This window comes from Anaeromyxobacter dehalogenans 2CP-1 (genome assembly GCF_000022145.1).
Classification (GTDB): Bacteria; Myxococcota; Myxococcia; order Myxococcales; family Anaeromyxobacteraceae; genus Anaeromyxobacter; species Anaeromyxobacter dehalogenans.
On the sequence record NC_011891.1, the window covers coordinates 733585 to 847590 of the forward strand.

Genomic DNA, 114006 nt, shown 5'->3' on the forward strand with positions numbered 1-114006 from the left:
CGCGCACGCTCGGCACGATGCTGTCCTCGGGCGTGCCCATCCTCGACGCGCTCGAGATCGTCGCGAAGTCGGCGGGCAACCGGACCATCGAGCGGGGCATCCTGTACGTCCGCGCCAAGATCTCCGAGGGCAAGAACATCGCCGGTCCACTGGCCGAGACCAAGGTGTTCCCTGCGATGGTCGTGCAGATGATCGGCGTGGGCGAGGCGACCGGCGCCATGGACGCCATGCTCAACAAGATCGCCGACTTCTACGACGACGAGGTGGACGTCGCGGTCGGCGCGCTCACCAGCATGATCGAGCCGCTGATGATGGTGTTCCTGGGCGGCACGGTCGGCTTCTTCATGATCGCGATGTACATGCCGATCTTCAACATCGCCGGGACCATCAAGTAGCCGAGTACGGATGAGCGGATCCGGGGCAGAGCCGGGGCTGCACCGAAAGCTCGTCTGGCTCACGTTCTTCCGCCTGGTGACCGTGACCGTGCTGCTCGGCGGCACGGCCCTGGTCGGCTGGCAGGTCGGCGGAGAGGCGGGCTCGTACCTCGCGCCGCTGTACGGCGTCGTCGCCGCGACGTACGCGGGCTCGCTGGTGTTCGCCGTGGCGCTGCGCCGAAACGCCGGCCTGGTGGCGGTCGCGTACGCGCAGATCGCGCTCGACGTGGCGATCGCGTCCGCGGTGGGGTCGCTCACCGGCGGCGTCGAGAGCGTGTTCGTCTTCATGTTCTCGCTGGCGGTCGTGAACGGCGCGATCCTGCTGTACCGCCGCGGCGCCATCGCCGCCGCGGGCATGGCGCTGCTCGGGTACCTCGTCATGCTCGCCGCCACCTGGCGCCCCGGCTCGGCGCCGGTGGTGACCGTGTTCGCGCACGGCGGCGCGTTCCTGGTGACGGCGGCGCTCGCGTCCTATCTCGCCGAGCTGCTCCGCAGCACCGGCGAGCGCCTGGCGGAGCGCGAGGGCGACCTCGAGGCCATCACGGCGTTGCACGAGTCGATCGTGCAGTCGCTGACCAGCGGGCTGGTGACGGTCGATCGCGCAGAGCGCGTGACGTTCCTGAACGTCGCGGCCGAGCAGGTGACCGGGATCCCGCTGGCGCGCGCGCTCGGGCGGCCCATCCGCGAGGTGCTGCCGCTCCAGGCGGGCACCGGCCGGGACGAGGTCGAGTGGGTGAACGCCCGGGGCGAGCGGCTCACCTTGGGCTACACCGTCTTCCCGCTGATGGGGCGGGCCGGCGCGGAGATCGGGTCGGCGGCCATCTTCCAGGACCTCACGCGGCTGCGGGCCATGGAGCAGGCCTTCCAGCGCAGCGAGCGGCTGGCAGACCTGGGACGCGTCGCGGCCGGTCTCGCCCACGAGCTGCGCAACCCGCTCGCCTCCATGGCGGGATCGGTGGAGCTGCTGCGGGCGCAGGCGCCGCTCGGCGGCGACGAGCGGCGGCTCCTCGACATCGTGCTCCGCGAGGCGTCGCGCCTGGACGAGCTCGTCACCGAGTTCCTCCGCTTCGCGCGTCCGGCCCCGCTGCGGCCCGGCGCGGTGGACCTGGCCAGCCTGCTCGAGGACGCCCTGCGCGTGTTCACGAACGATCCCGCCGCCGCCGGGCTGGTCCTGTCGCGCGAGATCTCCCCGGCGCCGGCGGCCTGCGACCCGGACCAGATCCGGCAGGTGGTCTGGAACCTGCTGCGCAACGCGGCGCAGGCGCTCGGGGGGCGCGGGGGGCGCATCGCGGTCGCGTGCGGCGGCGAGGACGGCGGCGCCTGGTTCGCGGTCGAGGACGACGGGCCGGGCATCCCGCCGGCGGAGCGGGAGCGCATCTTCCTTCCGTTCCACACCACCAAGGAGCGCGGAACCGGCCTCGGACTCGCAGTGGTGCAGCGGATCGTGGACGCGCACGGAGGGCGGGTCGAGGTGCGCTCCGCCCCGGGCCAGGGCGCCCGGTTCACGGTCCACCTGCCCGGGCCCGCGCGCGCGGCGGAGACAGGGTAGGATCGGGGGGCCATGGCGAAGATCCTGGTGGTCGACGACGAGCAGTCGATGCGCGAGTTCCTCGAGATCCTGCTGCGCAAGCAGGGCCACGAGGTGGTCGCGGCCGCGACCCTCGGAGCCGCGCTCGCGTGCGCCGCGGAGGGCGATCTCGACCTCGTCCTCTCCGACCTGCGCCTGGGGGCGGAGAGCGGGATCCAGCTGCTCGAGGCGGTCAAGCGCGAGGCGCCCGGGACGGAGGTGATCATCCTCACCGCGTTCGCCACCACCGAGAACGCCATCCAGGCGATGAAGCTCGGCGCGTACGACTACGTGCTGAAGCCGTTCAAGGTCGAGGAGCTGAAGCTGGTGATCGAGAAGGCGCTCGAGCACCGCGGGCTCGTCGCCGAGAACCGGGTCCTCCGGCACAGGGTGGGCCGGCGCGGCGACGACGGGCAGGACGCCGAGCTCATCGGCCGGTCGCCTGCCATCGAGGAGGTCCGCGCCCTGGTGGAGAAGCTGGCGCGAACCCGCACCACCGTGCTCATCAGCGGCGAGAGCGGGACCGGCAAGGAGGTGGTGGCGCGCACCATCCACGCCCGCGCCGGGCATCGGCAGCCGTTCGTCGCCATCAACTGCGGGGCCATCCCCGAGGGCCTGATCGAGAGCGAGCTGTTCGGCCACGAGAAGGGCAGCTTCACCGGCGCGACCGAGGCGAAGGCCGGGCTGTTCGAGGTGGCCGGGGCGGGGACGCTGTTCCTGGACGAGGTGGGCGAGCTGCCGCCGCCGGTGCAGGTCAAGCTGCTGCGGGCCCTCCAGGAGCGGAAGCTCCGCCGAGTGGGCGGGAGCGCCGACCTGGGCTTCTCCGCGCGCATCGTGGCGGCCACCAACCGCGACCTCGCCGAGGAGGTCCGGACGGGCCGGTTCCGCGAGGACCTCTACTACCGGCTGAACGTCATCCAGCTCCGCATGCCCGCCCTGCGCGAGCGGCGCGAGGATCTGCCGCTGTTCGTCGAGCACTTCCTGGCCCGCTTCGCCGAGGAGCAGGGCCGGGCGCGACCCGCGCTGAGCCCGGAGGCGGAGCGCCTGCTGCTCGCCCACGGCTACCCGGGCAACGTGCGCGAGCTCGCGAACGTGGTGGAGCGCGCGCTCACGCTCTGCGACGGGGGCCGGATCCTCCCGGGCGACCTCCCGCACGCGCTCCGCGGCGCCGCCGCCCCGGCCCCCGCGGCCGGCGCGGCGCCCGCGCTCCCGGACGCGGGGATCGACCTCCAGGCGCACCTGGACGCGATCGAGCGCGCCCTGCTGGAGCAGGCCCTGGAGCGCACCGGCGGCGTGAAGACGGAGGCCGCGCGCGTGCTCTCGCTCAGCTTTCGCTCGCTGCGGTACCGCCTGGCCAAGTTCGGGATCGCCGGCCGCTGAGCCGGCGATCCCGTTCCGTCACTCGCAGCTGGCCGCGTCGGAGGTGGCCGCGTGCCGGCACGCGTGCAGCGGCTCGCTCACCTCCATGAACCCGAAGTCCATGGTCGGGTCGATCGGGTCGGTCATGCCGACGTTCGTCGCGCCGCGCTCCGGGTTCACGGCGGTGAGGCCCACCGCGATCTGGCCGGCCTGGTTGACGAAGACGGTGGGCTGGTCGGCCTGGGTCGGGACCAGCAGGGCGGCCTTCATCGAGCGGACCACGTTGCCGTTCTCGTCCTTGAACCGCGACGGCAGCCCGCCGGTCTCGATGTTGGCGCCGTACTTCGTCGCGATGCGCCGGGCCTCGGTGGTGCCGCACTTCGAGACCGGCTTCTCCGAGCCGTGCACGCACGAGGTGGCGTCGATCGTTCCGGAGGCGCGCTGCACGGTGTTCCAGTAGATGTCGCCGAGGGTGGAGGTGCCCGACGACGTCCGCTCGTCGGCCCAGTACACGTTGTACGTGTAGCCGTCCGCCGCCACCGTCGGCCCCTGGTTGTAGTAGATCGCCCAGCCGGGCGAGCTCGCGTCTGCGAGCGGGCTCGGGTTCGTGGCCCGCGCCGAGATGGTGACGAGCCCGCTGCTCGCCGACCCGGAGAAGCCGTAGGACACATCGACGCCGGTCTGGTTGAGCCACAGGCGCGCGCCGTCGTACGTCGCCGCCGCCGTGGCGCTGTCGAACGGCGCGCGCGGGCCGGTCTCGTCGAACACGAGCAGCGAGTAGAAGAAGTTGCCCCGGCTGATCTGGCCGTCGAGGGCGACCTCGGCGCCGCGGGTCTCGATGCCGGGGCGGCAGTCGTAGCCGTCCGCGTTGAACGTGCAGCTGGCGGTCATCTTCTTCTCGGTGCTCGGCACCGCCGTCGTGCTGCTCGGCTGCGGGCACCAGATCTTGATCTGGGCCCGCGCGCTCACCACCGTCGCGCCCGCGGCCGCACAGCCGGGGCCCGCGGTCTCGCTGCCGCTCGCGGTGAGGACGTTGGTGCTCGTCCCGCAGGTGGAGTGCGAGAGGCCTCGCTTGATCCCGCCGAGGCCGTAGCTCTCGAACAGGTTGCCGCCCATGGGATCGGTCGCCGTCGCATCCAGCGGCATCTCGACCTTGCAGCCGCGCAGGACGCAGGCGCGGATGTTGTCGGGGCCGCAGGTGCCGCCGTCCTTGTCGAGCAGGTTGTAGCGGTCGCCGGTGCCCGCGAAGACGCGGTAGGCGCCGTTCGAGGGCAGGGGGATGTTGGCGGTCATGTAGAAGAACGGCTGGCCGCCGCAGAACCGGCAGTCCTGGTTCTGCGTGCCCATCTGGAAGATCCGTCCGCCGTACCAGTTCTCCACCTTGCCGCTCGTGCCGATCTTGCCGGGGCGGTGGAAGCGCAGCGCCCAGAGCTGGCCGCCGGCGTCGCCGAACGTGGCGGTGTCGAAGAAGTAGTCGTTGGTCTCGCCGGAAGCGCGCCGGGCGCCGCCGCCCCAGCCGACCATGCCCACCACCGCCGGGACCGGGAAGCGGAGGTACTGCTTCACCGCGTGGCTCGCGTCGTAGGAGAAGTCGAAGACCTCCTTGCCGGTCCAGACGTCCACCATGTGGACGCCGCGGCCACGGACGTACTGCGGGTCGAACCCGCCGTTCAGGAAGACGACCCAGCGCTCGTGATAGGCGACCTCGCCCGTCCCCACGCTCATCCGTGGCGTGTCGGTGTTGGCGGCACCCGTGGCGGAATCGGCCTCGAGCCGCACCGGGCCGATGGGTGGAGCACGCGGCAGGAAGTCGTCGTAGCTCTCGGCGAAGTCCAGCGTCTCGGGATCGTTCGGCTGCGGGTAGATCCAGAGGAACTCCGGCACGTCCGTGCTTCCGGTCGCGTCGGTCACGTCCAGCGCGAAGTAGTGCGTGCCGCCGCGCCGCTCGCCGACCACCGCCACCGTGTGGTACTCGCCCGCCTCCTTGATGTCGTTCCGGATCCCGATCCCCACCGAGTTCCCGGTGCCGTCGACCCAGACGTCGCGCACCATGGCGGTGCCGTCGACGAAGAACTGGTGCTTCGGCTCGATGAGCAGGCGCAGCTTCGCGAGCATGTCGGGCGGCAGGAAGGCCCACAGCTCTTCGCCGGTGCCGCGGTCGTAGTAGCCGTTGAACGGCGGCAGCGACTCGTCGAGCGCGGTGGTGGACGGGTCGTCGGCGACGGTGTTGCGCGTCCCCGGGGTCGGGTTCCCGTGCCACTCGCCCGCGTGGAACGCATGGAGGAGGCCGTCGTTCGCGCCCACCAGCACGAGCTTGGTCCGGTCCTTGTAGGTCGTGCTCTTCGCGTACCCGTCGTACGCGTCCTTTCCGTTCTTGGTGGGGGTGTCCCAGAGCGACTGCAGGCACTGGTTCGAGAGGCCGTTCGGGCAGATCACGCCGTCGCGGGGGAGCGGCGGGTCGACCACCACCGGCGACGAGTGGAAGACGTCCCCAAGCACCCAGTCGCGGTCCCACAGGTCGTCCATGGAGGACGGCGGGTATGACGTGCGCTTCATCGAGTTGAAGAGGTCGGCGCCGAGCACGAGACGGATGAAGGCCTTGGTGCAGGCGGTGCGCGCGTCGACGGTGGAGCCCTGCACGCTCGCGGCGAACGTCGACGCGCCCGCGTTCTGGAACTCGGTCGCGAGCGCGTTGCACACGGTCCCGCCGCCGAGCCCGAGGTACGGCATGATCGCCGTGGCGGCGGTGTCGGTCGCCTCGAGCCGGATCACGCGATCGCTCCCGTCGATCTTGCCGTCGCCGGTGTCGTCCACCACCGTGTACACGCGGCGCGACTTCCACTTCTGCGAGGTGCCGGTGCCGGCCAGCAGAGCGCCCGCGTCCCACCACGGGTTGGCCGGCGCGCTGCTCGCCACCGAGCAGCTCTTCCCGGCCACGCTGGCGCACTTCGGGGCCTGCGAGCACACCGGCGTGGTGCCCGGGTCGGACTTCACGAAGTTGCCTGCGCCGTCCTCGGTGATGAAGTCACCGGACTGCCCGGTGGTCCTGGACTTGTCCTGGAGGAACACGCTCGTGCACGAGCCGTCGCAGTCGAGGTCGCCGGTCCCGGTGCCGTCGAGCTTCGCGTCGCAGGCGTTCACGAACTCGCTGTAGAGATCGAAGCGGAGCACGTGGCCGCGCCAGCGGCTGGTGCCGTTCTTCGGCTCGAAGCGGGGCACGATCACCGCGCGGCCGGACGTGGTCTGGAGGGTGGAGACGGTCGCGACCGAGAAGGAGGTGGCGCGCTCGTTGATCTTCTCGAGGATGTAGCTGAGCCCCTCGGCGAGGGTCTGCGGGTTCTCGGCCGGAACGAACTTGCCGCCGCCCGCCTCGGCGGCCGCGTGCAGGATGGTCTTCGCGTCCGGGAGCTGGCTGGTGGCGAAGCCGACCGTGTACGTGTCGAGGACCTGCTTCCCGCCGTTCTTCTTGCAGTCCCAGGTGGTCTCGGCGTTGTCGCGAAGGTCCATGTTGTGCATGTACCAGGCGACCTTGGCGAGGCTGTCCTTCCATGCGGCCGTGCCGCTGAAGTTCGCGCACTGCGGGCAGTCGGTGGAGGTGATGTCCTTGATGCCGGTGGAGGTCGCGCCCGCGTACTTGCCGCTGGTGGTGTCGGCGAGCGTGGTGCCGCCTGAGGGGAGCCGATCGCCGTCGTTGGGGGACGTCGACGAGCTGGCGGGGGACGGCTCGCCGTCGGTGAGGACGACCACCGACGAGGTCTGGCACAGGTAGCAGATGGAGTACTGGTTGTCGTTCGACGAGGACTCGTAGGAGGAGGTGTTCTTCTCCCAGCTCGGCCCGAACCAGGGGAGGCCCGGCGAGTGGTAGTAGCGGCCCACGTCGAACAGCGACATGGCGAGCGGCGTGCCGCTCTGGAAGCTGGTGACGCCGTTCACCGCGGTCACGAACGCGGCCCGGTTGCTGTCGAAGTTGGAGGTGGTGTTGAACTCCATCTGGCAGCTCGGGTTGAAGTCCCTCTGGAGCGTCCAGCCGTTCGGATAATCGAAGGTCGCGAGCGCCATGCGGATCCGGCTGCGCTTCGCGATCACGTCCTTGACGGTCTTGCGCGCCACCAGGAACTTGGGCGGGAAGAAGTTGAGGTAGTTGCCCGTGTACCAGATGGACGGGAACCGATCGCCGTTGGTGTCCTCGAGGATGACCCCGTCGTAGTACCAGCCCTTCTTCTCGAGGCAGGACTGGCAGATCTCGGCGCGGCTGCGCAGGCCCTGGGGCGTGCTCCCCTGCGTCGCGCAGAACTCGGCGATGGTCGCGGGGTCGTTGTTCGACCTGCGGACCGGGAACACCGCGTTGTCGGTCCAGCCGTTGCCGAAGTTGGTCCGGAAGTCCAGGTTCGTCCGCTCGTAGTTCCACTCGCCCGTGACCACCGGGACGTAGTTGGCGTCGTGGAACACCAGGTCGCGGCCGAAGAACGCCGGCTTTCCGTTCGCGGTGGTCTCGGTCCCGCTCGGCGACTGGGAGTAGAAGTCCGGATCGAAGCCGAGCCCGCCGGTCTGCTGGTTGTTGGACGAGGTGTAGTACGGACAGTTGATGTACTCGCGCGCGTAGTCCACGCCGCCCGTGACCACGCTGGCGTGACCGGCGTACGGGCTGCCGACCGACACCGTCGCGGCGGTGCCGCAGGGCGTGTAGAAGCGGCGCGTGCGGATCGACGCCAGCATCGGGTTGTCGCCCACGTTCGGCGTGGCGTTGAAGATCGGGTCGTCGTCGCACCCCACCACGCGCGGCGCGGCGAAGGCGGCGGTCTGCTGGGTGGTGCTGGCCGGGTCGTCGATGAGGGCGCCGGCGGGGAGCGCGGGCTTGCAGTGCCCGCTGGTGCAGGAGTACCGCGCCGGACACTGCGAGTCCGCGGTGCACGCCTGGCTCGAGCCGCCGAGCGACCCGGGGCCGTCGGGCGGGAGGCGCTGCATCGAGCCGGACGTGTCCAGCAGGAACATGATGTTGGGGAAGGTGGTGTCCTCGCGCGTGATGAACTGCTGGTCCTCGCCCGCGGGCGGGTTGAGCCAGGTGTCCATCAGGCTCGAGACCATCAGGTTGCGCGCGGCGTCGTCGCCGCAGGTGGTCTGCGAGCGGGTGTCGCCGGGGGTGAGCAGCAGCGTCAGGGCGGCGAGGCCGGCGGCGCGAAGGGCGATCGCGATGGGCTTGCGGGTGCGCATGGTCCGCCTCCTACAGGATGATGGCCGTCACGAACTCGACCTCGAGCGGGCGGCCGCGCCGGTCCTTGCACTTCGCGACCACCGTGTAGCCGGTCGCGGTGTTCAGGCCCTGCATGAAGTTGAACGAGTTGGTGAGGTCGGTGGCGGTCGGGGTGGACGCCGTCGTCACGGTGTTCTTGAGCACGACCGAGCTGACGGTCACGTCCGCGGCGCTGTCGTAGTGCGAGGGCGCGGTGAGCACGGTGCCGTCGGGCAGGGTCACGGACCCGGCCACGTTGCCGGACTCCAGGTAGCCGCGGCCGTAGCGGGCCAGCTCTGCCCAGATCTGCAGGCGGGCCGCCGCGGCACACGCGTACAGCTGGTCGCGCTGCGTCTTGCCGGACGCGTTGATGCGCTCCTGCGAGCCGAGCGAGACCGCGGCCACGCCGATCACCGCCAGCACCATCAGCAGGATCACGGTGAGGATGAGGGTGGAGCCGCTCGCGCGGCGGGGCAGGGGACGTGAGAGGGACATGCCAGCCTCGCGCTAGAACCCGGTGATGGACCGGACGGTCATGTTGGGAAGGTTCACCACGGCCTCGACCCGCGTGCGCTGGAAGCCGTCGGTACCGTTCGCGATCTTCGGCGCGCTCGTCACCCAGTCCGGTGCGCCGGACTGGTTCAGCAGCGCGAAGGACGAATCGACGGCGAAGGTCGCGTGGGCCGAAGGATCCGGCTGCGGCGACCGGGCGACCATCGCGATCCGCACCGCTCGGATGTTCGCCTGGTGCTTCGTCTGACGGATGGGATCCGAGTACCGATACGAGTAGAAGCTGGAGGGCGTGTACGCGGCCTTCGTGGTGGCCGTCGCCGACCCGGAGAACTTGGTCGGTACGATGGCGCCGTCCGTGAGCACGCTCTGATCGTCGTTTGCTTCCCCGAGCGCGATCGCCGTCCCGGCGGTCGCGCCGGCGGGGGCGATCGCCGGGTTCGCGAACACGTAGGCGACCTGGAACGCCTCGATCCCCTCCGCCACGATCACCTCGTCCTTCTCGTTCACCGCGCCGTCCGGGGAGCCGTCCGCGGCGCCCGCGACGTCCAGGCCGCGATCCAGCACCAGGTAGGGGTCGAAGGTACCATCGGCGCTCGCGACCGGCCGCACGTGGAAGCGGTAGCGATCCACCAGGAACGTGCGGCACCCGGCCATGCCGGTCGCGACGTCCTGGCGGCGGAACGGATCGGCCAGGACCACGTCCTCGAGCTCCACGTCGACGTTCCCCGCGGAAGTGACCGGCGTGCGGGTCTTGACGGTGAAGTAGGCGTAGCGGAGCTCGCCGGGGCAGACGACCTGGAGGATCTGTCCCCGGAGGAAGTCGTCGCCGGCGCGCGCCGCCAGGGTGGCGTGCGTTGCGTCGGGCAGCGCGACGAAGGTCCACGCGTTCCCGCGCAGCGCGCCGGCTTGCCCTTCCGCCGGTACCCAGTACGCCGGGTTGCGCGCGTAGAACACGAGCTCGTCGGCGTCCGAGACGCTGTCCCGCTCGACCGGGCAGGTCATCTCCGTGGGGCAGAAGCCGGGCGCATAGAACTGGAAGTCGAGCGCGAGGGAGCCGTCGAGTCCCCAGCCGGCGAGCGGGAGCTTCTGCTCGAGGTAGAGCAGCGCGGCGCGGGCGTTCCCCTGCGTGGCGCGCTGCTTCTGGCCGCCGAAGAACGCGCGCTGCTGCGAGCTGGACGCGGCGATGACGGCGGCGAGCACGATGGCCGTGACGCCGGTGGCGATCATGAGCTCGATGAGCGTGAAACCACGACGAGAGCGAGTCATGCGTTCACCGGTAGGCCGAGGCGTTCACGGTCGACGCGCCCAGGTTCGGGATCTGGACGTACAGCGTGACGACGCGCGGCCGCGTGATGGTGCGCTCGTGGTACACGACCGACACCGCCGCGAGCCGAACGCCGGAGGCGGCGTTCGACGTCGCGACCTGCCAGATCGACCAGCGTCGGCGGTACAGCGGCTTCGACGGATCGAGGGGGTCAGCCGGCAGCGCCGTGTCCGGCTGGACGCCCACGACCTTCAGCGATGGATAGCCGGACGTCGTGCCCGCGAGGTATGCGTCGTCCCAGTCGCGCCATCCGGACGTGGCGAGGTTTCCGGACGCGTCCAGCGGGTTGCCGAACCCGCTGGGCGGGGCGTCCGAGATCGTGTCCGCCACGAGCAGGGCATCGAGCGATGGATCGAGGCGCTCGAGCCCGGCTGCCAGCTCGCGAGCCAGCTCCTGGGCCGCGCCATTCGACCGCGCTCCCTCGTTGGACGTGAAGCCGATCACCTGCAGCCGCATCAGGCCCAGGATTCCGATGAGCAGCAGCGTGAGCGAGATCATCGCCTCGATGAGCGTGACCCCGCGCATGCCGGACGTGCGAGCTCGCCGCATGGCGCCTCCTAGTACGTCGCGACCTTGACGATTCCGGTCGGGAACGACACCACCAGCCGGCGCCGCTGCCCGGCATTCATCTCGGCAGACGTCGTGAGCGCGAACGCCATCCCGCCGAGGCGCGGCCGCGACGTGCCCGCGTAGACCGGTCGGACCTCGCCATCGGCGCCGAAGCGGATCGCGACGCGCCCGCCGGCGTCGACCGCCGGGTCGAAGACCTTCACCTGCTCGAACGGCGCCTCCGAGGCAGACCCCGCCTGCCCAAGGTCGAACGCCTGCCATCGCGGCAGCGCGACCACCTCCTCGAGCTGGGCGGCGCTGGCCGGCGACGCCGGATCGAAGGCCGCCAGCGTCCAGGTAGGCTCCGGGCGCTTCAGGATGAAGAGGCGGACGCAGCTCGCCTGCGCGAGCAGGCCGCAGCCGGCGCCGGTGAGATCGTCCGCGTTCACGAGGACGGCAACGATGTCCTGCTGCTCGTTGAGCGCCTGGGTCTTCAGCGCCTGGAGGCGCATGCCGAGGTCGAAAGCCGCGGACGCCGAACCCGCGTTTCGCTGCGCGGCGACGAACCTGGAGCCGGCCACCGCGGCGAGGGCGGCCACGATGGCGATCACGATGGCGAGCTCGAGGAGCGTGAAGCCGCGGAATCTCGCGTTCATGGCCTTCGGTGGAAGCAAGCCGCCTGCCTGCCAGGGCGTGGCGCAAGGCAACGGGAATTCAGCGGTTTCATGTGAGCTGCGCGAGCCGCGGCCGACAACCGATGCAGGATTCGACAAACTTTGCATGTAGGGGGGCGGGGCGACGCCGTGCGGCATCGCTCAATGCGAGGCGAGCCGATCGGCGGCGATCCGCCGCGCTCGCCCGTACGAGGCGGGCGCGATCTCGAGGAACCGGCTGAACAGCGGCCTCGCCTCGTCCGAGCGGTTCGACCCGGACAGCAGCATCGCGAGGTTGAAGGTGGCGTCCGGATCGCGAGGGGCGAGGCGGAGCGCCGAGCGCAGCTCCGCCTCCGCCTCGGCACCGCGCCGCTGCGTCAGGAGCACGCCCGCGAGCTGCACGTGCGGGAGCGCCGACGCGGGATCCAGCAGCGCGGCTCGACGGAGCGGCGCTTCGGCCTCGCGAAACCGCCCCGCCTCGACCAGCGCGGTCCCGAGGTTCAGGTTGGGCCGCATCTTGTTCGGGGACTTCGCGGCTGCATCAGTCCAGAGCGCCACGTCGCTCGACCAGACGCGATTCCGGGCCAGGGTGGCGACCGCGAAGACGCAGGCCAGGCCGATCCCCGCCAGTGCGGCGGCACGCGGCGCGACGTCTGCCCCGACTGCCCGGCGCGCGGCGAGCAGGATCCCGATCGCGGCAGCGACGAAGAAGCCGACGGAGGGCAGGTAGACGCGGTGCTCGTTGATCACGTCCACGATGGGGATGACGCTCGACTCGACGGCGAGCGTCAGGAACCACCACGCGACGCAGAACCCCACCAGCCGGGCCGCGGGATCCGCCGGGCTGCGCGCCTTCCCCGAGGTCCGCGCGTACGCCCACGCTCCGGCGCACGCGGCCGCGGCGAGGACCGCCAGCCCGGAGCGTACCTCGGGGGCGAAGAACGACCGGTAGATCGGGTAATCGTGGTCGATGTTCTGCCCGACCGGCACGAGCAGCAGGAACAGGTAGGTGACCACCACGGGTATCTGCGTGATCAGGTACTCGAGGCGGCTGAGATCGGTCTGCACGCGCGTGGCGGCGAGCGTGGTGCTCGCCACGTCCGCGCCACCGCCCGCTGTCGCGGTGAGGAGGACCGTGAGTGGAATGATCGCCGCGGTGGTGAGGATGGGCCAGAGGCGCCGGAGCCGCCGGCCGTCCGGCTCGAAGAACGTGAGCTCGTACAGGGCGATCGCGAAGGGCAGCGTGAACGCGATCTCCTTCGTCCTCATCGCGAGCACCGCGCACGCGAGCATCCCGGCGTATGCGGCCGGGCGGCCCCAGCGGTGCCGCGTCGCGTCCATCAGCCGCCAGCGCGCGTAGAGAGCCACGGCGCCTAGGTAGAATAGCGCAGCCAGCGAGGTCATCCGCTGGACGACGTAGGTAACCGCCTGGGTCTGCAGCGGGTGCGCGACGAAGAGCGCCGCGGCGACGAGGCCGACCGTGCTCGCCTGGGCCGCCAGGGCCGATCGCGCGAGGCGCGGCGTACGGAACGCGGCGATCACCAGCGCGTACACCAGCGTCGCCGTGAGCAGGTGCATTGCGACGTTCACCGCGTGAAAGCCGACCGGGTCACTCCCGCCGAACCGGTAGTTCAGCGCGAACGACAGGTAGGCGATGCTGCGGCTCGGGAGCGCACGCCATCCACCGCCGTTCCAGCCGAAGGCCGAGGGGTTCCGAACGATCGGGTTGTCGCGGACGTGATCGACATCATCGAACACGAACGCACTGTGCCAGGCGTTCGCGTAGGCGGCGAGGCCCAGCAGGATCACCGCGACGACGGCGGCGAGGTGGGCGGAGGGTCGGATGGTCCCGCCGACGCGGGCGTCCGGCGCGTCGCCGGCGTGCGTCAACGGAAATCCCGGCGCTCGAAAGCAGCCGCCGCCAGCGCGAGCACCGCGCCGGCGTAGAGCAGCGCGTACGCGCTCGCGAGCCACGCCGAGGCCGGCGGCGCCACGCGGTAGATGACCTCCGCGTTGAGCGAGAGCGCGGAGAGATTGGGCAGGACATACCAGAGCGCCTTGCCTACCCCGGACCCAGCGCCTTCCCAGAGCGTGCGGAGGTCGTTCGACAGGTGGCCGGCGATGGTGACGGCGAGCGAGAAGATCGCGGCGAGCGTCGGCGTCGTGATGCACGAGAACAGCACGGCGACCGCGGCCACCACGAGGAACTGCACCCCCATCATGAAGAACGCAGAGAGCAGCGCGTGATCGATTGGCGCCAGCGACCCGGCGTCCCAGCACAGCAGCGCGGCCAGCGTGGCCGCCATGACCGCCATGTTGAGCCAGAGCGTCGCCCCGAGCCCGAGGTACCGGCCGAGCAGGTACTGCGCGCGCGAGACCGGCTTCGCGACCAAGGGGTACACCACGCGCCGCTCGACGTCGCCGGCGATCAGGCCCGCACCGAGGAACACCGCCGTCAACGATCCCATCACCTCCATGGCCGTCAGGCCCAGGTCGGCGGCGATCCGGTGCGTATAGCCGACGGTGAGAAGCGACGCGACGGAGCTGCCCGCGAGTAGCAGCAGCGCGAACAGCAGCAGGTTCACCTGCAGTCGCCGCCGCAGCGCCTCCTTCAGGGTCACCTGCGCGATCGACAGAACCTTCACTGCAACCTCCCTGCGTCGGCCCTTTGCTGCTGCCCGCGGATGAGCGCCTCGCGCTCCTCGCTCGTCGGCGGCCGCTGCAGGCGCCGCGCGCTCGCGGTGGAGCGAACCAGACCATCCGCGCCGAGGTAGTAGTCGCCGCCGAACGGATCCGGGGGAATGCCGGCGAGGATCCCCGCACGCTCGAGTTGGGCGAGCGCGATCGGCGGAAATCCGTGTTGCGCCTCGAAGGCATGCGCCGCTTCCTCGAGGATCGCGGCGTCGCGCTCGAGGATGGCCTGGTCGAGCTGCTTCCGGAGCGCGGTCCGCGACTCATCGTCCTCGGCCCGCTCGTACAGGTGCGTGAGAAACCGAACGGCGGCCTCTGGGGCGTCGCCCTTCACGTACATGGCCGAGACGTACTCGGTCAGGTGGGGCGGCGCGTTCGGCCGCCGCGAGGCGACCTCGAACCAGCGCGCCGCGGCCGCGTAGTCGCCATCGTACAGGAACGCGTTCACTGCACGGTGGAAGGGGATGATGTAGCGGTCGGGGACGTTCCGGGTCCCCTTCTCGAGCAACGCGTTCGACTCTGCCACGCGCGCCTCGCTGGCGAGTACGTTGCCGCCCACCTGATAGACGTAGCCGTGTCGCGGGTCGAGGTCGGTGATCAGGTCCAGGACCGGGAAGAGCCGCTCCCAGCCTCGCGCGGCGGCCCGCGGCTCGCCCATGTACTGGACCGCCTTCAGCCACCAGACGTTCGCCGCGAGCGTCGGATGCCCCGCAGAGGAAAGGCGCAGCGCCGCGGCGCGGGGCACGTAGTCGAAATCGTAGGGGCGCTGCTGCGCGACAGCGATTCGCGACGCAGCCAGCGCGGCCGCCGCCGCGAGCATGACTGCCAGTCCGAGATATGCGAGTGCGCGTCGTGGCAAGGTGGAGACTGGAAAGGGCAGCGCCCCCATGATGGCCGGGAGCGCTGCCCCTGACAAGCGAAGGACTAGAACGCGGTCTCGTTCGCGACGATCGGCTGGCCCATCGGGAGATCGCCGGTAGCCGCCGGGAACGGGTCCGCGCCCACACATTCCGCGTCAGCGTTGACCCCGCCACTCATCGGTTCGCCGTCGCTGCCGAGCGTGGCCTTGTAGAGGTACACACAGCCGGCCGCGTCGTTGCCGTCGATGTTGGACACCGCATAGGTGGTGAGGTGCAGGCCGTACGGGGCCGTGCCGCCCCCGGTGGCGACGCGGTAGCAGCCGTAGGTCGCGCCCTCGACGGACCAGTCGATCTTCGCCGCCTCGGTCATGTCGCCCGCGAGCCACGGATGCTTCACGGTGCCGGCAGCGCCGGCGATGTCGCAGGTGGCCGGCAGGTCGGCGAGCGCCATGTACTGACCGCCCGAGCGCTCCGTCTGACGCAGCGCCTCCTCCGACTTGAAGACGCTGTTCACGTTCTCCTTCAGCTCGCTGAACTTCGCGCGGAGCTGGTAGCGGAGGAAGTTCGGGATGGCGATCGCGGCGAGGATCCCGATGATCGCGACGACGATCATGAGCTCGATGAGGGTGAAGCCCTTGGCAGCCTTCTTCATGAGACCTCCGGAGATGTGGGCCGCGGTGTGAGCCTCGCGGCCCCGCGGACCGGGCTGTGATGGCCGCCCGGCGGAGGAGCTGCCTAGCATCGGGGGTGCCAGCGGCCAGGCGTCCGCAAGCGCGCGATCCGAGGCGCCAGGGTGGGACGCCGGGTGACGGAACGCGGCGCCCGGCCCGGGTCCGGTGACGTTTTTCGTCACCGCGCCGGCCGCCCGTCCCTTTGACAGGGGCCAGGACCCCGCCGATCATCCGCGGCGATGATCCTGAGGACGGAGAAGCTGACGAAGGTGTTCGAGGTGGGCCTGCTCGCGCGCAAGGTCACCGCCGTGGACGCGCTGGATCTCGAGGTCGCCCCCGGAGAGATCTTCGGGTTCGTCGGCCCGAACGGCGCTGGCAAGACGACCACGATCAAGATGCTGATGGGGCTCATCTACCCGACCAGCGGGCGCGCCTCGATCTTCGACGATCCCATCCCCAGCCGGCGCGCCAAGGCGCGCATCGGCTATCTCCCGGAGCACCCGGCCTACTACGAATTCCTGACCGGTCGTGAGGCGCTCCACTTCTTCGCGAAGCTCTCCGACGTCCCGGGCGCCGAGCGCGAGCGCCGCTGCGACGAGCTGCTCGAGTTGGTCGGGCTGAGCGCGGCCGCCGATCGCCAGATCCGGAAGTACTCGAAGGGCATGCAGCAGCGGCTCGGCATCGCGCAGGCGCTGGTGGGCGATCCGGCGCTGGTGGTGCTGGACGAGCCCATGAGCGGGCTCGACCCCGTCGGCCGCAAGGACGTGCGGGACCTCATCCTCGAGCTGAAGCGCCGCGGCAAGACCGTGTTCTTCTCCACGCACATCCTCCCGGACGTCGAGAGCCTGTGCGACCGGGTCGGCGTGATCCTGCGCGGCAAGCTGCGCGACGTCGGGCGCATCGACGAGCTGCTCTCCGGGAACGTGCGCGCGGTGGAGCTGACCGCGGCGGTCCCTGCCGCAGCCCGCGAGGCGCTGTCGCACGGGAAGCTCCTGCGCGCCGACGGCGACCGCCTCACGGTGGTGTTCGACGACGCGCTCGCCGCCGACGCGGCGGTGGGCGCGGTGGTGCGCGCGGGCGGCAAGGTGATCGCGCTCACGCCGCACCGCGACACCCTCGAGGACTTCTTCGTCCGCCGCCTGACCGAGGTGCACGGCGCGGAGGCGGAGCCGGCGGCAGCCGCCGGAGGCGCCTAGGCATGGATCCCGCGGCGCCCGGCGTCCCCGCGGGCCTGGTGGCGGCCTGGGTCGCGCTGGTCGGCGGCGTGGTGGGCAGCTTCCTCAACGTCGTGATCGCCCGCGTCCCCGCGGGCGAGTCGATCGTCTCGCCGGGCTCGCGCTGCCCGCGCTGCCGGACGCCCATCGCCTGGTACGACAACGTGCCGGTGGTGTCCTGGCTCGCGCTGCGCGCGCGGTGCCGGAGCTGCGGCGTGCGGATCTCCGCCCGCTACCCGCTGGTCGAGGCGCTCGTCGCTGGCGTGGCGCTGCTGGCGTGGGCGCGTCACGGCCTCGCCGTCGCTGCGCTGGGCGAGCTGGTGCTGGTCTCGCTCCTGGTGGCGCTCGCGTTCATCGACCTCGACACCTGGCTGCTGCCGCACGCGCTCACCTGGCCGCTCATCGCCACCGGCCTCGCCGTGTCCGCGGCCGGCCTCGGGCCGGCGACGCTGCAGGGGGCGGCCATCGGCGCCGCGGTCGGCTTCGGCGCCTTCGCGCTGGTTTCGGTCGTGGGCGAGAAGGTGCTGCGGAAGGAGGCGCTCGGCTTCGGCGACGTCTGGCTCCTCTCCGGGATCGGCGCCTGGATGGGCGTGGCGGCGCTGCTCCCGGTGGTGCTGCTCGCCTCGGTGCAGGGGAGCGTGGTGGGCCTGGTGCTGCTCGCGCTCGGCAAGGGGCAGCCGGGTCCCGGGCAGCCGGCCGAGGCCGCCGGGCCGCCCGCGGCGGCCGTGCCGGGAGATCCGGCCGCGCTCGCCAGCGCGGACGACTGGATCCCTCCCCGGAACGCGGTCCCGTTCGGCCCGTTCCTGGCGGCCGGGGCGCTGGAGTGGCTGTACCTGGGGGACCTCATCGTGCGCGGCGTCCCCTCCCTCGGCATCTTCCGGTGATCGATGCGGCGCGTGGGCCTGGTGCTCCTGCTCGATCTCGTCGCCGCCGCGGCGGCGGGCGCGACGCTCCTGCTCGCGCTGGGGGTTCCCTCCGCGGCCCGCGGCGCGCTCGGCCCCGGGCCGCTGCTGCTCCTGGCGGGCGTCGCCGCGGCGGCGACCATCGCCGTGGGCGTGGTGCTGCTCGGCCGCTCGGTGGCCCGGCCCGTGGAACGGCTGCTCGCGTCCGCGCAGAGGCTCGGCCACGCCGGCGGCGGCCTGCCGGTGCTCGCGCCGCCGGGCGAGCCGGAGGATCGCTCACTCGCGCGCGCGGCGGTGGCCTTCGAGCGCGTGGCCGAGGCGCTCTCGGAGGAGCGCGCCCGCCTCGCGGCCAAGATCGACGAGCTGGAGGGCGCGAACCACGCGCTCGCGGAGGCGCGCGCGTCCTGGCTCCGCTCCGAGCAGCTCGCCGCAGTGGGGCGGCTCGCGTCGGGGGTGGCCCATGAGGTGGGCAACCCGCTCGGCGCCATCGCGGGCTACGCCGAGCTGGCGCGCGGCCGCATCCGAGCGGGCGAGGCGGCGCAGGCCGACGACCTGGTGGCGCGGATCGCGGTGGAGGCCGGGCGCATCGACGCGATCGTGCGCGATCTCCTGGAGCTGGCGCGCCCCTCGGCGCCCGCGGTCGCGCCGATCGCGCTGTCCGGGCCGGTGGACGCGGCGCTGCGGCTCGCGCGCGTGCAGGCGCGGCTCCGGGACGTGCGCGCCGAGCTCGACCTGCCGGCCGACCTCCCGCCGGTGCTCGCGGACGAGGCGCGGCTCGCGCAGGTGTTCCTCAACCTGTTCCTGAACGCGGGCGACGCCATGGGCGGCCGCGGCACGCTCCGCGTGACGGCGCGTGAGGTGCAGGATCGGGTGGAGATCGACGTCGCCGATCAAGGGCCCGGCATCGGACCGGAGGACCTGCCGCGCGTCTTCGATCCGTTCTTCACCACCAAGCCGCCCGGCGCCGGAACCGGCCTCGGGCTGTCGGTGAGCCACCGCCTGATGGAGGCGATGGGCGGCGCCATCTCCGCCGCCAACGCGCCGGGCGGCGGGGCGGTGTTCCGCCTGCGGCTGCGGCGCGGCGGCCCGCCCGCCGCCCCGTGCTAGAGTCGCGCCGTGGGCTTGCGAAACGTCCTCGTCGTGGACGACGAGGCCTCCATCCGTCACCTGCTCTCCGTGATCCTGGTGGACCACGGCTACGACCCGCGCGCCGTCGCGACCGGCGAGGAGGCGCTGAAGGAGCTCGCCGTCCGCGAGTACGATCTCGTGCTCACCGACGTGCGCATGCCCGGGATGGGCGGGCTCGGGCTGCTCCGCGAGATCCAGCGCACCGCGCCCGAGCTGATGGTCATCGTGATGAGCGCCTACGGCGCGCACGACGCGGCCATCGAGGCGATGAAGACCGGCGCCTACGACTACCTCTCGAAGCCGTTCAAGCCGGACGAGGTGGTGCTGGTGCTCCGCAAGGCGGAGGAGCGCGAGCGGCTGGCGCGCGAGAACCGCCGGCTGCGCACCGAGCTGTCGGCCGGGTACAGCCCGGAGCACATGGTGGGGACCTCCGAGCCGATGCGCGAGGTGTCCCGGCAGATCCGCAAGATCGCGCAGCAGAAGACCACCGTGCTGGTGCAGGGCGAGTCGGGCACCGGGAAGGAGCTGGTGGCGCGCGCCATCCACCAGCTCTCTCCGCGCGCGGCCCTCCCGTTCGTGGCGGTCAACTGCGGGGCCATCCCCCCGGAGCTGATCGAGTCCGAGCTGTTCGGGCACGTGAAGGGCGCCTTCACCGACGCGATCCGGGCGAAGAAGGGGCTCGCGGTCGAGGCGGACGGCGGGACGCTGTTCCTGGACGAGATCGGCGAGCTGCCGCTCGGGCTCCAGGTGAAGCTGCTGCGCTTCCTCCAGGAGGAGGAGGTGCGGCCGGTGGGCGACACCCGCCTCCGCCGCGTGGACGTGCGCGTCATCGCCGCGACCGCGGTCGATCTCCGCGCCGCCGTGGCGGCGGGGCGGTTCCGGGAGGATCTCTACTGGCGCCTCGACGTGGTCGGGGTGCGCCTCCCGCCGCTGCGGGAGCGGCGGGAGGACGTCCCCGCGCTGCTGGACCACTTCCTGGCCCGGTTCCGCCACCTCCGCCCGGAGCTGCCCGGGCTGGCGCTGTCGGACGAGGCTCGCGCGGCCCTGCTCGCCCACGGCTGGCCCGGCAACGTGCGCGAGCTGGAGCACGCGGTGGAGCGGGCGGTGGTGCTCGCCGACGGGCCGGTGCTGCGCGAGGAGGACCTGCCCGAGACGGTGCGCGCGACCGCGCGCCCCGCGACCGGGCCGGCCGAGGCCGGCGCCGAGGGCTCCCTCTCCGTGAAGCGTGCCACCCGTGCGCTGGAGGAGCGGCTCATCCGCGCGGCGCTGGAGCGGACCGGCGGCAACCGCACCCGGGCCGCCGAGCTGCTGGAGCTCTCCTACGGGGCGCTCCTCTACAAGATCAAGGAGTACGGGGTCGGATAGCGCGCCGCCGGACCGCCCCTCCACAGCGGCCGACCGGCCGCTCGCCCGCTCCTCCACGCAACGTATGACGCATAACTACGCATCACTTCGCGCCAGCTAGCGCTCGGTCGCCTACAACCGCCGATATCCGCGCAGGCGCCTTTCTTGATCCTTCGGGGGGCGATCGCATAGCGTGGCCCCCGCATGGCCGACCGATCGCCCAGCGCACGGACGCCCCTCGCGAAGCCCTCGCGGCGCGCGCCCAACAACGTGCAGCGGCTCCGAGAGGAGCAGCTCCTCACGAAGGCCGAGCTCGCCCGCAAGGCGGGCGTCTCGCCGCTCACCGTGACCCGGATCGAGCACGGCCTGGAGTGCCGCGTGGACACGAAGCGGAAGATCATCCTCGCGCTGGGCCTCACGCCGTCGGACCGGCGCAAGGTGTTCGGCCCCAGCACCGGGGGGCGCCTCGCGTGAGCCCCGCCCCGACGTTCACCCTGAGCGCGCGCCCCGACGCGGAGCGGCTCGAGACGGGGCGCGGGTGCCGTTGCCCGCGCCTCTCGTGAAGGGATCGCCATGGCGAAGAGCAAGCTCGCCGTCGGCCTCGACATCGGCTCGTCCAGCGTGAAGCTGGTCCAGCTGAAGGAGAAGCGGGGCGGCTGGGCGCTGCAGGCGTTCGGCACCGCGCCGCTCCCCCCCGAGGCCATCGTGGACGGGGCGCTCATGAACTCGTCCGCGATCGTGCAGGCGATCCAGGACGTGATCGCCCAGCAGAAGCTGAAGGTGAAGGACGTCGCCATCGGCGTCCGCGGCCACTCGGTGATCATCAAGAAGATCTCGCTCCCGCGCATGTCGCAGGAGGAGCTCGACGAGTCCATCCAGTGGGAGGCGGAGCAGTACATCCCCTTCGACGTGAAGGACGTGAACATCGACACGCAGATCCTGACGCCCGACGGCGACGCCGCCGGGCAGATGGACGTCCTGCTGGTCGCCGCCAAGAAGGACATGATCAACGACTACACCTCGGTCTGCGCGGAGGCGGGGCTGACCGCGACCGTGGTGGACGTCGACGCGTTCGCGGTCCAGAACGCGTTCGAGGTGAACTACGACGGCGGGCCCGACGAGACGGTGGTGCTCATCAACGTGGGCGCCGCGGTCACGAACGTGAACGTGGTGTCGCACGGGATCACGACCTTCACGCGCGACATCACCATGGGCGGCAACGCGTTCACCGAGGAGATCCAGAAGCAGCTGAACATCTCCTACGAGGAGGCGGAGGCGCTCAAGATCGGCGGCCAGGGCGAGTCCGACGCGGTGGTGCCGCAGGAGGTTGAGCGGGTGATCCAGGGCGTCGCCGAGCAGCTCGGCGGCGAGGTCCAGCGCTCGCTCGACTTCTACGCCTCGACCTCCGGCGGGGCGGCGCTCACGCGCGTCTACCTGTCCGGCGGGACCGCCCGCATCCCCGCGCTGTTCCGGGTCATCGAGGCGCGCGCCGGCGTGCCGGTCGAGGTGCTGAACCCGTTCAAGAACATCGAGATCGACAACCGCAGGTTCGATCCGGCGATGATCCTGGGCGCCGCGCCCTCCGCCGCCGTCAGCGTGGGCCTGGCGCTCCGCCGCTCCGGGGACAAGTAGCCATGATCCGGATAAACCTCCTCCCGGCGCGGGTCTCGAAGAAGAAGCAGGCCGGCACGCAGCAGCTCGTGCTGCTCGCGGTCGTCGTCATCGGCGGGCTCGTCGGGAACTACCTTTGGGCGGCGTCGCGCGGCTCCGATCTCGCGACGCGCGAGGCGCAGCTCCGGGAGAAGCTCGAGGTGCTGGACCGGCTGAAGGCGGGCCGGACCGGGCCGGTCAAGATGCTCGACCAGCTCGCCCAGCTCACGCCGAAGCGGCTCTGGCTCACCAAGCTCGAGCAGAAGGGCGACGCCCTCGCGTTCACCGGCGTGGCTGCGAGCATCGACGAGGTCTCCGAGCTCATGACCGCGCTGAAGGGGTCGACGTACTTCAAGGACGTGGAGCTGAAGAAGACGAGCGCGAAGACGGACAAGGCCTTCAGGCTGGTGGAGTTCGCGCTCTCCGCGAACGTCGTCTATCCGGGCGCGCCTGTGATCGCGGCGCCGACTCCCGGGAAGAAGTAGGGCGCCATGGAAAAGCTCATCGAGGCCATCGCCAGGGCATCGACCGCCGCGAAGGTCGGAGCGGTCGCCGCGATCGTGATCGCCGTCACCGCGCTCAACTACTTCGCCATGTCCGCCACCTTCGGACCGTCGATCTCGGAGGTGGAGACGCGCATCGCGAAGGCGAAGACCGATCAGGCCAGGCTGGACCGCGAGTACATCGAGAAGACCTCGATCGCGAACAACCTGAACCAGTTCCGGCGGGAGAAGGAGCTGCTCGAGGAGCGCCTGCGCCAGGCGCTCGCGGAGCTCCCGGAGGACAAGAAGATCGACGAGCTGCTCCAGCTCCTGCAGGACCGCGCGCAGAAGGCGGGCCTGGAGATCGGGACCATCGAGCCCAGGGCCGCCGTCACCGAGCGGTTCTACGCGCGGATTCCCATCCCGATGTCCGTCACCGGCAGCTTCCACGAGATCGCGACGTTCTTCGACGCGCTCGGCCGGATGCAGCGCATCGTGAACGTCACGGACATCGTGCTGGACGCGCCCAAGGACGTGAACGGAAAGATGCTGCTGAACGGCAAGTTCCTGGCGACGACGTTCATGTTCGTCGAGGCCAAGCCCGCAGCCGCAGCGCCGAAGAAGGGGGGCGCCAAGTGAGCCCGCGCCGCATTGCGCCCCTCCTCGTCTGCGCGCTCCTGGCGGCCTGCGGAGACTCCGGGCCGAAGCGCGCCCCCGCTCCGAAGAAGCCCGCCGCGGCCCCGGCGGCCGCCGGTGACGGGGCCGCCGCCGCTCCGGCTCCGAAGGTCGACGACTGGGTCTACTCGTCGGTCGGCAAGCGCGATCCGTTCCGGAGCTTTCTGGCGGACGTGAGCCAGGCGGGTCCCGGCCTCCAGACCCGTTGCGCGACCCCGCTCGGCAAGTACGAGCTCGACCAGCTCAAGCTCGTCGCGGTCATCACCGGCCTCGAAGATCCGGTCGCGATGGTCGAGGCGCCGTCCGGGGTCGGCTACGCGGTACGGCGCGGCGCCTGCCTCGGGAAGAATGGCGGCACGGTCGCGGCCGTCCGGAGCGGCGAGGTCGTCGTGACCGAGTTCGCCCTGCGCGCCGATGGGACCCGTGATCGAACCCAGACGGTGCTCCGCCTCCCCAAGGAAGCGGCGCTCAACCTCGAGGAGCAGCTCCCATGACTTCCCGCCTGAAGCCCATCGTCGGCCTGCTCCTGTGGGGCGCGATCAGCGCCGCCACCGCGGCCGAGCCGAACGTCATCCGTGGGATCGAGGTCGGGCAGCGCGAGGGCGCGCTCGAGCTCGAGATCCGCGGCTCGCGCGCCCCGTCCTACTCGGTGTTCAAGCTCCAGGATCCGCCGCGCCTGGTCGTGGACCTGGCTGGTGCCGACGTGTCCGGGGTGGGCTCTCCCATCCAGGTCGGCAAGGCCGGCGTGCTCGCGGTGAGCACCGCCCAGTACAAGGACGAGCGGAGCGCGGTCGGCCGCGTGATCATCGCGCTCGACGGCGCGCGCCGCTACGACGTGGCGCCGCGCGGCGATGCCGTGGTCGTTCGGGTGCTCGAGGCCGAGACCGCGGGTGCCCCCGCCGCAGCGGCGGCGTCCTCCCCGGCGGCGACCGCTCCCGCGGCGCCGCCCGCGTCGGTGCCCGCCGCGCCTTCGCCCTCGGGCGACGGTCACCTGGTCTCGCGCCGCGTCGACGAGGGCCCGGGCGGCACCGCCACCCGCATCACCGGGGTGCGCGCCGCCGGCGCCCAGCTCGTCATCGCCACCGATGGCGAGCCGGGGCGCCTCGAGATCCTCGAGCTGCGCGATCCGGCGCGCCTCGCCATCGACGTCCACGGCGTGGCCAGCGCGCCGCGCGCGCCGGTCAAGGTGCGCGGTGCGTTCTCGCAGGTCCGGTTCGGCCGCGATTCCGGCAAGGTGCGCGTGGTGCTCGACGCGTCCGGCGCCCTGCCCCGGTACGAGGTGAAGCGCGTGGCCGGCGGCGTGGCCGTGGTCACCTCCGGAGCCTCGGTCGCGTCGGCCGAGCCGGCGCGCAAGGCCGCCCCGGCGCCCGGGGTCGAGCCTGTCGTCGCGGCCGCTCCCGCGGCGCCGACGGCGGATCCCGGCCTGGCCCGCATCGCCGACGTCCGCTTCGCCAGCGCGGGCGGCGGGTCGCGCATCGACATCGCCGGCAAGGCGCCGTTCGTGATCTCCCGCCCCGACGCGCGCACGGTGGTGCTGACGCTCGATGGCGCGAAGCTGCCCCGCGCGATGGAGCGCTCGCTCGACACCACCGCCTTCCACGGCCCGGTGGCCATGGTCTCGTCCTTCAACCAGCCACAGACGGGGCAGGTCCGCATCGTGGCCACGCTGCGCGGGTCCGCCACCGATCGGATCGTCGAGACGCGGGACGGCCTCACCTGGACCTTCACCGAAGGCGGTGACGCGGCCGAGGCCGCTGCGCCGGCCATGCCCGAGCAGGCCCAGGCCGCCGACGCGAAGGTGGCGGGCTTCGCCGCCGAGGCGCCGGCGTACGCCTCGTCCGGCGCGCCCCAGGCTCGCGGCTACAGCGGCCGGCGCATCACGCTCGACTTCCACGACATCGAGATCCGCAACCTGCTCCGGCTCATCGCCGATGTCTCCAAGAAGAACATCGTGGTGGCCGACGACGTGTCCGGCAAGGTCACCGTCTCGCTCCGCAACGTGCCCTGGGATCAGGCGCTCGACCTGGTCCTGCGCTCCAAGGGGCTCGGCAAGGAGGAGATGGGCAACGTGATCCGCATCGCGAAGTTCGAAGCGATCGCCAAGGAGCAGGCGGCGAAGGCCGAGGCCGAGAAGGCACGCATCCCGCTCATCCCGTTGAAGGTGCGCATCATCCCGGTGAACTACGCCCGCGCCGCCGACGTGGCGAGCCGGGTGAAGGACGTGCTCTCCGAGCGCGGCTCGGTCTCGACCGACGAGCGCACGAACGTGCTCATCGTGAAGGACATCCCGGAGGCGCTGGTCCGGGCCGAGGGCCTGGTGCGGAACCTCGACACCGAGATCCCGCAGGTGCTCATCGAGAGCCGAATCGTGGAGGCCTCCTCCAACTTCAACCGGCAGCTCGGCGTGCAGTGGGGCGGCAACGCCTCCTTCACGCAGGCCACCGGCAATCCCACCGGCGTCGCCTTCCCCAACAACGTCTCGGGCGCCGGCGCGGCCGGCCAGGCGCCGAACCAGGGCACGTCGAGCACGCCGAACTACGCCGTGAACCTCCCGGCCGCCATCGGCCAGGGCTCCGGCGGCGGCATCGGCCTGGTGCTCGGCTCGGCGAACGGCGCGTTCAACCTGAACCTGCGCCTCTCCGCGCTCGAGAACAACGGCGTGGTGAAGACCATCTCCTCGCCCAAGATCGCCACCATCGACAACAAGGAGGCGACCATCGGGCAGGGCATCTCGATCCCGTTCTCGCAGACCTCCGCGTCGGGCGTGAACACCACCTTCGTCGAGGCGAAGCTGGAGCTGAAGGTCACGCCGCACGTGACCGCCGACGGCTCCATCCTCCTCAAGATCAAGGCGACCAACAACGCGCCGAACTCGTCGCTGACGGGCTCGAACGGGCAGCCCTCGATCTCGAAGCGCGAGGCCGAGACCGAGGTGCTCGTGAAGGACGGCGAGACCACCGTCATCGGCGGCATCTACACCCGCTCCACGGCCTCGAAGACTGCGTCGGTGCCGTTCCTCAGCAAGATCCCGCTGCTCGGATTCTTCTTCCGGAGCGACACCAACACCGACGACCACACCGAGCTGCTCATCTTCATCACGCCGCGCATCCTGAACCGGCAGCCGGCGACGGCCGCGGCGGCCGCGAGCAACTAGGAGCCAGCCATGAAGACGCGACTCGCGACCCTCCTCCTCGCCACGGCGGCCCTCGCCTGCACGGTGGACAACAACGCCTCGATCCAGGTGGTGGCCCTGTGCGCGCCGCCGGAGGAGACCTGTGGGACAGAGGGCGGGTGCGGCACGTACCTGGCCTCGCAGCCGTACGTCTACCTCGAGGGTGGCACCAACTTCCTCGAGCTGTTCGTCGAGATGACGAACCAGCTGGCGGACAACTCGGACCCGTCGGCGGGCCGGCTCAACACGAACGACGCCTACCTGGAGAAGTACCGGCTCAGCTACCGGAGCGCGTTCTTCAGCTACTCGAACTTCGACTTCCCGGCGAGCGGCATCCTGAGGGCGGAGAGCACCAGCGCCCCCGTGGTCCGGCTCATCCCGGAGGCGATCAGCGCACCGATGTCCGCCGCCATGACGAACGCCGGCGTGACCACCGGCCTCGTCGAGGTCGAGCTGACGGTCACGGGGCACTATGCGAGCGGCGACTCGTTCGAGGTCGGCGGGGTGACCTTCCCGGTGGACGTGCACAACGACGCGTTCCCCGGCTACACCTGTCCGAACGCGACCGATACGATCACGTACGTCTGTCCCAACGTGGCCCAGACGGCGGCGTACACGTGCACGCCGGCGGCGGCGCCGTAGCCGCGCCTGACGCGCCGCGTCCGCCCCCATCCTTGACGCCCGCGGCGGCAGCGGGCTAGAACGGGCCGGTCTCCGCGGGTCCGGGGCCTGAAATCACGGCTCTTTTCGGCCGTGGAGGCGAGGATCGATGGGCTTTCGCGAAGATTTGCAGGAGATCTGCCGGCGCTGCGATGGTGCGGTCGCCTGCACGCTCATGGGCATGGACGGCATCGAGGTGGACAGCCACGTCGAGGCCGAGGCCGACGTGGACCTCAAGTCCCTGCTCATCGAGTACTCCGGGCTGTTCCGGAGCGCCCAGGAGGCGTCCGAGACCCACGCGGCGGGCGGCCTGGCGGAGCTCTCGCTCTCCACGGACCGCATCCTCACCGTCGCACGCGTCGTCAACCCCGAGTACTTCATGGTCATGGCGCTCGCGCCGGACGGGAACTTCGGCAAGGCCCGGTACCTGCTGCGCGTCACCGCCCCCAAGCTGAGGTCCGAGCTGTAGCCGCGCGGGCGAGCGCACGCCGGGCGATGCGCCGGGCGTCGCCATGCGGCGGGGCTCATCTTTCCACTTCCGACATTCGAAGGAGCATCGAAACCAATGGCAGAGACCCTCGACACCTCGGCGTTCCGCCGCGGTCTCAAGATCGAGATCGACCGCGAACCGTGGGAGATCATCGAGTTCCAGCACGTGAAGCCCGGCAAGGGCTCCGCGTTCGTGCGGACGCGCATCAAGAACCTGATGACCGGCCGCACCATCGAGAAGACGTTCAAGTCCGGCGACGTGGTGGGCAAGCCCGACATCGACGAGCGGGAGATGCAGTTCCTCTACCGCGAGGGCGAGCACTACAACTTCATGGACAACAAGAACTACGAGCAGACGTTCCTCACCGCGGAGCAGATGGGGGACGCAAAGAACTTCATCAAGGACAACACCACCACGCACATCCTGTTCTTCAACGGGAAGGCGATCGGGGTGACCCTGCCGAACTCGATGGATCTCAAGGTCGTCAAGTGCGATCCGGGCATCCGCGGTGACACCGTCTCCGGCGCGACGAAGCCGGCCGAGCTCGAGACGGGCTACGTGGTGAACGTCCCGCTGTTCATCAACGAGGGCGACACGCTCCGCATCGACACGCGGTCGGGCGAGTACCTGACCCGCGTCGCCGGCTAGGTCGCCGCCGCCGTCCTCCGTCCCCTCCACGTCCCTCGCCAGGAGCTCCGCACATGGCCACCCGTCCCCTGAAGCAGCAGCAGCCCGAGCGCACCCCCGAGCCCGCCCCGACGCCCGGCTTCACCATGGAGGACGTGAAGAAGCTGGTGGCCCTGGTGGAGAAGAGCGACGTGACGCACATCGCCTGGGCGAAGGGCGAGGAGAAGGTCGTGATCCGGCGTGGCGGCGTCGCCGCGCCGGCGCCCGTGTTCCACGCCGCGCCGGTGGCCGCCCCGGTCCCGGCTGCGCTCGCCCCGGTCGCCGCGCCGGCGCCCGCCGGCGCGCCCAAGGCCGAGGCCAAGGCCGACAAGCCGGGCGTCGAGGTGAAGTCGCCGTTCGTCGGCACGTTCTACCGGGCGCCCTCGCCCGACTCGCCGCCGTTCGTGGACGTGGGCCAGAAGGTGAAGAAGGGCCAGACGCTCTGCATCGTCGAGGCGATGAAGCTCATGAACGAGATCGAGGCGGAGACCGACGGCACCGTCGCCGAGATCTACGTCCAGAACGCCACCCCGGTGGAGTTCGGCGAGCCGCTGTTCCGCATCGTCGCGGGCTAGGCCCGGAGAGGCCGGCATGTTCAAGAAGGTCCTCATCGCCAACCGCGGCGAGATCGCGCTCCGTGTGCTCCGAGCCTGCAAGGAGCTCGGCGTCGCCACGGTCGCGGTCCACTCCACCGCCGACGCCGAGTCGCTCCACGTGCGCTTCGCCGACGAGGCGATCTGCATCGGGCCGCCGCAGTCGCGCGACAGCTACCTGAACCCGCGCGCGCTGCTCGCCGCCGCCGACGTCACCGGCGCCGACGCCCTCCACCCCGGCTACGGCTTCCTCTCGGAGAACGCCGAGTTCGCGGCGATGGTCGAGAAGATGGGGCTGAAGTTCATCGGGCCGCGGCCGGAGATGATCCGCCTCATGGGCAACAAGGTGGCGGCCCGCGAGGCGGCGGAGCAGGCCGGCCTGCCCCTGCTGCCCGGCGCCCGGGGCAAGCTCGCCGACGCCGAGGAGGCGGAGCGCATCGCCGAGCAGGTGGGCTACCCGGTGATCCTGAAGGCGGCCGCGGGCGGCGGCGGGCGCGGCATGAAGATCTGCCGCGACCGGAGCCAGATCCGCCAGCTGTTCGAGACCGCGTCCACCGAGGCGCTCGCCGCGTTCGGCGACGGCTCGATGTACCTCGAGCGCTACGTCGAGATGCCGCGCCACATCGAGCTGCAGATCGTGGCCGACGAGCACGGCAACATCATCCACCTCGGCGAGCGCGAGTGCTCGGTCCAGCGCCGCCACCAGAAGCTCATCGAGGAGTCGCCGTCGCCCGCCGTCACCCCGGAGCTGCGCCGGGAGATGGGCGAGGTGGCCCTCAAGGCCATGAGAAAGATCGGCTACAACAACGTGGGGACCATCGAGTTCCTCATGGACGAGAAGGGCCGCTACTACTTCATGGAGATGAACACCCGCATCCAGGTGGAGCACCCGGTGACCGAGCAGGTCTACGGGCTCGACCTGCTGCGGGAGCAGATCCGGCTCGCGGCGGGCGAGAAGCTGGAGCGCTCGCAGGCCTCGGTGGTCCCGCAGGCGCACTCCATCGAGTGCCGCGTGAACGCGGAGGACCCGGTCACGTTCGCGCCGTCGCCGGGGCGGATCACCGGCTACCACCAGCCGGGCGGGTACGGCGTCCGCGTCGACACCATGGCGTACGAGCAGTACAAGGTGCAGCCGTACTACGACTCGCTGGTGGCGAAGCTGATCGTCACCGGGGCGAACCGGGAGATCGCGCTGCGCCGGGCCATGCGCGCGCTCAACGAGTACGTGATCGAGGGGATCAAGACCAACATCCCCTTCCACAAGCGCGTGCTCACCTTCCCGGCCTTCACGGCGGGGCAGTACGACACCCGCATCGTCGAGCAGATCCTGAACCCGCCCGCGCCGGAGGAGACCCCCGCCTCCAAGGTGGCGGGCGCGTAGGCCTCGCCGCCGCCGCGGGGGCCGCCGGGCCCCGCGCGACGGCCGGTCCGGAGGGGCAGAGACGGGAAAATTCCCGCGTCACTTCGCGGGATTCGCGTCTTGACCGCCCCCCGGGCATCCATTACCCTCGCTGCTAGCCCCTGGCCCGCGTCGACGGCGGTGCGCGCCGAGCGCGCGTCCCACGGATGCGCGAGCCTCTCCGCGAGCACCGCCCGGCCCGATGGCTGTCGACAAGAACAAGATCATCGCCGAGGCGACACGGTTCGTTCAGAAGGGCGCGCTCGACAAGGCCATCGCCGCGTACCAGAAGATCCTCGCCGAGGACCCGCGCGACGTGCGGATCCTGCTCAAGGTCGGCGAGCTGTTCCAGAAGAAGGGCGACGACCGGCTCGCGGCCGAGGCCTTCACCAAGGTGGCCGAGACCTACGCGGACCAGGGCTTCTTCCTGAAGTCGGTCGCGGTCTACAAGCAGATCGTGCGGCTCGACCCGGGCGACGTCCGGGTGAACGAGCGGCTCGCGGCGCTCTACCAGCAGCTCGGCCTGATGAGCGACGCGATGGGGCAGCTGCAGGTCACCGCCGCCGCGCACGAGCGCTCCGGCGACGTGGCCCGGCTCACCGACGTGCTCCGCCGCATGGTGGAGCTCGACCCCGAGAACATCCCGTCGGCCATCAAGCTCGGCGAGCTGCACGCGCGGGCGGGCCAGGCCGCGCAGGCGCTGGAGCTGTTCCGGCGCGCCGCCGACCACCTGCGCAAGCACAACCGCGCCGACGAGTACCTCAAGGTCGCCGAGCGCATCGCCGGGCTCGAGCCGGACGACCGCGGGCTGACCCGCGAGCTCGCGCACATCTACCTCGCGAAGGGCGACACGAAGCGGGCCCTCGCGAAGCTGCAGCTCTGCTTCAAGGCGGATCCGAAGGACGTGGAGACGCTGAACCTGCTCGCGCAGGCGTTCCGCGATCTCGGCCAGGTGTCGAAGACGCTGTCGGTCTACAAGGAGCTCGCGCACGTCCACGCGGAGCGCGGCCGCGCCGCCGACGCGCGCGCCACCTGGCGGAAGGTGCAGGAGCTGGCGCCGGACGACGAGGACGCGCGCGCCGCGCTCGGCCCGGGGGCCTCGAGCACGCCCGTCCCCGGCGCCGTGGCCGCGGTGGCCGCCGTGGCTCCGCCCCCGCGCCCGCCGGCCCCGTCCGCGCCGCCGCCCGGGCCGCCCCCCGGCGCGCGCCCGGCGCCCGCGGCGTCCGGCCCGGACGCGGTCGCGAAGCTCCTCACCGAGACCGACGTCTACGTGAAGTACGGGCTGCACGACCGCGCGCTGGAACACCTGCGCAAGGTGCTCGCGATCGATCCGGAGGCGCCCGACGCGCACGAGCGCGCGCGCGAGCTGCACCACGGGGCCGGCCGCCTCGCCGAGGCCGCGCACCACGGCACCGCGGCGGTGCGGGCGCTGCTCGGGCGCGGCGAGGGGGATCGCGCACGGGACGCGCTGGCGCGGCTCCGGCAGATCGCGCCGGAGCACCCGGAGCTCGCGGCGCTGGCCGCGGCCGCCGGCGCGAGCGAGGAGGTCGCGCTCGAGCCGGACGAGGTGGAGGAGGTGCTCCTCGAGCCCGAGCCGGCGCCCGAGGACGACGCGCTCGCGCTCGAGGCGGCGGGCCACGCCGGCGACGACGAGGTCGTGTCGGACGACGAGCCGCCGGCCGGGTCCGCCGGAGCGGCCGCGCCCGCGCCCGACGAGGAGGAGGGCATCGCGCTCGAGATCGGCGCGCCCGAGCCCGCCCTGGACGCGGCCGGCGACGCGCTGGCCGAGGCCGCCGCGGCGGAGTCGGCCGAGTCGGAGGAGGTGGCCGACGAGGTCTCCGCCGAGCGCTCCGCGCTCGCGGCGCCGCCCGCGCCGGTGATCACGCCGCCCGCGCCGCCGCCCCCGCCCACCCGCGCCCCCGCGCCCGCGCCCGCGCCGCCCACGCCTGCGGCATCAGCGCCACCGGCGCCACCGATCGCCGCCGCGGGCGACGAGGAGGAGGCCGACCTCTCCGACGAGCTCGAGGAGGCGGACTTCTTCCTGCAGCAGGGGCTGCTCGACGACGCGCGCGAGGCGCTGCGGAACCTGGCCGCGTTCTACCCGGGCCACCGCGGCGTGGAGGCGCGGCTGGCCGAGGTCGAGCGCCGGCGCGCACCGCCGCCGCTGGGACGCACCCGCCGCTCGACGGACCGGTGCACGAGACGCCGGCGCTCACGCCGCCGCCCGGGGCCGACGACAGCTTCGACATCGCGCGCGAGCTCGCCGAGGAGCTGGGCGCCGCGCCCGCGCAGGCGGGCGACGACGGCTTCCAGTACTCGGTCGAGGACGTCTTCAACCAGTTCAAGAGGGGCGTCGAGCAGACGGTCCGGCCGGAGGACAGCGCCACCCACTACGACCTCGGCATCGCCTACAAGGAGATGGGGCTGCTCGAGGACGCGGTGAAGGAGTTCGAGACCGCGCTGCGCGGCAACGACCGCAAGCGCGAGGTGGACTGCCTGTCGATGATCGGCGTGTGCCAGCTCTCCCGCGGCGAGCCGCGCGAGGCCATCGCGGCGTTCCGGCGCGCGCTCGCGTCCGAGCTGCTGACGCGCGACGCCGCCAAGGCGCTCCACCACGACCTGGGCGTCGCGTACCAGGAGGCGGGCGATCCCGAGGCCGCCCTCCACCACCTCCAGAAGGTGAACCGCGTGGATCCCGGGTACCGCGACGTCGCGGAGCGCGTGCGCGCGCTCGGCGGCGGCCCCGGGAAGCCGCCGCCGGGAGAGGCGCGCGCCCCCGCCCGCACCGCCGCCCCCGCGGCGCCCGCCCCCGGCCCGAAGAAGAACATCGGCTACCTGTAGGACTGTCCGTGAACTATCTCGAATTCTACGAGCTGGCCCAGGAGCCCTTCTCCAACGCGCCGGTCTCGCGCTTCTACTACTCGTCCGCCCAGCACGCGCAGGCGCTCCTCCGCCTGAACCACGCGGTGAGCGCCATGAAGGGGCTGGCGGTGCTGGTGGGCGACATCGGCGCCGGCAAGACCACGCTCGCGCGGCGCATGCTCGACAGCCTGCCGGAGGACGAGTACGAGGCCGCGCTGCTCGTCATCGTCCACTCCGGGATCACGCCGAGCTGGCTGCTGAAGCGCATCGCGCTGCAGCTCGGGGTGGAGAGCCCGGCAGAGGAGAAGCTCGCGCTGCTGGCGCAGCTCTACCAGCGGCTGGTCCGCATCTACGAGTCGGGCAAGAAGGCGGTGGTGCTCATCGACGAGGCGCAGATGCTCGCCTCGCGCGAGATCATGGAGGAGTTCCGCGGGCTGCTGAACCTGGAGGTGCCGGAGCGCAAGCTCCTGTCCTTCGTGTTCTTCGGGCTGCCGGAGATCGAGGACAACCTCCGCCTCGACCCGCCGCTCGCCCAGCGCGTGGCGCTGAAGTACCGCCTCGAGCCGCTCAGCGCCGAGGCCACCGAGGCGTACGTGCGCCACCGGCTGCGCCTGGCCGGCGCGCCGCGCCTGCCCTTCACGCCGGCGGCCATCCAGCGGATCCACGATCACACCGGCGGGACGCCGCGGCTCATCAACACGCTCTGCGACAACGCGCTGTTCGAGGGCGCCATGGCCCGCGCCCGCGAGATCGACGAGCGGCTGCTCGACCGCGTCGCGCGCGATCTCGGCATCGAGGCCCCGGCCCGGCCGGTCCCCGGCGCGCCCGCCCTCCGCGGCGGCCGCGAGGGCGGCGCCCTCGATCTCGCCGAGATCGACCGGTACCTGGAGTCGCTCGGCGTCAAGTAGCCCCGCCTCGCCCGCCGCCGCGCCGGCGCGGCGATCCCACACCCTCACCCACCGCGCCGCCGGCGCGGACGGACCGCTGGCGCGGCCCACGCGTTCCTTGGCGCCGCGCCGCCGGCGCGAGAGAATCGAGCCCCCTTGAAGAAGCGGACCGTCGCGCTGGTGTTCCTGCTGGTGGTCGTGGGCCTGGTGCTCGCGACGCTGGCGGCCCTGCGCACGCGCTGGGCCGGGGACCGGATCTGCGCGCTGGCCGCGGAGAAGGTGCGGGCCGCAACCGGCCTGCCGCTCTCCTTCGCCGCCTGCCGCATCGACCCGCTCGGCTTCGCGGTGGACGCGGAGGGCGTGGTCCTCGGCCCGCCCTCGGCGCCCGCGTTCGTGGCCGACGCGATCACGGCACGCCTCGCGCTGGTGCAGGCGCTCGGCCGGCGCGTCCACCTCGATCGGCTGCGCCTGGTCCGCCCGCGCCTGGTCGCGGCGCTGCCTCGCGGCACCGGGGCACCGGCCCGCTGCCCCCCGGACCTGCTGGGCCGCTTCGAGATCCGCGAGCTGCAGGTGGAGGGCGGCTCGCTGGAGCTGGGGCTGCCCGACGGCGGCCACGTCTCGCTGGAGCGGCTGGAGATCCGCTCCGGACCGCCCGCACGGACGCTCCGGTCGCTCGCCACGCCGGCGCGCCGCAGCCGCGTGGAGGTCTCGGCCGGCCCGGTCCGGGTGGACGCGGTGGGCCGCCGGTGGAGCGCCTCGCAGGTGCGCGCCCGCGGCGAGGTCGCCCTCGACCTGTCGGTCGCCGAGATCGCCGGGGTCGAGGCGGACGTGGGCGGGGCCCGGCTCGGGCTGCAGGGCCGCGTACAGGACCTGTGCGCGCCCAGGCTCGACCTGACCGCGCGCGCGGAGGGCAGGGTGGACGCGCTGCTCGCGCTGGCGGGCGTGCACGCGGACGTGGAGGGCACCGCGACGGTGGAGGCGCGCATCACCGGCGCGCCCCGCGCGCCGGAGCTCTCCGGCTCGCTGCGCACGCGCGGTGTGCGGGTGGACGGGTTCGTGCCCGGCGACGCCGAGGCCGCGGTGCGGCTGTCGGGCCGGACGCTGGTGGTGGACCGGCTGGCGGTCGCAGCGGCCGGCGGGGGCAAGGCGGTGGCGCACGGGACCGTGACGCTCGCCCGCGGGCTGCCGGTCGAGGCGGAGGTGCAGCTCGACCGCGTCGACCTCGCCGAGATCCTGGATCGCCTGACGGTGAAGCAGCCCTGGATCACGCTCCGGCTCGACGGCAAGGCGCGCGTGACCGGGACGCTCTCGCCGCCCGCGCTCGCCGGGACGCTCGCCACCGAGCTCCACGACTTCAAGGCGCTGACCCGCCCGTACACGCAGGCCCACGGGGATCCGGGCATCGTCTCCTTCGCGCGCGGCCGGATCGACTCCGCGGTGCGCGTGGATCGCAGCGGCCTGTTCCTGGACGGCGCGCGCGTGGCGGTGGGGCAGGGGACGGTGGATGCGGAGGCCGCCGTGCACTTCGACTCCGCGCGCGGGTTCCACGTGCGCTGCCGCGGCGTGGCCGACCTGGACGCGCTCGGCCCGCTCGCCGGCATCCCCTGGGCCGGGCGCCTGGCGATCGAGGCGGAGGTCGGCGCGGCGCCGTACGGGAACCCGGTGGTCACCGGGCGCGCCCGCGGCGAGGGGCTCCACTTCCTGCAGGTGGACCTCGGCCACGTGGCGGCCGACTTCCGCTACCGGGACTTCCTGCTCCACTTCCAGGGGGCCGAGGGGACGCGCGGCGAGACCCGCTACCGCGGCGAGGCGGTGGTGGATCTCTCGCGCACGCCCACCCAGATCGTCTCCTCGCGCCTGGAGGCGCGCGGGCGCCTCCGCGACCTGTTCGACTCCGTGATGGAGTGGATCCCTTCCACCCGGTACGTGCGCGACGCGCTCGACGCGGAGGTGGAGGCGACCGGGACCGCGCGCGGCCCGGCCACCGCGCTCGACGCGTCCTTCGACGCGCGGCTCGGCGCCGGCACGCTGCTCGGCCGCGCGTTCGACTCCGGCCGCGCCCAGGGGCGCATCGAGGCGGGGCGCACCGCGCGCTTCGAGCGCGCCGAGCTGCGGCGCGGCACCGGGGTGGCGCGGGCCCAGGGCACCTGGGGCATGGACGCGCCGTACCCCTGGGACCTCGAGGTGGGATTCTCGGGCGTGCCGCTCGCCGCGCTCGACCTCCCCGGCGGCGAGTGGTCCGGCTCGGCGAGCGGGCGCGCCACGCTGGCCGGCTCGTTCGACCACCCCGACGTGCGCTTCGCCGCGAACGGCGACGCGGTGCATGTGGCCGGCGTGGCGCTCGGCACGGTGCAGGCCGGCGGCACGGTGGTGGAGCGCAAGCTCGTGCTGACCGGCGGCGCGGAGGGACTGGCGGGCTCCGCCGAGATCGCGCTGCAGGGCCGCCTGCCGTTCCAGGCGCGGGCCACGGTGGCCCTCGAGGACGCCGCGCGGCTCTGGCCGGGCGGCGCGCCGCAGGGGCTGCGCATCCGCGTGGGCGGGGAGGCGAGCGCCTCGGGGGAGCTCGAGGACCTCGCGCAGGCGCGCGCCAGCGTGCGCCTCCCCCAGCTCGCCGTCGCGCTCGCCGAGGTGAGGGTCGAGGCCGCCGGGCCGGCGGTGCTGGCGGTGCGCGGCGAGCGGGTCGAGCTCGCGCCCGTCACGCTGCGCGGCACCAGCACCGAGCTGACCGTGTCCGGGTCGGCGGCGCCCGGCGCGGTGGACCTGAGCGCCTCGGGGACGCTCGACCTGCGCCTGGCCGGCGCGCTGTCGCCGGTGGTGCGGCGCGCGCACGGCCAGCTCGCGCTGGAGGCGCACATGGGCGGCACGTTCGACCAGCCGGTGCTGGTCGGCTCGGGCCGCGTCGCCGACGGGGGCTTCGAGCTGCGCGGCGCCGGCCTGGTGTTCTCCGACATGACCGGGCCGCTCGCGTTCTCGCAGAACCGGGTCCTGTTCGAGGATCTGGGGGCGCTGCTGAACGGCGGGCACGCGCGCTTCAAGGGCGAGGTGGAGCTGGCGCGGCTCGCCCCGTCGCGCCTCCGGGTGGAGGGCTCGCTCGACGAGGTGCCGGTGGCGCTCCCGTCCTACCTGCCGGCGACGCTGTCCGGACGGATCGAGGCGCAGGGCACGCCGGAGGCGACCGACGTCACCGGCCGGCTGCGCGTGATCCGCGCGCGCTACACCGCCGACGTCGACCTCGAGGGCAGCCTGCTGGAGCTGCGCCGCCGGCCGCCGCCGCCGCCGAAGCCGTACGACAAGGCGGGCGAGTGGCTCCGCTTCGACCTGCAGCTCGTGGTGGACGGCGACGCGCGGATCGAGAACGACCTGGTGCGCGGGACGGTGACCGGGGACCTGACGCTCACCGGGACGCTCGCGTCGCCGGGCCTGGTGGGCAGCCTCACCATGGGCCAGGGCAGCCGCGCGTCGTTCCGCGGCAACGAGTTCACGCTCACGCACGCGGTGCTGGAGCTGGTGGACCGGAACAAGATCGAGATCGTGCTCGACGTGAACGGCGACGCGCAGGTGCGCGACTACCAGGTGTTCATGCACGCGTTCGGGCCGCTGGAGCAGCCGCGGGTGACGCTCACCAGCGCGCCGCCGCTGCCGGAGCCGGACATCGTCACGCTGCTCTCGCTCGGCTTCACGCGCCGCGACTCCGCCGCCGGCACCGGCGTGGGCGGCGTGGCGACCGCGGCGGCCGCGCAGGCGATCTTCTCCGCGTCCGGCCTGGACGAGCAGGTGCGCCGGTTCCTGCCGCGCGGCGGCCCCATCCGCGACATCGGCATGCGCATCACCAGCGCCTACTCCGAGGCGACCGGCCAGGTGGAGCCCCGGGCCGAGTTCGAGTCCTGGCTGCTCCGCGACCGGCTGCGGCTCCGCTTCCAGGCGCCGCTCGCCGGCGCGCGCGGCCGCAAGGCGCAGGCGGAGCTGCGGCTGGGCGAGCACACGGCGGTGCAGTACCAGTGGGACAGCGACAACCCCGACGTCTCGACCGGCGATCACGGCGTGGACCTGAAGCTGCGCTGGGAATGGACGGACCGCGAGTGATCGCCGCGCTCGCAACCGCCCTGGCGCTCGCGGTGTCGCCGGCGGCGGCCGAGCCCGCAGGCGCGGCCGCGTCGCCGCCGCCCCGCGTCACGGCGGTGGACCTGGCGCTGCCGCCGGGCGACGACCTGGCGCAGGCGTCGGCGCTGGTGACGCTCTCTCCCGGGGAGCCGCTCTCGGTCCGCGACGCGCGGCGCACGGTGCAGCGCCTGTTCCAGACCGGCCGGTACCGCAACGTGATCGTCCGCGCCGAGCCCGCCGCGGCGCCGCCGGGCGGCGGCACGGGCGAGTGGGTCCGGCTGGTGGTGGAGGCGCTGCCGGTGCGCCGGGTGGCGCGCGTCGAGGTGCGGACCGACGCGCCCGAGGTGCTGGGCCCGGACGCGATCCGGGCGGCGGCACGGCTCGCCTCCGGGGAGGCGTTCGACGACGCCGACCTCGATCCGGTGGCGGCGAGGGTGCGCGCGGCGCTCTCGCGGCGCGGGCACCGGGACGCGCAGGTGCGCGCCAGCGCCGAGGGCGACACCTCGGTGGACGTGCTCCTCGCGGTCCGCGCCGGGCCGGCCACGCGGGTCGCGTCGCTGCGGCTCACCGGCAACCCCGGCCCGGCCGCCGAGGCGCTCCGCGGCCGCCTGCGCACGCGCGAGGGCGCGCCGCTCGACGCGGACGCGCTCGACGCGGACGTCCAGGCGCTCCGCGCCGGGCTGCGCGCCGCCGGGTACCGGCGGGCGCGGGTGGACGCGCCCGTGGTGCGCGTCCGCGGCGGCGCGGCCGAGGTGGAGGTCCCGGTGCAGGCCGGGCCACGCATGGCGTTCGCGTTCCGCGGCAACGCGGCGTTCCGGCCCGCGCTGCTGGAGCGGCAGCTGGGGCTCGAGGCGGACCAGCCGGTGGACGCGCCCGCCATCGAGCAGGCCGCCGACCGGCTGCGCGCGTTCTACCGCGCGCGCGGCTTCGCGGGCGCGGCCGTGACGACGGAGGAGCGGCGCGGGCCGGGCGTGCTGGCGGTGGTGTTCCACCTGGACGAGGGGCGCCGGTACCGGCTCGGCCGGATCCGCTTCGAGGGCGCGACCGCGCGCACCGAGCGCGACCTCCGCGACCGGCTCTTCGCCATCCTGGAGGAGGACGCGGAGACCCCCGGCTCGCCGGACGCGGACGAGGCCCGCGCCCTGATCCTCTCGGTGCCGGGCGCGCGTCCGCCGCCGGAGCCGCCCCCGGCGCTGCGCCCGCGCGCCTACTTCGACGAGGCCACCTGGGATCGCGCGCTGGAGCTGATCGTGGAGGGGTACCGGGCCGAGGGCTGGCTCGACGCGGTGGCCCTGGGCAGCGCGGTGGCGCTCGACGCGGAGCGCGGGATCGCCGACGTGACGCTCCGGCTGCGCGAGGGCGCCCGCACGCACGTGGAGTCGATCGCGTTCGAGGGCACCGGCGCCGTGCCGCTCCCCGAGCTGGCCCGCGAGACCCGCCTCTCGCCGGGAGACCCCCTCGCGTTCGATCGCGTGGAGGAGACGCGGCTCGCGATCCTGCGCCGCTACTACACGGCGGGCCACGCGTTCGCGCGCGTGGAGGCGCGCGAGGAGCTGGACCGCGAGCGCCACCTGGCCACGGTGCGGTTCGTGGTGGACGCGGGCCCGAAGGTCCGGATCGGGCGGCTGCTCCTCACCGGCAACCGGCGCACGCGCGAGGACGTGATCCGCGACGAGCTGGAGGTGCGCGAGGGCGCGACGTTCGACCCGGAGGCGCTGGCGCGAAGCCAGGCGGCGCTGCTGCGCCTGGGCGTGTTCCGCTCGGCGAAGCTGGAGCTGCACGAGCCGGAGCTGGTGGCGGAGACGAAGGACCTGGCGGTCGAGCTGTCCGAGCGCCCGTATGCCACCCTCACCCAGTCGCTCGGGTTCTCCATCGCGAACGGTCCGCGCGCGGTGCTCGAGTACTCGCGGCCGAACCTGTTCGGCCGCGCGGTGGAGCTCACCGCGCGCGGCAAGGTGAACTACCTCGTGGACGTGGGCGGCCTCGGCCCGGACCTGTCCGGCAAGGAGGGCTACGACCGGCTGGAGGGGCGGGCGGATCTCGGCCTGCGCTCGACCCGGGTGCGGCTGCTGCCGGTGCCGGTGGGCCTGCGGACGGACTTCATCGGGGAGATCCTGCACCGTCGCGCCTACGACCTGCGGCGCGTCTCCGGCGTGGCGGGCGTGGACGTGGGCGTGACCTCGCGCGTGGGCGCCTCGCTCCAGTACGAGCTGGAGGTGGACGACATCCGCCGCACCAACGTGGTGGGCGTGCTGACCCAGGCCGACCTGGAGCGGCTCCGCTTCGACGAGGGCGTCACCACGCTGCACGCGGTCCGGCCGTCCTTCACGCTCGACTTCCGGGACAACTCCGCCCACCCGCACCGCGGCTGGTTCGCGGCCGGCGTCGCCGAGTGGGCGCACTCGCTCGGCGTGGGCGTCCCCGGGGCGCCGGACCGTCGCGCGCTGTTCGGGCTGCTCCCCGGCTCGGAGGTCCACAGCAACCTGCTGAAGCTCTCCGGGACGCTGTCCGGCTACCTGCCGCTGGGCGGATCCACCGTGCTCGCGGTCTCGGTGCGCGGCGGGCGCGTGTTCCCGCTGGATCGCGAGTCGCGCACCATCATCCCGCGCCGGTTCTTCCTGGGCGGCGCCTCGACCCTGCGCGGCTTCGCCGAGGAGGAGATGATCCAGGAGGACGTGCGCGGCGCGCTCGCTGCCGAGGGGAAGCTCTGCGCCACCTCGTACACCGGGATCGGCTGCACCGAGCGCGGCCGCCGCGTCGCGTCCGGCGACCGGCCCGTCTCGGAGGGCGGCGAGGCGTACCTGCTCGGCAAGTCCGAGCTGCGCGTCGGGCTCACGCGCGCCGTCGAGGCCGGCCTGTTCCTCGACGCCGGCAACCTCTGGCTCGATCCGAACAAGTTCGAGGCGCTCGACCTGCGCACCAACGCCGGCGCCGGCCTCCGCTTCGTCACGCCCATCGGCCCCGCCGCCCTCGACCTCGGCTTCAACCTGGACCGCGACGTGCGCATCAACGAGCGCCTGTTCGCGCTGCACTTCACGATCGGCCTGTTCTGAGCCGCGCCCGCGCGACTCGAAGCCGGGGGGCCGTGGGTGCGGGTCCTCGTGGGCGCTCCCGCCCTCGCCCGCTCCCGCGACGTGGCGAAGGAATGCTCGGCGCGGGACCTCGGTCGTAGGACGTACGCGGGCGGCGCTCGACGATCCTGGGCGCGCTCGCGAACTCGGCCGCGCGTATCGCTGGCGCGACGCGCGGCCTCAGACACGCTCGCCGCGCACGCCGGCTGGATACGCGCGCGAAAGGGCGTCGTCGCGGGCTGCGCCTGCGCTGACAGTCGCGGTACCGGGCGAGGGCGTCCGCGCTGCGGACGGGGGGCCGTACTGGCGGCTTCGAGGGTCAGGGCGGTGGACCAGGCCCTCACCACGCCTCCCGTCCACGTCAGGCCGCCAGAGGCGATCCGGGCGTTCGCGCCGGAGCGCAGCGCAGCGCGCGTTCGGCACAGGGCCCGGGACGCGCCTCGCTGGAGGCGGCGCTCAGGCCGGGAACCGCGCCATCACCTCGCCGAACGTCTCGAACACGTCGTGGCGGATGCCCTGCTCGGCGCAGTAGCGCACCAGCGAGGAGCCGGCGCGCGCGAACACGTGGTCGGCGGCGTCGGCGGCGTGGCGGTCGCCGGTGCCGTCCCCGCACACCGCCACCTTGTGCCCGGCGGCCTGGAGCTCGCGCACCACGTCGCCCTTGCAGAAGCCGCAGAACCCGCAGTCCGCGCCGTGGAAGCCGACGCGCAGCCCGTCCTCGCCGCAGGCGGCGCGGTTCGCGCGCAGCTCCACGTGCGCGCGCAGCGCCGGCGGCAGCCCCTCGAGCACCGGCTCGATGTAGGCGTCGAGGCCGGACGAGACCACCAGGAATGGCCGGCCTCCGCGGCGGCAGGCGTCGAGGAAGTCCTCGAACCCCGGGCGCCAGGCGGCGCGCGCGCGGGCGAACGCGGCGATCTCGGCGCGGCTCGCGCGGATCGGGCCGAAGACGGCCTGCAGGAGGCGCCCGAAGTCGAGCTCGCCGGCGCGGTAACGGTCCTCCGCGGCGCGGTAGGCGTCCACGCCGGCGAAGTGGAACGCGACCTGATCGCCGAGGTCCTCGGTGAGCGCCGTTCCGTCGAAGTCGCAGACGATGGCCCAGGGTGCGCGCATGCGGGACGCGTCTCTTATCAGGCCGGGGCGCCCGCCGCCAGCCGGCCCGCGGCGGTGGAGACGCGAAAGGGCCCGGCCGCGAGCGCGACCGGGCCCTCTGGTGCAGAGACGGCGGGCGGCTACGGGTGCCCGGTCGTCTTGTCGGAGTGGCAGGACGTGCAGGACATGCCCGACGCCACCGGCCTGACCGTGGTGGCCGGGCCGTGGCAGCCGAGGCAGCCCGCCGACACGTCGTCGATGGCCGCCGGGCCCGCGTACGTCCCGGTGGACAGGTACGCGTTCAGCATCTCGGCCACCTTGCCGGCCACGTCGGCCGTCAGGCGCGAGCAGCGCGCGAGCTTGTCCGCGCTCTTCGTGGAGACCCCGTTGGCGGCGCACCAGGTGGACACCGACGCGTGGCAGAGGTGCGAGCCCGGGACCACCTGCAGCGCGGCGACGTTCGTGAAGTCGAGCGTGGTCTTGCCGGCCTCGTTCGGCGCGATGGTCACCGGCACGTACTTCGGGAACGACTCGCGCTCGTACCAGCGCATCAGGTCGGTCAGCATGTTGGTGCGGACGTCGGCCTTGGAGACGATCGAGTTGATGATGAGGATGCCGCCGAGGATCGAGCCGCAGATGCTGCCGTAGCCGGCGATGCCGCCCGCGCCGAACTGGCCGAACGTGCGGGGGATCAGGTTGAACGGCTGGCCCACCGTCTCGCTCAGGTGATCGATGAGGCCGCTGAACGCGCCGTGGCAGCAGCCGCCGTTGTAGTACGCCTGGTACGCGAGCTCGCGGACCTTGGCCGGATCGATCTGGTACGTCGCGGCGATGTGCTGGTCGTACGGGTAGTCCGCGACCTGCGGCCCCGTCGCCGGCTGCTCGGGCGGCGTGGTCGTCCCGTCGTTGTCGTCGTCACCGCAGGCCTGCAGGCCGCCGAGGGCAAGCGCGCCGCCGATGACCGCGAGCACTTGCCGCCGACCGAGGTTTTCCTTCTCCATCGTCCATTCCTCCGTGGGGGTTGGGAGCGGCCCGTCTCGGGTCGCGTCCGGGGGCAAGCGCGGGGGTGGATGCGCTCTGTCCGGGTTGCGGCGATGGTACGCAAGCCGGGACGGCGTACCCTGCGTCGAATGCGCGCGCGCGACGATCGGACGCGGCGCGCGGCGCTAGGTCGTGCATGTGGGAACGCACTGTTGGCGCGCGTGCTGCGCGCCCGTGCCGCAGCGCCGCGACCGACCGCCGCGGTCGCGGTGCGTCCGGGCGCCGCGTGCGCGCCGGCGCGCAACGCCGTGGGGGTGGAACGGGAGGTCGCGCCGGGCGGCGGGCCCGCGCGTCAGGCGCGCTCGGCCGTCGCCATCACGCCGTGGCCGCCGAGCACCGGCCAGGCGCGCGCGCCCGCGAACCCGGCGCGCGAGAGCAGCGACGCGAGCTCCGCCTCGTCGTACCGACGGTGGAGCCGCGACATCGCCCGCCACAGGATCATCGCGGCCGCGAACCGCGGACCACCGGTGAGCGTCGCGGCGAGCGGCGCGCCCTGGCGGCGCGGCTCGAGGAACGCCACGCGGCCACCGGGCCGCAGCGCGCGGTGGAGCTCCTCCAGCGCGGCCGCAGGATCGGGGAGCAGGTACAGGACGCTGTGGCCGGTGGCGCCGTCCAGGGCGCCGTCGCGAACCGGGAGCCGGAGCGCGTCGCCGCGCACCAGCGGGAGCGTCACCGCGCCGGCGCGCGCCGCCCGCGCGGCGCGTCGGAGCATCGTGGCGGAGCGGTCCAGCCCGACGTGCCGCGTGCCGGGCGCGGCGCGGGCCATCTCCACCGCGCCGGTGCCCGGGCCGATCCCGAGATCCAGCACCCGCGGGCCCGGGACCAGCGCGCCGAGCGCGCGGCAGTCCTCGCGCCACGCAGGCTGGTCGACCAGGAACGCGTACACCGCCGCGGCCGGCCCGAAGGCCACCGCCGCGTAGAGCCGGGCGGCGCCGTCACGGACCGGCGAGCTCGTAGAGCAGCCCCCAGCGCACGCCGCGGTCCGAGACCGTCAGCCGGTCGAAGCCCGCGAGGCGCATCGCCTCCGCGACCACCACCGCGCCGCCCAGGATCACGTCGGCCCGCTTCGGCTCCATCCCGGGCAGCGCCGCGCGCGCCGCCACCGGCAGCGCCGCGAGGCGCGCGAGCAGCCGCTCCACCTCCTCGAGCCGGAGCTCCGCCCCGTGCACGCGCTCCGCGTCGTAGGCGGGCAGCGCCTGCGCCACGGCCGAGAGGGTGGTCACCGTGCCCGCCACGCCGACCAGCCGCGCGCCGGCGCCCGCGCCCAGCGCGGCGAGCGGCGCGAGCGCCGCGCGCGCCCCGGCGCGCATCGCCGCGAGCTCCTCGGCCCGCACCGGATCGGCGCGCACGTGCCGCTCGGTGAGCCGGACCGCGCCCACCTGCAGGCTCACGCGCGCGCGCGGCACGGGGTCCTCGCCCACGATGAACTCGGTCGAGCCCCCGCCCACGTCGAGCACCGCGAGCGGCCCGCCCGCGCCGAAGTCGCGGAAGGCGCTGCCGTAGACCAGGCGCGCCTCCTCGTCGCCGGAGATGACCCGCGGCGAGAGCCCCGCCGCGGCGCGCGCCGCCTCGAAGAACTCGTCGCCGTTCGCGGCGTCGCGGGCGGCGCTGGTGGCGACGCAGGCGATCTCGTCGGCGCCGAGCGCCCGGGCCTCCGCCGCGAACGCCGCCAGCGTGGCCACGGTCTCGCGGATGGCGGCCGGATCGAGGCGTCCGGTCGCGTCCACGCCGCGGCCGAGCCGGGTGATCTCGGCGCGCTCCCGCACCGGCGCGAGCGCGTCGCCGCGCCGCTCCGCCACGAGCAGCAGCACCGTGTTGGTGCCGACGTCGATCGAGGCGAGCCGCCCGGCCATGCCGTCCCCGCCTACGGCGCCAGCGGGCCCCAGGCCGGCGCGGCCAGGTCGGTCTTGCCGCTCGTCACCGGCGTCTGGCGGTCGCCGCGCGCGTCCGACACGACCAGCTGGATCCCGCCGTTCCGGTCGGTGCGGAAGATCATGAGCCGGCCGTTGGGCGCCCAGGACGGCTCCTCGTTGGTGCGCCCCTGGTCCTGGGTGATGCGGTTGATGGCGCCCGAGTCCGGCGACACCACGAACACGTCGAACACCTTGCGCTCGTCGCGCGCGGTGAACGCGATCAGGTCGCCGCGAGGGCTCCACTGCGGCGTCTGGTTGTAGTTGCCCTGGAACGTCAGGCGCCGCGCGCCCGAGCCGTCCGCGCCCATCACGTAGATCTGCGGGGTGCCGGAGCGATCGGAGACGAACGCGATGCGGCGGCCGTCGGGCGACCAGGTGGGCGACACGTCGATGGCGGGGTCGCTGGTGAGCTTGCGCGCGCCGGCGCCGTCGGCGGACATCACCCAGAGATCGGTGACGTTGCCTTCGCTGACGGTGAACGCGATGCGGGAGCCGTCGGGCGAGTACACGCCGCCGAACGCGTTGCGGTGGCGGCCCAGCGGGCGGAACGCGCGGTCGGAGAAGCGGTAGGCCCACAGCTCCGGCCGGCCGGACCGGTAGCTGGTGACCAGGATCTCGCGGCCGTCCGGGCGCCACGCCGGCGACATGAGGATGCTCCGCTCGGACAGCAGGACCTGCTGGTTCCCGCCGTCCATGTCCTGCGTCACGAGCTCCCAGGTGCCGCGGCCGCGGCGGATCGCGGCGATGCGCGTCGCGAAGATGCCGGGCTCGCGCGTGTAGTAGCGCACGATCTCGTCGGCCATCCGGTGGGCGAGCGAGCGCGCGTCGGCGCCGTCCACGCGCAGCAGCTTCACCAGCACCTCGCGCCCGGCGCGGACCTCGTACAGGTGGAGCTCGCCCTCCAGGCCGGCCGGTCCGCGGCGCACGCGCGCCTTGGCGAGGCCGTCCGCGCCCACGTCGGCCCAGCGCGCGAACCGGATCGACGGCGCCGCGAAGCCCTCCGACGGATCGGCGAGGAAGCCCCGCGGGTCGAGCACGTCGAACAGGCCCGACAGCACCAGGTCGGCGCGCACCACCTCCGCGGTCTGGGTCGCGGCGGCGCCGGCGTCGCCCTCGCCCTGGAACGCCGCCACCGCGATGGGCAGCGGGCGGAAGTCGGGCGAGCCGACCACGATGGTGGGGCGCTCCTGCGCGGCGAGCGCGGGGGAGACGGCCAGCGCGAGCGCGGCGAGGGCGAGGGCACGGCGGACGGTCATGGCGGGGCTCCGGGAGATCAGCCGATCTCGAAGACGATGGCGAGCCCGGTCGAGCGGTACAGCTGCCGCTGCGCGTCGGGCGGAGGGGGGAGGCGGGTCTGTCGGACGGTCCGCTCCAGCGCGTCGTCGAACGCGCCGTTGCCGGACGACTTCTCGATGCGCCAGCGCGCGATGTTCCCGTCGGGCTCGATCCAGAGGACCACCGTGCCCTTCAGGTACATGCGGTCGCGCTCGGAGATGGTGGCCGGGACGCGGTAGTTCTCCTGCAGCGCCCGCTTCACCAGCGCGAGGTAGCGGTCGCCCTCGCCGGCCTCGGAGGCGTCGCCGGCCGGGTCGCCCTCGGGGTCGCCCCAGCGCTCGCGCTCGACCTGCTGCTTCACGCGCGAGAGCATCGACGCGACCGAGGTGCTGCTCCCGGCCGTGGTCGGGCCGGTGCGGGCGGGCGGCCGGGGCGCGGGCGGGACCGGCGAGGGCTTCGAGCCGGGGACCGGCGCTGCGGGCGCCGGCGGCGCGGGGGTCGGGGCCGCCGGCGCGGTCGCGACCGCCGGCATGGGCTCGGCCGCGGCCGGCTCCGGCGGCGTCTCCTTGCGCGGCAGCCACTGCTCCGGCCGCTTCTCGCCGAGGCGCACGAGCTTCGCCACGATGGGCTTCTGCTCGAGGTCGATGGCGGGGCCCTGCTGGCGCACCAGCGCCCAGGTGATGAGCCCGGCGTGGACCATCAGCGAGGCCAGCACCGCCGGCCACATCCTGTCCCGCCGCCCGAGGGCGGTCGCGACCGGGATGCTCATCGCCTGCGGGCCTCCCGCTCGGGCTTCACCCGCTCCGGCGCGGGGTTGGTGATCATCCCCACGTTCACGATCCCGGCGCGCTGCACGGTGGCCATCACGTCCACCACGAAGCCGTAGGGCAGCGTCTTGTCGGCCATGAGGTACAGCTCGTGCTCCTTCTGCGCGCGCGAGTTGGCGCGCAGCTTGTCCTCGAGCTCGTCGTAGGGCACGTGGGCGGCGTCCTCGGTGGTGCCGAGCCACAGGCTCTTGTCCGACTTGATCGAGAGGACGAGCTTCTGCTCCTGCGCCTCGACCGCCTTGGCGCGCGCGTCGGGCAGGTTCACCTCGACGCCCTGCTGGATGAGCGGCGCGGTCACCATGAAGATGATGAGCAGCACCAGCATCACGTCCACGAGCGGCGTGACGTTGATCTCGGTGAGGGACTGGCGGCCCGAGCCGCCGGAGGACATCGCCACGGCTCGCTCCCTAGCTGAAGAAGTGCCGCCGAACGATGTTCAGGAAGTCGTTCGAGAAGTTGGTCATCTCGCTGTCGAGCACGCGGATCTTCGACAGGAAGAAGTTGTAGGCGACCACCGCCGGGATGGCGGCGAACAGGCCGACCGCGGTGGCGATGAGCGCCTCGGAGATGGGCTTCGCCACCGTGGCCAGGTTCGCGTTGCCCATCAGGTAGATCTCGTGGAACGCGCGCATGATGCCCCACACCGTGCCGAACAGGCCGACGAACGGGGCGGCGCTGGCGGTGGTGCCCAGGAACGGCACCTGGCGCTCGAGCGCGGTGACCTCCGAGGCCGCGGCCCGCTTCAGCGCGCGCTCGACGTTCTCGATGCCGCCGAGCTGGTCGCTCATGGCGCCCGGGTCGCCCTCGTTCTTGCGCGCCGTCACCTTCGAGAGCTCGACGTAGCCCGCCCGGAACACGTGCGACAGCGGCGACGCGCCCAGCGACTCCGCCGCCTGGTAGATGGCGTCGAGCCGCTTGGACTGCCAGAAGGTCTCGAGGAACTTCACCGACTGGTCCTGCGCGCGCCGGATCTGGAGCCACTTCTTGACGATGATGGCCCACGACACCGCGGAGGCGCCGAGCAGGAGCGCCAGCACGCCGATGCCGACGGGCCCGGAGTTGGTGGCGATCTCGAGGTAGTTGAGGCCGCCCGCGGCCGCGAGGGGCACGCCGGCGGAGGGCAGGAGCTGCGAGAGGGCGAGTTCGGTCATGTGCAGGTCGGGAAAGGGGTTCTCTAGCATGGACGCGCCCGCTCGGCTGCGCCTCTCCCCGACCCCCCATTCTCCTCGGGATCCGGGGCGCTCGACAGTAAACGCCCGGCGGGCCGTTTCCCCTCCCGAGGCGGCACCGACATGTCCCACCCGCGAACCGTGGTCCCGGCGCCACGGCCGTGCGCCGGGTTCACCCCTGATCGCGCCCTCGGACGTGCATAATCCCGGCGCTTCGGCCGTCAGGGGGATGGCACGTCCGTTGCTCATTTCCGAGATGCCCGGCCCCGTCGCGGTCCGGAGCCCACGCTGGAGGACCTTCCGATGAGACGCCTCGCCCTTCTGCTCGCCGCCTCCGCCCTGGTCGCCGGCTGCACCGTGTCCACCGACAACGGCGGCTACTCCTGCGTGGACGCCGACCGGACCATGACCATCGAGTGGCCGAGCTTCATGCTCGCCAACGGCGCGCAGACCGACTGCCGCGGCGCCGGCGTCGCGTACGTCGACATCTACATGAACGACCAGCGCGTGCAGGGGCCCGAGAGCGGCGGCTGGCTCTGTGGCGATGGCGGCGCGACCATCACCTACGTTCCGGCGGGGACCCACCTCGTCACCGTCGAGGGCATCGCCGCCGACGGCTCGACCATCCTGCTCCGCGACGAGCGCTCGGTGACCCCGTACGACTGCGGGGACACGCGGGTGCCCGTGCAGCCGGCCGAGGGGACGTTCGACCTCGCGTACTCCTTCACGCCCACCAACGTCTGCACCGCCGGCTCGTACCTGTTCTTCTCGGTCTACGACGCCATCGCCGGGGTGGTCGCCGCCCAGGTGGACGAGGCCAGCCCGAACCCGGCCCTGTACGCGTGCGGCGATCCCAACGGCATCGTGTTCACCCTCCCGGCCGGCGCGTTCACGCTCACCCGCACCGAGGAGGCGGTGTTCTCGGGCGGCGCGTGGGTGCCGACGGCGGCGAACTGCAGCGCGACCAACTTCAGCGTCACCCCGGCCGCCATCTCGACGCTCTCGGTCGCGCTGGCGGACAGCGCCTCCTACTGCCCCGCCCGCGCCGCGGCCCCGCCGCCGGCCCGTCGCGCGCCGAAGGGCCCCGCCACCACGTTGCCGTAGGCACACGGCCATCCGAGCCGTCCCGAGCGCGGGCCCTGGCGACGGGGCCCGCGCTCCGTCGCCCGGGGGCCGGCACGGCGGGCGAGCGCGCGGGGGGCTACCGGAGTAGACTCCGCGCCGTGTCACGCATCGGCATCTTCGACTCCGGCGTCGGCGGGCTCACCGTCCAGCGCGCCATCCTCGCAGCGCTCCCCTCCGCGGACACCGTCTACCTCGGCGACACGGCCCGCGTGCCGTACGGCACCAAGTCCGCCGAGACGGTGACCCAGTACTCGCTCCGGAACGCGCGGGTGCTGGCGCGCCGCGAGATCGACCTGCTCGTCGTGGCCTGCAACACCGCCTCCGCGGTGGCGCTGCCGGCGCTCCGCGCCGAGCTGCCCGTCCCGGTGCTGGGCGTGGTGGAGCCCGGCGCCCGCGTCGCGGCGAAGGCCTCCCGGACCGGCCGCATCGGCGTGATCGGCACGCAGGGGACCGTGGCGAGCGGCGCCTACCAGGCGGCGATCCTGCGCGAGCGCCCCGGCGCGGAGGTGGTGGCCCGGGCGTGCCCGCTGTTCGTCCCGCTCGCGGAGGAGGGGTGGACGGATCCGGACGACGAGGTGGTGCGCGGGGTGGTCCGCCGGTACCTCGACCCGCTGCGCGACGCCGCCATCGACACGCTGGTGCTGGGCTGCACGCACTACCCGCTGCTCCGCGAGGCGATCGCCCGCGCGCTTCCCGAGGTGCGGCTGGTCGACAGCGCCGACGCGATCGCCGAGGAGGTCCGCGCGCGGATCCCGGCCGTGGCCGGCCGGAGCGGCGTGCACCGGTTCCTCGTGACCGACGTGCCCGAGCGCTTCCTGGGCGTGGCGGGCCGCTTCCTCGGACGGACGGTGGAATCCGCCGAGCACGTCGACGTGTGAGCGTGCCGCGCCGGGTGGGCGAGCTAGCTCACCGCAGCGTCAGGGGATTTCGACGGGGGCGCGCTTGATGGCAGGGGGGCGCCGGCGGTACAGTCCCGCCTCGCGATGGGTGCCGACGCCAGCAAGAAGATGGTTGTGGGCTTCAACCACAACATCAAGCACAAGGGGAAGATGTACCACATCCAGACCGAGGACTCGGGCCTGGACAACCCCCACATCATCACGCACCTGTTCGTGGGCGGGAACATCCTCGCCTCGAAGAAGACCTCCTACGCCGACATCGTCGCCGCCGAGAACCTGGCGCAGGTGGTGCGCGAGCTGATGGAGGAGCAGCACAAGGAGATGCTGCGCAACCTCATCAACGGCGTGTACGACGACATCGACGCCGCGAGCGCGCAGCAGGCGCAGGCGTTCCAGCCCGGGCAGATCGAGGCCGACGGCCGTACGGTCCGGCTCCAGCCCGGCATGACCATGCCCGCGCCGCGCGGCGCCCAGCTCCCGCCGGAGGTGCTCGCCGCGCGCCAGCAGCCCGCGCCGGCGCTCCGCAACGACGGCGCCGAGACGCTGTTCGGCGAGGACCTGATCAGCGAGCGCAGCCTCGACGAGGTGATCCTTTCGTACCTCGCCGAGGATCTCGGCGAGCGGAAGTGACGTCGCGTCCGGCACTCCCCACGCCGGCCCGGGAGCGTCCGTGATCCAGCTGTTCCACGTCACCAAGGAGTACCCGGGCGACGGGCCCGCGCTCCAGGACGTGACGCTCGAGCTGGACAAGGGCGAGTTCGTGTTCCTCACCGGACCGTCGGGCGCGGGCAAGTCCACCCTGCTGAAGCTGGTGTTCTGCGACGAGGCGCCCACCAGCGGGCAGCTCCTGCTGTTCGGCAAGAACGTGGCGAAGATCGGCGCGCGCGCGGTGCCCTACCTGCGCCGCAACATCGGGGTGGTGTTCCAGGACTTCAAGCTCCTGCCGCAGCGGACCGTGGCCGAGAACGTGGCCCTGCCGCTCGAGGTGCAGGCCATGCCGGACAAGGAGATCCGGCGGCGGGTGAAGCAGCTGCTCCGCTCGGTGGGGCTCGAGCACCGGGCCGAGAAGTTCCCGCCGTCGCTCTCGGGCGGCGAGCAGCAGCGGGTCGCGGTCGCGCGCGCGCTCGCGCCGGCCCCGGCGCTGCTGCTGGCCGACGAGCCCACCGGCAACCTCGACCCGGAGCGCACGCTCGAGGTGATGCAGCTGCTCGCCGACGCGAACGCGCGCGGCACGACCGTGCTGGTCGCGACGCACGATCGCTCGCTGCTCGAGCGCTACAAGCGGCGGGTGGTGCTGCTGGAGCGCGGGCGCCTGGTCTCGGACGGCGACTCGATCCGCCGCGCCCCGGGCGCCGGCGCGGGGGCGGGGGGCTGACCGGTGCCGCTCCGCCCCGTCTACTTCACGCGGCGCGCCGTCGAGGCGCTGGTGCGCGGGCCCTACGTGGCGCTGGTGGGGATCGCGACGATCTTCGTGGCGCTGTTCTCGATCGGACTGCTCGCGGCGGCCCTCGGCGGCGCGGAGCGGCTGCTCGCGGCCTGGGCCGGGGAGGTCCGCATCTCCGCGTACCTGGCGCCGGGCGCCGACCTGGCGGCGGTGCGCGACGCGGCGGCGGCGGTCGCGCCCGGGCGCGCCGTCACGGCCGTCACCGGGGCCGAGGCGCTGCGCGGGCTCGCCGCCGAGCTGGGCGAGCAGGGCCGGGTGCTGGAGGGCGTGGGCCCGGGCGTGCTGCCGGACGCGGTGGAGGTCTCGGCGCCGGGGATCTCGCTCGCGGAGGCGCGCGGGCTGGCCGGGCGGCTGCGGGCGCTGCCGGGGGTGGCCGAGGTGGACTACGGCACCGCCTGGCTGGAGCGGCTGGAGCGGTTCCTCGGCCGCGCCCGGATCGCGGCGGTGGCGCTGTTCGCGGCGCTGGCGCTCGCCGCCGCGGTGCTGGTCTCGAACACGCTGCGGCTGGCGGTGTTCGCGCGCCGCGACGAGATCGAGATCATGAAGCTGGTGGGCGCCACCGACGCGTTCGTGTCGGCGCCGTTCCTGATCGAGGGGGTGCTGCAGGGCCTGCTCGGCGGCGGGCTGGCGGTGGGGGCGCTGGCGGCGCTGCACGCGGCGCTCCTGCCGCGGCTCGGCGCGGCGGTCGACGCGGCGCGCGCGCTCCGCCTCGGCGACGTGCTCCCCCCGGCGCTCCTCCTCGGCCTGCTCGCGGCCGGCGCCGCGGTGGGCCTGCTCGGCAGCGCGCTCTCGGTGGCGCGCACGCTGCGCCGCCTGTGAGGCCGAGCCGTGGTCCCCTCCGCGTCGCTCGGCATCGCCTTCGCGCTCGCGCTCGCCGCCGGCGGCCCCCGCGCGCAGCTCGACGCGCTCGAGGGGCGGCGCCGCGCCGAGGAGGCCGCCGCGCGCATGCTGGCGCAGCAGGAGCGCTCGGTGCTCGACACGCTGGCCGAGTCGGAGGCGGCGCTCGCCGCGGCGGCCGCGGAGGCGCGGCGGGCCGAGGCCGCCCGGGCCGGGGCCGAGGCCGCGCTGGCGCAGGCGCGGGAGGAGGAGGCGGCCGCGCAGGCGCGCATGCAGGCGCGGCTCGCCGAGCTGCGGCCGCGGCTCGCGGCGCGCGAGCGGCTCGGGCGCACCGGGGAGCTGCAGCTCCTGAGCTCCAGCCGGTCGCTCGCGGACCTGGTGAAGCGCCGCTGGCTCATGGAGCGGATCCTCTCGCACGACGTGGCGCTGCTCGCCGAGGCCGACGCGGCGCGCGACGCGCGCGAGCGGGCGCGCGCGGCCCGGCAGCGCGAGGCGGGGCGCCTCGCGGCCCTGGCGAAGGAGGCGGCGGAGCGGCGCGAGGACGCCGCCGCGCTCCGCGAGGAGCGGGAGACGCTGCTCGCGGCCCTGCGCACCGCCCGCGGGTTCCACGAGCGCGCCGCGGCCGAGGCGGTCGTGCAGCAGCGCCGGCTCGCCGAGTTCGTCGCGACGCTGCCGCCCCCGCGCAGCGGCGGTGCGCTGCCCGAGGGCTTCGCCGCGCGCCGGGGCCGGCTGCCGCTGCCGGTCGCCGGCCACGTGACGGTCGGCTTCGGCAAGGTGGTGAACCCGCGCTTCAACACGGTCACCGTGCAGAACGGCCTCGACGTGGACGCGCCGGCGGGCGCGCCGGTCCGTGCGGTCGCGCCGGGGCGCGTGGTCCACGCCGGGTGGTTCAAGGGCTACGGCAACATCGTCATCGTGGACCACGGGGACGGCTACCACACGCTGGTGGCCCACCTCGCCTCGATGCGCACCGCCATGGGAGAGGACGTGCCCGCCGGCGCCGTGCTGGGGACGGTGGGCGACACCGGCTCGCTGAAGGGGCCGTACCTGTACTTCGAGCTCCGCGAGAAGGGACGCCCGGTGGACCCGCGACCATGGCTCGCGCCGTGATCCCGGCCCCCCTGGTAGACTCGCCCCGATGATGCGCCGCCTCGCCCTCGTCGCCGCCCTGGCGATCGCGTTCTTCGCCGGCCTGGTCGCGGACCGCTCCGCCTCGGCGGCGCGCCGCGCCGCGTCCCGGCCCTACCGCGCGCTCGACGTGTTCGCCGACGTGCTCGGTCACGTGGAGAGCTCGTACCTCGAGCCGGTGGACGAGCGGGAGCTCGTGTACGGCGCCATCGACGGCATGATGGCGAAGCTCGACGCGCACTCCGCGTTCATGCGGCCGGAGGTGTTCGAGCAGCTCCGCGACGAGACCACCGGCGAGTTCGACGGGCTCGGCCTGGAGGTCGCGCTCGAGGACGGCGTGCTCACCGTCGTGTCGCCCACGGCGGAGTCCCCCGGTGAGCGCGCCGGGCTCCGGCCGGGCGACCGGATCCTGTCCATCGACGGGGCCTCGACGCGCGAGCTGGGGCTGTCCGGGGCGATCCGGCGCATGAAGGGCGCGCCCGGGTCCCAGGTGGTGCTGGAGGTCGACCGCGCCGGGTTCACGGCGCCGCAGCGGCTCACGCTGGTGCGCGAGCGGGTCCGCACCCAGAGCGTGGACCTGCGGGTGCTCGACGCCGGGCGCGGGTACGTGTACGTGCGCGTGAAGGCGTTCCAGGAGCGCACCGACCGCGCGCTGGCGAGGGCGCTCGCCGACGGTCGGGCCGCGCTGGGCGGTGAGATCCGCGGGCTGGTGCTCGACCTGCGCAACAATCCGGGCGGCCTGCTCGACCAGGCGGTGCGGGTGGCGGACGCGTTCCTCGCCGAGGGCGTCATCGTCAGCACCGAGGGGCGCGACCGGCGCGAGGTCGAGGTGCAGCGCGCGCGGCCCAAGGGGACCGAGCCGGGCTACCCGATGATCGTCCTGGTGAACCGCGGGACCGCCAGCGCGAGCGAGATCCTGGCCGGCGCGCTCCAGGACAACGGGCGCGCGGTGGTGATGGGCACGCAGACCTACGGCAAGGGGTCCGTGCAGACCATCATCGAGCTGGAGGACGGCTCGGGCCTGAAGCTGACCGTGGCGCGGTACTACACGCCCAGCCACCGCTCCATCCAGGAGCTGGGCATCTCCCCGGACGTGGTGGTCGCCGAGACCGCCCCGGCGGCCCCGGCGCAGCCCGCGCCGGCGGAGCGCGACCTGAAGCGGCACCTCCGCAACGAGGCGGCGCCGGTGCCCGCCTCGGTCCCGGCGCCCGCCGTGCCCGAGGACTTCCAGCTCCGGACCGCGCTGGACTACCTGCGCGCGACGGACGTCCTCCGGGGTGGCCCGGGCGCGCGGAGCACCGCGATCGCCCCGAAGCGGCAGTGAGCACGGGGTAGGGACTCCACGGAGCGTGCAGGCTCGGTCCTCCGAGCCCGGCGTGGCAGCGGTGTCGCGGTCCGGGTCGACCCTGCACGCAGAACGTGCACCCAGGCGCGGTTGCACGCCTTTCGCGGGCCGCGCCGCGCGGGGCGGGCGGATGTGGTTTTCCCTTGTCGGTGCGCACCTTTTCATGAATTGACTTCGCGGTACGGAAGGCTATAGTCCGCGCCAATCCTTCCGGAGACGGAGGGGCGACGCCCTGGCCCGCAGATTGCGATTCGCGGCCCTCTCCGGAGGCGCCCACCGGCGCACACACACGTCAAGATGACTTCACTCGAGCTCTCGGTCGTCGTCGGGTACGCACTGCTGCTCTGCATCCTCTCGATCTACGGGTCCCATCGCTACGCGATGGCGTACCTGTACTACCGGCACAAGTACCGGCTCCCCACGCCGAAGGACCGGTTCGAGCAGCTGCCGCGCGTCACCATCCAGCTCCCGATCTTCAACGAGATGTACGTGACGGAGCGGCTCATCGGCGCCGTCGCGAAGATCGACTATCCGCGCGAGCTCCTCGAGGTGCAGGTCCTCGACGACTCGACCGACGAGACCCAGGGCATCGCCCGCGCCTGCGTGGATCGCGTCCGGGCCGAGGGGCTCGACATCGTCTACATCCACCGCACCGACCGCAGCGGCTTCAAGGCGGGCGCGCTGGAGAACGGGCTGAAGACCGCCATGGGCGAGTTCGTGGCGGTCTTCGACGCGGACTTCATCCCGGATCCGCACTTCCTGCGGCGCACCGTGGACTTCTTCACCGACCCGAAGGTCGGCATGGTCCAGGCGCGCTGGGGCCACCTGAACCGCGGCTACTCGCTGCTCACCCAGGTCCAGGCCATCCTGCTCGACGGGCACTTCGTCATCGAGCACACCGCGCGCAACCGCTCCGGCCGCTTCTTCAACTTCAACGGCACCGCGGGGATCTGGCGGCGCGAGGCCATCGCCTCGGGCGGCGGCTGGCAGCACGACACGCTCACCGAGGACCTGGACCTCTCCTACCGCACGCAGATGAAGGGCTGGCAGTTCGTCTACGTGCCGCAGATCGTCACGCCGGCCGAGCTGCCGGTGGAGATGAACGCGTTCAAGAGCCAGCAGCACCGCTGGGCGAAGGGCTCGATCCAGACCGCGCTCAAGGTCCTGCCGCGGCTGCTCGACGCGGATCTGCCGCGCGAGGTGAAGCGCGAGGCGGTGATGCACCTCACCGCGAACCTCGCCTACCTGCTGATGATCCCGCTGGCGATCCTGCTGCCGATCACGGTGGTGGTGCGCGTCTCCCACGGCTGGTACGAGGTGCTGTTCCTCGACATCCCGTTCTTCGCCGCCGCCACCTTCAGCGTGGTGGCGTTCTACGCGGCCAGCCAGCGCGAGCAGGGCCGCACCACCTGGCAGCAGATCAAGTACCTGCCCATGGTGATGGCGATCGGCATCGGCCTGTCGGTGAACCAGGCGCGCGCGGTGGTCGAGGCGCTCATGGGCTACGAGACCGCCTTCACCCGCACGCCCAAGCACGGCGTCGCCTCGGCGGGCGAGTCGGTGACGCGCAAGCGGTACAAGGCGGCGGTCACGTTCCAGCCCATCGTCGAGCTGGCCCTCGCGGCCTACATGACCTACGGCGTGATGTACCTGATCGAGCGCGAGGTCTACTACTCGCTGCCGTTCCTGCTGCTGTTCCAGGTGGGCTTCGGCTACGTCGGCCTGGCCAGCGTCTACGAGGGCCTGCGCGGCCGCGTCGGGCGCTGGGTCCGCGTGCTCTCGCCGCAGCCCTCGCCGGAGTAGCGGCCCGCCCGGCGGGTCCGCGAAGCACGACGGGCGTCCTTCGGCAGGCTCAGGAGGAGCGGGCCTTCGATCCGCTCGCCCTGAGCTCGTCGAAGGGCGGCGCGCTAGGCGGGCTCCAGCGGCTTCTCGAACACCGCGATCCCGCGGTCCAGCCGGCCCACCTCGGCGAAGCCGAGCCGCTCCCAGAACGCGCGCGCGCCGGGGTTCTCGTCGCCCACCGACAGGCGCAGCGCGCGGAAGCCGGAGCGCGCCAGGACGTGCTCGAGCGCGGCGGTGGTCTCCTTGCCGTAGCCGAGGCCCTGGCACGCCTCGCGGAACAGCAGCAGGCCCACGTGCGCGGTGCCGGGCTCGGGGTGGTTCAGGTACAGGTCGAGGACCCCGACGGCGGGCCCTCCCGTGTGCGGGACGAGCGCGTAGACGCGGCGCTCCGGATCCGCCTCGGCCTCCGCGAGCAGCCGCTCCGCCGCGTCCGCGCCGGCCGGCCCGCCCTCGGTGCGCACGAAGTAGTCCGGCGCGCCCTGGAAGCAGGACTGGATCTGCGCGGCGTGCGCGCGCGTGGCGGCCACGGCGCGCAGCCGCGGTCCGTCGAGCGGCGCGAGCTCATCGCCCGGGCCCGCGCCCTGGGTTCCGTGCACCGGTGTCATGGGGACCTCCGTCGACGTGGTGCGTCGAGGTGACTGGCATAGCCCGGCGCGGAGCGGCGGGTCAAGGCGCGTCGAGGTCCGGCGCCGCCGGATCAGCCGGCCACTGCACGGAGCGCGGCCGTGTCCTCGAGCGACGCGATCACCTGGTCGGCGCCGCTCGCGGCGAGCTCGGCGGCCGAGTAGCGGCCGGTCGCGACCGCCAGCACCGGGCATCCCACCAGGTGGGCCGCGGCCACGTCGCGGGGCGTGTCCCCCACCACCAGCGCCTCGGCGGGGTCGAGCGTGCGCCCGAGCCGGGCCGACGCCCGCCGCACCGCTGCCGCGACCACGTGCTCCCGCGCCTCGCCGTCGGCCGCGAACCCGCAGATCGCGTCCGGGCCCCAGTCGAACCAGGCGTCGAGGCCGCCGTGGGCGAGCTTCACCCGCGCCCCCGCCGCCACGTTCCCCGTGCAGAGGCCCTGCGGCACGCGCCCGTGCAGCGACCGGAGCGCCGCCTCCACCCCGGGGAGCACCTGGTACCCCGGGTTGCGGATCTCCACCGCGAGGTGCTCGAGGTAGCGCGCGAGCACCCCCTCGCAGGCGTCGTCGCTGTACGGGTGCGCGAGGAGCGCGAGCGCCTCGCGGACGATCAGCCGATCGGTCATGCCGTCGAGCCGCAGGCCGCCCAGCGCGCCATCGATCGGGCCGCAGCGCTCCGCGAGCGCGCGCTCCAGCGCGCGCCGGCCGGCGCCCCCGCACGAGATGAGCGTCCCGTCCACGTCCCACAGGATGACCGCGGCGCGCCTCACTCGAACAGCGCCTCCACGAACTCGCGCGGCGAGAACGGCTTCAGGTCGGCGACGCGCTCGCCCACGCCCACGTAGCGTACCGGGATCCGCAGCTCGTCGCAGATCCCGATGATCACCCCGCCCTTGGCGGTGCCGTCGAGCTTGGTGAGCGCGATGCCGGTCACGCCCAGCGCCTCGTGGAACTGGCGCGCCTGGGCGATGGCGTTCTGGCCGTTGGTGGCGTCGAGCACGAGCAGCACCTCGTGCGGCGCGCCGGCGGCGGCCTTGCCGATCACCCGCTGCACCTTCTTCAGCTCCTCCATGAGCGGCATCTTGGTGTGGAGGCGCCCGGCGGTGTCGCAGAGCACCACGTCCACGCCCTCCTGCGCGCCGCGCTGCACCGCCTCGAAGCAGACCGCGGCCGGATCCGCGCCCTCCTTGCCGCGGACGACGGGCGCCGAGACGCGCTCGGCCCAGACCTCGAGCTGCTCGCCCGCGGCGGCGCGGAACGTGTCGCCGGCCCCGAGGAGCACCTTGTGCCCCGCGCCCTGCAGCTTCGCGGCGAGCTTGCCCACCGTGGTCGTCTTGCCCGACCCGTTCACGCCCACCACCATCACCACCCACGGGCGCGCCTCGCCCACCGCGAGCGGCGCGGCCGCGCCGCCGGTGCCGGCCAGGTCGAGGATGCGCGCGATCTCCTCGCGCAGCGCCGCCTTCAGCCGCTCGGGATCCGACAGCTCCTTGCGGCGGACCTTCTCGCGGGCGGACTCGAGCAGCCGCGTGGCGGTCTTCACGCCGATGTCCGCCGTGAACAGCACCTCCTCGAGGTCGGCGAGGACCGAGTCGTCCACCACCTTGCCGCCGGCGAACAGCGCGTTCAGGCGCGCCATGAAGCCGCCGCGGGTCTTCTCCAGGCCCGCCGCCAGGGTCTTGCCCGCCTCGGCCTCGGCGCGCCGCCGCGCCTCCTCCTCCGCCCGGCGCCTCGCCTCCTCGGCCTCGCGCGCCTGCCGCTCCGCCTCCTCGCGCGCGCGCCGCGCCTCCTCGGCGCGCTCCTCGGCCCGGCGCTCCTTCTCGAGGCGCTCCGCCTCCTTCTTGCGGCGGTACTCCTCCTTGCGGCGGGCCTCCAGCGCCTCGCGATCCTCGGGCGGCGCCGCGGGCCCGGCGGCGGGCGGCGGGGGCGGCGGCGCGACGGGTCGCGGGGCCTCGCGGCCGGCCCGGCGGAGCGCCGCGGCGGCCTCCTCCTCGGTGGCGCCGCGGGCGAGCCGCTCGGCCGGCGGGGCGGCGGGCGGGGCCGCGCGCGGCGGCGCCCCGGGCGCGGCGCGCCGCTTCCGGGCGAGCCGCAGCGCGGCCAGCACCACGAGGAGGAGCACGGCGACGACGATCGCGACGGCGGCGGCGTCGTTCGCGGTGAGTGCGAGCGGGATCACGGCGGGCGGGCTCCGGGCGAGGAAAATGCTGCGGGAGCCCGAGCATATAGGGCCCCCGGCGCGCGGGTGTCAATTCGCTGCGGCGGCGCGCCGACCCGGCTCTGGAGGCGTGAACGGCCAGCGAGCGGAGCGAGCCCGCCGGGGCGCTGCCGCGCGCGCGGCGAGGCCGCCCGCGGCGGCGCACGGGACCCGGCGAGCAGGGTGGGGCCCCGCGGAGCTCCGCTCCGTGGGGCGGGGCGCAGCCCCGTCCGATCGTTCAGGCCGCGGCGGCCTCGCGGGTGCGCTCGGAGAGCCGCACCGAGACCAGCTTGGAGACGCCCGGCTCCTCCATGGTCACCCCGTAGAGCGTGTCCACCATCTCCATGGTCCGCTTGTTGTGGGTGATCAGGATGAACTGCGAGTTCTTCGACATCTCCTTCACCATCTCGTTGTAGCGGCCCACGTTCGCGTCGTCGAGCGGCGCGTCGACCTCGTCCAGCAGGCAGAACGGGGTGGGCTTGATGAGGAAGATGGCGAAGATGAGCGAGACGGCCGTGAGCGCCTTCTCGCCGCCGGAGAGCAGGTTGACGCTCTGGAGCTTCTTCCCGGGCGGCTGCGCGAAGATCTCCACGCCCTGCTCGCCGTCGCCCTCGGCGGCGGTGAGCACCAGGCCGGCGCGCCCGCCCGCGAACAGGCGCGGGAACACCTGCTGGAACTTCTCGTTCACCCGGTCGAACGTCTCCTGGAAGCGCTCGCGGCTGGCGCGGTTGATCTTGACGATGGCGGCCTTGAGGTCGGCGAGCGACCGCTCCAGGTCGGCGCGCTGCTCGCTCATGAACGCGTGCCGGTTCGACAGCTCGTCGTACTCCTCGATGGCGGTCAGGTTGATGGCGCCCATCCGCTCGGCCTGCCCCTTGAGCTCGTCCAGCCGCTCGCGCTCGGCGTCCCCGGGCGGCTTCTCCAGGTGGAAGCGGCCCACCTCCCACCGCAGCTCGGCCTGGCAGCGCTCCCGGGTCTGCTCCTCGAGGTGCGAGAGCTCCAGCGCGTGCTCGCGCGCGGTCAGCGCCGCCTCGGCGCAGGCCTGCCGCACCGCCTCGGCGCGGCCGCGCAGCTCGCGCGCCTCGGCCTCGCGGCCGCGCGAAGCGGCCACCAGCCCCTCGTGCGCCGCGCGCGCGCGCGCCAGCTCCTCGCGGACCGCGGCCAGGTCCTGCCCCAGCCGGCCCAGGTCCACCCGCGTGCCCTCCAGCCGGCCGCGCAGCTCCGCGGCGCGCGCGTTCGCCTCGGAGAGCGCGGCGAACAGCCGCCCGCGCCGCTCGTCCACCTCGCGCCGCGTGTCGTCGATCCGCTTGAGGGCGGAGCCGATGCCCTCGCGCCGCTCGGCGTCCGCGGCGGCCTTCACCTTCAGGTTCATCAGCTCGGCGGAGAGCACGTCGCCGCGGGCGCGGGTGTGCTCGAGCGCCGCCACCGCCTCGCGGGCCCGCTCCTCGGCGCGTCCCTGCTCGGCCTCGGCGGTCGCCGCCGCGACCCGGTGCTCCTCCTCCTCGCGCACCAGCCCGGCGACCCCGTCCTCGAGCTGCTTCCGCTCCGCCTCGAGCTGGCCGGTGCGGTCGGCCACGCGCTCCAGCTCGGAGCCCACGCGGGCGAGGTCCTTCTCCTCCTCGACGAGCGCCAGCTCCTTCTCGCGCCCGTCCTTGTCGAGCGACTTCAGCGCCGCCTCGAGCTGGAGCAGCCGCGCCTGCAGGGTCCGGTGCCGCTCCTGCGCCAGCGAGAACTCCGCCTCGAAGCCGCGGACCGTCTCCTCCAGCTCCTGCACCTCGCGCCGCCGCTGCAGCGCGCCGTGGCCCTCGCCCTCGAGCGGCCCGCCGGTGACGACGCCGTAGGGGTCGAGCACCTCGCCGTCGAGCGTGACCAGCGTCCGCTTCACCGCGCTCTGCTGCCAGATCTCCAGCGCGGAGGGCAGGTCGCGCACGATGATGGCGTCGCCGAGGAGGAAGCGGGCCACCTTCTCGTACGAGGGGTCGAACGTCACCACGTCGAGGCAGACCGCCACGAAGCCGGGCTGCGCCCGGTCGGCCTCGGTGGGGTCGCTCGCGCCCGCCTCTCGCAGGCGCGCCATCGGGATGAGCGAGGCGCGCCCCTCGGCCGCGGTCTTCAGGTAGTCGATGGCCTCGACGCCCTGGGAGTGGCTCTCGACGATGACGTACTGGAGCCGCTCGCCCAGCACCGCCTCGATCGCGTTCTCGTACTCCTCCGGCGCGGACACCACGTCCGCCACCAGCCCGAAGATGCCGTGGTCGCGCGGCTCGTCCTGGCCGGCCCGGGTCATCAGGCTCCGCACGCCGCGGCCGTAGCCCTCGTAGTTGCGGACGATCTCGAGGAGGCTCTGCAGGCGGGAGCGCTTCTCCGCCAGCTCCTCGCGCAGCGTGATGAGCTTCGCCTCGTTCTGGATGAACTCGGCGCGGGTGCGCTCGAGCAGCTCCTCCTGCGCGCCCCGCTGCTCGTCCAGGCGGAGCTTCAGCTGGCGGGTGTGGCCCAGCTTCTCCACGTGGCGCGCGCGCGCCTCGTCGAGCTGGCCGGCGCGCTTCGCCAGGTCGTCGGCCTCGGCGCGGTTGCGCTCGATGCGGCCGCGCAGGTCGAGCCGCTGGCGCTCGATCTGCGCGAGCTGGCTGCGGTGCGAGGTGGCCTCGGAGAGCGCGGCGGCGGCGGCGGCCCGCGAGCGGTCGGCCTCGGCCTGCAGCGCGCCCTGCTCGCGGCCGGCGTCGCGCAGCGCGGCCTCGGCCTCGCCCAGGCGGCCCTCGTCGGTGGTGACGAGGGACTGCAGGTCGTCGCGCTGCCGGAGCAGCGTCTCGCGCTCGGCGGCGAGCGCCTCGGCCTGGTCCTTCAGCGCCTCCACCTCGGCCGCCTGCGCGCGGGTGCGCTCCGCGATCTGGTCGAGCTCGCGCGCCGCCGCCTCCACCGAGACCTCGGAGACGCGCGCGGCGCTCTCCAGCGCGTGCTCGCGGGTGCCCAGGTCGGCGACCCGCGCCTCGCTCTCGCCGCCGAGGGCGCGGTCCTGCTCCAGCGCGCCGTCGAGCTCGGCGAGGCGGGCCGACAGCTCGGCCTCCTCCGCCTTCAGCGCGGCCTGCCGCTCCTCGGCGGCGCGGCGGGTGGCGGTCAGCTCCAGGTAGCGGGCCGCGGCGGTGCGCAGCTCGAGCTCGCGGATCTGCCCGCGCAGCGCCTTGTACTTCTCCGCCTTGCGCGCCTGCCGGTTGAGCGACTCGAGCTGCTTGCCCAGCTCCTGGACGATGTCGGCGACGCGCAGCAGGTTCTGCTGCGTGGCCTCCATCTTCCGCTCGGCCGCCTCGCGGCGCTTCTTGTACTTCGTGATGCCGGCCGCCTCCTCGATGATGGCGCGCCGGTCCTCGGGGCGGGCGGAGACGATCTGGCCGATGCGGCCCTGCTCGATGATCGAGTAGGCGGTGCGGCCCACGCCCGAGCCGAAGAAGATGTCGTTCACGTCCAGCAGCCGGGCCTGGACGCCGTTCACCAGGTACTCGGACTCGCCGGTGCGGAACAGGCGGCGGCCGACGGTGATCTCCCCGAAGCCCTGGTACTGCGGCGGCAGCTCGCTGGGCCGGTCGTTGACGAAGGTGAGCATCACCTCCGCCATGGAGAGCGGGGGCTTCGACTCCGACCCGTTGAAGATCACGTCCTCCATGGACCGGCCGCGGAGGTGGCGCGCCGACTGCTCGCCGAGGACCCACCGGATCGAGTCGGCCACGTTGGACTTGCCGCAGCCGTTCGGGCCGACCACGCCGGTCACCCCGTCGTCGAAGGCGATGACGGTCTTGTCCATGAAGGACTTGAACCCGACAATGTCGAGGCGACGGATGCGCATGGCGAAACGCGATATCACGACCCCATGGGCGAGTTCAAGCGAAGCCCTTGATCAATGGGGGGTTTTCACCGGCCGCCGCGCCGCAGCCCGGGCGGCGGCACCCGTTTCCCATGGGGAAACGCGACCTTGCGTTGCCTGACGTGTATGGCCGCCCAGGGGCAGCGCCAGCGCGCTCCCCCGGGATACACTCCCGGGCCACATGCGCTTCGGTTGGCGGCTGGTCCGGAACGTCGCGTCGATGATCCTGCTCGGCACGGCGCTGGGGTGGTGGGTGACGCAGGCGTTCCCGCTCTCCGCGCCCCAGCGCGAGGCGCTGCGGTGGGCGCTCCTCGCGAGCGTGGCGCTGGAGTGGGCCGCGGCGGGCGGGGCCGTCTGGGCCCTGTCGCGGCCGCTGCGCGCCGCCGACGACGCGCACCGCGGCGCCGGCGCCATCCCGACGCCGCTCGCGCTGCGCGCCGCCGCCACCGGCCACCGGCTGCCTGCCTACACCGCCGCGGTGGTGCTCGCCGCCGGCGTGCTCGCCACGGTGGTGCTGACCGCGCTGGCCCGCGCGCGCGGGGTCCCGCTCGACCTCGGCCTGGCCGGCGCCGCGGTGGGCTTCGCCAGCGCCTCGCTCGCGGCGATGCTCTGCTACGCGCTCGCCGGCACCGCCGCCGGCGAGGTGTTCGAGCGGCTCGGCCCGGACGCCGAGGTCGCCGTCCAGGGCACGGTGCGCGGGAAGATCCTGATCCTCGCGCTCGGCCTCATCACCATCTGCGTGCTCCTCTTCGCCGCCACCGGCTACGTCCGCTACCGGGGCGACATCGATCGCGAGTACGTCGCCACCGCCGCCCACGCGCAGGAGAGCGCGGTCGCCTCCGGCGTGGCCGCGAGCGACGCGGAGCTGGCCGAGCACCTCTGGCTCGTGACCGGCACGCCCTCGGCCGTGCTCGGCCCCGGCGGCGCGGTGGTGGCGCGCTTCGGCGCGGGCCGGGTCCCGTTCGAGGGCGCGGCCGCTGCGGCCGCGGGCGCGCTCCGGGTCGAGGACGGCTGGCTCGTGTCGCGCGCCACCGCCTCGGGCGGGCGCGTGGTCTCGTGGCTCCCGGAGGAGCCGGTGCGCGCGCGGCGGCGCGCGTTCTGGGGCGCGCTCGCCGTCAGCGCCCTGGTGGTCTACGCGGCGACCGCGCTGCTCGCCTGGCTCGCCGCCAGCGCCATCACGCTCCCGTTCCGGACGCTCGGCCGCGCCGCGGACCGCATCGCCTCGGGCGACCTCGCCGCCAGCCCGCCGTCGGTCTCGCGCGACGAGATGGGCCAGCTCGCCGCCGACTTCCGGCGCATGGCGCAGGGGTTGAAGGCGCTGGTCGTGGACGTGCAATCGGCGAGCGAGGGCGTCTCGGCCGGCGCGCGCGAGGCGGGCGCCATCGGCGAGCGGGTGCGGGCCGGCGCGCTGGACCAGCACGCCGGGGCGGTGGCGGCGCAGGGCGCGGTGGAGGCGATGGAGGGCTCGATCGCGCTGGTGGCGCGCGGGGTCGGCGGCCTGTCGGAGTACGTCTCGGCGACCACGCAGCAGGTGGGCGAGATGGCGTCCGGCCTGGACGAGGTGCGGCGGAAGGGGGCCGAGCTGGAGCGCGCCATGGCGGTCGCGCTCCGCGACGTGGAGTCGCTCGCGCACGCGGGCCGCGACGCCGACGCCACGCTCGCCGAGCTGGAGCAGCACGCCGGCCATGCCGCCGGGACGCTCTCGGCGGTGCGGTCGTCCATCGGGACGCTGGAGCGCGCCGCCGAGGAGAGCGAGCGCACCGCCGGGATGGTGGCCGACGTGGCCGAGCGGGCCGGCGGGGTGGTGGAGGAGACGGTGCACGGGATCGAGGCGCTGCGCGCGGCGGTCGCCGACGCGCACCGCCGCGTGGCGGCGCTGGGGCGGCGCTCCGACGACATCGACCAGGTGGTGGACTTCATCTCGGAGGTGGCCGGGCGCACCAGCCTGCTGTCGCTCAACGCCTCCATCATCGCCTCGCAGGCGGGCGAGCACGGCAAGGGCTTCGCGGTGGTGGCCGAGCAGATCCGCGAGCTGGCGGCGCAGATCGCCCGCTCGACCACGTCGATCGGCGACATCGTCCGCGCGGTGCGCGACGACGTGGAGGGCACCGCCGCCCTCATCGACCGCGGCGACGCGCTCGCCGGCGAGGGCGTGAAGCTGGCCCGCAACTCGCTCGAGGCGCTCGGCGAGATCCGCCGCTCCACCGCGCAGGGGCGCGAGACCGCCGCCGCGATCCGGGCGGCGGTCGGCTCGCACGCACAGTCCACGCACGAGGTCTCGCTGCTGGTGGAGTCGGTGGCGGAGGGCTCTCGCGCGGTCGCGGCCGCGGTGCAGCTGGTGGGCCGCAGCGCCGCCGGGGTGAACACCGCGTCGCGCAGCGTGAACGCGATGGCCGACCAGGTGGCGCGCGCGCTGGAGGACCAGTCCACGCGGGGCCGGCAGCAGCTGGAGAGCCTCGGGCGCGTGGAGCGGATGCTCGCGGAGATCGGGCGCGCGGTGGAGCACCACAACGCGGCCACGCGCCGGGTCCGCGAGGGGCTGCGGGCGCTCTCGCAGACGGCCGGCGACCACGAGCGCGCGGTGGAGGGGCTGTCCGGCCTGGCCGAGCGGCTCGGCTCCCGCTCGCGCGCGCTGGCGGAGCGGGTGGGGCGCTTCAAGGTCTAGCGGGCGGGCGGTCCCCCCCGGCTACTCCTCGTCGCCGCCGCCCATGGGCGCGCGGCCCTGCCCCGGCGTCAGCACGATGCGCGGGTGTCCGAGCGTCCCCACCACCTGGAGCCGGTAGGCGCCGTCCGGCGTGCGGGCCGAGGCGAGCGCCGCCTCCACGATGGGCCGCAGGCCGGCGGTCGCGCTCGCGCTCCAGAAGGCCGGCTGGATGCGCACGGTCGCCTTGCCGAACACGGCCGCGTGCTCGAGGCGCGGCCCGAGGGTCACCGCCAGCCCGTCGGTGGCGAGCTCCACGTCGCCGCCCTTCGCCTCGAGCCGCTCCACCGCCGCCTTGCCGCCCTCCAGCTTCACGCTGGCGGCGATCTCGCCGAGGCCGACGCGCGGGAGGCGCAGGCCGGTGGCCATGCCGGGGATGGGCAGCTGGCCCCCGGCCACGCCGGCGCGGGACACCGCCAGCTGCATGCGGCCGGTGGGCCGGCCCGCCGGCGCCTCCGGCACGGTGACGTCCACCGAGCCCGAGACCGCGCCCTGCAGGTCCATGCCGGTGGCGACCTTCAGCGGGACCGCCCGGGCCAGGTCGAGCCCCTGGAGCGCCAGGACCGTGCGCCGCTCGGCGCCGTTCAGGGCGGTGCTGCCGCGCACGCGGCCCTCGTAGACGAGCGCGTCCACGTCCATCACCTGCCGGCCGAGCAGCAGCGGCAGCACCTGGAGCGACGCGCTCACCCGGTCGATGGCGAGCTGGTGCGAGGCGTGGTCCTCGAGCCGGACGCCCTCCGCCGTCACGCCGAGCAGGCCGCCCGGGCCGATGTCGTCGGCCTCGAACTGCCAGCCGCGCGCGCCCGCCTCGAGGATCAGCCGCTCGCGCACCGCCTCGGAGGGGAACGTGGCGCGGAGCGCCACCGCGAACGCGAGCAGCGCGAACACGCCGTAGCCGGCGCGCGGTCGCCACACGTTCCAGTCCACCCGCGACATGCCCGGGAGGCGCGCGAGCCACGGCATCGAGGGGAGCCGGATCCGTCCGAGGTCGAGCTTCATCGGTCAGGCCTTGAGCTGGTAGGTGGAGACCACCACCGTCGCGTCCACGAGCGCGGGGTCGTCGGTGCGGGTGGTGACGCGGACGCGGCGCACCTTCACCACGCCCGGGCCGCGCTCCAGGCTCTGCATCAGCCGGGCGAGCCGGCCCAGGTCCACGCGCGCGATGCTGACCTCCACCGCCTCCTCGCGCAGGCCCTCGAGGTCGCCCTGCGTGGTGGTGGGGCGCAGGTCGGTGACCTCGATGCCGAGCGCGGTGCCGGCCTGCGAGATGTGGCTGAGGAGCTGCACCGGCGGCCCCTTCAGGCGCGACTCGATCGCCTGCCGCTCCGCCTGGCGGCGCCGGTAGCCCTCCGCCAGCTTGCCGACCTGCGACAGGACCTTGGTCTTGTCCTCGATGCGCGCCTCGCGCGCGGAGATGCCGCGGCTGATGGAGAGCGAGACCAGCCAGATCGCGAACAGCGCCACGCCCAGCGCCGCGACCGTGACGAGCACCCGCTCGCGCGGCGCGAGCTTCGCCATCCAGGCCGCCACGTCGGCGCGCAGCTTGCGGAGGAAGTCCATCTCAGCCCCTCTCGCCCGCGACGTCGCGCGGGCCGGACTCGAGGCAGGTCAGCCCGGAGTCGATGGAGAACTCGAACTTGCCGTCGGAGGCGCGCTTGCGGGCGCTGCCGGAGCGGGCGTCGCCGAAGCAGCGCGAGCCGCGCAGCCCCTCCACCACCTTGTCCACGCTCTCCGCGCCGTCGGTGGTGCCCTCGAGGTGCAGCTTGTCGCGGGTGATCTCGATCCGGTCGAACCGCACCGGGACCTCCGCGGGCACCCTGTCGGCCAGCTCGCCCAGCACGTCCACGGCGGAGACGCGCGGCAGCGCCGCCGCCGCGGTGCCGCGCCCGCGCAGGATGGCCTGCGCCTCCTCGAAGTTCGGGTAGCAGCGGCCCAGGATCTTCTGCTCCGCGTCGCAGAGCGCCCGATCCAGCGCGGCCTCCTGGCGCGAGAGCGCGAACACCTTCACCCCGGCGCTCACCACGGCCAGCACCAGGATGGCGGCGGCGTACAGGCCGAGCCGCGCCAGCTTGCCCTTGAGGTGCTCGAAGTCGCGGGTGTACGCGAGCTCGCCGCGGCGCAGGTTCAGGCGCGGCGCGCGCGCGCCCTGGTGGCCGCGGAGCGCGAGCGCGAGCGCGAGCGCCAGCCCGGGGGCGCGGTCGGGGGCGACGGCGGCCGCCGCCGGACCGGCCAGCGCGAGCGGCGCCACCGCGCCGTCCACGTCGGGCGCGAGGAGCTCCGGGAGCCCGGGCAGCCTGGCCAGCTCGCCCGCCAGCGAGAGGCGCTCCAGGCGCCGCGGCCCCACCCGCGCGCGCCAGGCGCGCAGCGTGGCGCGCACCTCGCGCACGAGCGGCTGCAGCGCGGCCGAGAGCGCCGCCGCGGCCCGCGGATCCCGCGCCAGCGCCGCCAGCTCCGCCGGCGGCGGGGGCCCGCCCAGCTCGCCCGCGAGGAGCGCGCCCGCGTCCGCCTCGGGCACCCCGAGCGCGCGCGCCAGCGCCCGGACCAGGTGCGCGCCGCCGAACGCGAACGTCCGGGCCGCCTCGCACGCGCCCGCCGCCGTGACGCACAGGCTGGTGCGCTCGGCGCCGACGTCGAGCACGCCCTCCGCCGGCGCGGGCCCCTCCGGCGGCGCCGCGAGCGGCTCCACCGCCCCCCCCGCCAGCAGCGCCGCGTAGGCGGGGCCGGCGGGGATCACCGCGCGCGGGTCGAGGCCGCCGTGGCCGAGCGCCGCGAGCAGCGCGCCCAGCTCCTCCCTGCGCACCACGCCCACGAGCAGGTCGGACTTGCCGTCGCGCACGCCGAGGGGCTGCCAGTCCCAGGCCACGGTCGCGAGGTCGAACGGGATCTGCCCCTCCACCTCGAACCCGATGGTCTGCTCGATGCGGCGCGCGTCCGTGAACGGGAGCGTCACCACGTTCGAGGACACCGACGAGCCGGGGAACGCCACCACCGACTCGTCCACCCGCCACCCGCGCTCCCCCAGCAGCTGGTGGACGGCGGCCGCCTGCCGCGCCAGCAGCGGAGGCGCGTCGTCGCCCTCCGCCGCGGGGACCGGCGCGCTGGCCGTGTCGAGGACGGCGTAGCCGCGGTACGTGCTCTCCAGGAGCACGGCCTTCACCGCGTGCGCGCCCAGGTCGAGGCCGAGGATGTGCTGGGCCATGGCTCTACTCCTCGCGCCAGTGGATGAGGCGGCCGGACGAGATCCCGGCCTGGCCCTGGAGCGCGGTGGTGAGTGGGTTTCCGGCGTCGGGCGTCCCGGCCGCCGGCGGCGCCGCGCCAGCGGCGCCCGCGATGGGCGCCGTGCCGGCCGGCTGGTTCTGGTTCGGGTCGAAGGTGACCACCGCGTCGATGGTCTTGCTGACGGCGCCGGCGTTGCCGAACGCGCGGATGCGGAACGCCGCCGAGCGGTCGGTGAACGGCGACTTCGGGCTCTGCGCCAGGTAGTCGGCGCGCACCGGGACGCCCAGCGCCGCGACCACCGCGGCGAACTGCGGCGGGGTGAGCGCCATCAGCCCGCCCATGCGCACGTCCGAGAGCGCGCGCTGCAGCTTCTGCGGGAACGCCGGGTCGAGCAGGAGCGGCTGCGCCGCCGGCTCGGCCATCATCCAGGCGATGCGCATCTGATCGGAGGGCTCCGAGGTGTTGACGTTGATCTTCGCCTCGCGCGGCAGGTAGACCGTGAGCCGGTCGCCGAAGGCCGCCAGGAACGCGTCGCTCACCCCGGCGACCAGGCTCAGTTCGGCGAGCGAGTCGAAGCGCGCGTTCTTGGCGCGGTAGCGGTCGCGGCCGTGGTCGTAGGGGCGGTTCTCGTCGGAGAAGCCCTTCTCGAACGGGTTGGCGGGGACCACGAACGTGCACCCGTCGCCGCCGGGGTAGCTCACCGCGAGCGCGGAGCCCGCCTCGTCGTCGTCCACCCAGTCGCGCAGGTGCAGGAGGAGGTCGTTGCGCGTCCAGCGCTGCCCCTCCGCGTCCTCGCGGTCGAACAGCGGGTCCCAGCGTGCGTCGCAGACGAGGCGGAGGATCGCCTCCACCTGCGGGCCGAGCAGGCCGCTGGTCTGGAGCGCGTCGAGCTGCACGTTCACCTTGCGGCCCTCGTCCTCGATCTTCGAGGCGAACCCGCCCTCGAAGTCGCCGAAGCGGGCCTGCGGCGGCGCGCCCTCCGCGGCCGCCGCCCGCGCCGCCGGCCCGGCCTCGCCGAACAGCGCCTGCACCAGGCCCGAGCTGACCGGGACGAGCTCCCAGATCTGCGGGCGCGGACACGCCGCCGCGGCCTGGCCGCCCGCGCCGCCGGTCCCGGCCGTGCCGGCGGCGGTCGCCGAGCCCGCGGCCGCGGCGGTCCCGCCGGTGAGCGCGCCCATCACCTGGCAGGCAGCGCCGCTCGCCTGGTCGATCTGCTGCTGGAACGCGAGCACCAGGCGCGAGAAGGACACCGCGCTCTTCGCGAGGTAGGTGGCGCGGAGCTCGTCGCGGCCGTTCACGGCGATCTGCAGCCGGACGCGGGTCTCGTAGGCGAGGTCCACCGAGAGCGCCGTGAGGATGGCGAGCGACACCATGACCACCAGGAGCGCGGCGCCGCGGGGGCGCGGGCGAGCGGGTCGTGGGCCGGGGCGGAGGGCGCGCATCAGAAGTCCAGCGGCCGCGTCAACGCGACCCGCGCCTCGGTGGAGAACTTCTCGGTGCGCCCGTCGGCGAGCTTCACCTCGAGATCGAAGCGGACGCGCGCGGGCAGCTCGTTCGCGCGCTCCACCGACCGGGTGTTCCATTCGCGCACCCAGTCCTTCTTCTTCGCGTCCCAGTACTGGACCCGGAACCCGGTGACGTGGTCGGCGACGACGTCCTTGCGCCCCTCGCGCTCGGGCTCCTCGTCCACGCGCGCCTTCTCGCGCCGGAACAGCGCCTGCTCCCCGCCGCCGTCCGGGGCGGACTCCAGCGTGTACTCCACCACCGACGCGTCGGACTCGCGCGCGTCGCGGAGCAGCCGCCGGTGCGCCTGGGTGGTGAACAGCAGCCCCTCCTCGCGCCCGCGGAACAGCGTGGGGCGCTCGCGCAGCCGGTTCTTGTCGTAGTGCTCGGATAGGAACGCCATCGAGGTCTCGCGCGCCAGGCGGGTGAGCGCGAGGCGCGCCGCCGCGTAGCGATCCCCCTGCGCGCGGGCGATCTCCTGGGCGCGGTCCACCTGGTGGAACGCGCCGAGCGTCATCGCCCCCACCGCGGCGGTGATCGCCATGGCGATCAGCACCTCGAGGAGCGTGAACCCGCCCGCGGCGGCGCGGCGCGCGCTCACGTGCCCGGCTCCGTCGGCGCCAGCACCACCAGGTGCGTGACCACCGTGAAGGAGTCCTGCCGCGCGCCCTCGGGCCACGCGACGGTGAGGCGCACCTCGCGCACCGCCTTCTTGATCTGCTCGCCCATGGCGGTGAGCTGCGCGTTGAGCGTGCCCGCCACCGCGGCGGTGCCCGGCATGACGGTCTGCGGGCCGCCGCCCTGCGCGTCCTTCCCCCCGCTCGCCCCGCCGAGCAACGCCGAGAGATCGCCGCCCTCGGTGCCGGTGAGGAGCTGCAGGATGCGCTCCGGGCCGAGCTCCACGCGGGGGCGGAGCACCTCCAGCTTCCAGCGCACCTCCGGATGGCCCTCGCGCTCGAACGATCCCTCGTCCTCCTCGTCGAAGTCGCGGAACCCCTTGCGCTCGAACGCCTCCTCGAGCTCCACCATCTTCCCGCGCGCCAGCAGCGTGGCGACGTCCAGGCGGCCGGCGCGGGCGTGGTTGCGGAGCGCGCCGCCCACCACGTCGGAGAGCGCCATGAGCCCCATGGCGAGGATCGCGAGCGCGACCATCACCTCGAGCAGCGTGAAGCCGGCGGCGCGGCGGCCGCGGCACGTCCCCCCCCGGGCGGCGGCGGGCGTCACTCGCGCACCTCCACCTTGCCCGGCACCACCCGCGTGCGTCCCGTGAACGGCTCGGTGACCACGGTATAGACGTTCGAGCGGTCCACCACCGGGACCCAGGCGCGCTGGGCCTGGCCGCCCGGGAAGAAGTACACGTAGGCCAGCCCCTGCTCGATCGCGTCGCGCCGGCCCTCCACGTGGACCGGCCCGAACCCGGTCGAGCCGGGCAGCTTGCGCTCGCCGACGAGGCGGTCCTCGAACTTCCCGAACGTGCTCCGCGCGAGCAGCCGGCGGACCTCCTCGTCCTTCTCGTCCGGGAAGCGCTTCGCCAGCGCCGCGTCATCCTGCGGCCGCGCCGGGTCCGAGATGCCCACCGCCCCGGGCGCGCACTCCGCCCACCAGGTGCGCTGGCCGAGGTCGAGCGCGATCCGGCAGGTGGCGTTCCGCAGCGCGGCGGTGTCGTACAGGGAGCGCATCGCCCCGGACAGCTCGCCCGCCGCCTTGCGCGCGTTCGCGCCGGTGGCCGACTCCGCCGCGGGCACGACCATCGCCGCGAGCAGGCCGATCACGCCGATCACGATCAGCAGCTCGATGAGGGTGAACCCTCGCTGGCGGCGGCGGCGGTCCAAGCGCCCGGGCTCACGGGTTCACGACGTCGGCGTTCTCGCCCTCGCCGCCGGGCTGGCCGTCGGCGCCGTAGCTCTTCACGTCGTAGCCGTCCTGGTGCGTCTGGCCCGGGTACAGGTACACGTACTCCTTGTCCCACGGGTCCTTCAGCGTGCCGTCCTTGTTCGCCTTGAGGATGTTCTCCTTGATGAGGATCCCCAGGCCCTCCTCGGTGGTCGGGTAGCGGCCCTTCAGCACCTTGAACGTGTCCACGCCGTCCGCGATCTTGCGGACGTCGTTCTTGGCGGTGTCCACGCGGGCCTTGGACATCTGGCCGACCACGTTCACGGCCACCGCGGAGGCGATGAGGCCGAGGATCACGATCACCACCATGATCTCGATGAGGGTCATGCCGCGCTGTGCGCGGCGCCGGTTGCGGGCGTGCATCTCTAGCCTCCTGCGAGGTTGTTGATCTGGAGGATGGGAAGAAGGACGGAGAACACGATGAAGGCGACCACCACGCCCATGGCGACGATCATGAGCGGCTCGAGCAGCGAGGTGAGCGCGCTCACCGTCGTCTCGACCTGGTCCTCGTACGCCTTGGCGACGTTGCCGAGCATCTCCTCGAGCGCGCCGGAGCGCTCGCCGATCGCCACCATGTGGTAGACGAGCGGCGGGAACTCGCCCGAGCGCTTCAGCGGGGCGGCGATGGACTCGCCCTCCCGGATCGCGTCCCGGGCCTGGTCGATCACGTCGGCGAGGCGCGTGTTGCCGACGATGTTCTTCACGATCTCCATGGCGGTGAGCAGCGGGACGCCGCTGCGGAGCAGCGTGGAGAGCGTGCGGGCGAAGCGGCTGATGGCGATCTGCCGCGTCAGCGGCCCGAAGATCCAGAAGCGCAGCGCCGCGCGATCCCAGGCGGCGCGCCCCGCCGGCGTCCGCCGCCACCGCACGAAGCCCCAGATCGAGAGCACGACGAGCGCGAGCAGGAGCCACCAGTAGTCGGCGACGAAGTGCGAGGCGGCGATGAGCGCCCGGGTGTTCCAGGGGAGCTGCGCCTTCGTGTCCTCGAAGATCTTCGTGATCTTCGGGATCACCACGGTGAACAGCACCCCCAGGATGACCGAGCCGATCACCATCATCGCGGCCGGGTAGGCCATCGTGCCCATGATCTTCGAGCGCAGCCGGGCCTGGCTCTCGGTGAAGTCGGCCAGCCGGACCAGCACCACCTCGAGCGCGCCGGAGTGCTCGCCGGCGCGGATCATGTTCACGTACAGCGTCGAGAACACGCGCGGGTGGGCGGCGAGCGCGTCGGCCAGCGCCGCGCCCTCGTTCACGCGCTGCTTCACGTCGCCGAGCACGCGCTTCAGCCGCTCGTGCTCGACCTGGTCCACCAGCGCGGTGAGCGCCTCGACGAGCGGGATGCCCGCGCCCACCAGCACCGACAGCTGGCGGGTGGCGATGGCGAGGTTCACCGGGCCGACGCGGCCCACCATCCAGCGGCGCACGCTCACCTCGCGCGCCTGCTGGGCCTTCACCTGCTGCTCGCCCAGCACCTCGGTGAGGAACACGCCGTCGCGGCGGAGCACGCTGCGCAGCGCCTTCGGCGAGTCCGCCTCGCGCAGGCCCTGGATCGCCTTGCCCTGGGCGTCGTACGCCTTGTACTCGAAGACCGGCATCAGGGGGCTCCGTGGGCGCGCGGCGCGCCGCTCACCGGATGTCCTCCGCGGTGACCGACAGCACCTCGGCCGCGGTGGTGATGCCGCGCGCGACCTTGTACGCGCCGTGCTCCATGAGCGTCACCATCCCGCGCTCGACGGCGGCGCGCTTGATGGTGGTGGCGTCCACCGACTTGAGGATGAGCGGGCGGACGTCGTCGTCCACCATCATCAGCTCGTAGATGCCGGTCCGGCCCTGGTAGCCGGTGTGGTTGCAGGCCGGGCACCCCACCGCCTTGTAGAGGTGGGTCGGGTCGCCGGCCTGGCGCAGGATCTCGGGCGTGAGCCCGGCGAGGTCGCGCTCCTCGGCGGTGGGGACGTAGGGCTTCTTGCACGTCGGGCAGAGCACGCGCACCAGGCGCTGCGCCAGCACGCCCACCAGCGAGGACGCCACCAGGAACGGCTGCACGCCCATGTCCACCAGGCGCGTGATGGCCCCGGCGGCGTCGTTGGTGTGCACGGTGGAGAGCACCAGGTGGCCGGTGAGCGAGGCCTGGATCGCGATCTCGGCGGTCTCCAGGTCGCGGATCTCGCCGACCATGATGACGTCCGGGTCCTGCCGGAGGAACGAGCGCAGCCCGCTCGCGAAGGTCAGGTCGATCTTCGGGTTGATCTGCACCTGCCCCACGCCCTTCAGCGGGATCTCGACCGGATCCTCGATGGTGAGGATGTTCAGGTCGGGCGAGTTGATCTTCGCGAGCGCCGCGTAGAGCGTCGTGGTCTTGCCGGAGCCGGTCGGGCCGGTGACCAGCACGATGCCGTGCGAGCGGGTGATGAGCGTGTCCATCACCTTGAGCTGCCAGTCCTCGAAGCCGAGCTCGGCCAGGTCCAGCACCACGTTGGACTTGTCGAGGAGGCGCATCACGATGCGCTCGCCGTGCGCGGTGGGGACGGTGGACAGGCGGATGTCCACGTCCTTGCCGGCGATCTTGATGCGGATGCGGCCGTCCTGCGGGAGCCGCTTCTCGGCGATGTTCAGCCCGCCCATGATCTTGATGCGGCTGCCGATGGACGCCTGGAAGCGCTTGGGAGGGCGGATCACCTCGCGGAGCACGCCGTCGATCCGGTAGCGCACCGAGATGTCCTTCTCCTCCGGGAGGATGTGGATGTCGCTGGCGCGCTCCTTCACCGCGCGGAACAGGAGCGAGTTGACCAGGCGGATGATGGGCGCCTCGTCGTCCGCCTCGAGGAGGTCGGTCGGCTCCTGCAGCTCGTGCGCGACGCTCTCGAGGTCCTCGGTCTCGAGGTCCTCCATGAGCTTGTCGTGCTCGTCGGCGGCGCGGTCGTACACCGCGTTGATGGCGTCGAGCACCACCTGCGGCGGCGCCACCTCCGGCGCCACCGCGGCGCCGAGCAGCATGGACACCGAGTCCTGCGCGGCGGTGTCGAGCGGGTCGCCCACCGCCACCCGGACCGCGTCACCGGCGGTGCCGAGCGGCAGCACCTTCGACTGCTTGGCGAAGTGGATCGGCACCTTGGCCGCGAGGTCGCCCGGCACCGACTCCGGGTCGATGCGCTCGACGAACGGCAGGTCGAGCTGGGCCGCGAGCGCGCGCAGCACGTCCTCCTCGGTGACCGCCCTCAGGCGGACGAGGATCTCGCCGAGGCGCTGGCCGGCCTGCTCGCCCTGCTGCAGCGCGAGCGCCTCCTCGAGGCGCGCCGGGTCCAGCCCGGCCGTCTCCCGGAGGATCTCGCCGATGGGACGGCCGGCGAGCCCGGCCGCGGCGGCGAGCCCGGGGATGGCGCCCTGGACGGCGGCCCGGGCGTTGTCGATCTGTGCGTCGTTGGGCATGAGGATCCCGTGAAACGGACGGTCCGCCCCCGCTCATTCCTGCGGTGGGGTCCCTCCGGGCGCGGCCGGCTCCGCGGCGGGCGGCGGCTGCTGCGGCGAGAGCCGCTCCACCGGCTCGGGCGTGCCCTCGGGCGGCGGCGCCGCGTCCGGCGCGGCCTCCGGCTCGGGCGCGGGCGCGGGCGAGGTCGGGCGCGGCACCGGGACCACGGTGGTCGGCGGCGGGCCGCCGGCGGGGGGAGCGGACAGGTACTCGCCCGGCGCGCCGTCGCCGCCGTTCTCGATCCGCGAGGTCTCCTGGCTCACGCCCCGGCGCAGGCGCGAGTACGGGCCGGTCTTGCGGCTGAAGTCCACGTCCACGTCGTAGCGCGGCTGCCGCCCGTAGAACTGCTCGATGAACTGCTGCTGCTCCTCGCGCTTCTTCTCGTAGATGCGCCGGTAGTCCGCCTCGTCGCGGATGATGTACGGCGTGAGGAAGAGCAGCAGGTTCACCTTCTGCTTGGTCGTGGTGGTGTCGCGGAACAGCCAGCCGAGGATGGGCAGGCTGCCGAGGAACGGGATCTTGGACACGCTGCGGATGGCGCGGTCCTGGATGAGCCCGCCGATGACGATGGTGCTCTGGTCGCGCGCCACGATCTGCGTCTTCACGCTGCGCTTGGCGGTGGTCGGGCCGAGCTGCGGGTCCTTCTCCGCGATCTCCTCGGTCTGCTCCTCGATGGTGAGCCGGATGTTCCCGCCCTCGTTGATCTGCGGCTTGATCTTGAGCTTCAGCTCCACGTTCTGCCGCTGGATGGGCGCGTAGAGCGAGCCCAGGCCCTGGGTGCCGAGCGCGGAGCCGACGGTGCTGCTGGCGCCGGTGCCGGAGCCGGAGAGCAGGTTGGACAGCCCGGAGGGCGCGTAGCCGGACTGGAACGGCACGTTCTGGCCCACCGTGATCTCCGACTCCTCGTTGTCGGTGGCGAGCAGGTGCGGCGTGGAGAGCACGTTCACGTCGGAGTTGGACTGCAGCGCCTGGATGAGCAGGCCGAGGCTGGGGATGTTGCCGAAGCCGAGGTCCTTCAGCTCCGCGGAGATCGGGCCGGTGTAGCCGGTGAGGAACCCGCCCAGCGCGATCGCGCTCGACATGTCGAGCGAGTTGACGCGCCCGGTCTGCGACGAGAGCGGGATGACGCCGGTGTCCCCCTTGTACTTGTAGGGGATCGCGCCGTGCGCGCTGACGCCGAGCTCCATGGAGTTCTTGAGGTTCACCTCCATGATCACCGCCTCGACGAACACCTGGCGCCGCGGCCGGTCGAGCTTCTCGACCAGCCGCTGGACCGCGGAGAAGTCGGCCCCGCTCGCCTGCACGAGCAGCGCGTTCTGCGTCTTGTCGGCGGTGATCTTCACCTCGCCCGAGAACAGCTCGGCGGTGACGTCGCCGGCCGGGGCGGGCGCCGCCGCGGCGGCGGGGGGCGCCCCGGGCATGCCCACCGGTCGCGCGGCCGGCTGCGTCGGCGCGCCGGGCGTGGGGGTGCGCTTGGCCTGGCCCTGCGCCAGGTTCGACAGCGTGGTGGCGAGCTCCTCCGCGTTCGCGTTCTTGAGGAACAGGACGTGGACGCCGCCGTCGGCGCTGGTGGGCACGTCGAGCTGCTGCACCAGCTCCATGATCTGCTGGAAGCTCTTCTCGTCCGCGATGACGATGAGCTTGTTGGTGCGGTCGTCGGGGAGGACCTTGTAGACCGAGACCTCGACCGAGCCGCCCGCGGGCTGGGTGGTGGGGACGCCGGGCCGCGCCGGGCCGCTGGAGATCCGCGCCGGGCGCGGGCTCCGCCCGCCCTGCGCCTGGAAGATCTGGTTCACCTTGTCGGCGAGGTCCTTGGCGGACGCGTAGCGCACCTGGACGATGCGGACCAGGTCGCCGCCGCCGACCTTGTCGATCGCCTCGATCATCTTCTCGATGCGGCGGATGTTGAGGCCGGTGTCGGTGATGACCAGCGTCGAGGGGGGGATGGACTGGATGTCCGCGCCCTGCGGCGAGATGAAGTTGCCCATCACGCCGCGGAGCTGGTCGGCGTCGGCGTACTGCAGGCGGATCACCTTGGTGATGACCTGCTCGCTCGCCGGCGTGCCGCTCTCCGGGTCGGTGTACGTCGGGATGGGCATCTTCTTGCTGTCGGCGGCGCGGCCCAGGCGCCAGTACCGGCCCGTCGGATACACCGTGATGTTGTTCGCGTTCAGCGCGGCCAGGAACGCGGCGTACGCCTCCTCCGCGGTGACCGGCGTCTTGGAGAGCAGCGTGATCTTCCCGCGCGCCACGTCCTCCGTGTAGATGAAGTTCCGGCAGGTCCAGCGGCTCGCCTGCTCGAGCACGTCCACCACCTCGGCCCGGTTGAACGTCAGCATGAAGCGCCCCTGCATCGGGACGCACCTGCCGTTCGCCGGCTGCAGCGTGGTCTCGGCCTCGCCGCCGCCGCCCCGCGCGGGCGCGGGGGGGGGCGTGGCCGCGCCGCCGGGGCGCGGGGCCGGGGAGGTGGGCCGCGCCGCGGGCGGCCGCGCGCCGTTCTGCTGGATCGGGGCCACGCCGCCCGGACCGATGGAGGTCCCCGGGGGCGGCGGCGTGGTGGGGATGCCGGTCGGCGGCGAGGTGGGCCGGGTGGTGGGCGGGCGCTGCCGCGCCGGCGACTCGGGGTCGTCGGTCGGGCGCAGCGGGACCTGCGCGGCGGCGAGCACCGGGACGAGCAACGTCGTGGCAAGGAGCTTCTTCATGGCGTTCCCTCGGCCGGGATCACGGGCCGGTGATGTTGTACTCCTTGCGGATCGGCTGCCCCTGCCGCTCGAGCTCGATGGTCACGTGCCCGGAGTCGCGCAGCTTCTGGTACAGCTCGAGCGCCTTCTCGGGCGAGTTGAGCTCGTACCCGTTCACGCGCTGGATGACGTCGCCGTTCTCGATGCCGATCGAGGCGTAGAGCGAGCCCGGCTGGATCGAGAACAGCTTGAACCCGTTCGCCACGCCGTTCTTGAACGACGGGACGATCCGGGCCTGGGTGGAGATGGCGCTCAGGTTGTTGAGCGTGCCGTCGATGACCTTGCGGTCGATCTCGTACTTGTCCTTCGAGACCGCGCGGACGCCCTCCATCGGCCCGGGGGCGCCGGGGCGCGGGCTGGGCCGCGGGACCGACGCGTAGCCGAGGTTGGTGCCGGCGTCCGGCGCCTCGCTGCCGCCTCCCTCGAAGTCCAGGTACTCCTTCGTGCCGCGGTTGCACAGCACGGCGATCACCTTGAACGCGTTCCCGGTGACGTCGCCGCCGGCGCGGACGCGCTCGAGGCCGAGCAGCTGGGCGCCCTGGATCCGGTCGCCCACCCCGAGCACGACCGTCTCGCGCGTGGAGAGGTCCGAGATGGTCGCGAGCGAGAAGCGCGGCTGCTCGGCGACGACGCCGGCCACCAGCGCGAGCCGCAGGTCGGAGCGGGTCGGCTCCGCGCGGGGATCGGCGCAGTTCTGCGGGCGGGCGGGCGCCGCGGGCGTCCCCTCGGTGGACTGCTGCGGCGGCTCCCGTCCGATGAGGTGGTACAGCCGCGCCTCGTCGATGGAGGCGGGCAGCACGGGCCGCACGGGCGCGGGAGGCGGCAGCGCGAGCTCCGCCTGCGGGCGCGGCCGGATCACCGCGCCGACGAGCGTGTTGACGGTCTTCGCCGTGAGCCAGGCCGCCGCGAACAGCAGCGCGAGGTTCGCGGTCCAGGCGTACTTGCGGAAGAAGAGGTCGAGCATGGGAGCGGCCAGGGGCCGGGATGAGCAACCGTCGTGCCACGGAGACGGGCCCTGGCCGATGCACAACATGCCGTCACTACATGCAAATCCCGGCCGGTGCGCCCGCCCGAGGGGAGCGTGGGCCACCGCGCTGCCAATTTGGCAAGGCCGCCCCGGCGCGCCCCGCGTCGCCGCCAAATTGGCAGGCTACTCCGGGCCCTCGCCGCCGCCCTCCGGAGGGACGAGGAGGCGCCCCTCCTCGTCGCGATCGAGCTTCCGGTAGATGGTCCGGGCCGCGATGCCTAGCAGCTGGGCCGCCAGGTTCTTGTCACCCTGGGTGTGGCGAAGCGTCTCGCGGATCACCCGCCGCTCGATCTCCTCCATGGGCGTGCCGAGCGGCACGGTGAGCACCGGGGCCCCGGCCGCGCCGGCGGGCTCCGGGACGGCGGGTCCCGCGGCGCGGATCGCCTCCGGCAGGTCGCCCACCTCGACGACGTCGGCGCGGGTGAGCACTACCGCCCGCTCGATGGCGTGCTGCAGCTCGCGCACGTTGCCCGGCCAGGCGTACCGCTCCAGCGCCGCCATCGCACCCGAGGTGAAGCCCGCGAGCGGCTTCCCGTTGCGCTCGGCCATCCGCCGCAGGAAGGCCATGGCGAGCAGCGGCACGTCCTCGCGCCGCTCGCGCAGCGGCGGGAGGCGGACGCGCACCACGTCGAGCCGGTAGAACAGGTCCTCGCGGAAGCGGCCGGCCTTCACCTCGGCGGCGAGGTCCTTGTTGGTCGCGGCCACCACCCGCACGTCCACGCGCACCGGCTCGTTCCCGCCCACGCGCTCGAGGACCCCGTCCTGCAGGAACCGGAGCAGCTTCACCTGCACCGCGGGCGACATCTCGCCGATCTCGTCGAGGAACAGCGTGCCACCCTGTGCGCGCTCGAAGCGCCCGTCCTTGCGCGCCACCGCGCCGGTGAACGCGCCCTTCTCGTGCCCGAACAGCTCGGACTCGAGCAGCGTCTCCGGGATGGCGGCGCAGTGGATCGGCACGAACGGCCCGGCGGCGCGCGGGGACAGGTCGTGGACCAGCCGCGCGGCGAGCTCCTTCCCGGTGCCGCTCTCGCCCAGCAGCAGCACGGTGGCCTGCGTCGGCGCGGCCTGGCGCAGGATCTCCAGCGTCGCGCGGAACGCCGGCGCGTCGCCCAGGAGCGCGCCCGCGCCGCCGGGCGCGAGCTCCGCCAGGCGCGCCTTCAGCGCGCGGTTCTCGGCGACGAGCGACGCGCGCTCCAGCGCCTGTCGCACCGTCTTCACGATGGCGTGGCGCTTCACCGGCTTGGTGATGAAGTCGTAGGCGCCCTGCTTCATGGCGGCGACCGCCACCTCGACCGTGCCGTAGGCGGTCATCACCACCACCTCGGACTCGGGCGACACCGCCTTCACCGCGCGGAGCAGCTCGTCGCCGCTCATGCCCGGCATCATCAGGTCGGTGACCACCACCGCGGCGCGCTCGCGGCGGAGCAGCTCCAGCGCGGCGAGGCCGGAGGCGGCGAGCGCCACGCGCCAGCCCTCGCGCTCGAAGATCTTGCCGAGCGACTCGAGGTTCGGGCTCTCGTCGTCGACGACCAGGACCAGTGGGGACACGACCGGGAGGATATACCGTCCCGCGCCACCCGGGCGTCAGCCGCCGCCGGCGGGCGGCGGGGAAGGGGGCGTCGCGCCCGGCGCGGTGCGGGCCACCGGCGGGGTGCCGAGCGCAGCGCGGATCTCCGCGGCGAAGAGCGCCACCGCGCCGGCGGCCAGGATCGCGAGCGCGGCCACCAGCAGCAGGTACTCGGTGAGCCCCTGCCGCGACGGTCTGGAGCGGTGCGCCGGCTCGGCCATGGTCCGACCTGTAGATCGCGCGCGCCGCCCCGGCAAGCGCCCGCCCGCCGCGGGGGCGAGCGCCGCCAGGAGGAGGACGGCCCCGGATACGCGAAGAGCGGCGCCGGACGGCGCCGCTCCTCGGGACCTGAGGGATCGCTCGAGCGCTACTCGGGCTTCGCCTCGGCGGGCGCCTCGGCGGCCGGGGCGGCCTCGGGCTTCTTGCTGCTCTTGCCGGCCTTGGCGCGCTTGGCGGCGCGGTTCTCCTTGGCCTCGACCTTCTTCGCCGGCTCGGCGGCGGGCGCCTTCTTGGCGGGCTCGGCCTTGGCCGGGGTGGCGGCGTAGCGCGTCTTGAAGCGCTCGATGCGGCCCGCCGTGTCCATGATCTTCTGCTTGCCCGTGAAGAACGGGTGGCAGCTGGCGCAAATCTCGATGTGGAAGTCGCCGCGGACGGAGCGGGTCTCGATGACGTTCCCGCAGGCGCAGACGACCTTCGTCGCCTTGTAGTCGGGGTGGATGCCTTCCTTCATGCTCGCCTCTGGGCCGCTTGCATGCCGTCGATCGGCGATGGTCCGGGCCCGGTTGTGGAACGGCGGGATCTAGTCGGATCGCGGGGATAGGTCAAGCGGAGCGCGCCGCGGGCGGGGACTCCCCCCTGCGGGCGAGCCGCCGCTACTTGCCGCCGCCGACCATCATCTTGAAGAACTCGTCGTGGTTCTTCACCTGGCGGAACTTGTCCAGGATGAACTTCATCGCCTCGACGTTGTCGAGGCCGTTCAGGATGGTCTGGCGCAGGATGTAGATCTTGGAGAGCCAGTCGGCCGCGAGGAGCAGCTCCTCCTTGCGCGTGCCGCTCTTCCCGATGTCCATGCAGGGGAAGATGCGCTTCTCCATCAGCTTGCGGTCGAGCACGATCTCGGAGTTCCCGGTGCCCTTGAACTCCTCGAAGATCACCTCGTCCATGCGGCTGCCGGTGTCCACCAGCGCGGTGCCGATGATGGTGAGCGAGCCGCCCTCCTCGATGTTGCGGGCCGCGCCGAAGAAGCGCTTCGGCTTGTGCAGCGCGTTCGAGTCCACGCCGCCGGAGAGGATCTTCCCGGAGGGCGGCACGGTCGAGTTGTAGGCGCGCGCGAGGCGGGTGATCGAGTCGAGCAGGATCACCACGTCCTTCTTGTGCTCGACCAGCCGCCGGGCCTTCTCGATCACCATCTCCGCGACCTGCACGTGGCGGGTGGCGGGCTCGTCGAAGGTGGAGGCGACCACCTCGCCCCGCACCGTCCGCTCCATGTCGGTGACCTCCTCGGGCCGCTCGTCGATGAGCAGCACGATGAGGGTGCACTCGGGGTGGTTGGTGGTGACGGCGTGCGCGATGTTCTGCAGGAGCACCGTCTTGCCGGCGCGCGGCGGCGACACGATCAGGCAGCGCTGCCCCTTGCCGATGGGCGCGAACAGGTCCACCACCCGCGTGGTCATCTCGGCGGGATCGTGCTCGAGCGTCAGGCGCTGCGTCGGGTAGAGCGGGGTCAGGTTGTCGAAGAGGACCTTGGCCTGGTTCTCCTCGGGCGGCTCGCCGTTGATGGTGTCGACCTTGAGCAGCGCGAAGTAGCGCTCGCCTTCCTTGGGCTGGCGCACCGTGCCGCGCACCGTGTCGCCGGTGCGCAGGTTGAAGCGGCGGATCTGCGAGGGCGAGACGTAGATGTCGTCCGGGCCCGGCAGGTAGGAGAAGTCCGGGCTGCGCAGGAAGCCGAAGCCGTCGGGCAGCACCTCCAGCGTGCCCTCGCCGCCGACCTCCATCTCCTCCTTGGCCGCCTCCGCCGCCTTCGACTGCGCCTGGAGGATCGCGAAGATGAGGTCCTGCTTCTTGAGCGCGCCGGCGGCCTCGACGTTGAGGTCGCGCGCCAGCTTGGCGAGCTCCGCGACCTTCATGTGCTTGAGCTCGGTGAGGCTGGACGTGCTCGACGTGGAGGTCGGTGCGGCTGCGGGCATGTCGGTTCTCGGGGAGCTGGGCCGCGCGCTGCGGAGCGTGCGTGGCCGGCGGAGGCTGCGGGCGGTCTCTGGGCGAGGCCTAGGAGAGGCGGCAAACGTATGCGGTCGGTTTCAGGGTGTCAACGCCGCACACCCGCGCCTTCGTCGCACCTCCCGTGTGCCATGAACGCGGGGGCCAGCGCTCGATGAGGTGAGATGCCCCGGCGGGTTAACATCCCCCCGGTCCGCGCAGGGCCATCCGAGAAAGAGATCGATGCCGAGCAGCAGCCCAACCACCGAAGCGGTCGTCGCGGGGTCGAAGGCGTTCGCCGTCACGCTGCTGGCGCCCGTCACCGCCCGCCTCGGCCTGCGACCGCGCATCGCCGCGGATGCGGCGCAGGCGCTCTCGCTGTGCCGCGGGCCGGGCGGGCTCGTGGTGATCGAGTACCAGGGGGAGGGCTCGCTGGCCGCGATCGAGCGCCTCCTGCGCGAGCGCGACGGGCTCCGCGTGGTGGCGGCAGTCGCGCCGGAGCACGCCGCCGCCGAGGCGCCGCTGCGCGCGCTCGGCGTGGAGCTGGCGCGCTGGGACGGCCGGGCGGAGGGCGTGCTGGGCGCCGTCGAGCGGATGGTCCAGGGCGCCGCGCCGGCCGTCGCCCCCGCGCCTCCTCCCTCGGTGAAGCCTCCTCCGCTCGCGCCGCTGCCTGCGCCGGCCGCGGGACCGCCGCCGCTGGCGCGGAAGGCCATCGCCCCGCCGCCGGACCTCTCGTTCGACGTGAGCCTGGACGACGCGTTCCCCGCCGGGCCGCCGGTGCCCGCCGCGCCGCCGCCCGAGCCTCCGCGCGGGGGCGGCACCGTCTACGTCCCGCCGCCGCCGGCCGTGCGCGTCCTCTGGCCCGCGCAGGCTGCCTCCGCGGCGGACGCGCAGGCGTCGCTGGAGCGGGCCGCGTCCGGCGCCGCGCGCCCCGGCGACGCGCTCGACGGGCTCGCGGCCGGGATCGCCGGCGGGCTGTCCGAGCTCGAGCGCGCCGCGCTCGGGGACGGGCCGATGGCGCTCGACCCGGGCCCGATTCGGTCCGCTGCGGTGATGCGCCTCCGCGTCGCCTCGGCGCGCGCCTCGGCGCCGGCGGGCGGCTCCGAGGTGGACGGGGCCGCGGTGCAGGCGGTGCTCGCCGACATCGACGCGACGCTGGCCGGCGTGAACGGGCTCGTCGCCGGCGCGCCCCCGGACCTCCTCCCCGGCGTGGAGGCCGTCCGGAACGCGCTCGTGCGCGAGGCGATCGACTTCTCCGACCTGGCGCAGCGCATCGCCTCGGCCGGCGCCGTGGCCGCCACCGCGGCGCGGGCGCCCGCCCGGCCGGTGCAGGCCCGGGTGCTGGCGGTGTCGGCGGAGCCGACGCCGCGGCGGCCGTGGGGGCTCTGGGCGCTCCTCGTGCTCGCGCTCGCGGCCGCGGGCGGGTATCACGGCTGGTATCGGTGGCACGTCCGCCAGCAGGTGGTCGCCCGGCTCGGGACGCTGCCCGGCGCGCCGCGGGGAATGGTCCTGCTGCCAGGGGCGAGGAACGGGGCGCAGATCCTGCTCCCGCTCGGTGGCGTGACCGTCGATCCGGTCGAGGCGGAGCGCTTCAAGGCGGCGCAGCGCGCGCACGGGAACGAGGTGCGCGAGATCTCCGGTGGCGGACTCGAGATCCGGCGAATGGGCGGGGGAGCAGAGGAGAAGGTTCCATGAAGTGGCACACGCGACACGGTGCGCGCGGGTTCACGCTGATCGAGCTCATGGTCGTGGTGGCGATCATCGGCATCCTGGCCAGCATCGCGATCCCGATGAGCGTACGCGCTTCGCTCCGCGCGAAGGCCGCGGAGCGCAACGAGCTCATGATGCGGGTGAAGACCGGCGCCGTGGAGGTCTTCATCCAGAACGGGGCCTTTCCCGGCGGGCACATCCTCGCGGATTTCCAGCCGCCGCTACCGGCCTCCACCGGGAAGCGCGCCATCGACTTCCGGGCTACCGGGTGGAACGTCATCTTCCCCGCCGGCCAGGAGATCATGGGTAACGTGTATTACTCGTTTCGCGCAGAGGCCTGGGGTCAGCGCGGTGCGGAGCCCCCGACCATCGAGGTTCGGGCAGTCGGCGATCTCGACGGCGATGGCACCTTCAGCAACGCGCTCATGACCTTCAAGCTCATCGAGGGCGGGTTCCAGCTGATCGAGGCGGAGTCCTCGTACGCGGAGGCGTACGAGACCTTCTGATCCGTCCTCGCACCTCCGCCTCGCTCCTGGCGCCCACGCCGGGGGCCGCATTCCTCGTTGCCGGCGGCCCGCCGCCGCGCCATCCTTCGCGCCATGAAGAAGGCCGACGCTTCGGCGCGTGCCCGCGAGCTGCGCGACCGGATCCGCGCGGCGGACCACGCCTACTACGTCCTCGACCAGCCGCTCCTCGCCGACGCCGAGTACGACCGGCTCATGCACGAGCTGCAGGCGCTCGAGGCCGAGCACCCGGAGCTCGTCACCGCGGACTCGCCCACGCAGCGGGTCTCCGGCGCTCCCTCGGAGCGCTTCGAGCGGGTGGTGCACCGCGAGCCCATGCTCTCGCTCGGCAACGTGCAGAGCGACGACGAGCTCCACGAGTTCGACGCGCGGGTGCGCCGCCTGCTCGGGCTGCCCGACGGAGAGCCGGTCGGCTACGTGGTCGAGCCGAAGCTCGACGGGCTCGCGGTGGAGCTGGTGTACCGCGACGGTGCGTTCACGAGCGGTTCCACGCGAGGCGACGGCGTGAACGGCGAGGACGTCACCGCCAACCTGCGCGTGGTGGGCGGGCTGGGCGCGAACCGCGGCGTGCCGCACGCGCTCGAGGGGAGGCCGCCGCCGCGGGTCGAGGTCCGCGGCGAGGTGCTGCTGTTCAAGGAGCACTTCGAGGCGATGAACCGGCAGCTGGTCCGCGCCGGCGAGGAGCCGTTCGCGAACCCGCGCAACGCCGCCGCCGGGACGCTGCGCCAGCTCGACTGGCGCGTCACCGCCCGCCGCCCGCTCTCCTTCATCGCCTACGAGGCGCTGCTGCCGGGCGGCGATCCGTGGCGCACGCACTGGGAGAAGCTGGAGGAGCTCGCCGCCTGGGGCTTCGAGACGAACGCGGAGAACCGCCGCTGCCGCGGCCTCGCCGAGGTGCTCGCCTACCGCGATCGCATGGCCGAGCGCCGCTTCGAGCTCCCCTACGACACCGACGGCATCGTGGTGAAGGTGGACGACCTCGACTGGCGGCGGCGGCTCGGCGCGGCCTCGAAGTTCCCGCGGTGGGCCGTCGCCTTCAAGTACCCGCCGCAGGAGGAGGCGACGAGGATCCGCAGGATCTGGGCCTCGGTGGGCCGCACCGGCGTGCTCACGCCGGTGGTGGACTTCGACCCCGTCCGCCTCTCCGGCGCGATGGTCGCGCGCGCCACGCTGCACAACGAGGACGAGATGCGCCGCAAGGACATCCTCGAGGGCGACTGGGTGCTGGTGCGGCGCGCCGGCGAGGTGATCCCGGAGGTGGTGAAGCCGCTCCCCGAGCGCCGGACCGGCGCGGAGCAGCCGTTCCGGTTCCCGGCCGAGTGCCCGGTGTGCGGCGCGCGCGTGGTCCGCGAGGAGGGCGAGAAGGTCTACCGCTGCACGGGCGCCGCCTGCCCGGCGCAGCTCGTCGGTCGGCTCTGCCACTTCGCGCAGCGCCGTGCGCTCGACATCGAGGGGCTGGGCGAGAAGCTCGCCGCCGGCCTGGTGGAGCGCGGGCAGGTGAAGGACTTCGCCGACCTGTACGCGGTGCCGTTCGAGGTGTGGCAGCAGCTGTTCAGCCGCCCGCGCAAGGAGCAGGACGCGGGGGCGGCGCGCGAGCTGCCGGAGAAGAGCGCGCAGAACATGGTCGCGGCGCTGGAGCGGTCGCGCAAGACGACGCTCAGGCGCTTCCTGTTCGCGCTCGGGATCCCGCAGGTGGGCGAGGCGACCGCGGCCACGCTGGCGCGCCACTTCGGCGACCTCGCGCGCGTCATGGACGCGGACGAGGAGGCGCTGAAGGGCGTCCGCGACGTGGGCCCGGAGACCGCCGCGGAGATCCGCGCCTGGACGCAGGAGCCGCAGAACCGGCGGGTGGTCGAGCGGCTCCTCGCCGCCGGGGTGACGCCCGAGGCCGAGGTGGTGGAGGCGCGCGGCCCGTTTGCCGGCAAGACGGTGGTGCTCACCGGCGGGCTCTCGACGATGTCGCGCGACGACGCCAAGGCGGAGATCGAGCGGCGCGGGGGCAAGGTGTCGGGCAGCGTCTCGCGCAAGACCTACCTGGTGGTGGCCGGGGAGGACGCCGGCTCCAAGCTGGAGAAGGCGCGATCGCTGGGCGTTCGGATCGCCGGCGAGGAGGAGTTCGTGCGCCTGCTGAAGGAGTGAGGGCGATGGCCGATCGGGTCCGTGCGCGCATCGTGGTGTCCGGCCGCGTCCAGGGCGTGGCCTTCCGCCAGTCCACGGCGGACGAGGCGCGTCGCCTGGGGGTGGAGGGCTGGGTCCGCAACCTGCCCGACGGCCGGGTGGAGGCCGAGGCCGAAGGAGGGCGCACCGCGGTGGGCGCGCTCGTCCGCTGGTGCCACGCGGGCCCGCCCGCCGCGCGGGTGGATCGGGTCGAGGTGGAGTGGGTGGAGCCCGCCGGCGGCCTGGGCGCCTTCGAGATCCGCTTCTGAGGCCGGGCTCGGTCGGGGCGGGCGTGCCGCGGCCGCGCGCTGCGGGCTCGACCCGGGCCGCCGCCCGTGCTATTCAGGCCGGCTCCGCAGGAAACCGCCGTCAGATCCGGCGGTTCGCACCTCCAGCCGGCGGGCGACACGCGGTTCGAACCCGCGGCCCGAAGGGACATGAAGACCGACCTCGCGCTCTCCTCGTCCGCGCTCGACGAGCTCGTCCTCCAGGCGCAGAAGCCCTCCCGCTACGTCGGCGCCGAGTTCGGCGCGGTGGTGAAGGACCTCTCCGCCGCCCGCGTCCGCTTCGCCCTGGCGTTCCCCGACACCTACGAGGTCGGGATGTCGAACCTGGGCTTCCGGTTGCTGTACCACCTGCTCAACGACCGGCCGGAGATCGCGTGCGAGCGCGTGTTCCTGCCGTGGCCGGACATGGAGGGCATGCTCCGCGCGCGCGGCCTCCCGCTGTTCACGCTCGAGTCGCGGGCCGCGGTGCGCGGGTTCGACGTCCTCGGCATCACGCTCCAGTTCGAGCTCGCCTACACGAGCGCGCTCGCCATGCTGGACCTCGCCGGCATCCCGCTGCTCGCGCGGGAGCGCGGCGACGAGGATCCGCTGGTGCTGGGCGGCGGGCCGTGCGCGTTCAACCCGGAGCCGGTGGCGGACTTCTTCGACGCGTTCGCGGTGGGCGAGGGCGAGGAGGTCGCGCTGGAGATCGCCGACGCGGTCGCGGAGAGCGGCTTCCGCCGCGGCGGCGCCACGCGCCCGGAGCTGCTCCGGCGCCTGGCGCGCATCCCGGGGGTCTACGTGCCCTCGCTGTTCGCGCCGCGCTACGACCCGGTCTCGCGCACGCTCGCGGCGATCGAGCCGCTCCTGCCGGGCTACGAGAAGGTCGAGCGCCGCGTGATGCCCGACCTGAACGCGCTCCCGACCAGCGCGTACACCCGCCCGCTCGTCCCGTTCATGCAGACGGTGCACGACCGGCTCCCCATCGAGCTGCAGCGCGGCTGCACCCGCGGCTGCCGCTTCTGCCAGGTCGGCATGATCACGCGCCCGACCCGCCAGCGCGATCCGAAGCAGGTGCTGGCGCTCGCCGAGACCGGCCTGCGCGCCTCCGGCTACGAGGAGGTGGGGCTGCTGTCGCTCTCGTCGGGCGACTACGGCGCGCTGAACGGGCTGCTCGACGACTTCCTGGCGCGCTGGGAGGGCGAGCGGATCGCGATGAGCCTGCCCTCGCTCCGCACCGAGACGATGAACGAGGCGCTCGCCCAGAAGATCGCCCGCATCCGCAAGACCGGGTTCACGCTCGCGCCCGAGGCCGCCACCGAGCGCATGCGCGCGGTGATCAACAAGGGCAACCGCGAGGAGGACCTGCTCCGGGCGGTCGAGTCGATCTTCGGGAACGGCTGGTCGCTGCTGAAGCTCTACTTCATGATCGGGCTCCCGGAGGAGCGCGACGAGGACGTGGTGGCCATCGCCGAGCTGGCGAAGCGCTGCCTCGCCGCCGCCCGGCGCGTGCTGCCCAAGGGCGAGGGGTCGCCGGCCATCCACCTCGGCGCGTCGACCTTCGTGCCCAAGCCGTTCACGCCGTTCCAGTGGGAGCCGATGATCCCGCCGGAGGAGACGCGGCGCCGCCAGGCGCTCGTCACCGCGGCGCTGGGCGGCCGGAACGGCGCGATCCAGTTCAAGCCGCACGACTCGCGGCAGTCGTCCATCGAGGGCGCGCTCGCGCTCGGCGATCGTCGCGTGGGCACCGCGGTGCTCGCCGCCTACCGCCGCGGCCAGCGCCTCGACGGCTGGACCGAGTGGTTCGACGAGCGGAACTGGCTCGAGGCGTTCGCGGAGTGCGAGCGCGAGCACGGGGTGGGGCTGGACTGGTTCGCGCACCGCCGCCGCCGGCTCGACGAGGTGCTGCCCTGGGACCGGATCGACTGCGGCGTCACCAAGGCCTACCTCCAGAAGCAGCTCGCGGCCGCGCGCAACCTCGCCGAGGTGCCGGACTGCGTGCTCGAGCCGTGCACCGTCTGCGGCGCCTGCGACTACGACGTCGTGAAGAACCGCACGTACGAGGCGAAGGACTACGTCCCCGAGCCCCCGCGCCCGCCGCGCCCGACCGACCCGCCGGCGCGCACGGTGGTGCGCGTCCGCTACGCGAAGCTCGGGCGGCTCGTGGCGCTCTCCCACCTCGAGACCATGCACGCCCTGCTCCGCGCCATCCGGCGCGCCGGGCTGCCGGTCGCGTACTCGCAGGGCTACCACCCGAAGCCGCGGGTGTCGTTCGGCCCGGCGCTCCCGGTCGGCCTGGAGAGCCTGTGCGAGCACCTCGATCTCGATCTCCTCGGGGCGGTTGACCCGCAGGAGGTCCTGGCGCGGCTCGCCCCCGAGCTCCCGGAAGGGCTGAAGGTGCAGGAGGCGCACGTGCTCGATCCGCACGCTGCGTCGATCTCCGAGGCGCAGCGGGCCGTCCATTACCGCGCCGAGTTTCCTCGGGAAACCTGGGGAGAGGCGGTCCTCGAGGCGCGCGTCGCCGCCTTCCGCGAGGCGGATCAGTCGGTCGTCACCCGCGCGGCGCCGCCCCGGCCCCGCGGAAAGGGCCGGGGTCAGAAGGTCGCGGCACGGAAGCAAAGAGAGATAGACTTGAAGGACATCGTGACCCACCTCGCGGTCGAGGGGCCGGGGGCGGTCGCGTTCAGCTTGCGGGCGGATCCGTCGGGGAGTGCCAAGCCAGCCGAGGTGCTGGCGGCGATCTTCGGAGAAGACGGCACGCCGCCCCGGGGAGTGAAGGTTTTGAAGGAAGGCGTGAGCTTCGCGAGGAGCGGACCTGGCCGGCCGGAGCCGAGCCAGCCCCGCGCGCCTCGCTACCTCGACGCCTGAACGTACGACGCGCCCCGCCGGTGCCGCGCACGAAACGCGGCCGCCGGGCGCGAGGAGACGCGAAGCTTTGAGCGCCAGCTCGACAGCAGATCCGACCCTCCCGGCTCCACCGGGACGTTCGCGATCGTGGCCCGCCGGATGGGGCCTCGCTCTCCCCGCGTCTGAACGGGGCGAGAGAGGACCATCATGGCCGGCAACAGCATCCTCGTGATCAACGCGGCAGGCGCCGAGACGCGCGTCGCGCTGGTCGAGAACGGGACGATCCACGAGTACTACCTCGAGCGAAAGCGCGAGAAGGGGATCGTCGGGAACATCTACAAGGGCAGGGTGGTCCGCGTGCTCCCCGGCATGCAGGCCGCGTTCGTGGACATCGGCCTGGAGAAGGCGGCGTTCCTGTACGTCGGCGACGTGTACGGGGATCCGGACTTCTCGGAGGAGTTCGAGCTCACCGAGGGCGAGCACCGCGCCGAGGTGACCGACGTGCCGAGCGAGCAGGAGGCCGAGGAGGCGGAGGCCCGCGCGCGGTCCGCGCCGGCCCCCGAGCCCGGCGCGGCCGCGGCGGCGACTTCCGACGCTTCACCGTCCGTGGAGGCTCCGCCGGCCGTGGCCGCGGAGGCTGCGCACGGCGAGGCCGGGCCGATCGAGGCTGCTCCGACGGAGCCTGCTCCGGTCGCGGAGGCCGCCCCGGCCGAGAGCGCGCTGGCCGAGCCCGCGGCCGCGGAGCCGCCGCCCGCGCCGCTCACGCCCATCGCGCTCACCCAGGAGATCGGCATGGCGCCGGTGCCGGCGATCCCGGGACTCCCGGTGCCGCCGCTCGCCGACGCGCCCGCGGCCGAGCCCGCCGCGGCGGAGAGCTCCGCCGAGCCGTCCGAGCCCGCGTTGCCGTCCGTCGCGGCCGCGCCGGCGGAGGCCGCGCTCGCGACCGAGGCGACCCCGGCGACCGAGGCCGCCCCGGCCGCGCCGGCCCAGCCGGAGAAGGATCGCATCCAGGCGCCCGCGCGCGACGCCGCGCGCGAGGCCCGCGGGGACCGCGAGCGCGATCGCGGTGACCGCCGGCGCGACGAGCGCGGCCGGCGCGACGGCCGCGAGGGTCGCGATGGGCGCGAGGGCCGCGACGGGCGCGAGCGCAACGGCCGGAACGGCCGCGAGGAGAAGCGCACCAAGGAGCCGAAGAACATCCAGGACCTGCTGAAGGAGGGCCAGGAGGTCATCGTCCAGGTCGCGAAGGATCCCATCGGCACGAAGGGCGCCCGCATCACCAGCCACATCTCGCTGCCGGGCCGGCACCTCGTGTTCATGCCGACGGTGGACCACATCGGCATCTCGCGCCGGATCGAGAAGGACGGCGAGCGCCGCCGGCTGCGCGAGATCGTGGACCGCATGCGCCCCGAGGGCACCGGGTTCATCGTGCGGACCGTCGCCGAGAACGTCGAGGCGGCCAAGCTCGAGGCGGACATCCGCTTCCTCATCCAGGTGTGGAACGAGATCATCCGCACCAAGGACAAGGTCTCGGCGCCCGCGCTGCTGCACGGCGACCTCGATCTCATCCTGCGCGCCACCCGCGACCTGTTCACCGCCGAGGTGGGCAAGCTCGTCATCGACGATCGCGACGAGTACGAGCGCATCCTGCGCTTCGTGCACGATCAGGCGCCGCACCTCGAGTCGCAGATCGAGTCGTACCAGGGCCAGGAGCCCATCTTCGACGCGTACGGGATCGAGCAGGAGCTGAAGCGCGCGGCCCAGCGCAAGGTGTGGCTCAAGTCCGGCGGCTACATCATCATGGACCAGGCGGAGGCGCTCACCGCCATCGACGTCAACTCGGGCCGCTACGTCGGCAAGAAGAACCTCGAGGAGACGATCACCAAGATCAACGTCGAGGCCGCCAAGGAGATCGTCTACCAGCTGCGGCTGCGCAACATCGGCGGCATCATCATCATCGACTTCATCGACATGGACAAACCCCAGAACCGCGACAAGGTCTTCAAGGCCTTGCAGGACGCGCTGGGGCGGGACAAGGCCAAGACCAACGTCCTCAAGATTTCCGAGCTCGGCCTCGTCGAGATGACGCGCAAGCGCGTGCGCGAGTCGGTGACCCGGGTCATGAACGAGCCGTGCCCGTACTGCGACGGCCGCGGGCACGTGAAGTCCAAGATCACGATCGCCTACGAGATCTTCCGCGAGATCCGTCGCGAGGCGCCGCACTTCCCCGAGCCGGTGCTGGTGGTGAACTCGCACCCGGAGGTCGCGCGCATCCTGCAGGGCGCGGAGCGCGAGGAGCTCCGTTACCTGATGGATCGCTTCAACAAGACCATCCAGGTGAAGCCGCAGTCCGGCTACCACCAGGAGCAGTTCGACATCTACGGCCGCCAGGAACGCGCCGAGCAGGGCGGCGGTGGCGGTGGTGGAGGCTCCGGCGGGGGCTCCGGCGGTGGCGGTGGCGGCTCCGGAGGAGGCGGCGGCGGCGGACGGGATCGCGACCGCGGCCGAGGCCGCGACCGGCGCGGCGGGCGGGGCGGCGAGCGGGGCGGCGAGCGGAACGACCGCAACGAGCGCGGCGAGCGCGGTGAGCGCGGCGAGCGGAACGACCGCGGCGGCGAGCGCAGCGACCGAGGCGAGCGCGGCCAGCGCGAGGAGCGCGGCGACCGCGGCGGCGAGCGTCCCGAGGGCGGCGAGCCGCGCGCGGCGCCCGAGGCCCCGGCCCAGGGCGGCGAGAAGGCCTGAGGCGGGGCCGTGCCGGCGCGCCTCGACCAGGGCTCGGGGGTGGCGAAGGTGGAGCGCGAGCTCCGCTTCGCCAGCACCGCGCTCCGGCTGGCGCTGCGCGTGGTGGAGGGCGAGACCGTGCGCCTGCGCGCGATGGCCCTCACCTACATCTCGCTGTTCGCGCTGGTGCCGGCGCTGGTGGTGGCGTTCTCGGTGGTGCAGGCGTTCACCGGGATGGACGCCATCTCCAGCCGCGTCCACGACTTCCTCATCCAGAACCTGGCGGTGGGCGCCCGCTCGTCCATCGAGCCGTACCTGGACCGCTTCATCCGCAACGCGCACGCGACCAGCGCGGGCGTGGTGGGCGGCGCGCTCCTGGTCTGGTCGGCGGTGACGCTGTTCACCAACGTGGACCACGCGGTGAACGACGTCTGGGGCATCCGCCGCCGGCGCAGCATCACGCAGCAGGCGGTGACGTACTGGGTCGGGCTCACGCTCGGCCCGCTCCTGCTGGCGGCCTCGACCACGCTCGGCGCGTACACGCAGACGCTGCTCGCGAACACCGGCGTGCGCGCGCTGGTGATGCTGAGCGGCACGCTGCTCAACTGCGCGTTCTTCGCGACGCTCTACCAGATCGTCCCGAACACGCGCGTGAAGCTCCGCGCCGCGGTGGTGGGCGGCGTCGCGGCGGGCGTGGCCTGGGACGTCGCGAAGTGGGGCTACGCGTTCGTGGTCGCGCGCATCTTCAAGTACCACGCGATCTACGGCTCGGTGGCGGCGGTCCCGATCTTCCTGTTCTGGCTGTTCGTGTCCTGGACGATCGTGCTGTTCGGGGCCCGGCTCGCGTACGTGGTGCAGTACGCGCGGACGCTCATGTCCCCGGCGCCGCGCGCGGACTCCGCCATCGCGCGCGAGATCCTGGCCGGCCGGACCCTGCTCCTGGTCGCGCAGGCGTTCGACCGCGGAGAGGACGCGCCGGATCCCGGCGACGTGGCCGCCCGGCTCGGTGCGACCCCCGAGGAGGCGAGCGAGGCTCTGGCCGCCCTCCGGCAGAGGGCGATCGTGGTGTCGCTGGCCGATGGGGGCCTGGTGCCCGCCCGCCCGCTGGAGAAGATCACGCTCCTGGACGTGAGGCAGGCGGTGTCCGGGCGGGAGGTGCGTCCGGACCAGCGCGGCATCCTATCGGAAATATTGACGGATCTCGAAGCGAAGGCCGCCGGGCAGCTCGACGCGATCACGTTCCGGGAGCTGTGCGACCGGGAGCGCGCCCGCGAGGCCGGCCCTCGTGCCCCGGGAACGGGTGCCCCTGAAGAGGTGGATCCGACCGCCGCAGGCCCGGCACGCGCGTGAGCGTGCGCGGATCCCCAGGTCGGGGTCCCGCCCACCCAGACGCGCATGCCCGTGGAACCCTTGCTGATTTCGGAGCCTTCGGCTAGGCTCTCCCCATCCCGAGCGGCTTTCCAAGGGTGGGGGCCGTCAGCGAGCCGGAGTCCCGATGCTGAAGTCGGATCTCATCAACATCCTCGTCGTGAAGCGCGGTGTGACCCAGAAGCAGGCCGAGGCCACCATCGAGACGATCTTCGACTCGATGAAGGACGCGCTCTGCAAGGGAGAGAACATCGAGATCCGCGGGCTTGGCGCGTTCCACGTCAAGCACTACGACGGCTATCAGGGGCGCAACCCCAAGACCGGAGAGGTGATTCCGGTGAAGCCGAAGCGCGGGATCCTGTTCCGCACCGGCAAGGAGCTGCGCGACCGCGTGAACCGGCCGGAGCTGGTGGCGAAGCCGTCGCAGCCCGAAGGCGAGGGCCAGGGCACACCCCCGGTCGCCGCCGGCGCGTAACCGCGCGGCTTTGCTCGGTGGTGGCGGGGTCGGGCCGCGAGGCCGCGACCCCGCGCTGCGTTCCGGGCCTCAGGCCGCCAGCGCGACGCGCCCGAGCGGCCGGACCGTGAGCTCGGGAGGCAGCTCGTCGTAGGCGAGCACCGCGACGGCCGGGAGCCGGGGCGCGAGCAGGGTGCGGAGCGCCCGTCGGACGTCGGCGCTGGTCAGCACCACCGGCGGCGCTGCCTGAAGCTCCGCCTCGGCGCCGATGCGTCCGATCAGCTCCGCGGCCACCCGCGGGTCGATGGCGAGCGCGTCGCCTGCGAGCCCCTCGCGGAGCACCTGCTCCGCGGCCGGATCCAGCAGCAGCGCGGCGAGCGGGCCCTCGCCCGCGTGCGCGTGCGCGAGCTGGCGACGCAGCGCGCGCCGGGCGCACTCCGCCAGCGCGGCCGGCCCGCGCCCGGCGCCGCCCGCCTCGAGCAGCGCCTCCAGGATCGTGCGCAGCGGCCGGATGGAGACGCCCTCCTCGACCAGCCGCCGCAGCACCTCCGCGAGCAGCGCGGGCGGGAGCTGCCGGCTCGCCTCGCGAACCAGCGCGGGCGCCCCGGGCTCGAGCCCATCGAGGAGCGCCTGCACCTCCTGCACGCCGACGAGGTGCGACGCGTGGCGGAGCAGCGCCGCTGCGGTGGCCGCGAGCGCGCGATCGAGCGGGCCGCGCACCGCGCCCAGCGCGCGGGCGCGGTGCGCGTCCGCCTCCGCGATCACCGACACCGGCCTTCCGGAGAGGGGATCGCGCTCGACCGCGGCCTCGATGCGCGCGAGCGCGAGCTCGTCGGGCGCGGCGAGGACCACCACCTGACCGGCGGGGGCGGTGCCGCCGCCGGCCGGGATCTCGTCGATGAGAAGGCGGTGGCCGCCCGCCGGCAGCGGGGCCGCCCGGAGCGCGATGGCCGGCGTGCGGACGCCGAGCGCGCGCCACACCGTCTCGCGGAGCGCCGCGAGCCCCTCCTGCCCGGCCGGCGTGGCGGCCGCGGCGAGGAGATCTTCCGCGAGCTCCAGCGCGAGCGGCGCCGGGCCGTCCGCGTCCGCTCCGGACGGACCGGGCGCGCTCGCCACCGAGGCTCCGGTCGCCGGGGCCGGGGCGCGCGCCGCCCGCCGCGCGATCCACCAGGCCGCCGCGCCGCCGGCGCCGGCGAGCGCGAGGAACGGCGCGGCCGGCAGCCCCGGCGCGAGCGCGAGGGCGCCGAGCAGCGCCGCCACCGCCGCGAGCGGCGCGGGCTCGGCGAGGAGCTGACGCCCGATCTCGCCGCCGAGCGTCGCGCCCTCCTCCTCGCCCGCCACCCGCGTCACCGCGATCCCGGCCGCGACCGCGACGAGCAGCGACGGGATCTGCGAGGAGAGCCCGTCGCCGATGGCGAGCAGCGCGTACCGGCGCGCGGCGTCGCCCGCCGTCATGCCGCGCAGCATGCCGGCCACGAGGCCGCCCGCCACGTTGACGATCACGATCGCGACGCCCGCGATCGCGTCGCCCTTCACGAACTTGAGCGCGCCGTCCATCGCGCCGTAGAGCTGGCTCTCCCGCTCCAGCGCCCGGCGCCGCCGCCGCGCCTCGCCCGCGTCGAGCGTCCCGGCGCGCAGGTCGGCGTCGATGGCCATCTGCTTGCCCGGGAGCGCGTCGAGCGTGAAGCGGGCCGCCACCTCGGCGACGCGCTCGGCGCCCTTCGCCACCACCAGGAGCTGCACCAGCGTGAGGATCGCGAACACCACCGCGCCGACCACCGTGTTTCCCTGGACCACCACCCGGCCGAACGCCTCGATGACCCGGCCGGCCTCGCCGCGCGAGAGCACGAGCCGCGTCGAGCTCACGTTGAGCGCGAGGCGGAACAGGGTGGTGAGCAGGAGCAGGGTGGGGAAGCTCGCGAACCGGAGCGCGTCCCGGGCGAACAGCGTCACCACCAGCACCGTGGCGGCCGCCGCCAGGTTCGTGGCGAGCAGCAGGTCGAGCACGGCGGGCGCGAGCGGGGTGACGAGCAGCAGCACCAGCCCCAGCACGGCGAGCGCGAACAGGGCCTCGCCGGAGGAGCGCAGGCGCGAGAGCAGGGCGTGGACGGGGATCATGGCTGGGCCTCCAGGCCGTACAGGTGTGCGAGGACCGCGGCGGCGGCCTCGTAGAGCGCCTCGGGGATCTCGTCGCCGACCTCGGCGAGGCGGTGCAGGGCGCGGGCGAGCGCGACGTCCCGGACCACCGGGACGCCGGCCCGGCGCGCGGCGGACCGGATGCGCGCCGCCGCCTCGCCCGCGCCCTTCGCGACCACGCGCGGAGCGCCGCCGCCCCGGCGGTCGTGCTGCAGCGCCACCGCGAGGTGCGTCGGGTTCACCACCACCACCGTGGCGCGCGCCACCGCGGGCGCCTCGAGCAGGGCCCGGTGGCGCCGCTGCCGCGCGGCGCGGTGCAGCGGATCGCCCTCGTCCTCCCGGTGCTCGCGGCGCACCTCGTCGCGGGTCATCATGAGGGCGCGCCGGTGGCGGCGGCGCACCAGCGCGAGGTCGAGCGCGCCGAGCACCGCGAACGCCGCCGCGAGGCGCCAGGCCAGCCCGCCGAGGACCGCCGGGGCGCGCCAGAGCGCGGCCGGGCCGAGCCGCGGGAGCGCGGCGAGCGACGGCGCCGCGCCGGCGAGCCAGCCCCAGGCCAGCGCCGCCAGCACCGCGGACTTCGCGAGCCCCAGGGCCGCGGCGGCGAGCTGCGCGCCGGAGAGGAGGCGGCGCAGGCCGCGCGCCGGGTCGATCCGCTCGAGCCGGGGCGCGAGCGCGGCGAAGGAGAGTCCGGGCCCGGCCTGCAGCGCGGCCGCCGCGGCGCCGACCGCGAGCGCGGCGCCGCAGGCGGGGAGCGAGAGCCGCAGGACCGCCGCCGCCGCGCCCTGGAGCGCGGCCGCCGGGCTCGCCGGCGCGCCACCCGCCGCGGCGAGCGCAGCGCGGAGCATGGCGCCGAGCTCGGCCGCGGCGCCCGGCGCCGAGGCGGCCAGCGCCGCCAGCCCGCCGGCCAGCGCCGCGGCGCCGGTGAGCTCGCGGCTGACCGCCACCTCGCCGCGCCGGCGCGCCTCGCGCAGCCGTCGCGGGGTGGGCTGCTCGGTGCGGTTGCCGCTCACGGGCGGCCTCCGGAGAGCACGGCGACCAGCTGGCCGGGGAGCGCGGCCAGCGAGACCAGCCGCCCAGCGCCGGCGCTCGCGGCCGCCGCGAGCAGCGCCAGCCCCAACGCGGCGCGCGCCGGCTGCGCCACGTTCACCGGTCCGAGCTGCGGCGCGACGCGCGCCGCCAGCGACAGGGCCAGGTCGGCCGCGAGCACCCCCGCGGCGGCGGGCGCCGCGACCGCCACCGCGGCCGCGAGCAGCTCCGCAGACGCGTGCAGGACCACCTCGCGGGCCGCGCCCGCCGGGAACGGCGCCCCGGCGGGCAGCGTCGCGAAGCTCGCCAGCAGCCCCCGGAGCACCAGGCGATCGCCGCCGCCCCACGCGGCCAGGACCACCACCCAGTGCGCGAGCAGGTCGCCGGAGGCGCTCTCGCGCTGCCGGACCGGCGCCACGTGGAGCTCGCTGAGCGTGGCGCCGCGGAAGGTGTCGGCGAGGCGCCCCGCGGCGCGAGCGGCCTCCACCGGCGCCGCCGAGAGCAGGCCCAGCGCGAGGCCGAGCGCCGCCTCGCGGGCGGCCGCGACGGCGAAGGCGATCGCCTCTGCCGGCGCGGCGGGCGCGCCCGCGGCGAGCGCCGCCGCGCCGCCCAGCCCGAGCGCGAGCCCCACCCGCGCCACCGGCGGGGCCATCGGGCCGCCCAGCAGCGGCGAGAGCATCACCACCGGCGCGAGCCGCAGCGCGTGGAGCAGCGCGCCGGCGAGCCGCGGCAGGAGCTCCGGGGCGAGCTCGGTCACGGCGCGATCCGGGGCACGAGCGCGAAGCAATCGGCGGCGAACCGCACCGCGCGGGCGCCGATCCAGGGCGCCGCGATCGCGAGCGAGATCACCACCGCGACGAGGCGCGGGACCACGCCCAGCGTCTGCTCCTGGACCTGCGTGGCGGCCTGGAGCACGCCGGTGACGAGGCCGACCAGGAGCGCGGCGCCGAGCGGCGGGGCGGAGAGCACCAGCACGAGCAGGAGCGCCTCGCGGCCGAGGTGGAGGAGGGCGGGATCCATCGCGATCACCCTGCGTACGACAGCGCCAGGGCGCGGGCGAGGAGCTTCCACCCGTCGACGGCGACGAAGAGGAGGAGCTTGAACGGGAGCGCGACCGAGGTGGGCGAGAGCTGGGTGAGGCCGAGCGCGAGCAGCACGTTCGAGATCACCAGGTCCACCACCAGGAACGGCACGAACACCAGGAAGCCGATGGTGAAGGCCCGGCGCAGCTCGGACACCACGAACGCGGGCGCGAGCACCGCCAGGTCGTCGTCCGCCGGCGGGGCGGCGTCCGGCGCGCGGAGCCGCCGCGCCACGTCGAGGAACGCGGCCCGGTCGTCGGGCCGCGCGAAGCGCGCGAGGAACGCCTTCACCGGCCCGGCGCCGCGCTGGAGCGCCGCCAGCGAGGCCGCGAGGCCGCGCTCGCCGGGCGCGGGCCGCGCCAGGGCGGCCGCGCGCTCGGCCACCGGCGCCATGACCAGCATCGTCAGCACCAGCGCGAGGCCGGTGACGACCGTGTTCGGCGGCACCTGCGGCGCGCCCAGCGCCGAGCGCGCGATCGACAGGACCACCGAGATCTTCAGGAACGAGGTGAGCATCACCAGCGCCGCGGGCACGAGCGCGAGCAGCGCGAGCAGCACCAGCATCTCGGCGGGCCGGTCGGCCACCGGGCCGGCGGAGGCGGCGAGCGCGGCGGCGATCACGGCCGGTCTCCCGGGGCGGTCGCCGCCGGCGCGCCGTCGAGCAGCGCGACCCGGTCGGACCCGAACCCGACCAGCAGCCGGCGCCCATCCACCTCCACCAGCGCCAGGCCGGCGTCGCGCGAGAGCGGCGCGCGGGCCACGATCACCAGCGCCGGTGCGGGGCGCGCCCGGGCGCCGCGGCGGCGCGCCAGCGCGGCGAGCGCGCCGACCGCGCAGGCGGCCAGCCCGCCGCGCGCGGCGGCCGGGGCCAGGTCTCCGGGGGCGCGGGAGAGGAGCAGCAGCACGCCGGCGGCGGCGAGCCCGGCGGCGGCGGCGCGCGCGCCGGGCCGGGCGGGGAGCCCGCGGAGCCCGGCGGTCACGGCGCCACCTCCAGCGACAGGATGCGGACGCCCACCGCGCCCTCCACGTCCACCAGCTCGCCCCGCGCGATCGCGCGCTCGCCCAGGCGCAGGGTCACCAGCCCGCGGCGGTCGAGGTTCAGCGCGAGCACCGAGCCGGGCTCGAGCCGCGCCACCTCGGCGAGCGGGACGTCCACCCGGGCCAGCTCGACCTCGAGCGTCACCGGGAGCTGCGCATGCCGTTCGGCCATCTCCGTCTCCTCCACGTGGAAGCCTTCGCCATCGATCCGCCCGAGCGCCCGGAGCCCGCCCGGCAGGACCAGCGCGTCGCGCCCGTCCGCGGGCGGGTCCACCACCAGCACGTCGCCGGGCTCGAGCGCGTCCAGCTCGGCCGCGGTGAGCGCGGCGCGCCCGCGGCGCACCGAGCCCGGCATCGGGAGCTGCCGGTCGAGCTCCGCCGGCCCGCGCAGCGCGCGAACGGCCGCGGGCGGCAGCAGCAGGCGGGCGCGGCCCCGCGCCGGCCCCGCCGTGACCTCCAGCTCGACGGCGAGCGCGCCCGCGGGCTCGGCGTCGGCGCGGGCGAGGCGCGGCGACAGCCGCTCCTCCAGCTCGGCGACGCCGCACGCGCCGTCCAGCGCGGCGAGGGCGAGCAGCTCGAGCGCGGTCACCTCCACCGGCGTGAGCGACGCAGCCGGAGCGGGCGCGCCGTCTCCGCCGGCCATCCGGTCCACCACGCGTACGACCAGCGCCGGCTCGACCTCCAGGATCGCGGTCCCGGGCAGCGCCGGCAGGTCGAGCGCGATCCGGGCCACCGCGGGGCGGGGCCAGGCGCGGCCGGGCACCGCGCGGCCGGCCACCGACACCTCGGCGCCGACGAGGGCCGAGAGCGAGGCCGCCGCCGCCTCGGCGACCTCGGCCCCGAGCCGGCGGGCCGCGGACGTCAGCTCTGCGTGGCCGCGCGAGACCGCGGGGAGGACGAACGGAAGCGCCATGCGCGTCCGGATTTCCACCCCGCGTGCCAGGGCGCGATCAGCCGGGACGGCGCGGGGTTGCGCGCGGGGGACGGTCAGCCGGTGTCCGCCGGGAAGGCGGGGTGTCCGCGGCGCGGACGCCGTCAGCCGGAGAGCCGCTCCCGGCAGAGGCGCACCAGGGCGCCGGCCACGCCCGCCGGCGGAGCCCCACCCAGGGCGAGGTCGGCGAGCAGGCGGGCCACCCGCGGGCGCTCGGCGGCGGCCACGGCCCGTGTACGCGCGCGCCGCTCCGCCGGCGCGGTCTCGACCGCGGCCGTGAGCGCGTCCAGCCGCGCGCCGCCCGGGAGCCGGGCGAGGCGGGCGGCCTCCTCGGAGGCGGCGGGAGACGGGCCGCGGGCGAGGAGCGCCTGCGCGCGCCGGGGCGCGAGCGCGGCGGCGGCGGCGGCGAGCCGCCGGTCCGCACCGGTCACGACGGCTTCCCCCGGCGCCAGCGCACCCCCGCGCCGCCGCCCACCGCGATCGCCGCCGCGCCGGCCGCGGCCGCGAGCGCGAGCAGCACCGGCGAGCGCCCGCGGCGGGGTGGCGGAGGCGGCGCGGTGGTCTGCGGCGCCTCCGCGAAGACCACCGACACCGCCGCGGCGTCGAGCCCGTCCGCGGCCCCGGCCACCAGCGCCCGGAGCCCGGGCTCGAGCGCCCGCACCGCGGCGCACGCCGCCGCGCGGCACCGCACCAGCACCGCGGCGCGCGGCGCGGGCCGCTCGCCCGGCCGGAACGGATCCGCCTGCGGCAGGCCGAGGTGCACGCGCGCGCCCACCACGCCGTCGATGGCCTCGATGCTGCGCGCGAGCTCGCCCGAGAGCGCGTGGAGGTACAGCGCGTGCTCCTCCGTGGCCGTCGGGACCATCGAGCCCTTCGCGAGCACGGCGTCGAAGCCGGCCGGGCGCTGCCGGGGCAGATCGCGCTCGGCCAGCACGCGCCGCGCGCGGACGGCGTCGGCCGCGGCGACGCGCACCTCCCAGCCGGCGTCGGCGCCGTCCTCGCGCGCCTTCTCCGCGGCGATCCCGCCCTCGTCGAGCGCGACGAGGACGTCGTTCGCCTGCGGCTCGTCGAGGCCGTGCAGGAGCGCTTCGCCGGAGCAGCCGGCCAGCGCCAGGGTGAGCGGGAGCGCGAGGGGTGCGAGGCGCATGGCGGGTCCTCAGAGCTGCGTGTTCAGCGCCTGCTTCACGGCCTGGGCGCCCTGCTCGACCAGCCTGGCGGCGAGGTCCACGGTCTGGACGGTGCGGTACGCCTCGGCCTGGAGCCCGAGCAGCTCCTGGGCGGTGAACGTCCGGCCGGAGCGGGCGGCGGTGAGCACCGCATCGAGCCGGGCCTGGGCGCGCTCCACCGCGGCGAGCGCGGCGGCGCCCGCGGTCGGGCGCGGCGGCTCGCGCGCGGGCGGCGCGGCCGGGCCGGGGCCGGTGCGCGCCTCGAGCGCCTTCGCGAAGCTCTGCTGCGGCGCGACCGCGGCGGCCGGGAGGGCCGGGGCGGCCGCGCCCACCGGGGCGACGGGCATGGGGCGCTCGCTAGTGGATGTTCTGGATGGCGGCCCGGGCGCTGTCGTGCCGGACCTTCATCACGTTGGACACCGCGGTGAACTCGCGGCTCTCCCGCTGCATGTGCTCCTGCAGCTGGAGGTACTGGAGGTTGAACGTCTGGGCCTCGCGCTGCAGCGCGCGGGTGGCGTCGAGCACGTCGCCGCCGGCGCCGCCGCCGGGCGACCCGGTGAGCGCGCCGGCCAGCGGGGACCCGGCGAGCGGCGAGCCGCCGGCGGCCGCGGCGCCGGAGCGGATGGCGGCGGAGAGGATGGTGCCGCCCGGGACGATGGGCGCGGCGAGCTCGACGGTGGCGGCCACCCCGCGGACCAGCCCCTCGGCGGCGCCGCGCAGGGCGGCGTCGAAGCGGCTGGGCAGCGCGCGCTGCGTGCTGGTCGGTGCGACGTGGATCGACTCGATTCGGTTCATGGCGTGCGTCCTCCTCGGCGCGACGGACAGCAACGGCCGTGCCGCGGCGAAAGCGCCCGCCGGCGCGGGCGGCGGGCGCGGGGCGCCGGCCGGCGCGCGACCGGGGCGGGCGGCCGGCGGACCGTGGTAACGTCCGCGCGTGCCGCCCGACGTGTTCCGCCGCGTCAGCGATGAGATCCTGCGCGCGCAGCGGCCCATCCGCGTGCTGCGGTCCATCAACTGGGATCCCGCGGTGCACGAGCGCTTCTTCCGCGGCGGCGCGCGCGAGCTGCCCAGGCCGGAGTACCCGCCGCTCGGCTTCGAGCCGGAGAAGAAGATCAAGGAGCTGCGCGCCATCCGCCGGCAGGTGCGCGGCAAGAACCCGGTGGAGGACCTGCTCCGCCGCAAGTGCGACGAGTTCATCGCGCTCGCGCAGCTCCTCGCCGCGCGCGGGACGAAGCGCTTCTACGAGCTCTCCCGCCGCATCTACGGCGACCCGCGCGACCGCTTCCCCGACCACAACGTGGACAACCTCGCCATCGCGCGCATGTGGGCCTCGCGCCCGCGCGCGCGCGACGAGGAGCTGGTCCACGACGCCGAGCAGGCGGCGGCGCGCGTGGCGGAGATCTGCAACCCGCTGCTGGGCGGGCACGTGAAGGCCGTGGTCCGGACCCGGCTCACCGCCAACGCCGCCGCGGGGGGCACCAGCATCACGCTCCGCAAGGGCGCGCGCTTCTCCGAGCGGCAGGTGCGGGCGCTCGCGCACCACGAGGGGCTGTGGCACGTGCTCACCTCGCTGAACGGCTACCGGCAGCCGCACCTCCCGGTGCTGGGCGTGGGCCTCCCCCGCCACACCGAGTCGCAGGAGGGCGGCGGCATCGTGGCCGAGTTCCTCACCGGCCACATCACCGACGAGCGCTACATCGAGCTCGGCGAGCGGACCATCGCCATCGACATGGCGGCGCGGGGCGCCGACTTCCTCGAGGTGTACCGGTACCTGCTGGCGCGCTTCCCGCCGGAGAAGGCGGCGCTCATGAGCGAGCGCGTGTTCCGCGGCGGGCTGCTGGAGGGCGGCGCGCCGTTCACGAAGGACGCGGCCTACCAGCGCGGCTACTGCCGGACGTTCAACTTCCTGCGCGCGGCGCTGGAGCAGCGCGACGTGGAGCTGGTGCGCGCGTTCCTGGCCGGCAAGATGAGCGTGGACGACGCCGAGCTGGTGCGGGACCTGGTGGAGGAGGGGATCTGCGTCGGACCGGTCTACCTGCCGGAGTGGTTCATCGACATCGACCGGCTGAACGCGATCGCCACGCACAGCGTGACCATGAACCGCTTCTCGCTGCCCTCGGTGACCCGCTACTACGCGCGCCGCCGCGGTACGCGGCCGCCGGCCGAGGCGCCCGGGCGCGCGCGCGAGGCGGACACGGAGGAAGGGCCGGCACGGCTCGCCGGCGCGGACGAGGGCGATCTGGGCGAGTGACGGCGCGGTCCAGCGCCAGCGTCGCGACCGACGGCCGCGCGCCGTCAGGCGCGCCCGAGGTCACGGGCCCCGCGCAGCAGGTGGGGCCCCGACGAGCTTGGCTCGGCGGGGCGGGGCGCAGCCCCGCTAGCTGATGCTGGCCCCGAAGATCCGCCCCACCGCGTAGGTGACCCCGGCCGCCAGCGCCGCGAGCCCTGCCATCCGCAGCGCGGATCGCCACACGCTCGTGCCGGAGAGGAACCCGACCGCGCCGCCCACGCCGGCCAGGATCCCGCCCGCCAGGATCGCGCTCGAGATCACCGCCGGCGTGCCGGAGGTCACCAGGAACGGCACGATGGGCACGAGCGCGCCCACCGAGAACATCGCGAAGGACGAGCCCGCCGCGCCCATAGGCGAGCCGAGGTCCTCCGGGTCGAGCCCCAGCTCCTCTCGCACCAGCGTGTCGAGCGCGCTCTCCGGGTTCTTCAGGATCTCGGCGGCGGTGCGGCTCGCCTGCTCCGTCGAGAGCCCCTTCTGCTTGAAGATGAGCGCGAGTTCGGCGGCCTCCTCCTCCGGGGCCTCCTCGATCTCGCGCTTCTCGAGCGCGATCTGCCGGGCGAGGAGGTCGCGCTGGCTCGCGACGGAGGTGTACTCGCCCGCCGCCATCGAGAACGCGCCCGCCAGCAGCCCGGCGAACCCGGTGACGAGCACGGTGCCCGGCGCGACGCCCGCCCCGGCCACCCCGAGGATGAGCGACAGGTTGGACACGAGCCCGTCGTTCATCCCGAAGATCGCAGCGCGGATCGACCCGGCCCGCCCGCCGCCGCGGTGCCACCGCTCGCGGTCGCCGATGAGCGCCCGCGCGCCCTGCGGCGCGTCCGGCCCGTGCATGCCGGCCAGCACCTGCCGGTGCGCGCGCTCCTCCGCGGCGATCTCCGTCGCCTCGCCGCCCTGCTGGTCGTACTTGTCGGCGTCGCCGGCCTCGGTCTCGAGGACCATGGGCAGCACCGCCGCGCTGCCCAGGCGCCGCGCCAGCCACACCAGCGCGCGCACGCGCGAGCTGGGCCGGTCCGGCGGGACCGCCACGCCTTCCTTGAGGAGCTTGCGCTCCCAGACCTGCGCGTGGCGCCGCTCCGCCGCGGCCAGCTCCCGGAAGCTCGCCGCGCGGGCGGGGTCCTTCTCGTGCCGGGCGAGCCCCTCGTACAGCGCGGCGCCGTCGCGCTCGTCGAGCAGGTTCTGGAGCCACAGGTCGGTGCGCACGTTCATGCGCGGCGGACTGTAGCAGGGCCGGCGCCGGAGGCCGAGCCGGCCGGCGCGCCACCGGCGTCAGCGCAGGGCGGCCGCGGTCCGCGCCCCGTCGCAGGGGTCGGTCCAGAACGTCGCCACCAGGTGCGAGCGGCTGGTGCACCGGGTCTTCGCGAGCAGCGCCGACACGTGCAGCTCGATGGTCTTCTCGGAGCAGCCGAGCCGCGACGCCACGGTGCGGTTCGTGTCGCCCTGCGCCACGCGGGCCAGCACGGCGGCCTGCCGCGGCGTGAGCCCCCAGCGTCGCGAGATCACCTGCACGCGATGGCGCGCGTCGCCGTCCAGGTCCGGCAGGACCACCAGCGCGTGGCCGGGGTGGCCCTCGACCGCGAAGCGGGCGGGCGTGCGCGCGTCGGCGGCCGGGGGCGCGCGGAGCACCTCCATCACCCGCTCGCGGTCCGCGGCGAGGAGCGTCCGGGCGCGCGCGTTCGCGAGCAGGATCGAGGCGGGCGCGCGGACCACCACCGCGGGCGCGGGGATGGCCTCGAGCGCCGCGTCGAGGGCGGCCGTCGCGAGGGCGGAGATCTCCGGCCGGTCGGGCGGCGGCGGCATCGAAGCGGGTGGAGCGACTTCACGGGGAGAGAGCTCTCCCCCGTGCACGGTGGTCATCGTTCGCGGCCCCCCAAGGCTTCGCGCGAATTTTCGAGACCGGAGCCTATTCCATCCGCCGATCTTCGCTATCCGGGGAATCCCGTACACGCCGCGCGCCGATGCGGACGGTGCGTCCGTCTGGTGCGCCGCAGGTCGCGGCCGACCGGGGCAGGCGCGACCCTCGCCATCCAGGGCCTTTTCGTCTATACGAACGGGTTCCCCGAGGAGTTCCGCCGTGCTGAAGCTCGATTCCCGCGATCCTGGCTTCCAAGAAGCGTGGGCCCGCGTCTGCGCCCGTGGGTCGGACGAGGACGAGGCGCCGGTGCGCGAGGCCGCCGCCACCATCGTGGCCGACGTCCGCGCCCGCGGCGACCTGGCGCTGCTCGAGCACACCCGCCGCCACGACGCCTGGGACCCGGGCTCCGCCGCCGGCCTGGCGCTCGGCCCGGCCGACTTCGCCGCCGCGTACCGCGGCCTCCCCGCCGCGGCGCGTCGTGCGCTCTCGCTCGCCGCCCGGCGCATCGCCGACTTCCATCGCCGCGAGACCGACGCCCGGGTGCCGGCCCGTCGCGACGCCGCGGGTGCGACGCTGTCGCAGGTCGTCCGCCCGCTGGAGCGCGTCGGCCTGTACGTTCCGGGGGGGACGGCCCGCTATCCCTCCTCGGTGCTGATGACCGCCGTTCCGGCCCGCGTGGCCGGCGTCCGGGAGATCGTCGTGACGTCCCCCGGCGTGAAGGGCAGCGGCGAGATGGACCGCTGGACGCTCGCCGCCTGCCACGTGGCCGGGGTGGCGCGCCTGTTCAAGGTCGGCGGCGCGCAGGCGGTGGCGGCGCTGGCGTACGGCACCGCCACGGTGCCGGCGGTGGACAAGATCTGCGGGCCGGGCAACGCGTACGTGGCCGCCGCGAAGCGGCTGGTGTTCGGGCGCGTGGACATCGACATGATCGCCGGGCCGAGCGAGATCCTGGTGCTCGCGGACGCGGCGGCGGATCCGGCCGAGGTGGCGAGCGACCTGCTCGCGCAGGCCGAGCACGACGTGCGGGCCGTGTCGGTGCTGGTGACGCCGTCGGCCGCGCTGGCGCGGGCGGCGCTGGCGGCGGTGGAGCGCCAGCTCGCCGACCTGCCGCGCCGGGAGATCGCCGGGCGGTCGATCGAGGAGCGCGGCGCGGTGGTGGTGACGCGCGGCCTCTCCGAGGCGGTGCGGCTCGCCGACGCGTTCGCGCCCGAGCACCTGGCGCTGCACGCCCGCGGCGCGGCCGGCCTCGTGAAGCGGATCTCGCGCGCCGGCGCGGTGTTCGTGGGCAGCTCCACCCCGGAGGCGGTCGGCGACTACCTGGCCGGCCCGAGCCACGTGCTCCCGACCGCCGGCACCGCCCGGTTCGCCTCGCCGCTGTCGGTGGCGACGTTCCGCCGCCGCATGAGCGTGCTCGACCTGACGCCCGCGGCGCTCGCCGCGCTGGCACCGTCGGTCGAGGCGCTGGCGCGGGCCGAGGGGCTGGAGGGGCACTGGCGCGCGGTGGAGGTGCGGGTGGCGAAGCGCGCGTCCGCGCGGGCCCGCCGGGTGGCGCCGGCGAAGGCGAAGGCGGCCGGCGCGTCGGGGGCGCCCCGCGCGCGCGCCGCGGCCGGGGGGGCGCGTCGATGAGCCGGCGGGCGGCGGTGAAGACCCCGCGCGCGGGGGCGGCCGCGCGCCGCGGGGCGGTGGCGCGGCGGACCAAGGAGACCGACGTCGCGGTGGAGCTCCGGCTCGAGCCGGGCGAGGCGGCGATCTCGACCGGGCTCCCGTTCTTCGACCACATGCTCGACCAGATCTCGCGCCACGGCGGCATGGCGCTCACGGTGCGGGCGAAGGGCGACCTGCAGGTGGACGCGCACCACACCGTCGAGGACGTGGGCATCGGCCTGGGCGAGGCGCTGCGGCAGGCGCTCGAGGACAAGGCCGGGCTGGCGCGCTACGGGCACGCGGTGGTGCCGCTCGACGAGGCGCTGGTGGAGGCGGTGGTGGACCTCTCCGGCCGCCCGCACCTCACGTTCAACGCGAAGCTGCCGAGCGGCAAGAAGTTCATCGGCGGCTACGACGTGGACCTGACGCAGGACTTCCTGCAGGCGCTCGTGAACCACGCGCGCATCTGCGTGCACGTGAACGTCCGCTACGGCCGCAACCTGCACCACGTGGTCGAGGCGATCTTCAAGGCGACCGCGCGCGCGCTCCGCGCCGCGACCGCGCGCGAGGGGACCGCGCTGCCCAGCACCAAGGGAACGCTGTGAGCCGCCCGGCCGGCACCGTCGCGCTGGTGGACTACGGCGCCGGCAACCTGCGCTCGGTGGAGAACGCGCTGCGCGAGGTGGGCGCGGCGGTGGTGGTCACGCGCGATCCCGACGCGGTCCGCCGCGCCGACCGGGTGGTGGTGCCGGGGCAGGGCGCGATGCCCGCCTGCGCCGAGGCGATGCGCCGGAGCGGCGTGGCCGGCGCGCTCCTGGAGGCGGTCGAGCGCGGGACGCCGGTGCTGGGCATCTGCGTCGGGCTGCAGATCCTGTTCGCCGAGGGCGAGGAGGCGGGCGGGGCCCGCGGACTCGGCCTGGTGGACGGCCGCATCGCGCGGCTGCCCGGCGGCGTGAAGCTGCCGCACATCGGCTGGTCGAAGGTGCGGCTGGTGGCCCCCGGGTCGGCGCTGTTCGCGCCCATGGACGGCGCCTACGTCTACTACGCGCACTCCTACGCCGCGCCCGCGGAGGCGCCCGGCGCGGCCCTGCTCACGCACCACGGCCGCGACTTCTGCGCGGCGCTGGAGCGCGGCAACCTGTTCGCGGTGCAGTTCCACCCTGAGAAGAGCCAGCGCGTGGGCCTGGCCCTGCTCGAGCGGTTCGTCTCCACCTAGGCGGGGGCCATGCTCGTCATCCCAGCGATCGATCTCATCGGCGGCGAGGTGGTCCGGCTGGAGAAGGGCGACTTCGCCCGCAAGACCGTGTACGCGCGCGACCCGGCCGAGAAGGCCGCCGAGCTGGTGCGCGACGGCGCGAGCCTCATCCACGTGGTGGACCTCGACGGCGCGAAGGCCGGCTGGCCGGTGAACCTCGACGCGGTCCGCGCCATCTGCGCGGTGCCGGGGGCGGAGGTGGAGCTGGGCGGCGGGCTGCGCTCGCTGCCGGACATCGAGAAGGTGCTCGAGCTGGGCGTGCGGTACGTGGTGCTCGGCACCGCGGCGGTGGAGCGGCTCGACCTGGTCCGCCAGGCCTGCGCCCGCTTCCCCGGGCGCGTGCGCAGCGGCATCGACGCGCGCAACGGCGAGGTGAAGATCGCCGGCTGGCTGGAGGGCACCGGGCTCGGCGCGGCCGAGGTGGCGCGCCGGGTGAAGGAGGCCGGGGTCGGGCTGGTGGAGTACACCGACGTCGGCCGCGACGGCATGTTCACCGGGGTGGACGCCGAGGGCGCGGCGCGGCTGCAGGCCGAGGCCGGCGTGCAGGTGGTCGCCTCGGGCGGCGTGGCCGGCCTCGACGACGTGCGCGCCTGCCGCGCCGCCGGGCTGGCCGGCGTGATCGTCGGCAAGGCGCTGTACGAGGGCCGGATCGCGCTCGCCGAGGCGGTGCGCGCCGCGGCGGAGTAGGAGAGGGAAGGGCACCGCATGCCGGCGAAGCGCATCATCCCCTGCCTCGACGTGAAGGCCGGACGCGTGGTCAAGGGGGTCAAGTTCCAGAACCTGCGCGACGCGGGCGATCCGGTGGAGGCGGCCGCGCGCTACGACGCGCAGGGCGCCGACGAGGTCACCTACCTCGACATCGCCGCGACGCAGGAGAACCGCGGCACGCTCCTCGACCTCGTCACCCGCACCGCCGCGCGCGTGTTCGCGCCGCTCACGGTGGGCGGTGGCGTGCGCGGCGAGGAGGACTTCGTGGCGCTGCTGCACGCCGGCGCCGACAAGGTCTCGGTGAACTCCTCGGCGGTGAAGGACCCGGACCTGGTGGACCGGCTCTCGCGCCTCGCCGGCGCGCAGGCGCTGGTGGTGGCCATCGACGTGAAGCGCCGGCCCCGCGGCGCCGGCCGCCAGGAGTGGGAGGTCTACGTGGCGGGCGGGTCGAAGCCCACCGGCGTGGAGGGCATCGCCTGGGCGCGCGAGGTGGCGGCGCGCGGCGCGGGCGAGCTGCTCCTCACCTCGATGGATCGCGACGGCACGCAGGCGGGCTACGACCTCGAGCTGCTGGAGCAGGTCTGCTCGGCCGTGACCGTCCCGGTGATCGCCTCGGGCGGCGTCGGCACGCTCGAGCACCTCGCCGAGGGGCTCCAGATCGCCGACGCGGCGCTGGCCGCCTCGATCTTCCACGACGGCAAGCACACCGTGCAGGAGGCGAAGGCCTTCCTCCTGGCGCGCGGGATCGAGGTGCGGCCGTGAGCCGCCCCACCCGCTCGCTCGCCCGCCTGCTCGGCCGGGTCGCGTTCGACGATCGCGGCCTGGTCCCGGTGATCGCCCAGGAGGAGGACGGCACGGTCCTGATGCTGGCCTGGGCGAACCGCGAGGCGCTCGTCGCCACCGCCGAGGGCGGGCGCGCCACCTACTGGTCCCGCAGCCGGCGGTCGCTCTGGCGCAAGGGCGACACGAGCGGCCACGTGCAGGAGATCCGCGCGATCGCGCTGGACTGCGACGGAGACGCCGTGCTCTACGTCGTGCGCCAGACCGGCCCGGCGTGTCACACCGGGACGCGCAGCTGCTTCTCGGAGAGAGAGGAGATCCCATGGCAGACGAACGCTTCCTCGCGAAGCTCTGGGCCACCATCGAGTCGCGCCGCGCGGACGCCGCGCCGGCCGAGAGCTACACCAAGAAGCTCCTCGCCGCGCCGGCCAGGATCCGCAGGAAGATCATCGAGGAAGCCTACGAGGTGAACGAGGCGCACCAGGCGCTCCTCGACGGCAAGGACACGAAGGACCACCTGGCGCACGAGGCCGCCGATCTGCTGTACCACCTGTACGTGCTGCTCGCGTCGGCCGACGTGACCCCGACCGAGGTCTACGGCGTGCTGGAGCGGCGGCACCTGCAGCCCCCGGCGCCCAAGACCGGAAACCCTTGACAGTCGCGGGGTTTTCCACTATTAGCCGCGATTCAGCCGCGTGGAGAGCCGGGCATCCGCGATGTCCGGCTCCTCATGTTTCAGGGCGAGCAAAAGCTCCTACCTCATCAGCGAGACCGAGGAACGAATGACCGGAGTGCGTGTCAAGGATGGCGAGTCCTTCGAGAACGCCATGAAGCGCTTCAAGAAGCAGTGCGAGAAGGCGGGCATCCTCTCGGAGATCCGCAAGCGCGAGCACTACGAGAAGCCCAGCGTGAAGCGCAAGAAGAAGGCCCTCGCCGCCAAGAAGCGCGCGCTCAAGAAGATGCGCAAGGGCTTCTAGCCGGGGCCATCGCCATGGCGCTCAAGGAACGGCTCGACGCGGACCTCAAGTCCGCGATGCGCGAGAAGGACACGCTCAAGCTGAGCGTGGTCCGCATGCTGAAGAGCGCCGTGAAGTACCGCGAGATCGAGCTGATGAAGCCGCTCGACGACGCGGGCGTGCAGGGCGTGATCGCCTCCGAGATCAAGCGCCGGCGCGACTCGGTCGAGCAGTACCGGGCCGGGAACCGCCAGGACCTGGTCGACAAGGAGGAGGCGGAGATCCGGATCCTCCAGGCCTGGCTCCCCGCCCAGCTCACCGAGGACGAGCTCCGCGCGAAGGTGGACGCGGCCGTCCAGGCGACCGGGGCGCAGGGGCCGAAGGACATGGGCGCCGTCATGAAGGCGCTCCTGCCCGAGGTGCAGGGCCGGGCCGAGGGGAAGGCCGTCAGCGACATGGTGAAGGCGCGCCTCGCCGGAAAGTAGGCCGGGCGGTGAGGCGGCCGCGGCCGCCCGGCGGTGGCCGGGCGCCGTGCGTGCCGCGAGCGGTAGCGGAGGCGCAACCTGATCCCCGACGCGGTCATCGACCAGATCCGCGAGCGCGTCGACGTGGTGGCCGTGATCGGCCGCCACATGGAGCTGAAGCGATCGGGCAGGACGTGGAAGGGCAACTGCATCTTCCACGGGGAGCGGACGCCGAGCTTTCACGTCTACCCCGAGGACAAGCACTTCAAGTGCTACGGCTGCGGGGCGTACGGCGACGTCTTCACGTTCCTGCAGCGGCTCGAGGGGAAGGAGTTTCCCGAGGTGGTCAGGGCGCTCGCGCAGGAGGTCGGCGTCGAGATCCCGGAGGCGGCCGAGGAGGACTCGGCCGAGGCGAGGGCGAAGCGCAAGGAGCGCAACGAGGTCCTCGCCGCGAGCGACGCCGCCGCGCGCTACTGGGCGGCGCGGCTCGCCAGCCGCTTCGGCGCGCCGGCGCGGGCGTACCTCGAGCGGCGCGGCGTCACCGAGGAGTCGGTCCGGCGCTTC

Annotated in this window: 100 protein-coding genes and 1 pseudogene (2 of these 101 cut by a window edge); 51 read left to right on the forward strand and 50 right to left on the reverse strand. The window is 74.1% G+C overall.

Translation table 11 applies throughout. The features are described 5' to 3' along the window. The 3 genes in view from pilC to A2CP1_RS03290 are tightly spaced (at most 12 nt apart) and all read left to right on the forward strand, a layout consistent with a single transcriptional unit that may run on beyond the window. Window positions 1–395: the final stretch of a type IV pilus assembly protein PilC gene (pilC, locus tag A2CP1_RS03280; RefSeq protein ID WP_012632055.1), read on the forward strand. Its footprint begins 859 nt before the window's first position; only the last 395 of its 1254 coding nucleotides appear in the window; its start codon lies beyond the left edge, outside the window; its stop codon occupies window positions 393–395. Window positions 396–405: 10 nt separating this feature from the next. Then, window positions 406–1983 carry an ATP-binding protein gene (locus A2CP1_RS03285; RefSeq protein WP_012632056.1) on the forward strand — a complete coding sequence of 526 codons (1578 nt, stop codon included), beginning with the start codon at window positions 406–408 and terminating at the stop codon, window positions 1981–1983. 12 nt (window positions 1984–1995) lie between these two features. Next, the gene (locus tag A2CP1_RS03290) at window positions 1996–3381 is read left to right on the forward strand and encodes a sigma-54-dependent transcriptional regulator (protein ID WP_012632057.1); all 1386 of its coding nucleotides are present in this window, start codon (window positions 1996–1998) and stop codon (window positions 3379–3381) included. 18 nt (window positions 3382–3399) lie between these two features. Here A2CP1_RS03290 and A2CP1_RS03295 read toward each other — a convergent pair whose 3' ends face one another. From A2CP1_RS03295 to A2CP1_RS03335, 9 genes are all read right to left on the reverse strand, one after another. Further along, a complete protein-coding gene (locus A2CP1_RS03295; protein ID WP_012632058.1) occupies window positions 3400–8571 on the reverse strand; it encodes a pilus assembly protein in 5172 nt (1723 codons plus the stop codon). A 10-nt stretch (window positions 8572–8581) separates the two neighbouring features. After that, entirely contained in the window at window positions 8582–9085 is a 504-nt protein-coding gene (locus A2CP1_RS03300) for a pilus assembly PilX family protein (RefSeq protein ID WP_012632059.1), read from the reverse strand. Window positions 9086–9097: 12 nt separating this feature from the next. Further along, entirely contained in the window at window positions 9098–10369 is a 1272-nt protein-coding gene (locus tag A2CP1_RS03305) for a prepilin-type N-terminal cleavage/methylation domain-containing protein (RefSeq protein WP_041450426.1), read from the reverse strand. 4 nt (window positions 10370–10373) lie between these two features. Beyond that, window positions 10374–10976, reverse strand: a complete 603-nt coding sequence (locus tag A2CP1_RS03310) for a hypothetical protein (RefSeq protein WP_012632061.1) — start codon at window positions 10974–10976, stop codon at window positions 10374–10376. Between the two features lie 8 nt (window positions 10977–10984). Beyond that, window positions 10985–11788 (reverse strand): prepilin-type N-terminal cleavage/methylation domain-containing protein, encoded by an 804-nt coding sequence (locus tag A2CP1_RS03315; protein ID WP_245529970.1) that lies wholly within the window; start codon window positions 11786–11788, stop codon window positions 10985–10987. A gap of 3 nt (window positions 11789–11791) precedes the next feature. Continuing rightward, window positions 11792–13519, reverse strand: a complete 1728-nt coding sequence (locus A2CP1_RS03320; RefSeq protein ID WP_012632063.1) for a tetratricopeptide repeat protein — start codon at window positions 13517–13519, stop codon at window positions 11792–11794. Next, complete coding sequence (locus A2CP1_RS03325; protein WP_012632064.1) at window positions 13516–14274, reverse strand: ABC transporter permease; 759 nt, start codon at window positions 14272–14274, stop codon at window positions 13516–13518. The genes A2CP1_RS03320 and A2CP1_RS03325 overlap by 4 nt, the downstream gene beginning before the upstream one ends. Continuing rightward, window positions 14271–15140, reverse strand: coding sequence for a tetratricopeptide repeat protein (locus A2CP1_RS03330; RefSeq protein WP_012632065.1), 870 nt, complete (start codon window positions 15138–15140; stop codon window positions 14271–14273). Before A2CP1_RS03330 ends, A2CP1_RS03325 begins: the two co-directional genes overlap by 4 nt. A 104-nt stretch (window positions 15141–15244) precedes the next feature. Further along, a complete protein-coding gene (locus A2CP1_RS03335; protein ID WP_012632066.1) occupies window positions 15245–15832 on the reverse strand; it encodes a type IV pilin protein in 588 nt (195 codons plus the stop codon). A gap of 258 nt (window positions 15833–16090) precedes the next feature. Here A2CP1_RS03335 and A2CP1_RS03340 point away from each other — a divergent pair, with 258 nt between their 5' ends. The 20 genes from A2CP1_RS03340 (at window position 16091) to A2CP1_RS03430 (ending at window position 41129) form a co-directional block, all read left to right on the forward strand. Continuing rightward, window positions 16091–17047 carry an ABC transporter ATP-binding protein gene (locus A2CP1_RS03340; protein WP_012632067.1) on the forward strand — a complete coding sequence of 319 codons (957 nt, stop codon included), beginning with the start codon at window positions 16091–16093 and terminating at the stop codon, window positions 17045–17047. A 2-nt stretch (window positions 17048–17049) separates the two neighbouring features. Then, entirely contained in the window at window positions 17050–17949 is a 900-nt protein-coding gene (locus A2CP1_RS03345) for a prepilin peptidase (RefSeq protein ID WP_012632068.1), read from the forward strand. A gap of 3 nt (window positions 17950–17952) precedes the next feature. Continuing rightward, a complete protein-coding gene (locus A2CP1_RS03350) occupies window positions 17953–19074 on the forward strand; it encodes a sensor histidine kinase (RefSeq protein ID WP_012632069.1) in 1122 nt (373 codons plus the stop codon). 9 nt (window positions 19075–19083) lie between these two features. Further along, complete coding sequence (locus A2CP1_RS03355; protein ID WP_012632070.1) at window positions 19084–20460, forward strand: sigma-54-dependent transcriptional regulator; 1377 nt, start codon at window positions 19084–19086, stop codon at window positions 20458–20460. 183 nt (window positions 20461–20643) lie between these two features. Continuing rightward, window positions 20644–20913 (forward strand): helix-turn-helix transcriptional regulator, encoded by a 270-nt coding sequence (locus A2CP1_RS03360; RefSeq protein ID WP_012524743.1) that lies wholly within the window; start codon window positions 20644–20646, stop codon window positions 20911–20913. 99 nt (window positions 20914–21012) lie between these two features. Next, a complete protein-coding gene (pilM, locus tag A2CP1_RS03365) occupies window positions 21013–22071 on the forward strand; it encodes a type IV pilus assembly protein PilM (protein ID WP_012632071.1) in 1059 nt (352 codons plus the stop codon). Between the two features lie 2 nt (window positions 22072–22073). Next, window positions 22074–22574: a PilN domain-containing protein gene (locus A2CP1_RS03370; protein WP_012632072.1), complete on the forward strand. Its 501-nt coding sequence runs from the start codon at window positions 22074–22076 to the stop codon at window positions 22572–22574. 6 nt (window positions 22575–22580) lie between these two features. Continuing rightward, on the forward strand, window positions 22581–23210 hold the full coding sequence (locus tag A2CP1_RS03375; RefSeq protein WP_012632073.1) for a type IV pilus inner membrane component PilO: 630 nt from the start codon (window positions 22581–22583) through the stop codon (window positions 23208–23210). Beyond that, window positions 23207–23740, forward strand: a complete 534-nt coding sequence (locus tag A2CP1_RS03380) for a pilus assembly protein PilP (protein ID WP_012632074.1) — start codon at window positions 23207–23209, stop codon at window positions 23738–23740. The genes A2CP1_RS03375 and A2CP1_RS03380 overlap by 4 nt, the downstream gene beginning before the upstream one ends. Then, window positions 23737–26400, forward strand: a complete 2664-nt coding sequence (locus A2CP1_RS03385; protein ID WP_012632075.1) for a type IV pilus secretin PilQ — start codon at window positions 23737–23739, stop codon at window positions 26398–26400. Before A2CP1_RS03380 ends, A2CP1_RS03385 begins: the two co-directional genes overlap by 4 nt. Before the next feature lie 9 nt (window positions 26401–26409). Continuing rightward, window positions 26410–27060 (forward strand): hypothetical protein, encoded by a 651-nt coding sequence (locus A2CP1_RS03390; RefSeq protein WP_012632076.1) that lies wholly within the window; start codon window positions 26410–26412, stop codon window positions 27058–27060. A 127-nt stretch (window positions 27061–27187) separates the two neighbouring features. Continuing rightward, a complete protein-coding gene (locus tag A2CP1_RS03395; protein ID WP_012632077.1) occupies window positions 27188–27547 on the forward strand; it encodes a roadblock/LC7 domain-containing protein in 360 nt (119 codons plus the stop codon). A gap of 96 nt (window positions 27548–27643) precedes the next feature. Next, window positions 27644–28216, forward strand: a complete 573-nt coding sequence (gene efp / locus A2CP1_RS03400) for an elongation factor P (protein ID WP_012524751.1) — start codon at window positions 27644–27646, stop codon at window positions 28214–28216. 53 nt (window positions 28217–28269) lie between these two features. Continuing rightward, on the forward strand, window positions 28270–28809 hold the full coding sequence (accB, locus tag A2CP1_RS03405) for an acetyl-CoA carboxylase biotin carboxyl carrier protein (protein WP_012524752.1): 540 nt from the start codon (window positions 28270–28272) through the stop codon (window positions 28807–28809). A gap of 16 nt (window positions 28810–28825) precedes the next feature. Continuing rightward, window positions 28826–30208, forward strand: coding sequence for an acetyl-CoA carboxylase biotin carboxylase subunit (accC, locus tag A2CP1_RS03410; protein WP_012524753.1), 1383 nt, complete (start codon window positions 28826–28828; stop codon window positions 30206–30208). 220 nt (window positions 30209–30428) lie between these two features. Beyond that, window positions 30429–32669: a tetratricopeptide repeat protein gene (locus A2CP1_RS03415; RefSeq protein ID WP_245529971.1), complete on the forward strand. Its 2241-nt coding sequence runs from the start codon at window positions 30429–30431 to the stop codon at window positions 32667–32669. After that, window positions 32645–33067, forward strand: a complete 423-nt coding sequence (locus tag A2CP1_RS23670; protein ID WP_245529972.1) for a tetratricopeptide repeat protein — start codon at window positions 32645–32647, stop codon at window positions 33065–33067. The genes A2CP1_RS03415 and A2CP1_RS23670 overlap by 25 nt, the downstream gene beginning before the upstream one ends. A gap of 8 nt (window positions 33068–33075) precedes the next feature. After that, a complete protein-coding gene (locus A2CP1_RS03420; protein WP_012632078.1) occupies window positions 33076–33996 on the forward strand; it encodes an ExeA family protein in 921 nt (306 codons plus the stop codon). 135 nt (window positions 33997–34131) lie between these two features. After that, window positions 34132–38058 (forward strand): translocation/assembly module TamB domain-containing protein, encoded by a 3927-nt coding sequence (locus A2CP1_RS03425; protein WP_012632079.1) that lies wholly within the window; start codon window positions 34132–34134, stop codon window positions 38056–38058. Beyond that, a complete protein-coding gene (locus A2CP1_RS03430; RefSeq protein ID WP_012632080.1) occupies window positions 38040–41129 on the forward strand; it encodes a BamA/OMP85 family outer membrane protein in 3090 nt (1029 codons plus the stop codon). Before A2CP1_RS03425 ends, A2CP1_RS03430 begins: the two co-directional genes overlap by 19 nt. Before the next feature lie 474 nt (window positions 41130–41603). Here A2CP1_RS03430 and A2CP1_RS03435 read toward each other — a convergent pair whose 3' ends face one another. From A2CP1_RS03435 to A2CP1_RS03470, 8 genes are all read right to left on the reverse strand, one after another. Then, window positions 41604–42257, reverse strand: a complete 654-nt coding sequence (locus A2CP1_RS03435; RefSeq protein WP_012632081.1) for an HAD-IB family phosphatase — start codon at window positions 42255–42257, stop codon at window positions 41604–41606. Between the two features lie 119 nt (window positions 42258–42376). Continuing rightward, a complete protein-coding gene (locus tag A2CP1_RS03440) occupies window positions 42377–43237 on the reverse strand; it encodes a C-GCAxxG-C-C family (seleno)protein (protein WP_012632082.1) in 861 nt (286 codons plus the stop codon). Between the two features lie 332 nt (window positions 43238–43569). Then, the gene (locus A2CP1_RS03445) at window positions 43570–44187 is read right to left on the reverse strand and encodes a class I SAM-dependent methyltransferase (protein WP_012632083.1); all 618 of its coding nucleotides are present in this window, start codon (window positions 44185–44187) and stop codon (window positions 43570–43572) included. A gap of 25 nt (window positions 44188–44212) precedes the next feature. Next, a complete protein-coding gene (locus A2CP1_RS03450) occupies window positions 44213–45130 on the reverse strand; it encodes a Ppx/GppA phosphatase family protein (protein WP_012632084.1) in 918 nt (305 codons plus the stop codon). 11 nt (window positions 45131–45141) lie between these two features. Then, window positions 45142–46446, reverse strand: a complete 1305-nt coding sequence (gene tolB, locus A2CP1_RS03455; protein WP_012632085.1) for a Tol-Pal system beta propeller repeat protein TolB — start codon at window positions 46444–46446, stop codon at window positions 45142–45144. Between the two features lie 17 nt (window positions 46447–46463). Then, window positions 46464–47234: an energy transducer TonB gene (locus A2CP1_RS03460; protein WP_012632086.1), complete on the reverse strand. Its 771-nt coding sequence runs from the start codon at window positions 47232–47234 to the stop codon at window positions 46464–46466. Next, entirely contained in the window at window positions 47231–47683 is a 453-nt protein-coding gene (tolR, locus tag A2CP1_RS03465) for a protein TolR (RefSeq protein WP_011419720.1), read from the reverse strand. Before tolR ends, A2CP1_RS03460 begins: the two co-directional genes overlap by 4 nt. Window positions 47684–47699: 16 nt before the next feature. Further along, a complete protein-coding gene (locus A2CP1_RS03470; protein WP_011419721.1) occupies window positions 47700–48443 on the reverse strand; it encodes a MotA/TolQ/ExbB proton channel family protein in 744 nt (247 codons plus the stop codon). A gap of 321 nt (window positions 48444–48764) precedes the next feature. Between A2CP1_RS03470 and A2CP1_RS03475 the strand changes: the two genes are divergently transcribed. From A2CP1_RS03475 to A2CP1_RS03510, 8 genes are all read left to right on the forward strand, one after another. Beyond that, window positions 48765–49565, forward strand: a complete 801-nt coding sequence (locus A2CP1_RS03475) for a hypothetical protein (RefSeq protein WP_012632087.1) — start codon at window positions 48765–48767, stop codon at window positions 49563–49565. 119 nt (window positions 49566–49684) lie between these two features. Next, window positions 49685–50464 (forward strand): glutamate racemase, encoded by a 780-nt coding sequence (gene murI / locus A2CP1_RS03480; RefSeq protein WP_012524766.1) that lies wholly within the window; start codon window positions 49685–49687, stop codon window positions 50462–50464. A gap of 105 nt (window positions 50465–50569) precedes the next feature. Then, window positions 50570–51115 (forward strand): RomY N-terminal domain-containing regulatory protein, encoded by a 546-nt coding sequence (locus A2CP1_RS03485; protein WP_011419724.1) that lies wholly within the window; start codon window positions 50570–50572, stop codon window positions 51113–51115. Between the two features lie 40 nt (window positions 51116–51155). Continuing rightward, window positions 51156–51860, forward strand: coding sequence for a cell division ATP-binding protein FtsE (gene ftsE / locus A2CP1_RS03490; protein ID WP_012632088.1), 705 nt, complete (start codon window positions 51156–51158; stop codon window positions 51858–51860). Between the two features lie 3 nt (window positions 51861–51863). Next, entirely contained in the window at window positions 51864–52748 is an 885-nt protein-coding gene (locus tag A2CP1_RS03495) for a cell division protein FtsX (RefSeq protein ID WP_012632089.1), read from the forward strand. 9 nt (window positions 52749–52757) lie between these two features. After that, window positions 52758–53876: a murein hydrolase activator EnvC family protein gene (locus tag A2CP1_RS03500; protein WP_012632090.1), complete on the forward strand. Its 1119-nt coding sequence runs from the start codon at window positions 52758–52760 to the stop codon at window positions 53874–53876. A gap of 28 nt (window positions 53877–53904) precedes the next feature. Further along, window positions 53905–55218: a S41 family peptidase gene (locus tag A2CP1_RS03505; protein WP_012632091.1), complete on the forward strand. Its 1314-nt coding sequence runs from the start codon at window positions 53905–53907 to the stop codon at window positions 55216–55218. A 318-nt stretch (window positions 55219–55536) separates the two neighbouring features. Beyond that, window positions 55537–57042 carry a cellulose synthase family protein gene (locus A2CP1_RS03510; RefSeq protein WP_012632092.1) on the forward strand — a complete coding sequence of 502 codons (1506 nt, stop codon included), beginning with the start codon at window positions 55537–55539 and terminating at the stop codon, window positions 57040–57042. Window positions 57043–57146: 104 nt separating this feature from the next. On the opposite strand, the gene A2CP1_RS03515 is transcribed toward A2CP1_RS03510, so the two are convergent. The 4 genes from A2CP1_RS03515 to smc all read right to left on the reverse strand — a co-directional run bounded on the left by A2CP1_RS03515 (window position 57147) and on the right by smc (window position 63736). Next, the gene (locus A2CP1_RS03515; RefSeq protein ID WP_012632093.1) at window positions 57147–57686 is read right to left on the reverse strand and encodes a GNAT family N-acetyltransferase; all 540 of its coding nucleotides are present in this window, start codon (window positions 57684–57686) and stop codon (window positions 57147–57149) included. Between the two features lie 92 nt (window positions 57687–57778). Beyond that, the gene (locus A2CP1_RS03520; protein WP_012632094.1) at window positions 57779–58474 is read right to left on the reverse strand and encodes an HAD family hydrolase; all 696 of its coding nucleotides are present in this window, start codon (window positions 58472–58474) and stop codon (window positions 57779–57781) included. Then, a complete protein-coding gene (gene ftsY / locus A2CP1_RS03525) occupies window positions 58471–59880 on the reverse strand; it encodes a signal recognition particle-docking protein FtsY (RefSeq protein ID WP_012632095.1) in 1410 nt (469 codons plus the stop codon). The genes A2CP1_RS03520 and ftsY overlap by 4 nt, the downstream gene beginning before the upstream one ends. 256 nt (window positions 59881–60136) lie before the next feature. Further along, the gene (gene smc / locus A2CP1_RS03530; RefSeq protein ID WP_012632096.1) at window positions 60137–63736 is read right to left on the reverse strand and encodes a chromosome segregation protein SMC; all 3600 of its coding nucleotides are present in this window, start codon (window positions 63734–63736) and stop codon (window positions 60137–60139) included. A gap of 199 nt (window positions 63737–63935) precedes the next feature. Here smc and A2CP1_RS03535 point away from each other — a divergent pair, with 199 nt between their 5' ends. Continuing rightward, window positions 63936–66419, forward strand: a complete 2484-nt coding sequence (locus A2CP1_RS03535) for a methyl-accepting chemotaxis protein (RefSeq protein WP_012632097.1) — start codon at window positions 63936–63938, stop codon at window positions 66417–66419. Window positions 66420–66440: 21 nt separating this feature from the next. Here the strand turns inward: A2CP1_RS03535 and gspN are convergent, their stop codons facing one another. From gspN to rho, 16 genes are all read right to left on the reverse strand, one after another. Beyond that, the gene (gene gspN, locus A2CP1_RS03540) at window positions 66441–67454 is read right to left on the reverse strand and encodes a type II secretion system protein GspN (protein ID WP_012632098.1); all 1014 of its coding nucleotides are present in this window, start codon (window positions 67452–67454) and stop codon (window positions 66441–66443) included. A gap of 3 nt (window positions 67455–67457) precedes the next feature. Beyond that, window positions 67458–68015, reverse strand: a complete 558-nt coding sequence (gene gspM / locus A2CP1_RS03545; RefSeq protein ID WP_012632099.1) for a type II secretion system protein GspM — start codon at window positions 68013–68015, stop codon at window positions 67458–67460. Window position 68016: 1 nt separating this feature from the next. Next, entirely contained in the window at window positions 68017–69654 is a 1638-nt protein-coding gene (gene pilM, locus A2CP1_RS03550) for a pilus assembly protein PilM (protein WP_012632100.1), read from the reverse strand. 4 nt (window positions 69655–69658) lie between these two features. Next, window positions 69659–71116, reverse strand: a complete 1458-nt coding sequence (locus A2CP1_RS03555) for a type II secretion system protein GspK (RefSeq protein WP_012632101.1) — start codon at window positions 71114–71116, stop codon at window positions 69659–69661. Further along, complete coding sequence (locus A2CP1_RS03560; protein ID WP_012632102.1) at window positions 71116–71778, reverse strand: PulJ/GspJ family protein; 663 nt, start codon at window positions 71776–71778, stop codon at window positions 71116–71118. The genes A2CP1_RS03555 and A2CP1_RS03560 overlap by 1 nt, the downstream gene beginning before the upstream one ends. Further along, a complete protein-coding gene (locus A2CP1_RS03565) occupies window positions 71775–72401 on the reverse strand; it encodes a type IV pilus modification PilV family protein (RefSeq protein ID WP_012632103.1) in 627 nt (208 codons plus the stop codon). The genes A2CP1_RS03560 and A2CP1_RS03565 overlap by 4 nt, the downstream gene beginning before the upstream one ends. Further along, window positions 72398–73009 (reverse strand): prepilin-type N-terminal cleavage/methylation domain-containing protein, encoded by a 612-nt coding sequence (locus A2CP1_RS03570; protein ID WP_012632104.1) that lies wholly within the window; start codon window positions 73007–73009, stop codon window positions 72398–72400. Before A2CP1_RS03570 ends, A2CP1_RS03565 begins: the two co-directional genes overlap by 4 nt. 10 nt (window positions 73010–73019) lie before the next feature. Further along, window positions 73020–73433, reverse strand: coding sequence for a type II secretion system major pseudopilin GspG (gspG, locus tag A2CP1_RS03575; protein WP_012524784.1), 414 nt, complete (start codon window positions 73431–73433; stop codon window positions 73020–73022). 2 nt (window positions 73434–73435) lie between these two features. Then, on the reverse strand, window positions 73436–74665 hold the full coding sequence (gene gspF / locus A2CP1_RS03580) for a type II secretion system inner membrane protein GspF (RefSeq protein ID WP_012524785.1): 1230 nt from the start codon (window positions 74663–74665) through the stop codon (window positions 73436–73438). Between the two features lie 31 nt (window positions 74666–74696). Then, complete coding sequence (gspE, locus tag A2CP1_RS03585) at window positions 74697–76496, reverse strand: type II secretion system ATPase GspE (protein WP_012632105.1); 1800 nt, start codon at window positions 76494–76496, stop codon at window positions 74697–74699. A gap of 33 nt (window positions 76497–76529) precedes the next feature. Next, the gene (gene gspD, locus A2CP1_RS03590; RefSeq protein WP_012632106.1) at window positions 76530–79238 is read right to left on the reverse strand and encodes a type II secretion system secretin GspD; all 2709 of its coding nucleotides are present in this window, start codon (window positions 79236–79238) and stop codon (window positions 76530–76532) included. 19 nt (window positions 79239–79257) lie between these two features. Continuing rightward, complete coding sequence (gspC, locus tag A2CP1_RS03595) at window positions 79258–80241, reverse strand: type II secretion system protein GspC (protein WP_012632107.1); 984 nt, start codon at window positions 80239–80241, stop codon at window positions 79258–79260. Between the two features lie 186 nt (window positions 80242–80427). After that, the gene (locus A2CP1_RS03600) at window positions 80428–81852 is read right to left on the reverse strand and encodes a sigma-54-dependent transcriptional regulator (protein WP_012632108.1); all 1425 of its coding nucleotides are present in this window, start codon (window positions 81850–81852) and stop codon (window positions 80428–80430) included. Window positions 81853–81888: 36 nt separating this feature from the next. After that, window positions 81889–82092, reverse strand: coding sequence for a hypothetical protein (locus tag A2CP1_RS03605; protein WP_012632109.1), 204 nt, complete (start codon window positions 82090–82092; stop codon window positions 81889–81891). A gap of 146 nt (window positions 82093–82238) precedes the next feature. Continuing rightward, a complete protein-coding gene (rpmE, locus tag A2CP1_RS03610; protein WP_012524791.1) occupies window positions 82239–82601 on the reverse strand; it encodes a 50S ribosomal protein L31 in 363 nt (120 codons plus the stop codon). 142 nt (window positions 82602–82743) lie between these two features. After that, a complete protein-coding gene (gene rho / locus A2CP1_RS03615) occupies window positions 82744–84057 on the reverse strand; it encodes a transcription termination factor Rho (RefSeq protein ID WP_041450427.1) in 1314 nt (437 codons plus the stop codon). Window positions 84058–84310: 253 nt separating this feature from the next. Here rho and A2CP1_RS03620 point away from each other — a divergent pair, with 253 nt between their 5' ends. From A2CP1_RS03620 to A2CP1_RS03655, 8 genes are all read left to right on the forward strand, one after another. Further along, window positions 84311–85762 (forward strand): hypothetical protein, encoded by a 1452-nt coding sequence (locus A2CP1_RS03620; RefSeq protein ID WP_012632110.1) that lies wholly within the window; start codon window positions 84311–84313, stop codon window positions 85760–85762. Continuing rightward, window positions 85759–86283 (forward strand): type IV pilin protein, encoded by a 525-nt coding sequence (locus tag A2CP1_RS03625; protein ID WP_012632111.1) that lies wholly within the window; start codon window positions 85759–85761, stop codon window positions 86281–86283. Before A2CP1_RS03620 ends, A2CP1_RS03625 begins: the two co-directional genes overlap by 4 nt. Window positions 86284–86376: 93 nt before the next feature. After that, a complete protein-coding gene (gene ligA / locus A2CP1_RS03630; RefSeq protein ID WP_012632112.1) occupies window positions 86377–88440 on the forward strand; it encodes an NAD-dependent DNA ligase LigA in 2064 nt (687 codons plus the stop codon). A gap of 5 nt (window positions 88441–88445) precedes the next feature. Further along, the gene (locus tag A2CP1_RS03635; RefSeq protein WP_012632113.1) at window positions 88446–88727 is read left to right on the forward strand and encodes an acylphosphatase; all 282 of its coding nucleotides are present in this window, start codon (window positions 88446–88448) and stop codon (window positions 88725–88727) included. 168 nt (window positions 88728–88895) lie between these two features. Further along, entirely contained in the window at window positions 88896–91592 is a 2697-nt protein-coding gene (locus A2CP1_RS03640) for a TIGR03960 family B12-binding radical SAM protein (RefSeq protein ID WP_012632114.1), read from the forward strand. A 186-nt stretch (window positions 91593–91778) separates the two neighbouring features. Then, window positions 91779–94313 (forward strand): Rne/Rng family ribonuclease, encoded by a 2535-nt coding sequence (locus tag A2CP1_RS03645; RefSeq protein WP_012632115.1) that lies wholly within the window; start codon window positions 91779–91781, stop codon window positions 94311–94313. 9 nt (window positions 94314–94322) lie between these two features. Further along, window positions 94323–95642 (forward strand): YhjD/YihY/BrkB family envelope integrity protein, encoded by a 1320-nt coding sequence (locus tag A2CP1_RS03650; RefSeq protein ID WP_012632116.1) that lies wholly within the window; start codon window positions 94323–94325, stop codon window positions 95640–95642. Window positions 95643–95787: 145 nt separating this feature from the next. Then, window positions 95788–96135 (forward strand): HU family DNA-binding protein, encoded by a 348-nt coding sequence (locus tag A2CP1_RS03655; RefSeq protein ID WP_012524800.1) that lies wholly within the window; start codon window positions 95788–95790, stop codon window positions 96133–96135. Window positions 96136–96204: 69 nt separating this feature from the next. On the opposite strand, the gene A2CP1_RS03660 is transcribed toward A2CP1_RS03655, so the two are convergent. The 11 genes from A2CP1_RS03660 to A2CP1_RS03710 form a co-directional block, all read right to left on the reverse strand. Further along, window positions 96205–98232, reverse strand: a complete 2028-nt coding sequence (locus A2CP1_RS03660; RefSeq protein ID WP_012632117.1) for a flagellar biosynthesis protein FlhA — start codon at window positions 98230–98232, stop codon at window positions 96205–96207. Then, window positions 98229–99260: an EscU/YscU/HrcU family type III secretion system export apparatus switch protein gene (locus A2CP1_RS03665; protein WP_012632118.1), complete on the reverse strand. Its 1032-nt coding sequence runs from the start codon at window positions 99258–99260 to the stop codon at window positions 98229–98231. The genes A2CP1_RS03660 and A2CP1_RS03665 overlap by 4 nt, the downstream gene beginning before the upstream one ends. After that, window positions 99257–100033 carry a flagellar biosynthetic protein FliR gene (locus A2CP1_RS03670; protein ID WP_012632119.1) on the reverse strand — a complete coding sequence of 259 codons (777 nt, stop codon included), beginning with the start codon at window positions 100031–100033 and terminating at the stop codon, window positions 99257–99259. Before A2CP1_RS03670 ends, A2CP1_RS03665 begins: the two co-directional genes overlap by 4 nt. Further along, window positions 100030–100296, reverse strand: a complete 267-nt coding sequence (sctS, locus tag A2CP1_RS03675) for a type III secretion system export apparatus subunit SctS (protein WP_012632120.1) — start codon at window positions 100294–100296, stop codon at window positions 100030–100032. Before sctS ends, A2CP1_RS03670 begins: the two co-directional genes overlap by 4 nt. A gap of 5 nt (window positions 100297–100301) precedes the next feature. Beyond that, window positions 100302–100979: a type III secretion system export apparatus subunit SctR gene (sctR, locus tag A2CP1_RS03680; RefSeq protein ID WP_012524805.1), complete on the reverse strand. Its 678-nt coding sequence runs from the start codon at window positions 100977–100979 to the stop codon at window positions 100302–100304. Further along, window positions 100976–101338, reverse strand: coding sequence for a flagellar biosynthetic protein FliO (locus A2CP1_RS03685; protein ID WP_012632121.1), 363 nt, complete (start codon window positions 101336–101338; stop codon window positions 100976–100978). Before A2CP1_RS03685 ends, sctR begins: the two co-directional genes overlap by 4 nt. After that, window positions 101335–102309 carry a FliM/FliN family flagellar motor switch protein gene (locus A2CP1_RS03690; RefSeq protein ID WP_012632122.1) on the reverse strand — a complete coding sequence of 325 codons (975 nt, stop codon included), beginning with the start codon at window positions 102307–102309 and terminating at the stop codon, window positions 101335–101337. Before A2CP1_RS03690 ends, A2CP1_RS03685 begins: the two co-directional genes overlap by 4 nt. Before the next feature lie 122 nt (window positions 102310–102431). Continuing rightward, a complete protein-coding gene (locus A2CP1_RS03695; protein WP_012632123.1) occupies window positions 102432–102758 on the reverse strand; it encodes a hypothetical protein in 327 nt (108 codons plus the stop codon). Then, entirely contained in the window at window positions 102755–103474 is a 720-nt protein-coding gene (locus tag A2CP1_RS03700) for a secretion protein (protein ID WP_012632124.1), read from the reverse strand. Before A2CP1_RS03700 ends, A2CP1_RS03695 begins: the two co-directional genes overlap by 4 nt. A 9-nt stretch (window positions 103475–103483) precedes the next feature. After that, on the reverse strand, window positions 103484–103840 hold the full coding sequence (locus A2CP1_RS03705) for a hypothetical protein (protein ID WP_012632125.1): 357 nt from the start codon (window positions 103838–103840) through the stop codon (window positions 103484–103486). A gap of 10 nt (window positions 103841–103850) precedes the next feature. Continuing rightward, window positions 103851–104288: a hypothetical protein gene (locus A2CP1_RS03710; RefSeq protein ID WP_012632126.1), complete on the reverse strand. Its 438-nt coding sequence runs from the start codon at window positions 104286–104288 to the stop codon at window positions 103851–103853. A 139-nt stretch (window positions 104289–104427) separates the two neighbouring features. On the opposite strand from A2CP1_RS03710, the gene A2CP1_RS03715 reads away from it, so the two are divergent. After that, window positions 104428–105744, forward strand: coding sequence for a peptidase MATCAP family protein (locus A2CP1_RS03715; RefSeq protein WP_012632127.1), 1317 nt, complete (start codon window positions 104428–104430; stop codon window positions 105742–105744). Between the two features lie 126 nt (window positions 105745–105870). Here A2CP1_RS03715 and A2CP1_RS03720 read toward each other — a convergent pair whose 3' ends face one another. Both A2CP1_RS03720 and A2CP1_RS03725 read right to left on the reverse strand, forming a co-directional pair. Next, window positions 105871–106989 carry a VIT1/CCC1 transporter family protein gene (locus A2CP1_RS03720; protein ID WP_012632128.1) on the reverse strand — a complete coding sequence of 373 codons (1119 nt, stop codon included), beginning with the start codon at window positions 106987–106989 and terminating at the stop codon, window positions 105871–105873. Between the two features lie 60 nt (window positions 106990–107049). Beyond that, window positions 107050–107580: a response regulator transcription factor gene (locus tag A2CP1_RS03725; protein ID WP_012632129.1), complete on the reverse strand. Its 531-nt coding sequence runs from the start codon at window positions 107578–107580 to the stop codon at window positions 107050–107052. Between the two features lie 274 nt (window positions 107581–107854). Between A2CP1_RS03725 and hisD the strand changes: the two genes are divergently transcribed. The 10 genes and pseudogenes from hisD to dnaG form a co-directional block, all read left to right on the forward strand. Continuing rightward, window positions 107855–109261: a histidinol dehydrogenase gene (gene hisD / locus A2CP1_RS03730; protein ID WP_012632130.1), complete on the forward strand. Its 1407-nt coding sequence runs from the start codon at window positions 107855–107857 to the stop codon at window positions 109259–109261. Continuing rightward, window positions 109258–109884 carry an imidazoleglycerol-phosphate dehydratase HisB gene (gene hisB, locus A2CP1_RS03735; protein WP_012632131.1) on the forward strand — a complete coding sequence of 209 codons (627 nt, stop codon included), beginning with the start codon at window positions 109258–109260 and terminating at the stop codon, window positions 109882–109884. The genes hisD and hisB overlap by 4 nt, the downstream gene beginning before the upstream one ends. Further along, a complete protein-coding gene (gene hisH, locus A2CP1_RS03740) occupies window positions 109881–110495 on the forward strand; it encodes an imidazole glycerol phosphate synthase subunit HisH (RefSeq protein ID WP_012632132.1) in 615 nt (204 codons plus the stop codon). Before hisB ends, hisH begins: the two co-directional genes overlap by 4 nt. Window positions 110496–110504: 9 nt before the next feature. Then, a complete protein-coding gene (gene hisA, locus A2CP1_RS03745) occupies window positions 110505–111221 on the forward strand; it encodes a 1-(5-phosphoribosyl)-5-[(5-phosphoribosylamino)methylideneamino]imidazole-4-carboxamide isomerase (protein ID WP_012524818.1) in 717 nt (238 codons plus the stop codon). A gap of 18 nt (window positions 111222–111239) precedes the next feature. Further along, on the forward strand, window positions 111240–112004 hold the full coding sequence (hisF, locus tag A2CP1_RS03750) for an imidazole glycerol phosphate synthase subunit HisF (RefSeq protein WP_012632133.1): 765 nt from the start codon (window positions 111240–111242) through the stop codon (window positions 112002–112004). A gap of 68 nt (window positions 112005–112072) precedes the next feature. Beyond that, a pseudogene (gene hisI / locus A2CP1_RS23580) lies at window positions 112073–112312 on the forward strand (phosphoribosyl-AMP cyclohydrolase); the annotation flags it as partial. Window positions 112313–112344: 32 nt separating this feature from the next. After that, window positions 112345–112677: a phosphoribosyl-ATP diphosphatase gene (gene hisE / locus A2CP1_RS23585; RefSeq protein WP_012524820.1), complete on the forward strand. Its 333-nt coding sequence runs from the start codon at window positions 112345–112347 to the stop codon at window positions 112675–112677. Window positions 112678–112804: 127 nt separating this feature from the next. Further along, entirely contained in the window at window positions 112805–112999 is a 195-nt protein-coding gene (gene rpsU, locus A2CP1_RS03760; RefSeq protein ID WP_012524821.1) for a 30S ribosomal protein S21, read from the forward strand. Window positions 113000–113013: 14 nt separating this feature from the next. Beyond that, complete coding sequence (locus A2CP1_RS03765) at window positions 113014–113463, forward strand: GatB/YqeY domain-containing protein (protein WP_012524822.1); 450 nt, start codon at window positions 113014–113016, stop codon at window positions 113461–113463. A gap of 81 nt (window positions 113464–113544) precedes the next feature. Then, on the forward strand, window positions 113545–114006 hold the 5' portion of the coding sequence (dnaG, locus tag A2CP1_RS03770; protein WP_280959894.1) for a DNA primase. The gene runs 1434 nt beyond the window's last position; the window shows 462 of its 1896 coding nt (coding positions 1–462); the start codon lies at window positions 113545–113547; its stop codon lies beyond the right edge, outside the window.

What these genes read in the sequence shown, in the direction of transcription:
- A2CP1_RS03285 (WP_012632056.1), top strand. Translation starts at nt 406, where the DNA reads ATGAGCGGATCCGGGGCAGAGCCGGGGCTGCACCGAAAGCTCGTCTGG.
- A2CP1_RS03290 (WP_012632057.1), top strand. Translation starts at nt 1,996, where the DNA reads ATGGCGAAGATCCTGGTGGTCGACGACGAGCAGTCGATGCGCGAGTTC.
- A2CP1_RS03295 (WP_012632058.1), bottom strand. Translation starts at nt 8,571, where the DNA reads ATGCGCACCCGCAAGCCCATCGCGATCGCCCTTCGCGCCGCCGGCCTC.
- A2CP1_RS03300 (WP_012632059.1), bottom strand. Translation starts at nt 9,085, where the DNA reads ATGTCCCTCTCACGTCCCCTGCCCCGCCGCGCGAGCGGCTCCACCCTC.
- A2CP1_RS03305 (WP_041450426.1), bottom strand. Translation starts at nt 10,369, where the DNA reads ATGACTCGCTCTCGTCGTGGTTTCACGCTCATCGAGCTCATGATCGCC.
- A2CP1_RS03310 (WP_012632061.1), bottom strand. Translation starts at nt 10,976, where the DNA reads ATGCGGCGAGCTCGCACGTCCGGCATGCGCGGGGTCACGCTCATCGAG.
- A2CP1_RS03315 (WP_245529970.1), bottom strand. Translation starts at nt 11,788, where the DNA reads ATGCCGCACGGCGTCGCCCCGCCCCCCTACATGCAAAGTTTGTCGAAT.
- A2CP1_RS03330 (WP_012632065.1), bottom strand. Translation starts at nt 15,140, where the DNA reads ATGCTCGCGGCGGCGGCCGCGCTGGCTGCGTCGCGAATCGCTGTCGCG.
- A2CP1_RS03335 (WP_012632066.1), bottom strand. Translation starts at nt 15,832, where the DNA reads ATGAAGAAGGCTGCCAAGGGCTTCACCCTCATCGAGCTCATGATCGTC.
- A2CP1_RS03340 (WP_012632067.1), top strand. Translation starts at nt 16,091, where the DNA reads ATGATCCTGAGGACGGAGAAGCTGACGAAGGTGTTCGAGGTGGGCCTG.
- A2CP1_RS03345 (WP_012632068.1), top strand. Translation starts at nt 17,050, where the DNA reads ATGGATCCCGCGGCGCCCGGCGTCCCCGCGGGCCTGGTGGCGGCCTGG.
- A2CP1_RS03350 (WP_012632069.1), top strand. Translation starts at nt 17,953, where the DNA reads ATGCGGCGCGTGGGCCTGGTGCTCCTGCTCGATCTCGTCGCCGCCGCG.
- A2CP1_RS03360 (WP_012524743.1), top strand. Translation starts at nt 20,644, where the DNA reads ATGGCCGACCGATCGCCCAGCGCACGGACGCCCCTCGCGAAGCCCTCG.
- pilM (WP_012632071.1), top strand. Translation starts at nt 21,013, where the DNA reads ATGGCGAAGAGCAAGCTCGCCGTCGGCCTCGACATCGGCTCGTCCAGC.
- A2CP1_RS03370 (WP_012632072.1), top strand. Translation starts at nt 22,074, where the DNA reads ATGATCCGGATAAACCTCCTCCCGGCGCGGGTCTCGAAGAAGAAGCAG.
- A2CP1_RS03375 (WP_012632073.1), top strand. Translation starts at nt 22,581, where the DNA reads ATGGAAAAGCTCATCGAGGCCATCGCCAGGGCATCGACCGCCGCGAAG.
- A2CP1_RS03385 (WP_012632075.1), top strand. Translation starts at nt 23,737, where the DNA reads ATGACTTCCCGCCTGAAGCCCATCGTCGGCCTGCTCCTGTGGGGCGCG.
- A2CP1_RS03390 (WP_012632076.1), top strand. Translation starts at nt 26,410, where the DNA reads ATGAAGACGCGACTCGCGACCCTCCTCCTCGCCACGGCGGCCCTCGCC.
- A2CP1_RS03395 (WP_012632077.1), top strand. Translation starts at nt 27,188, where the DNA reads ATGGGCTTTCGCGAAGATTTGCAGGAGATCTGCCGGCGCTGCGATGGT.
- efp (WP_012524751.1), top strand. Translation starts at nt 27,644, where the DNA reads ATGGCAGAGACCCTCGACACCTCGGCGTTCCGCCGCGGTCTCAAGATC.
- accB (WP_012524752.1), top strand. Translation starts at nt 28,270, where the DNA reads ATGGCCACCCGTCCCCTGAAGCAGCAGCAGCCCGAGCGCACCCCCGAG.
- accC (WP_012524753.1), top strand. Translation starts at nt 28,826, where the DNA reads ATGTTCAAGAAGGTCCTCATCGCCAACCGCGGCGAGATCGCGCTCCGT.
- A2CP1_RS03415 (WP_245529971.1), top strand. Translation starts at nt 30,429, where the DNA reads ATGGCTGTCGACAAGAACAAGATCATCGCCGAGGCGACACGGTTCGTT.
- A2CP1_RS23670 (WP_245529972.1), top strand. Translation starts at nt 32,645, where the DNA reads ATGGGGCTGCTCGAGGACGCGGTGAAGGAGTTCGAGACCGCGCTGCGC.
- A2CP1_RS03430 (WP_012632080.1), top strand. Translation starts at nt 38,040, where the DNA reads ATGGACGGACCGCGAGTGATCGCCGCGCTCGCAACCGCCCTGGCGCTC.
- A2CP1_RS03435 (WP_012632081.1), bottom strand. Translation starts at nt 42,257, where the DNA reads ATGCGCGCACCCTGGGCCATCGTCTGCGACTTCGACGGAACGGCGCTC.
- A2CP1_RS03440 (WP_012632082.1), bottom strand. Translation starts at nt 43,237, where the DNA reads ATGGAGAAGGAAAACCTCGGTCGGCGGCAAGTGCTCGCGGTCATCGGC.
- A2CP1_RS03450 (WP_012632084.1), bottom strand. Translation starts at nt 45,130, where the DNA reads ATGGCCGGGCGGCTCGCCTCGATCGACGTCGGCACCAACACGGTGCTG.
- tolB (WP_012632085.1), bottom strand. Translation starts at nt 46,446, where the DNA reads ATGACCGTCCGCCGTGCCCTCGCCCTCGCCGCGCTCGCGCTGGCCGTC.
- A2CP1_RS03460 (WP_012632086.1), bottom strand. Translation starts at nt 47,234, where the DNA reads ATGAGCATCCCGGTCGCGACCGCCCTCGGGCGGCGGGACAGGATGTGG.
- tolR (WP_011419720.1), bottom strand. Translation starts at nt 47,683, where the DNA reads ATGTCCTCCGGCGGCTCGGGCCGCCAGTCCCTCACCGAGATCAACGTC.
- A2CP1_RS03470 (WP_011419721.1), bottom strand. Translation starts at nt 48,443, where the DNA reads ATGACCGAACTCGCCCTCTCGCAGCTCCTGCCCTCCGCCGGCGTGCCC.
- A2CP1_RS03475 (WP_012632087.1), top strand. Translation starts at nt 48,765, where the DNA reads ATGAGACGCCTCGCCCTTCTGCTCGCCGCCTCCGCCCTGGTCGCCGGC.
- A2CP1_RS03485 (WP_011419724.1), top strand. Translation starts at nt 50,570, where the DNA reads ATGGGTGCCGACGCCAGCAAGAAGATGGTTGTGGGCTTCAACCACAAC.
- A2CP1_RS03505 (WP_012632091.1), top strand. Translation starts at nt 53,905, where the DNA reads ATGATGCGCCGCCTCGCCCTCGTCGCCGCCCTGGCGATCGCGTTCTTC.
- A2CP1_RS03510 (WP_012632092.1), top strand. Translation starts at nt 55,537, where the DNA reads ATGACTTCACTCGAGCTCTCGGTCGTCGTCGGGTACGCACTGCTGCTC.
- A2CP1_RS03515 (WP_012632093.1), bottom strand. Translation starts at nt 57,686, where the DNA reads ATGACACCGGTGCACGGAACCCAGGGCGCGGGCCCGGGCGATGAGCTC.
- smc (WP_012632096.1), bottom strand. Translation starts at nt 63,736, where the DNA reads ATGCGCATCCGTCGCCTCGACATTGTCGGGTTCAAGTCCTTCATGGAC.
- A2CP1_RS03535 (WP_012632097.1), top strand. Translation starts at nt 63,936, where the DNA reads ATGCGCTTCGGTTGGCGGCTGGTCCGGAACGTCGCGTCGATGATCCTG.
- gspN (WP_012632098.1), bottom strand. Translation starts at nt 67,454, where the DNA reads ATGAAGCTCGACCTCGGACGGATCCGGCTCCCCTCGATGCCGTGGCTC.
- gspM (WP_012632099.1), bottom strand. Translation starts at nt 68,015, where the DNA reads ATGGACTTCCTCCGCAAGCTGCGCGCCGACGTGGCGGCCTGGATGGCG.
- pilM (WP_012632100.1), bottom strand. Translation starts at nt 69,654, where the DNA reads ATGGCCCAGCACATCCTCGGCCTCGACCTGGGCGCGCACGCGGTGAAG.
- A2CP1_RS03555 (WP_012632101.1), bottom strand. Translation starts at nt 71,116, where the DNA reads ATGCGCGCCCTCCGCCCCGGCCCACGACCCGCTCGCCCGCGCCCCCGC.
- gspG (WP_012524784.1), bottom strand. Translation starts at nt 73,433, where the DNA reads ATGCACGCCCGCAACCGGCGCCGCGCACAGCGCGGCATGACCCTCATC.
- gspF (WP_012524785.1), bottom strand. Translation starts at nt 74,665, where the DNA reads ATGCCGGTCTTCGAGTACAAGGCGTACGACGCCCAGGGCAAGGCGATC.
- gspE (WP_012632105.1), bottom strand. Translation starts at nt 76,496, where the DNA reads ATGCCCAACGACGCACAGATCGACAACGCCCGGGCCGCCGTCCAGGGC.
- gspD (WP_012632106.1), bottom strand. Translation starts at nt 79,238, where the DNA reads ATGAAGAAGCTCCTTGCCACGACGTTGCTCGTCCCGGTGCTCGCCGCC.
- gspC (WP_012632107.1), bottom strand. Translation starts at nt 80,241, where the DNA reads ATGCTCGACCTCTTCTTCCGCAAGTACGCCTGGACCGCGAACCTCGCG.
- A2CP1_RS03605 (WP_012632109.1), bottom strand. Translation starts at nt 82,092, where the DNA reads ATGGCCGAGCCGGCGCACCGCTCCAGACCGTCGCGGCAGGGGCTCACC.
- rpmE (WP_012524791.1), bottom strand. Translation starts at nt 82,601, where the DNA reads ATGAAGGAAGGCATCCACCCCGACTACAAGGCGACGAAGGTCGTCTGC.
- rho (WP_041450427.1), bottom strand. Translation starts at nt 84,057, where the DNA reads ATGCCCGCAGCCGCACCGACCTCCACGTCGAGCACGTCCAGCCTCACC.
- A2CP1_RS03620 (WP_012632110.1), top strand. Translation starts at nt 84,311, where the DNA reads ATGCCGAGCAGCAGCCCAACCACCGAAGCGGTCGTCGCGGGGTCGAAG.
- A2CP1_RS03625 (WP_012632111.1), top strand. Translation starts at nt 85,759, where the DNA reads ATGAAGTGGCACACGCGACACGGTGCGCGCGGGTTCACGCTGATCGAG.
- ligA (WP_012632112.1), top strand. Translation starts at nt 86,377, where the DNA reads ATGAAGAAGGCCGACGCTTCGGCGCGTGCCCGCGAGCTGCGCGACCGG.
- A2CP1_RS03635 (WP_012632113.1), top strand. Translation starts at nt 88,446, where the DNA reads ATGGCCGATCGGGTCCGTGCGCGCATCGTGGTGTCCGGCCGCGTCCAG.
- A2CP1_RS03640 (WP_012632114.1), top strand. Translation starts at nt 88,896, where the DNA reads ATGAAGACCGACCTCGCGCTCTCCTCGTCCGCGCTCGACGAGCTCGTC.
- A2CP1_RS03645 (WP_012632115.1), top strand. Translation starts at nt 91,779, where the DNA reads ATGGCCGGCAACAGCATCCTCGTGATCAACGCGGCAGGCGCCGAGACG.
- A2CP1_RS03655 (WP_012524800.1), top strand. Translation starts at nt 95,788, where the DNA reads ATGCTGAAGTCGGATCTCATCAACATCCTCGTCGTGAAGCGCGGTGTG.
- A2CP1_RS03660 (WP_012632117.1), bottom strand. Translation starts at nt 98,232, where the DNA reads ATGATCCCCGTCCACGCCCTGCTCTCGCGCCTGCGCTCCTCCGGCGAG.
- sctS (WP_012632120.1), bottom strand. Translation starts at nt 100,296, where the DNA reads ATGGATCCCGCCCTCCTCCACCTCGGCCGCGAGGCGCTCCTGCTCGTG.
- A2CP1_RS03690 (WP_012632122.1), bottom strand. Translation starts at nt 102,309, where the DNA reads ATGGCGCTTCCGTTCGTCCTCCCCGCGGTCTCGCGCGGCCACGCAGAG.
- A2CP1_RS03700 (WP_012632124.1), bottom strand. Translation starts at nt 103,474, where the DNA reads ATGCGCCTCGCACCCCTCGCGCTCCCGCTCACCCTGGCGCTGGCCGGC.
- A2CP1_RS03705 (WP_012632125.1), bottom strand. Translation starts at nt 103,840, where the DNA reads ATGCCCGTCGCCCCGGTGGGCGCGGCCGCCCCGGCCCTCCCGGCCGCC.
- A2CP1_RS03710 (WP_012632126.1), bottom strand. Translation starts at nt 104,288, where the DNA reads ATGAACCGAATCGAGTCGATCCACGTCGCACCGACCAGCACGCAGCGC.
- A2CP1_RS03720 (WP_012632128.1), bottom strand. Translation starts at nt 106,989, where the DNA reads ATGAACGTGCGCACCGACCTGTGGCTCCAGAACCTGCTCGACGAGCGC.
- A2CP1_RS03725 (WP_012632129.1), bottom strand. Translation starts at nt 107,580, where the DNA reads ATGCCGCCGCCGCCCGACCGGCCGGAGATCTCCGCCCTCGCGACGGCC.
- hisB (WP_012632131.1), top strand. Translation starts at nt 109,258, where the DNA reads ATGAGCCGGCGGGCGGCGGTGAAGACCCCGCGCGCGGGGGCGGCCGCG.
- hisA (WP_012524818.1), top strand. Translation starts at nt 110,505, where the DNA reads ATGCTCGTCATCCCAGCGATCGATCTCATCGGCGGCGAGGTGGTCCGG.
- hisF (WP_012632133.1), top strand. Translation starts at nt 111,240, where the DNA reads ATGCCGGCGAAGCGCATCATCCCCTGCCTCGACGTGAAGGCCGGACGC.
- hisE (WP_012524820.1), top strand. Translation starts at nt 112,345, where the DNA reads ATGGCAGACGAACGCTTCCTCGCGAAGCTCTGGGCCACCATCGAGTCG.
- rpsU (WP_012524821.1), top strand. Translation starts at nt 112,805, where the DNA reads ATGACCGGAGTGCGTGTCAAGGATGGCGAGTCCTTCGAGAACGCCATG.
- A2CP1_RS03765 (WP_012524822.1), top strand. Translation starts at nt 113,014, where the DNA reads ATGGCGCTCAAGGAACGGCTCGACGCGGACCTCAAGTCCGCGATGCGC.